Raw genomic sequence first — 115343 nt, forward strand, 5'->3', positions numbered from 1 at the left:
CATGTGTCGCTACCTGTCACCTCATCGTGCTTACCACTAAAGCTGTAGTCATTTTGCGTGTCGGTTGCTGGGGTCGCATCGCCTGCTCCCTCAAAGGTGACCGTTTGACTGGTTGGAACCGTCTTGTTCGTTATGGTAGTAAAGACATAGACTGGTGCTGCTGTTCCCCCTGAAAAGGGATTATCCACATACTGCGAAGCAGTTGTACCACCATTTGAGACTGTTCCCATATAGCGATATGCTGTTTCGGACATCGGAATATAGGCTGGATCTCCACCATTTGCACCACGTGCAGTTACGGCAACGAGCCCATCTGAAGCGAGAGATGGTTTAACTTCTGACGGATCTTTAAGTTCTGCACTCGTTTCATCCCAGGTGCCATCACTATTGCGTGAAGGTAGCACTGTATAGTAGTCACTTTCCACACCGGGTACTGCTACATAGGTACGTCCTGATAAATCATTAGTATAGGTGTAACCTATATGCCAGTTAGAGAGCTGTCCTAATAGTTCTGTCCCTGAACTTGTCACAGTCAAACCACCAGTTGCCTTTGCAGGGGCAGAGGTGAGCTGCCCTCCGCTATCAGTAGTAATGGTCGTTTTGAGTGGTGCGGTGTACTTTTGACCAGATAGACCGGTAATCGAAACTGTCCCAATCTCTGAACCACTCTGATCCACATATTGGACAGTGGACGTCACCTTAGTTGGAATAGGGTAGGTATCTCCTACGAACTGACCCTTGCCGGAGTAGTGCGACTGGGCACGTTTCCACGTGTAGAGAGTATCTCCACCTATTATCTTATTACCAGAGACTGCCCAAGCAATGCTTTGGTTTTCGTTTCTAAAGGTAAACCCACCGTTTTTTTGTGTTTCTCCCTCTTTGACAACCGTCTCTCCTAGCCACTGCTTTTGTTTCCCATAAAATTCAACGTAGATGGTACCAGGATTTGTCTTATCAGTAGCGAGAGAAAAAGTGTAGACGTAGTCTGCATCGCTTCCATCTCCAACCTTATTTGCTGGGTCTCCTATCGGTTTTCCACCTCTAAAGTTTTCAACAACAGCGATGACATAGTGGCTTGGATCTGTGTCATAAGCCCAGTACTGATAACCACTTGCTTCAGATCGCAACTCTGGGGTCGGAATATCACCCAGAGCAAAACCTTCTGTCGAGATGACCTTAGGATTACTTGAGACGATGTCGCCTATATTATTATTATTATTATTATTAGCATCTCGCATGTCGATAAGCGTTGTAGAGCTATCTGATAGGCTGCGTCTAGAGCGTCTGCGACTGCTGCTGCTGTCATCTGTAGCCACTTGATTTGCTTCAAGAACCGCTGCAGCTGTAGCTTGTGTCTCATTGGCAACAAGCTTTTCTGTGGGTTTCTCCTCTGTCGGTGTGACCTGCTCTGTCTTTGCATCCTTGTCACTGGTTGCAGACTCTTGGTTAGTCTGGGTAGATTGAGAACCAATCGTACTAGCTGGAGCTAAGTCTGCTCCTACTGTAGCGCTTGAGCTAGTGTTTGACACACTGGTCACTGATACACTATCTGCGCTAGCTGACTTATCATCAGATGATACTACTTGACTAGCACTGACACCTTGATCCTCTACCTGCTCTGTCTCAGTGCTTGCCTCTGTCTGACTTTCTGCTGGTGCTGTTTGCTCTGTCACACGAGTACTATCCTCTTGTACTGTGGAACTGTCAGTAGACTTGGCATTCTCCTCAGACACTGTAGAGCTTGATGAGCTCTTTTCTGATGAATCTTGCTCGCTCGCTACAGTCGCTTTCTCTGTGTCTGTGATTGCTTGATTTGTACTAGCTGTGCTGTCTACATTAGAGACATCAGACGAAGACGACGCACTCTTTTCCAACCGTGTCGCCTGTGTTGTATCCGTCGATACCTGTACATCCTCGGCACTGGCACTCGTGCTAGTTCCAAGGAAAACAAGAGTTCCCAAAAAGACAGACGCCGTCCCCACGCTGAGCTTACGCAAAGAAAAACGTTGTCTTTCATGCTTACCATGATACTTTCTAAACATAAACTATCCCTTTCAACTATATATTCTCTCCTATTTTATCATAACTTTGTGTGAAGCGCAAATTACATTTAATATTACTTATTACCTCTAGGAGAAAGAAAAAGACTATCTGAATGATTCAGATAGTCTGGAAACTATTGTCAACTTAAGTTGACAATTGGGTAGTCTAACTTATCCCAAGTGGCCTGCAAGGAAAGTGAACAAAGCCCCAATCGCACCAAAGACCAATTTCAAAATAGCCAAAACTGACATAGTCGCAACCTCCTCTAAATAATTACATGGTTCATTATATCACTTCTCTCGAGTCATGTAAAGGATTTCATAAAGAAAACTTAAAATTTTTATTTCCTTCATTTGGATAAGGAGTAAAATGCAATAATAACCAGCGTTAGCGCCTTTTTTCTCTAAAAGCCATCAAGCGCTGACCAATATCAGGATTGCGACGCGAATTGAGAGAATGCACAAAAGAAACAATAGGACTTAAAATGTAAAAGAGAAAGGCGATGTAGGGATTAACAAAAGACATGGCGATGATAAAAAAGCTGATGATAGTAGCTGATATTAAGCGCATATAACTCATACGCTTTAACATACTTTTGACGTAGATGGTCTGTGCGAAACGCTCTTGAGAGACGAAGTACTCGATAAGCCATTGAAAAAAATTGGTCACCACGAGGACAACACCGTAACTGATAACGGCAATACGAGTCGTATCCTCCATCATCCAGCGAGTAAAAACAGGCAACAAAGCCATGCTAGCCATAAAGAAAATTTGCGTGATAACGACTTTTGGACTTACACTGTCCACCTGATTGTAATTTTTGTGATTGTCCCACCACATATCAGCAATGACAAAAAAAGTGACGAAGAAAATAAGGATACTATAAAGAAAATTGTGGAGATTATCTTCATGGCTGGGAGTCGGTATCTCAAGGAGCATTACGGTAGCGATGACAGCGATAACCGCATCCGAAAAGACCTCCAAGTGTTCCTTTAGACGACTCGCATTTTCTTTTTCCTGCTCTTTAATGAGTTCTTTTCGCACTTCAAGTGCTTCCTCTTCTGAAAGTTCTTGAAGTTCTGGATAAAGTTGTTTGAACTCTTCTTGCGTGTGTTTCACAAAATTCTCTAATTGCTCTTGACGCTGATTTTCTGCTTCCATATTGTCCTTTCTTCTACAATGCGAGGTTTCACCTTTTCAATCTATCTCATCTCGTTATTACTCAAGTATTTTTCTTTGTTTATCATTTTGTGTGGTATGACGAAGTCTATCAAGGTTATCTGTATCTGATGTCTTATCAACACATCCTCTTTTCAATGCGTAAACCGTAAAACATCTGCTATCTTTAAGCTCAAAATCTTACTAGATTATAACACGAAAGTTTTTAGCAGTAAAGGCAGGGTTCTCCTATCAGTATTGAAAAAAGCCCCCAAAGAAGAGCTCAATGTCATATAGGATAATCTCATCACTTCATTTTCTTAAATGCTTTTTGGCTAATAACTAAAGCTATCGTCCCTAAAAATACCGTTCCAATAAAATCGGTGAGGGGGCTTCTCCCTGTGATAGCAAACCAAATAAATCGCGAAATGACAACAATAAACAATACATAAAAACGATATCGTTTTACCATTAAAACCACCTACACCTTTCAAAGATTCAAATCAAAGATGCTACAGAACCTACATTCTTGATGCCTACTTTAAGCATTAGTTCGCCATTTCAGTTGTTGCTTGACGTTGAGCTAACCCTACAATGCCAGCACTAAGCAAACTTGATACAGTTGTTACTTCCAATGTATCTTGAATGGCAACAATACGGTTTCAAGCACTCACACTATCCATTAAATCAGCATTAACATCACCTTTTACAGTAGTTAATTCTTGACTATCTCCATAACGAGTCACATTAAAATCAATATTTTCAATATGACCTTGTTCGTTATCAATAGTAGCATAATCAAAAATATATTGAATAACTTTAGTTAGTTATTGTTCTTCAACTGCACTATATTTTGAATGGATTGCATTTTATTTCAAATAGCATTCTGAGTAGCTACATAAGCAACACTATATAATACTTATTTGAACGGACTTCCTCAAATACTCATATTTAATTGTTTTCCTAATAACCGTTTTAGCGACTTTAGTCCAAATACTCTTTTTTTCAAATATCAATAATCGGATTTTTGAAATAGCACTAAAGAAACAGAGTTAGAATGAGTAGTCATATCCGCCAGCGCTTTTACAGAAGGTACGACAGAACCTGAAAGTATCATAAACAAAAGTGGTAAAACATCACATTTTATTATACAGCAATTCCGTCAAATATGTAAACGATAACAATGTTGCTATTTGTTCTGTTTTGGCATGAATCCGCTACATCATGATAAACGCTTCTCCGAGGAACTCCTGCAGAGATCTATTATGCAAATCAACGCACAAAAAAGACACCTTCCAAAAAGGGTGTCAATGGTCACAACCATAATATGACAACTTGTCCGACCGCTTTACTATCGTCTTACATCCATTTTATCACTAGAAAAACAAGCCATTAGGTCTCCCTATTTTATCACGAACGGGAAACTCTTTTTGTAAGTTGACATAAAATTCCAAAGCTTTTGGAGATAGTTGTTGTCTTAATCCTAAAGGAGCTAGTTCTATTTTTAAGTCTGAAATGATTCTACTAGAATCCTTTTTGTCACTAAAATCATCTTTTGCTTTTAAAAAAATGTGGCGCTCTTTATCCGTTATTTCCACGTCTAAAATGAGGTTATAAATTGCATTTTCTAACTGTTCAATCTTTGATGGCATCGTTATCAGCCTCCCAACAAATGAGCAAACGCTGGGTTATCATATGAGATAGTCCAAGAACTTGAATTTGTCGCAATGCCATTAACAATTGTATTGACTGTATGATTTACCGTAGAAGTTGTTTGTATCATTCGCCATTGCCCAGTTCCAGAATGTTGATAATAACTATATGGTTCTATAGTCTATTTGTAAATCCATTTCCCACCATTACCATATGTATTTGCAACCCAATTTCTATCTGAAATCATGAAAGAATTAAAGTCAAATTCTGGTATATCCGTTTCACTGATAATAGCGTCAGGAATATGCTTAGCAATAACTTCTGAAGCAGGTAACACAGGAATTTCATCTGCTTTTACACTGCTATTAGTGAAGATGAAAATATGGTAGAATGCTTCTTTAAAAGAATTGCTAATGATTTTATTAGAGTACTTTTTTATATTTCTCTTTACGCTTTTCATTTGGCTACTATATGATTTAAGACATATCATAAACCTTTTAACATTTATTTTCATTTTTTCAATTTTTTATACCATAATTGATTTTCTAATATCAAGAAAAAGTCACGGAATTTTCCCATATCAACATATTCTCCGTTAATCAGGATAGATTGACCTAGCTTACTGTCAAATAGCTTTCACAGTAAAAATCACTTAATTGTTCTCATTTTAAAAATAAAGTCACTTGTTCAACAACGTCGGATAGAAAAATGAAAGCAATACCATATCTTTTGGGCTTTTTAAGTAGTCATTTATGCCCTTCCTCTAAGCGATTGGTTTTAAAAACAGTTGATGAGTAGACTTCCAAAAAGCAATCCTGTTGCAGCCATCAACCAGTAGGCTATTTTTCTTTCTCACAGACGGTTTCTAAACACTTCATACATAAGAATGGCGGCAGCGACACTAGCATTTAAGCTCTGCACATGCCCATTCATCGGAATAGTAATCATCTCATCCACTTGTTTTTTAATATTTTTAGAGATTCCCTTGCCCTCGTTTCCGATAATGAGTGCAAGCTTCCCTTGTGTATTCCACTGATGAGAGGGAGTGCCATTCATGTCCGTCCCAAAAATCCAAAAGCCCCTGGTCTTTAGCTTATCTAGGGTCTGACTGAGATTGGTCACACGACTAATCGGCACATGCTCAAGCGCACCTGTCGCCACCTTTGCCACAATAGGGGTTATACCAACAGAGCGGTGCTTAGGAATAATGACACCACAGACGTTAGTCGCATCTGCTGTCCTCAAAATAGAGCCAAGATTATGCGGATCTGTCAGTCCATCTAGGATGAGAATGAGCGGATTTTTCTCTTGTCCTGCTTTTTGCAGAAGAACATCAAACTCCGTGTAGCTAAAGGCTGCTACCTTGAGGACAAAGCCTTGATGCACACCGTCATCACACATATCAGACAGTATCTTTTTAGGCGTCCAAGAGATAGAAACCTTTTTCTCCTTAGCAAGGAGCTTGATTTTGTCAACATTTTTACCACGAAGGTCTTCTTGAATATAGAGTTTATTACCAGTATTTGCTTGCAGGCTTTCAGCTACAGCGTGTAGCCCATAAACGATATCATTTGTTTCCATTAGTTCTCTTTTCCTTCGACAGCCTCAATGCACCAAGCAATCAACTCTTCGAGGCGTCCGATATTCTCCGTCATGTGGAGATATCCTAGCAGCGCCTCAAAGCCTGTTGACATGCGGTAGGTCACGATATCTGCATTCTTAGCCTTGGTGTGGCTGTGAGCGTTTCTTCCACGCTTATAAATCTCAATCTCTTTATCACTGAGAAAGTCATCCTCTATCATACGGTCAATCAGCATGGCTTGGGCTTTTGCAGAAACATAGTGCGTCGCTTTTTGGTGAAGCTTTTGCGGCTTTGTCATTCCTTGAAAGATGAGATGGCGACGGATATACATGGCATAAACAGCATCCCCTTCAAAGGCAAGGGCAATACCATTAATCAGATTGATATCTAGATTAGTCACGTGTCCACCTCACACCGTCCTTGGTATCAAGAAGCTTAATACCTCTTTTGGCCAATTCATCTCGAATTTTATCTGCTGTTGTAAAATCACGGTTTTGACGTGCTAGCTGGCGTTTTTCAATCAAAGCTTCGATGTCGCTATCAAGTATCTCTTCTTCAAAAACAATACCAAAAATAGAAAGCAGTTGTGCAAAGGTCGCTTTAATCTCCCCATTGTAATGCCCTGAGTTAATCCACTTGGCAAACTCAAAGATGACGGTGATACCGTTTGCGGTATTAAAGTCGTCATCCATGGCTGACTCAAAGTCTGCCACAAACTGTTCTAAACCAGTTGTATCCACATCTTCCTTGATGGGAAGAGAATAAGTATTTTTAAGATATTTGAGATTGGTTTTAGCATCATGTAGTGCTTTTTCGGTGAAGTTAATCGGCTTTCTGTAGTGCTGCGTTGAGAGGAAGAAGCGTAAAATCTGACCTTCCACACTCTCTAGCAAATCATGCACTGTCACAAAATTGCCTAGTGACTTGGACATTTTTTCATTATCGACATTGACAAAGCCATTGTGCATCCAATAATTAGCAAAAGTTTTGCCAGTTTTAGATTCAGATTGAGCGATTTCATTGGTGTGATGAGGAAACTCAAGATCAGACCCACCACCATGAATGTCAATGGTGTCACCTAAAATCTCCGTCGCCATAACGGAGCACTCTATATGCCAACCAGGACGTCCCAAACCCCAAGGACTTGTCCAAGCAACCTCACCAATCTTTGCATTTTTCCAGAGAGCAAAGTCCATAGGATTTTCTTTGTGGCTAGTTTCTTCATCCACACGACCAGAAGCTCCAACTTCGAGCTCTTCTAGGGTTTTATTAGCTAACTTCCCATAGTTTGGCGCTTTTTCTACACGAAAGTAAACACCCCCCTCTGAAACGTAGGCGTATCCCTTATCAATCAAGACCTCAATGAACTTTTGGATGTCATCTATATAGTCGATGACACGAGGGTTTTTGCTGGCAGGCTTGACGCCAAGCGCCTTGATATCCTCCATAAAGGCAGCGATGAACTTATCTGAAAAGTCCTTGGTACTCATACCTGCCTCATGCGCACCTCTAATAATCTTATCATCTACATCTGTGAAATTTGACACATAAGTCACATCATAACCCTTGTACTCAAAGTAGCGACGAATGGTATCAAAAGCCACTACACTTCTAGCATTACCTACGTGTATATAGTTGTAGACCGTTGGACCGCAGACATACATCTTGACTTTTCCTTCTTCGAGTGGGAGAAAGTCCCGCAGACTGCGTGACATGGTATCGTAAATTTTTATCATCTTTTCATTCCTTTGCTATTTCTCAAACCTTTAAAGGTTTGAGGAGTGGAGACTTTCATTGCGAAGTTGATCTAGCTTTGAGGTGTAGTATTTGGATTCACGCTCTTCTTCTATCTGGTGAATAGCGTCTTTGTCTTTTTTGCCATGCACGCGCACAACCCTAGCAGGAATGCCAACGACCGTCACATCACTTGGTACATCTGAAACAACCACCGCTGCTGCACCAACCTTGGCATTTTCACCAATCTCAACAGGTCCTATAATCTGGGAATGAGCTGAAATAAGTGCACCTTTTCTGACAGTCGGATGGCGTTTACCGACATCTTTTCCTGTACCACCTAAGGTCACGCCGTGGTAGAGCATGGCGCCTGTCTCAACAACAGCAGTCTCCCCAATAACCAAGCCAGCTCCATGGTCGATAAAGACACCCTTTTCTATCTGTGCTCCTGGATGAATCTCGATTTGTGTCCAGAAACGCCAAAACTGGCTGTGCATACGAGCTAAGAGTTTAAAACCATGCCTCCAAAGAAAGTGTGATAGACGATGCGCAGCTAGAGCTTTGATACCAGGATAAGTCAAAAGTACCTCAAGCGAATTCCTTGCCGCAGGGTCATTTTCTTTTACAACTTGTATGGTTTCTCTCCACCAACCCATAAACTACCTCATTCACTTTCAATATCGGACCAATCCACTAAAATCTGCTGTTCATCAAAAGGATTGATGGCTACACCAAATGTTTCTTCTAAATCATTTTCGCCATTACGTGGACGGTAAATATCATCGATGGTCCACGTAACAACAACACCTTGATTTTCCCTAAAAGGAACACCAAAATCTGGGTTATTGTACCATTTAGCAAAACTATCAAGTGATGTAAAGGCTGGCACATAGCGCTTACCCTTTGATGTTGCCATCGTTGGAAAGAGACGTTCAAACTGCTGTTCACCCTTTGGAAAGACAAATACAGGTACTAGGTAGACCTTATCCATAACGTCAGCATCTGTATTTTCTTCGGTCATCAAGGTGTTGACTACACTTGTCAGCTGATTGATATAAGGTACTAGCTCACTATTGGTAAAGACAACGCTGTTATCGCTTTCTTTTTCTGGTTTGAGATTAAAGGCAAGCCCATCCCAAGATTGTGCAATTTCATCCTCCATCACATCAAAAGCAATACGCTCAACCCACTTTTGTTTTTTGTTACTTTCTTGAGTATCCTTAAAGGCTTGTAAATCAGATTCAGTTGTAAAAACTGGAACCACCTTCTGCCCCTCGACCTCAATAGCATAAAGCTCTTTTGGCGCTAAAATAGACATCGTGTGAAAAGCATCCACTAAGGCAATGCCATTTAAAAAATGGTCAGGTTCTTTTAAAAAAGCACGCAAACGAAAATCAAACTCTGTAAATTTACTCATGGGTATCTTCTCCTTTAGCTGGTTTATCGGGTCTTTTTAATAACGCTTTCATGGATGCATCGATACGACCTCTATCATCAATTTTGATAACCTTGACATCGACTCGCTCACCAACCTCTAAAACATCTGAAACTTTTTCTGTTCGTGTCCAAGCAATCTCAGAAATATGCACCAAAGCATCTGTCTTATCAAACAGATTGACAAAAGCACCAAATTTCTCAATACGTACGACTTTGGCATTGCGATAAATCTCACCAACTTTAGCCTCGCGCACCAGACTCACAATAATTTCTTTGGCGCGGTTAATCGCATCTTGATTACTTGAGTAGATAGAAACATTGCCCTCTTCATCAATGTCAATCTTGACACCTGTCTCTTCGATGATCTTGTCAATAGTCTCACCACCCTTTCCGATAACAACCTTAATCTTGTCCACATCAATTTTGATGGTATCAATTTTAGGCGCTGTCGGAGCAAGCGCTTGACGGGGTGTTGCAATGGTAGATTCAATCACATCTAAAATTTCAAAACGAGCTTTTTTAGCCTGATCTAGAGCTTCTTGCAAGATTTGCGGTGTAATTCCTTTAATCTTGATATCCATTTGCAAAGCTGTAATACCAGCACGAGTACCTGCTACTTTGAAATCCATATCTCCAAAGTGATCTTCCAAGCCTTGAATATCCGTTAAAATAGTATAGTTGCTACCATCTGAGATAAGCCCCATCGCAATTCCAGCAACAGGCGCTTTGATAGGGACACCTCCAGCCATGAGAGCTAGTGTTCCTGCGCAGATAGAAGCCTGTGAGGAAGAACCATTGGACTCTAAAACCTCAGCCACCAAACGAATAGCATAAGGGAACTCTTCTAGGCTTGGCAAGACTTGCGCTAACGCACGCTCGCCTAGCGCACCATGTCCCAACTCACGACGTCCTGGCGCCCCATAGCGTCCAGTCTCACCAACAGAGTACTGAGGAAAATTGTAATGGTGAAGAAAACGCTTTTTGTACTCTGGATCAAGCCCATCAACAACCTGTGTCTCACTCATCGGAGCTAAGGTCAAGACAGATAACGCTTGCGTTTGTCCACGCGTAAATAGTCCGGAACCATGCACTTTAGGTAAGAAATCAATCTCAGCTTCTAGCGGACGAATTTCATCAACACGACGCCCGTCAGGACGAATTTTATCCTCAGTGATGAGACGGCGTACCTCAGCATGCTCCATTTGCTCAAGAATCTCTGCCACATCTCGCATGATACGGTCAAAATCTTCATGGTCTGCGTACTTTTCCTCATAGATAGCGATAACCTCTTCTTTGACAATTTCTATCGCTTCTTCACGAGATTTCTTTTCTTCGACTTGAACAGCCACTTGCAGTTGGCCATTATAATTTGCAATGATTTCGGCTTGCAAATCAGCATCGACTTGAAGGAGATCAACTTCTGCTTTTTTCTTACCAACCTTAGCGACAATTTCCTCTTGAAAAGCAATCAACTCTTTGACAGCCTCATGACCTTTTAGAAGTGCCTCCAACATCACCTCTTCTGACAATTCTTTGGCACCAGACTCTACCATATTAATAGCATCGTAGCTACCAGCTACTGTCAATTCCAAAAGAGAAATCGCCTTTTGCGCTTGATTTGGGTTGATGATAAGCTCGCCATCCACATAACCTACCTGCACCCCTGCAATCGGCCCATCAAAAGGAATATCCGAAATAGCCAAGGCAAGAGAGGAGCCAAACATGGCTGCCATCGGTGCAGACGCATCTTCGTCATAAGACAAAACGGTGTTAATAATTTGTACCTCATTTCGAAAACCCTCTGCAAACATCGGACGAATAGGACGATCAATGAGCCTTGCTGTCAACGTTGCATCCAGTGGAGGACGTCCCTCACGCTTGTTAAAGCCCCCTGGAAACTTACCTGCAGCGTACATTTTTTCCTCATAGTTGACCTGTAAGGGAAAAAAATCACCTGTTGCCATTTTTTTAGACATGACAGCGACTGATAAGACGGTAGTCTCTCCATAGCGGATAAGTGCTGCGCCGTTTGCTTGCTTTGCCACTTGTCCGATTTCTACACTCAAAGGACGTCCACAAAAGGTCATTTCAAAGACTTGTTTTGTCATAAAATTCTCCAAAAATTAACGTTTTTGTGCTTTGCTTGCACCAGATACCGTGTTTTCTACAAAGTTCAAGAAAAGAAGTTTCCTCTTCTTCAGCTTTGCATAAAACAATGTATCACCTTTATTTTATCACATTTTAGCTCAAATTTCAGCCCTTTCTTAACTTTTGATAACAAAAAGCCCCAGCACGAGAGCTAGAGCTTTCATCTTTCGTACGTATGATATTAACGACGAAGACCAAGTGATTGGATTAGTTCACGGTAGCGGTTAACGTCTTTGCGACGAAGGTAAGCCAACAAGTTACGACGGTGACCAATCTTTTTCATCAATCCACGGTAAGTTGCGTGGTCTTTTTTGTGTTGTTTGATGTGATCATTAAGGTGGTTGATTTCCCAAGTCAATACGGCTACTTGCACTTCAACTGAACCTGTGTCTCCTTCGTGACGTGCGTACTGTGCGATGATTTCATTTTTTTTCTCTTTTGAAATTGCCATTGTATATCTCCTTTGAAGTTGATGCTCTATCCGAGTCCTAGGTCTGGCATTCCTAAAACCAAGAAAGAGTGTGTCTCATAGACGCTTTTATTCTATCAAACCTTGAGAAATTTGTCAAAGGAATTCACTCAAAAACTAACGATTGTCCATCATCAGCTGACTATAATGGCACTCATTTTTCTATGTTAACAATGCTTTAAACTATCTGTTATTGTATCAAAAGTGTTTTTCCCACTTTGTTCATGAGATTTTTTGATATTTGTTACACAAAATCAACGATAGACAAAGCACTAAACTTTGAACTTACCAGTATGTCACATTTGTAAAGTATAGAGAGTCAAGCTATATCAAATAAATTGACTCATTCTCAACAAGCATGTAATCAAAAGAACTAGCTCACTTCAATTTTAAGAAAATTTTTCTAACTACCACTGACTGATTGAGGAGTGTAAGTCTGACACATCTTTAAGAAATAAGCATGAATGCTGTCATCGCCATCGACCTCTGGGTGAAAGGCAAGGCCTAATTGATTTTGGTAACGAACCGCAACAATTTTTCCGTCTTTTTCAGCCAGAATGTCAACCCCTTTGCTGACTTTACTGATATAAGGCGCGCGAATGAAAGTTGCTGGCAGTTGACCCAAGCCTGAAAAATCCAGCTCTGTGTAAAAACTGCCTAGCTGTCTGCCATAAGCATTGCGCCTAACCGTCACTGGCAATGTCGCAAGGTAATTTCCTTGTTGATTTTCAATTCTCTCTGCTAATAAAATCAAACCTGCGCAGGTTGCTAAAACTGGTAAACCTGCTTTTATTTTGTCTTGTAATGGTTTAAGCAACGCCAAATCCTGTAATAATTTCCCCTGAACAGTTGATTCGCCACCGGGTAAAATAATACCGTCTAATAGAGTTTGTAAATCTTCGCTTTGTCTAATTTCAATCGCCTGTCCTCCCAAAGAACGTACTTTTTGACAATGCTCTTCGAAATCACCTTGCAAGGCTAGTACACCAATTAAAACCATACATTTCTCCCTTAAATCCCACGTTCGGCCATAAGAAGCTGAATTTCATCTTCATTGATCCCGACCATAGCGTCGCCTAAATTTTCTGACAATTTAGCGAGCAATGCTTTATCTTGATAGTTTGTTACAGCTTGCACAATTGCACGCGCACGTTTTTCTGGGTCACCTGATTTGAAAATGCCAGAACCAACAAAGACACCTTCTGCACCCAAATGCATCATCAGCGCAGCATCTGCTGGTGTGGCCACACCACCTGCAGCAAATAAAACGACTGGTAATTTTCCAGTTTCGTGCACTTCTTTGACTAAGTCATACGACACTTGGAGCTCTTTTGCAGCGTGGTACAATTCATCATCACGAAGCGATTGAAGATGCGCGATTTCTTGATTCATTCGGCGCAAATGACGAACAGCTTGAATAACATCACCTGTGCCAGGTTCCCCTTTTGATCGAATCATGCTAGCGCCTTCAGAAATACGACGTAATGCTTCACCAAGATTTTTAGCGCCACAAACAAAAGGCACTTCAAAGCTTGTTTTATCAATATGATAACGATCATCAGCTGGTGAAAGCACCTCACTTTCATCAATGTAATCAATCTCAATAGCTTCTAAAATCTGAGCTTCCACAAAATGCCCAATGCGAACTTTTGCCATGACTGGTATGGAAACTGCTTCTTGGATTTCTTTAATCATTTTTGGGTCACTCATTCGAGAGACACCCCCTGCAGCTCGAATATCAGCTGGAATTCTTTCAAGTGCCATAACGGCACAAGCGCCAGCAGCTTCAGCGATTTTAGCTTGCTCTGGTGTTGTCACATCCATAATAACCCCACCTTTAAGCATTTGAGCCAGTTGTTTATTGAGTTGATAACGTTGATTTGTCATAGGAATACCTCATTTACTTTTTTTATTGATTTTCATTGTCATAACAAAAATTGATACGATAGCAAACATTATAAAAACTTTTCATTTCATAAGAGCGTTAGAGCTCTCTACTTACATTTCATAATCAGAGAAATACCTCACCGTCTACAAACTAGAGAGGTATTTGAAATCAAACTAGCTATGTTATCACTTTTGCACAACCATCCGCCAGTATGATACCTATACCAAACAAGTAAGAGTCTATAATTGCTTTCGATACGAAATAACCCTCATAGGGGGCGAGATAATGCCAAGTTGCACAAAACAAATCCCCCAACACTCTCTACCTGATGGCTATCCAAAAACAAAATAGGGTATACTTTTGCAATAGACTTATCTCTGAAACATCAATCATGCAAAAATGCCTGAAACTATCGTCATAAGTATCCAATAGCTCCAAACCATTAATAAACCTAGATTAGCACATTTTGATAGGTTAGCCTAATATCTTTTTTCTATCAGTATATCAGAAAAAACTATCACTCTGCTTTGCTCATAGATTATACTGATAAAGTTTTTTTACCAAATCTTTTCACATAACGTTGATAGTAATTTAATACAAATGGATGATTTGTATGTTTTTCTATTTGTTTTTGGATATTATTTTTTATCTCAGCTTTTGCTTCATCTGAATAGCTAAAATCAGTCCATTTAAAAGCTGTTTCATTTAAAATAGATAGCAGTTTTTCAAAACTAATGACACTATGATATGGTGAATACTTATTATTTTTTAATGATTTTGTTGTTACAAGCTGAATGTTTGCTTCATTTAGATTTTCAATTACTTCTCTACTGATATTATCATCAAGTGTCACTAAGAACATCTCCCTAGCTCCAGTCCGTCCCATTTCTTCTGGAACTTCTTGCCAACGCTCTCTCAAAGTTGTTTTAGCACTAATTAAAACTGTATCACGCTTATTAAGGACATACTCCACTGAACCAGGAGATACAATATCGACTAGTTTCCCAAGTCCTTTATCAATAAAGAATTTTTTTCCAATATTGCCTTGGCTATCCATTGGAATATCTGCTCCGATAAGTATTAGTTCAATAATGGCTTCAAATTCTTTTCCTGCTCTGCTTCTTCTCTTTGTGTGTTAGATAAGTTTAGATTATAGATATGCATAGGAAATTTTTCAACAAACCAAGCAATCGCTTCACTGCTGGACATTTTTTCTACATCGTTTTCTGAATAAAGATATGAAAGCATCTCAGAGGTAAATTGATGTTCTTTAGCTTGAAACTCTTTCCAAGATTTACTTCTTAAAATATCAATGACTGTACTAGCATTATTAAAAAAATAATCTGCAGGCTGATTGCTAAAACCTGCATTTTCAAATTGTTTATAGACGAAATCATAGGGCATATCTTTTGAAAAATACTCTTTTCTCTGTTGTCTAACAAACTCTTTATACAATTCAAGTTCCACAGTAGAACCTCTCTTCACAAGATAATTTTTTTTGGTATAATTGTGTCAATAAACGGACATTTTGTCCTATAATCATCACATAAAAAAGGAAATCCCTTATGAACTCTATTGTACTAAAAAAATTGGAAATTAGCGATTCTGTCGCTATTCTTATAAAAAATAAACGTATTCGCCTTAACATGACTCAAAAAGAATTAGCTGATGCAATTGGACTTCCAAAAACTGGCGACCGAACTATTAGAAGGTGGGAAAATAATGAATGTAAACCCTCTAAAATTGAATTAGAACATATTTTAAATTTTCCAGAAGATGCTCCTTTTAAGAATCCTGAATCTGCTGATTACAGTATGATTGATTTATTTGCGGGTATCGGTGGTACACGACTTGGTTTTCAACTCACTGGACGGACACAATCTGTTTTTAGTAGTGAGATTGACAAATTTGCTATCAAAACGTACAAGGCAAACTATGGCGACACACCTCATGGTGATATTACTAAAATTGATGAAAAAGATATTCCAGACCATGATATTTTAGTGGGAGGCTTTCCTTGTCAAGCCTTTAGTCAAGCTGGGAAAAAACTTGGTTTTGAAGATACCAGAGGTACATTATTTTTTGAAATTGCTCGTATTTTGAAAGAGAAAAGACCAAAAGCATTTTTACTGGAAAATGTTAAAAACTTAAAGGGGCATGATAAAGGACGTACATTTCAAGTAATTGAAAATACTCTCAAAGAACTTGATTACAAAGTTTATAACATTCTTTTTAAAGCAAAAGATTTTGGTGTTCCACAAAATCGTGAACGTATTTATATAATAGGATTTGATAAAAGACAGGTTAGTAACTATGCTGACTTTGAATTTCCTACGCCTCCGATGACCGAAACACGATTAGGAGATATTTTAGAAGATTCTGTATCTGATAAATATACTATTTCAGATACATTGTGGCAAGGTCATCAACGTCGAAAAAAGGAACATAAAAAGAACGGTAACGGTTTTGGTTATTCGCTATTTAACGCAGACAGTCTCTATACAAATACTATATCTGCAAGATACTATAAAGATGGTAGTGAGATACTAATTGAACAAATAGGAAAAAATCCCCGTAAGTTAACTCCACGAGAAGCAAGTCGTTTACAAGGTTTTCCAGAAAAGTTCATTATCCCAGTTAGTGATACACAGGCTTATAAGCAATTTGGCAATTCTGTTGCTGTGCCAGTCGTAAATGCAATCGCAAAAGAAATAATAAAAACTTTGGATAAAGAATAAACAAGACTATCTTCAGATTGGAGAAAAAACCCATTTTGGATAACTTCCCTCAATCTTTTTTGTTGTACAGAACATTATTTTTGAGATAAAGCAAAGAAGCTTGGTACCGTTCTTTTATTGATAGTCATTTTTTCAGACAGCACCGTTTGCGATAGGTAAGGAAAGCTTGACCGATAAAGACCACTATAGCCAGTAATAGACTTATCATAGCATACACTATCTGAGCAACATAAGATGGAGTGATAATATCTAAAAGTTCTAAAACATAAGAAACACTAGCCCCTCCCAATAAGCAAAAAACTAAAATCAATGTTGTAGCACTGGCAATCTTTGACTCTTCAACAACCTCTGATGCTAAACTAAAAGTCGTTGTAACGATAATACTGTACAAAAAGCCAGAAATCATAGCACCTAATGACAGGACAAAGAGATTTTGTGCGAAAGCAATCAAAGTCAAACCACAAGCCAAAAAAATAAGAGAGAGCACAATGAGATAAATTCTAAAGCGTTTCAATAAGCCACCAAAGCAGATGCCTGCGACAATCCCCATCAGCATCATGATACTGAGGATAAAACTCGCCTGACTAGCGCTACCTAGTCCCAGGCTGGTGATAAGAGTCGGAATACGCAGAGTATTTGCACTATTGACATTGATTGCAAATCCTGCCAGCAGAGCAAGCGCAATAACGATAGCTAACTCTCTTTTAGTAAAGGAGGCTTTAGATATTTTCGCCACTTTGAGAACTTTTTTAGGCGCATTTGTGGGAGCATATAGGAGATAAAAAATAAGAATAGGTAGTGCAAAAAGATAGATAGCAAAGGCAGTTGACCAGCCAAAGCTAAGGACTAGTCCTACGATAGCTGTCAACACTGCATTGCCCAAAATCTCAACAGAACCTCTAATACCTAACATCTGCATACGCTCAGCACCACGATAATTTTCACTGATGATACTAATGGCACGCGCATTAATAAAACCAATTCCAAAACCCAGAATAATCCGTGAAAGATAAACCAAATAATACTTTTGTGCAAATAAAGGCATACTCCCACCAAAAGCAATCAAGAGAAGTCCCAGAATAATCATTGTTTTTTCAGAAAAGAAACGATCCAACAAAGGTGTCAAAAGAAGGATGACAAGCACTGCAAAAGAAGATAGAGAAAACAAAAACTCGACTTGACTTGCTTTGATACCCTGTGCCTTGAAAAAAGCAATCATCTGTGGCAAAGCTGATGAGGGTGAAAATGTTGATACTAACATCAAAGACAGAGATAAAATACTGATTTTTTCTAACTGTTTCTTCATAAGAATCTTCCTACTTGTTTTTTAGTATAATTAGAGTATAATCAATCTTAGACTATAAGAATAGGACATTGGTCCTATTTAGCAAGGTGAGATGTAGATGACCTACCATAACCCCGAATTGGAAACGATTTTCCCAAAGAAATACCAAAACCATCTCAGACTGCAAAAAGTAGCCGCAGGAGAGGTTATCTGTCATCAAGGAGATACCTTGAAAACACTTAGCTATATCCTTGAGGGACAAATCAAAATCGTCCGTAGAGTCTACAACGGACGTGAACATATCCTTGACACTAAAAGCCCACCCACCCTTATCGGTGAGATTGAGCTTCTCACTCAAAAAAAATGTGTTTCATCTGTCATCGCATTAACACCCGTCACCGTAGCAAAATTACCCCTTGAACATTTAAAGGCTGACCTCCTAAACGATGCTAGTTTTCTCCTCAATCTCAGTAAAGAACTTGCACAAACTCTCTATCAACAAAATATTCTTAGCACGACAAATATCACCTATACCCTAAAAGAGCGTTTAGCTACCCATATCCTAAAAGTTGCCACTAACGACTGTTTTCGCCCAGAACGAACACGTCTTGCTGAATCTTTTGGAGTCAGTTACCGCCATGTTAGTCGCGTCCTCTACCAACTGACTAAAAGCGGTATCCTAGAAAAAGATAAGCTCTATTATCACATCAAAGATAAAAAAGCTCTCAAAAAGCTACAGATAACAGACTAGATGACTTTCTAGGTAGCTTGTGATATACTAGCCTTACAAGATAATACTGTATACAGTAAAGGAGACACTATGTCTACAATAGATAAACTCACTAAACCCAGCCATTTAATTGATATGTCTGATATCATTCGCGAGGGTAATCCAACCTTGCGAGCTGTCGCACAAGATGTGACACTTCCTCTATCTGACCAAGACATCACGCTTGGAGAAAAGATGATGCAATTTCTAAGAAACTCACAAAATCCTGTTACTGCTGAAAAGATGGGGCTGCGTGGTGGTGTAGGTCTCGCTGCTCCTCAGCTTGACATCTCAAAGCGTATCATCGCTGTACTTGTCCCAAATTCAGAAGATACTGAGGGTAATCCACCAAAAGAAGCCTATAGCCTTGCTGAAATCATGTATAATCCAAAAGTTGTCGCGCACTCTGTACAAGACGCTGCCCTCGCTGAAGGAGAAGGCTGTCTCTCTGTTGATCGTGATGTTCCAGGCTATGTCATCCGTCACTCTCGTGTGACTGTCGAATATGTGGACAAAAATGGTGATAAAAAACGTATCAAACTCCGTGGCTATAACTCTATTGTCGTCCAACACGAAATAGACCACACCAATGGCATTATGTTTTATGACCACATCAATAAGGACAATCCTTTTGCCCTCAAAGATGGATTACTTATCATTGAATAATCGAAAAAAGGTTTAGAGGAACACTCTAAATCTTTTTTCTATTCTTTTGGTAGATGCTGTGCTGTCACTTTGAGAATGAACGGAGCAACTAGCGTCGTGATGATAACCACCATCACCAAAGCTGAGTAAGTATCTGACTGAATCAACTTGCTTTGATAACCAACTTGAGCTACAATCAGTGCCATTTCTCCACGAGAAATCATCCCCGCTCCTACAAAGGAGGACTCCCCTTTTGAAAACTTAGCTAACTTAGCACCATATCCCGCACCAAGGAACTTGCTTAGCACAGCTACAATACTCATCACAACTAGCAAACCGATCTGACTTGAAATGCCATCAAAACGCATATTCAAACCAATACTAACAAAAAAGACAGGGATAAAAATCGCATAACCAATCGACTCAACGGAATGATTGACCTCATGACGTACAGAAGTTTGACCGATAGCAATTCCTGCAAAAAAAGCACCTATAACTGCACTCAATCCAGCTAAATCTGCTATATAAGCCATTCCAAAACATAAAATCATAGCTAACAATGTCGATCCAACAGGTAAGAAGAGTTGCTTCCCAAGATGGGCTAAAAGAGGGGCAACATAACGAACAACAAAAAAGATACCAATAAAATACGACAGTTGCACTACTAAGGTCAAACCTAGAGAGACTATACTTTCCTTGCTGTGTCCTATCACACTGACCAACACACTCAGTAAAATAACCGCAACCACATCATCAATAACTGCTGCTCCTAAAATAGTTGACCCACCTTTACCAGAGAGAACTCCAAGCTCTTTCATAACTGCTACAGAGATAGACACGGACGTCGCCGCAAACAGGACGCCGATAAAGATACTTTCCATTGTCGACAAGCCAAAAGCAAGTGCCACAGCTGTACTTGACAATGCGGGTACTAAAATACCCATGATAGCCACCAAAGCACTGGGAATAAAATACCGTCTTAAAAGAGTCAAATCACTCTCAAGCCCTGCTAAAAACATCAGTATAATAACACCCAACTCTGACATATCATGAATGAAATTTGTCCCACTTACTAAGCCCAAAACTGCAGGACCTATAATCACTCCCACTAGCAATTGTCCCAAAACCACAGGTAAACCAATGCGTCCACAATAATGTCCTGCCAAAGTTGTCGCCAATAAAATCAATACAAGATGAGCAAGAAATACCAAAAGCTCCTCCTTATCACACGGAAATACTCAAAAATTCGTCATTTGTCAAGATACGTAAACCCATAATAGCTAGTATCACTTACTCATCATATTATAGCAAAATCATTATATTAAAGCTAGATGATAGACTTGGCAAAAGAAAGTACTTGCTTGTAGCACAACTTTGTCTTAATTCCAAGGATTGTAAAAACGTCCCTTGTTCAAAACAATGAGTCCAATACTAATGACTAAGATCAAAAGGGACGAAGCAATGACTATATAATCCTTTGTCGTCATATCTTGCGCACTATACCAAGTGCGCTTTTTTTCTTTTCCAAAACGTCTCATCTCCATCGCTATTGAGACGGTATCAATGCGCTCAAGAGAGCTAAAAATCAAAGGAATAATAATTCTAATATTGCCTTTAATGCGCTCAATCAATTTGCCTTTTTGGGACAACTCAAAGCCACGAGCCTGCTGAGATTTCTTAATCATTTGAAATTCTTCTTGCACATCTGGGATATAGCGAAGTGTCAGACTCACCGCATAAGCAATTTTATACGAGATACCGAGGTGATTAAGACTAGAGGCAAACTGACTAGGATGTGTCGTCACAATAAAAAGTAAAGCTAAAGGGGTTGTACAAAGGTACTTCAGCGCTAAATTAAAGAGATAAAACAATTCCTGACTGGTCATCTGATACCAACCGACACCTTTGAATAGCACCGTTGACTGACCATAAATCGTCGATCCATAGTTTGGTGAGAAGAGATAAACCATCAGGACATTTAACAAGGCAAAGATAGCAATCACTGTCACAACAAAAGAAATCTGTCGCCATTTGATAGGCGAAAAATAAAGCTGAATACTTGATATGATACCTATCAAAAGGAGTAAACGTGTATCGTAACTAATCATACAAGCAACTGAAATCAAAACAAAAGCTAATAGCTTGCTAGTGCCTGATAACCGATAGAAGAAACCTTCTCCCTTTTGATAACCCAATAATGAATTAGTCACGCACGTCCTCCTTTTTAGCAATATAAGCTTTAGTTAGTGCTCTTGAATCTGCCCCTATTTTTTCTGCCAATTGATACAGACTAGTCTTTTTGAGATAGGCTTTTGCTAGGACTATATCGTTAGAAAAGAGCTCAATTGGTGTGCAGTCAGCAAGTAGTTCACCATCTGCAATGACAAGCGTGCGATCTGCATACTCTAGCATGAGTTGCATATCGTGTGTAATCATAATAATAGTATGACCTTTTTGGCTAAGTGTCTCTAAAAAGGACATCATCTCCTCATAATGACGCATGTCCTGACCAGCTGTTGGCTCATCAAGCAAGATAACTTCTGGATTCAAGACGAGGATAGAAGCAATAGTCACTCGTTTTTTCTGTCCAAAAGAAAGTGCTGAGATAGGCCACTTACGAAATGGATAGAGACCGCACACCTTGAGTGTTTCCTCAACACGTTCTAACACCTCTTTTTCCCCAATACCACGTAGGCGAAGCCCAAGTGCTACCTCATCAAAAATCATCGTCTGGCTAATCATTTGATTAGGGTTTTGGAGGATATAACCGATACGTTCTGATCGTTGCTTAACTGAGTCTGCACTCACCTCTTCTTCCCCAAAGTAAAGATTACCACTTGGTATAACAAATTGGCACAAGCATTTAGCTAACGTTGATTTTCCAGCACCATTTTTACCAACAATAGCAATCTTTTCACCCTTATACAGCTCAAAGCTAATGTTTTTTAAGATAGGATGATTGTCATCATAGGAAAATTGTAGGTTTTTAGCTGATAAAACTTTCTCTTTGGAAGTGGTAGGCTTTGTTTTGACATAAGGTTCTGAAAAGTGCACTTGTTGCAAATCCAAACGTTCTAAGTGACTAAGAGGCTTTTCTCCTTCAAAAGAATACCCAAGATGTCTAAGAGCTGTAATGTACAAAGGTTCACGGATACCGTGTTGCTCTAAAATCTCTGTCTTGAGTAAATCGTCAGGTCTCCCATCAAAAACAATTCTCCCTTCATCCATAACGACAATCTGATCCACCTGACGATACAAAACATCCTCTAGCCGATGCTCGATGATGATGGTCGTTGCCTTTTGATCACGATGCAGGCGATCAATCAAATCAATGATATCTTGACCAGACTTAGGATCGAGATTGGCCAATGGCTCATCAAAGAGCAAAACAGGACTCTCATCAACAAGAACGCCTGCTAAGCTGACGCGTTGCTTTTGCCCACCAGACAAATCCTGTGGCCGCTTGTCAAGAAGAGTAGTCAGTTGCAAGCGCTCTGCCCACTCTTTGACTTGTTTTATCATTTCTTCCCTTTCAACATTGTCGTTTTCCAATGCAAAGGCAATATCCTCAGCCACACTCAATCCAATAAACTGACCATCTGGATCTTGTAAGACTGTCGAAACTAAGAGAGATTTATCATAGATAGATGGACTATAAGCATCTTTTTGAGCAATCGTAAACTCCCCTGTCTTAATTCCTTGATAGCTATTTGGAATGAGACCATTGATGAGATTTCCTAGCGTTGACTTACCAGAACCAGATGCTCCCACAATAAGTACTTTAGCACCTTTTTTTATGGTTAAATTGATATCTATTAGCGTTTTTTCGCTTTGACTTTGATATTGAAAGCTGAAATTTTTCCACTCCAATAATATACTCACGTATTTCTTCCCTTTTATTACTCTTTGTTAAGACTCCCCGCTCTGGTACGACTCTTAGCATAAGCAGCCAACAAGAGACTGCCTCCAATAGCCACTGTTAGGCTATTAACGCCAGCTGATAATATTCCTTGAGCGTAAACTTTATTACTAGCTTCATGATAAATGATAATATCCCCCCAAGGCGCTAAGATTGCCCAACCAACAATATTACTCAAAACTTGAACAACATTGAACCAAAGGTAATCTCTGACTGTTAGATAGCCTTTTTCGATGTTGATTTTCTTGGATAAAAAACCAATAGAAAGCCCAAGCAAAGCACTCACCAGAACCCACGTCCACCATGGACTACCATATTGAAAAGCATCCTTTAGTGCATGCCCAATAAACCCTGTAAAAAAGCCAACACTGGGACCATAAATAATCGCAAAAAGTGCTAAAACAGCATACTGCAACTGAATGCTGGTATTAGGAATAGGTGTTGGTATGTTAATTAACATACCAATAATAACAAAGAGCGCAGCTCCGATACCGATTGCAACAACTTTTTTAATAGATTGATTTTGCATAATAACTCCTATTTTTCTAAACGACGAATGTCAAGACGCCAGTTTGATCCGACACCAACATTGTAAGCCTTGGCAAATGACCCTTGGTTAATTGCAAGCCCCACACGATAAAGAGAATTGATATAGATAAGAGGTTGTCCGATGCGCACATCTGCAAAAGACTTGCCGTAGGTCACTTGATTTTGATAAACGAGCATATCGTTGTTAAAGATGGTCACCTCAAAACGTTGTCCAAATTCTGGTTTGAGATGGTAAAATTCTTCTCGTGTGATAGAGGTCCAAAGTGAACCAAAACGCACATCTAAAATATCGATAGCTCCCCTTACAGCATCAGCTAAAATCTTGGTTTCAACAACAGGCAACTCAATGATATGATTGACAGACAGCTCTGGTCCTACCGACTCAAAGCTGATGTGCCCACTGGCTAGCTTTGCTCCTGTGTAGGCATAGACATCACGCCCATGAAAGGTATAGGACAACTCAGTGTTTTTCCTTCGGTTCTCTACCTCTGAAATCTCACGCACTGCCTTGATACCAACATATTTTTTGATGTAAGATAAGGTACCATTGTCAGGTGTCACGATAAACTGCCCAGTATCTGTCAAAGCAACAACACTCTTACGCTTTGATCCAACACCTGGGTCAACGACAGATACAAAAGTCGTCCCACTTGGCCAATACTCAATCGTCTGGAAAAGACGATAAGACGCTTCAAAAATATTATATGGGGTAATATCATGTGTCAAATGATGAATATCGAGATTTCGTGCTTCCTGTAGTGCTACACCTATCATAGCTGATACAGCGCCGTCCACCAATCCGAAATCCGACTGCAACACCAATAACTGATTACTCATATAAACTCCTCTTAAAGACAAAATAGACTATTGGTTTATTGTATCACAAGTTTTTGACTTTTTAAACTTGCTAATAACTAGAGCTAGCTATAGTTTATGAAAAGAAAAAAGTATAGGAAAATTCTCCTATACCTTATCACTTCTACGCTAAGCAAAAACCTTGAAACGATTGTCATCTTTGATAAAATCTTTTGGATGAGGTTCTGCTTCGATATTTCCAAAGTTCAATTGTCCTCTTAATTTCCAAGAAGTAGGGACTGCGTAACGCTTAGCTACTTGATCATCAATCACTGGATTGTAGTGTTGTAAGTTTGCTCCTAGACCAAACTCAGCAGATAATGTTGTCCATATATTGACACTGACGATACCTGTTGATTGCTCTGACCAGTCTGGAAAATTTTCTGCATATGGTGGAAACTGCTCCTGAAGATTCTTGATAACATCTTGATCCTCAAAAAGCAGAATCGTTCCTTTACTTTTTGAAAAACTGTTTAACTTAGCTTTTGTAGCTGCAAGCGCTTCTTCTGATGCACCCTTTGCTTTCATGACAGATTCAAGTGTATTTGCTACCAAATCATTCCAAAAAGTGCTAACTTGATCATTCAGCAAAATCACAGCACGTGAACTCTGACTATTAAAAGCAGATGGGGAGTAACGGACAACTTCCTTAATCACCTCTACCAATGTATCATCAGTAACATCAACCTTGCGACTAAGCGCATAATGCGAACGACGTTTTTTCAAATCTTCTACAAATGACATGCATTCTCTCCTTTATAATTTCTTCCTAGAATTATAAAGGAAAAATAATCATCTGTAAAAAATATTGCTCACTTTTTGATAAAAATCAACATTTCGTCAAAAGCCTTTGCATAAACTCATGGACAATCTCGGTCATTTCTGGGCTAAAGAAAGCATCCATGGTATGATCAGCACCGACTAGCTGGTAGAAGGCCGCCTCCTTTCCAGCGTCTTTGAGGGCGTCATAGAGAAGAACGCTCTGCTCAAAGGGTACGAGCCTATCCTTATCCCCATGCATGATGAGAAATGGCGGCAAGGTCTTGCTGGAGTCAATATAATTGAGGGGATTGGCTTTTTCCACCTGATCCAAATTTTCCAAGACAGGCACACCGCCAAAGAGCTGCCCCTCCCGACTTTCAGCCGAGATATGGTCGCCCATAGAAGGCTGACAATTCATGCGACAGATAACAGTCGGTCCGTAGAGATCAACGACACCGAGGATATTGAGGGGCTGACTAGCATTGTCCTCCTCGCTAAATTCCTGCAACTCCTCTGTTACAGCGGTCATAACTACCGTATGACCTCCAGAAGAATCTCCCCAAAGGATGACTCTTTCGTCCTCAATATGGTATTTTTCCTTATTTTTATACAAATAGCGAATAGCCGTCTTAGTGTCCAAAATCTGCTGTGGGAAGGTTCCCTCTGGCGTGTGGCGGTACTCCACCATAGCGATGACATAGCCTCGCATGGCAAATTCCGCCAAATGAGCGATGTGGTCTCCCATATTCTGCTTTTGAAAACCAGACCCTTGAATATAGACAATTAAGGGAAAGGTCGCCTGAGACGGAAATAGAAAATTAGGCGTCGGCATGATGACATGGATATGGAGATCCTTGTCATCCTTAGTTGCATAGACCTCGTCCATCTGAATAAAAGGATACCGCCAGCTCAAATCAGCCTCCACCTTGATAACCTCGTACTTGGACTGAGCAGTTGATGTAGGAAACTCCTCATAAGAATAGCGTTCTGGTCTGATATAGTCTTTCATAATATCCTCTTTTCTGCTTTTTCTTTATTGTACCATTTTGAAGTCATTTATGCGCTCTTCTTGTGAAATGACGCAAAAAAACCATACAAACTTCGTTCACTTAGACCTATTTTTATACTATTTTCTGAAAATATATAGTGATTAAAATGTGTTATCTTTGACCTCACTGATTTCTGTTTTTATACGTTTCTATTGTTATTAAATCAAGAAAAAAGCCGCTCTTACGAGCAGGCTTTTAAGGAATCTTATTTTCTCTTCTTTTTATCATGTGATACAAGTATTGCAAGTATACTATAAATAGCTAAATAAACAAAGGCAAAGATAAAACATTTCCATAAATTAAAATGAGGTAACGACAAAGCTTCATAGATAAAGCCAATCACAAAAGTAATTAGACTTTGAATATAAAAATCTTTACTTTTCATCATTCAGAACCACATTGAACAGCCCATAGAGCTAACTGAGCAGCAATAATATAAATATTTGTTTTCAGCCCATTAGCTTTAGCAAATTTAATAACCGCCATAGCCAACTCTTTCCAAGCTTTTCTTTGAGCAAAAGAAACTAAAGCGCTTACATTAATCATCGCAAAAAACGCATTCCGTATTTTTCCGGCGATACAATTTCCTACTTGATTCCAAGGAACTCTATCATAGGGATTTTGAATCGTTGTATCCAACTCTTGCTCAACATCTGAAATATCTTTTATAGAAAAGTGCGTATAAATATAGCTTGAAAAATTTTGTTCAGTTACCCCTTTTTCAAACATTTCCTTTAGAATATTGGCTGTTTTTTCAATCTCTCCTTGATTTTGATTAGTATTTTCTAAAATGTGATCTATACTGCTATCTGCAAAAACTTGAACAGTATTTACCGTAGGTAAAATAACCGAAAATAATGACAAAATGATAAACTGAATTGCTATAAATTTTTTTACTTTCATAAAACCATCTCCTTTTTATCCTATTTTACTAGCTAGTTTTTCAGTTATAGCATAAAAATATTCAAAAATCAATTCTTTTTAAAATAATTCAATAAAATACTTCATTTTCTTCCTACTATTTTTTATTCTTGTTATGTTTTTTACTCTAAACATTTTTTCAAACTAAAAAAGCTAGTTTATGCAACAGCTTTTTTAGTCTATTTCATGACATTATTTGCTTATTAACACTATAGTTGCCCAAGAAATGCTGCCAAATCACCGACGACTTCCTTGCTTTGTTTCTTGATTTCCTCAGGTAAAAAGAAACGCTCGACATTAACTGAGATAAAACGAGCCTGAGGATTTTGATAGGTCATCTGCATAAAAGGATATTTGATGATAGCTGGCGTGTCATTTCCTACTCCTAGCTCCAAAAAGACAATCTTTTTGCTTATATTTTGATTCAGGAAGGTGACATAGCGATCCTTTGCCTCATGCCAGCCGACATCTTCGACAAAACGGTCATCAGAGCGGAGATTCATGGTCATTGGCTCGCCACAGCGAGGGCAATAAGGAATCAAATCGCTCGGAATCTTCATCTCTGCCTGTTGGTCAATCATTTGCTTGACAACTTTCTCATTTTCATAAGTGTCCTGATGACAAGGCTTAGAACATTGCCACAAACCGTAATCACCTTGCATATAGAAAAGTCTGCTCTTATCCACACCCGCCCGCTGAATTTGATGGTCAACGTTGGTCGTCAGGATAAAGTAATTTTTATCCTCCAAAAATGCTAACAAGTCCAAATAAGGTTGCCCAATTTCAACATCATAGCGATTATAGTAGACATGACGACTCCACCAAGCCCAATATTCTTCTAGCGATTCAAAGGGATAAAAGCCACCTGAATAGATGTCCTCAATTCCATATTTTTCATGAAAATCAGCAAAATATTTCATAAAACGAGGACCAGAATAGGCGATACCAGAGGCCGTCGATAGACCAGCCCCAATTCCAACGACAATAGCATCCGCCTCTTCCAAGGTCTGCCGAATCTCCTTAAGGTCAACCGAGTAATTGCTCATAAATCTTCTTATCCTCCTCTTTAAACACATTGAAAATCACTTTCACATCATGCTTTGCTTGAAACTCCTTAACCGTTGCTACAGCAATCTCTGCCGCCTCCTGTTGAGGAAAATGAAATTCACCTGTGGATATGCAACAAAAGGCTAGAGTTTTCAGACCATTTTCAACTGCCAATTCTAGGCAAGATTGGTAACAAGAGGCTAGCAAGTCCTTATCTTCCTGTCGCAGAGCGCCGTGGATAATCGGACCAACCGTGTGGAGGATATAGGAACTAGGAAGATTGTAGGCTGAGGTGATTTTTGCTTGACCTGTTTCTTCCAAATGGTTCTGCTCCGCCATAAAGTCCTGACAAGCTGACCGCAACTGCACTCCAGCAAACGTGTGAATGGCATTGTCTATACAAGTGTGGTTGGGAATGAAACAGCCCAACATCCGATTATTAGCTGCATTGACAATTCCATCCACAGAAAGGGTAGTAATATCTCCCTGCCAGATATAGAGATTTGGCTCAATTTCTGTCAAATCCTCCAGCTTCGTAATCCCTTTTTCTTCAAGTTCTGCTTGCAAATAGCGGTTTTGAACAGCCAAAAACTCCTCTGAAACGAATTTTGCTGGGCGAACATTGAACAAGGCACGAAGTAATAACTTTTGACCAGTCTCGTCTGTTGGAATCTTCACGTCTTTGTAGCGGTCATCTTCAGCTAAGAGTTGTTTTAACAAATAGCGTCTGTTCTTTTCTTGAATCATAGTTTTTCCTACTCTTTCTTTGTAAAAAGAGCTGGTTTTTTCCAGCTCTTACTACTTTGTACTGTTTCCAATCCTTCATGCAGTATTGAGTTTTACTCTCTATTTACGAACAAGGCTGATACGCTCTTGGATATGGTTTCCTTTTTCAATTTCATCTGCAAAAGCAATGGCATAGTCAGCGTAGCTGATGATGCTTTCACCCTTGCTGTTCACTGTAAACTCATCACCTGCTAGGATGTACTCCCCTGTACGCTCACCTTCTGCTTGGAAATCTGCTGCTGGGCTGACGAAAGTCCACTTCACATCAGTACGTTTACGCAACTCGTCCAAAGCGTCTGTTTGTGCTTTTGCAAGTGGGTAGTATTCTTGTGGGAAGTCTGGTGTTTCAACTAATTGAAGTGTGTGCTCCTTATCCATGTAAAGACTACCTGCACCACCGACAATCACCAAACGCTTGTCTGAACCTGCAAGCAAGTCTGATAGGAAGTTGACAACCTTAACGTGCAAGTGAAGCGTTTCAGGTGCCCAAGTTCCAAAGGCACTGACAACTACATCTGCATCTTTGATGTCGTCTGCTGTGATGTCGAACAAGTCTTTTTGCACATAGCTTTGTGCTTTAGAAGCATTTTCTGCTTCACGACCAAAACCTACTACCTCATATCCACGGTTGACCAATTCTTCAACCACCAAACGAGCTACACGACCATTTGAACTAATTACTGCTACTTTTGACATATTAATTTCCTCCAATTTGAAAAAGTTGTAATATTTTTATTTACAAGATAAGTATAACAAAGTGTTTTTGTAATGTCAAGTATTACATCTTAATTTTTTAAAATTTTTTTACGATAGAACTCCGATGTATTTCTGAGTGTCGGCTAAGACGTCTGAAACCTTGATTTGACGGAGCTTCTCCTCTAAGACTCGCTGGATACTCTCTAAGCGCTCATCGAGGATATAGTGGATATTTCTCCCAACGACGCACTCCGTTGAGGGATTTTCATGAAAACTAAAGAGTTGCTCATCCTCAATCATCTCAAGGGCTTGGAAAATATCCAAAAGATTAATCTCTTCGGGAGCTTTGCTCATCTTAATGCCCGATGTTCCTTTTTTACTGGTCAAAAGACCTGCAGCCTTTAGTTTCCCCAAAATCTGACGAATCATGACAGGATTGACATTGATACTGTCCGCCAGAAATGTACTGGTAATCTTATGTTTACCCTCAAAGGTATCAATACAAGCAAACATATGAAGTGCGATAGTAAAACGACTTGAAAATTGCATTTTTCCTCCTTTCAAGCCAAAGATAGAGAATGCTTAACCCCAGCTCATTTCTCCAGTCAAGACCTTGCTACTCAAGTCCAAGATATTGCGGTTGATATAAGTTTCATATTTAGCCAAAATAGTAGCTTCAAACTCTGTGGCATTTTGGCTAGAAGCTTGGGCAGCGATAGCCAGCTCCAGATAGGCTTGACTTTTATCAATGACGCTCTTGTCAAAAGAGCCCTGATAATCGGCGTGACTTGGAATCACTAAGGCATAATCCCATCCCTTCAAATCCTCAAGACGATCAATCCAAGCCTTCAACTCTTCTTTCTTGCTAGTATCAGCCAAAAAGAGGTGCATTTCATTAAAGACATCAATCCCACCAATCAGGATCTTTTCCTCCGCATGGTAGAGGTTAATCCTCTCACTATCTCCGATAATCTGGAAAGTTTCCCCTTGGAAGTTAATAGAATCTTTACTATAAAGAGCTGGCAAGACGACATTAACTGGAGCCTCAGAACCTAAGATGTCCCCAAAAACAGTTACTTTTCCGACCACTGTCGCAGCGATATGCTCAATCGTTGACTGAGTGGCATAGACTACCGTCTCTGGAAATTCCTTCTTAATAGCCTCAATTCCAAAATAGAAATCTGGATCTCCATGCATAGCAAAGATAGCGTCCAAGGTGAGATTTTGTTCCTTGATGTAGTTGGCAATCTCACGACCGTCTGACTGGATAAATTTCCCATTAAAAAGGAAAGCATGCCCATTCTTTTCAACTAAGGTTGAAGTAACAGAGAAGCTATCCTCTGCTGAGAAAAAGACAGTCAAGTTAAAGTTTTTAAAGTTGTATTGTTTCATCATATTTTCCTCTTTCTATTTTCGGGATTAAGTTGTAATATTTTAACTTACAAGAAAATTATACCAAAATAAAAATGTAACATCAACAGTTACACCTTTATTTTTTTACATTTTTTTCATTGACGTATTTCTCCGTATCTGCCAAAACCTCTGAAAGCCTGATACTACTGAGTTTTTCTTCTAAAACCTGTTGGATACTTTCTAAGCGATCATCAAGAATATAATGGATATTTCGACCGACAACACAATCCGTCGAGGGATTTTCATGAAAACCAAAGAGTTGATTGTGGTCAATCATCTCAAGAGCTTGAAAAATATCTAGGAGGCTAATCTCCTCTGGATCTTTAGCAATACGGATACCAGAGCTACCTTGCTTACTATTTAATAAACCAGCTGCCTTGAGCTTGCCTAAAATCTGGCGAATAATGACAGGATTGACATTGATACTGCCTGCCAAAAATTTGCTCGTAACCTTATGATCAGCCCCAAAAGTATCGATACAAGCAAACATATGGATAGCAATAGCAAAACGGCTTGAAAACTGCATGAAACTCTCCTCTTTTTTCTTATCATCTTTTAATTCTCTACTTATCATTTCACTACTTTTGTCATTTTACATCACTTCTAGTGATTTTTGATACTTTCATAAAAAAGATGTGACAATATTTGTCCAAAACCAGCTGAAAGGCATAACAAATAGCATGGCTGGAATCATGTCTGCTGTCGGAAACATCTTGACTTTAATAATTCGAAAACCAGTCGCAATCATCAAGAAACCACCACAAGCCTTAAAATCAGCAATCATACTTGGTGTCGTAAGGGGAACAATAATATGAGCAAGTAAAAACAAAGCGATAAAGATGATAAACTGCGGAACAGCAATCAATGAAACGACTAAACCTAAGTTAGCAGCAAAAATCGCAGCCGAGAAAAAATCTAAAATAGACTTAGATATTAAAATAGTTGCATCTCCTGAAATCCCTGAATCTAAAGACCCATAAATTCCAGTGCCACTCGCACAAAAAAGAACAATCACTGTCACTAGATTAAGCATAAATTCTTGGTCTGATAGTGTCTGAGAAGAAGAAAAAGGCAGTTTGGAAACAATACCTTGCATATAGTACCCTGTTCGATTGATACCATCTCCTACATGAAAAAGTATTCCTATAGCTGTCCCTAAAACAACTGCTAAAATAACAGCTGGCATATTCTTCATAAGGACTATAGAACTAATCCCCATCCCCATCGAACAGACACCGAAGATGTTATTTAGCTCTATTTTCAGACGCTGAGGAATTATATGTCCCCACAGACCTCCAAAAATTCCTCCTAAAAAAATAGCAGCTGAATTAATAATAACACCAGTTGGCATTTCATCTCCTTTCGTAATATTTATGAATACAATGCTTGGTTTTATTCTATTTTATCACTTGATAGCCATTTGGCTTCTTACTACTGCATTAGAAGAAATCATCAAATAGACTGAGTTGATTATCTTCTGGTAGGTGACCCAAGATACCCATCTCCTCCATTTTATCCACAAGGGTACTAGATAATCCTCCTCGCTTTCTAAGTTCCATCTTGGAGAGGAACTCACCTTTTTCTCTAGCTGAAACTAGCTGTTTTGCAACGTTCTCACCTAGACCATCGAGAGCAACAAAAGGAGGGATAAGTGTGTCATCATCAATGAGAAACTCTGTAGCTTGACTTCTATAGAGGTCGAGTTGACCAAACTTGTACCCTCGCTCAAGCATTTCATTAACCAGCTCCAAGGTAGTAAACAAGTCATTCTCAACATTGCTGGATTCGTTATTGCGCTTCTTTTCCTTAATGTCTTCCATGCGATGCTTGACTGCTTCAAGCCCTGCACTCATCGTTTTTAGTTCAAAGGCTTTTGCTCGAATAGAAAAATAAGCACAGTAATAAAAGAGAGGATAATGTACTTTGAAATAAGCAACACGTAGTGCCATCATCACATAGGCTGCCGCATGAGCCTTTGGAAACATGTACTTAATCTTGCCACAAGACTCAATATACCAATCTGGAACATCATTTTCCCTCATGGCCGCTATGTAAGTATCACGCTCCTCTTCTGAGATTTTGAGCCACATTCCCTTACGCACGCGCTCCATAATGGTAAATGCCATCTTAGGTTCTAATCCTGCGTGCATCAGATAAACCATAATATCATCTCGACATCCAATCACTGTTGACAAGGTGGCAATGCCATCTTTAATCAAGTCCTGAGCATTGCCCAGCCAGACGTCAGTTCCATGAGAAAGACCTGATAGCTGAAGAAGCTCCGCAAAGGTTGTCGGATGTGTCTCATCTACCATGCCACGGACAAAGTTTGTTCCAAACTCTGGAATACCAAGCATTCCTGTTGAAGTCCCAATCTGTTCCTTTGTCACACCCAATACCTCAGTTCCTGAAAAAAGTTGCATCACCTTAGGATCATCAGCTGGGATAGTCTGTGGATCAATTCCTGACAAATCTTGGAGTTTGCGAATCATAGTTGGATCATCGTGTCCTAGAATATCTAGCTTGAGGACATTTTCATCAATATCGTGAAAATTAAAGTGAGTTGTCTGCCATTCTGCTGAGAGATCATCGGCTGGATACTGAACTGGGGTAAAATCATAGACATCCATATAATTAGGAATAACAACGATTCCCCCTGGGTGCTGACCGGTACTTCTCTTGACACCAGATGATCCTAAGGCAAGACGGTCAATTTCTGCATCAGGATAAAATTTACCATAATCTCGCTCATATCCCTTAACAAAACCATAAGCAGTGCGATCAGCAACCGTACCGACTGTCCCAGCACGAAAGGCGTACTCTTCCCCAAAAATGTCACGCACATCTAAGTGAGCATGAGGCTGGTCATCTCCAGAGAAATTGAGGTCAATATCAGGAACCTTATCTCCATCAAAACCAAGGAAAGTCTCAAAGGGAATGTCCTGACCATCTTTACGGTAGATTGTACCACATTTTGGACAGTTTTTATTGGGTAAGTCAAAGCCAGATCCAACAGAACCATCCGTGATAAACTCTGAGTGCCTACAAGATGGACAGACATAGTGTGGTGGCATAGGATTGACCTCAGTAATCCCAATCATCGTTGCCACAAAACTTGACCCAACTGAACCACGAGAACCTACAAGATAACCTCTTTCATTGGAGCGTTGCACTAGCATTTGAGACGCCAAATAAATCACTGCAAAGCCATTCCCCAAAATAGACGCTAGCTCTTTTTCAATCCGAAGATCGACGATATCTGGTAGAGGGTTACCATAAAGTTCAAAGGCACGCTGATAAGTCATCTCAGCTACCCGCTCCTCTGCACGTGGGATAAAAGGTGTGTAAAGATCAGTCTTGACTACCTTCACCTCCTCAAAGCGTTCAGAAAAAGCTTGAGTATTGGTCACAACAATCTCATAGGCAAGCTCCTCACCTAGAAAATGAAACGCATCTAACATTTCATTTGTCGTTCTAAAGTGCGCTTTAGGCAGTGGAGCAGGCTTAGCATGCTCGCCTCGTCCGATATTGCGGTTGATTATCGCCCCTTGGCCAAGGCTTCTAACAATAATTTCACGGTAAATCTCATCTTCAGGATCTAAATAATGAACATTCCCTGTCGCAAGGACAGGCTTTCCTGCTCGTCTTGCCACCTCAATGAGATCTCTGATAACCTGATGAATCCCTTCTTCGTCCTTGATAAGCTCACGAGCTACCAAAGGCTGATAGATAGCAGGTGGCATGACCTCAATCATATCATAATAACGAGCCACTTCAACTGCTACGTCTACCCCTTGAGATAAGACTGCATCAAATACCTCCCCTTCTGAACAAGCACTCCCTACCAAAAGTCCTTCACGGTACTCATCTAGCACAGGGCGTGGAATACGTGCCACCCCCTCAAAATACTTGACATTTGAGAGACTCACCAACTTGAAGATATTTTTTAAGCCAGTCTGATTTTGCACATAAATAGTCGCATGCTTAATACGTGCTTTTTTATAAGAATCTTTAGAGACTAATTTTGTATTGAGATCAAGGAGATTATCGATCCCTCGATTTTCTCTAGCTTCTTTGAGAAAGATAAAGAGCAGTCGCCCTGTAGCCTCAGCATCATAGTTGGCCATATGATGGTGCTCTAATGATACTTGGAAACGCTTAGTCAGAGGTCCCAATCCGTGCCGCTTGTATTCAGGATAAAGATTTCTTGCAAACTCTAGGGTATCAATAATCGGCTGAGTGATAGTAGGCAACCCCTGTCGTTCATAGTTAGCATTCATAAAGCCAACATCGAAGGTAGCATTGTGGGCAACCAAGATTGTATCCTTGCAAAACGCTTGAAACTCTTTTAAAACCTGAATCAAAGGCTTCGCACCTTTCACATGATTGTCCGTGATACCTGTCAACTCTGTCGTAAAAGCAGATAGAGGATAACCTGGATCGATAAACTCATCAAACTGATCAACAATGTTACCTTTATACATCTTTGAAGCGGCAATCTGAATAAGATCGTTATTAACCGCAGATAGTCCTGTCGTCTCTACGTCAAAGACCACATAGGTCGCCTCACGCAAATCCATAGATACTTCATTATAAGTAATAGGCACCATAGCTTCAACGATATTAGCTTCTAAGCCAAAAATCGCTTTGATACCTGCTTTTTTAGCTCTGTGATATCCATGAGGAAAAGACTGTACATTGGCATGATCCGTAATAGCAATGGCTGAGTGCCCCCAGCTTGCTGCCTTATCAATCAAGTCTTCAACCGTAGGTAATGCGTCCATGGTAGACATGTTGGTGTGCGCATGAAACTCCACACGCTTCTTACCCTCTGGCATCAAATCCTTTCTCTCGTGATGAACAACGGTCTTGACATCTTGGACATTCATGGTCAAAGCCTTGGTCCATTGATTGTGCTCGATGTTACCACGCACGCGCAACCAAGTCCCCTTAGCAATCATATCGTACTTAGCTAGTTCTTCATCATCCTTTGCCCAACGTTGCATAGCAAAAGAGGAAGTGTAATCTGTCATCTTAAAGCTGATGATGTGACGCCCTGTGCGAGTCGTTCTGCGCTCCACATCAAAAACGAGACCTTCAAAAACAATTCGATTTTCCTCTGTTGTCACCTCAATCATCGGTGTAATATTCACCTTATCAAGCTGTGTCTGACGTTTCGTAGCACTTTCTTTAACAGCATAAGCTGCCCTCTGTGTATCATCAGGTGGCGTAGAGGCTACCAATGACTGTTGTGATTCTAATGCTTTTGTCACTTGCTTTGTCGCTTTTTCCATCAACTGCTCACGACTTGTCTCATAAGATATTTGCAGCTCCTTGGTTTTTTTAGCATCCGAAATCAATTCAAAATCCAACTCCCCAAAGCCAAACAAAGTGAATTGTTTTTTAAGATTGGGGATATGCTGTTGACGAAAATGATCGTTATTGACAAAATCTGGGCAAAAAATCTGAACAATCTGTCCATCATAGTGGATAGATAGTCCTAAAAAAGAATTTCTAAAATTGGCACTATCGCAAAGAGGGTGAGCAAATGCCTCCTCATAATAAGCTGTCAACAACTCATCAGATAACTCAATATGCCTTACTGTGATGTCAAATGTTGCCGTGATGTCTGCCTTTTTAAAGGTTGACTGTAAGCGTGCATGCAATTCACGATACATATCAATGGGCAAAATACCATCAAAGACAAAGTGAAACTCCCACAGACGTGACAGCGTATGTACCTTGACATCACGAATATCAGCAGATGAAAAAACACTTGACCGTCTCATCTCAAGTGGCATTTCTATCTGTTCCATCAATCGCTTAAATAATTCCGACATGATACGCTCCTTGGTCTTTCTGTCTTTTATTTTAACATAAAAATGAACCTTTTTCGATGAAAAGACAATTTAGTTAGTAGCAAAGGGGTTTACACCAACAGAAACAGTATCGTAGACCGTCAAATGATAGGTTGTGATAATATGATTAAGCTTAGTAGCATAGTTTGTATCAGTCGCATAAGTCCCTGTCAAAGCTGCTGTCGCATCTAAGTAGGATGACGTATTGGACTTATGGACTCCTGCATAATAGTCCGACTCAAGAATCCTTGCATAGTCGTAAAGAGATGATTCAACATTAGGATAAGCACGAAAAACAGCATCAATCTGGTAAGAATTGCCATTACCATCATCCTCCCAAGTGGTCATCTTCACTTGCGAACCGCGATAACTCCCCTTAATTCCAAATAAGTTATGATAAGGGCTTTTGGCTAAAGTTGACTGACCGTGATTGGACTCCAAAACAGCTTGTGCAATGATAACAGAGGCATATAAGTCGTACTCTTGACCGATTTGCCTTGCTGTTTTGGCAATAGTATCGATAAAATAGCGTGTATCAGATGCAGTTGTATCTGCTTTTACCCTCACTTGATGACTAGCCAAATAGTAATCTCTCACCAATACTGCACCAACTCCTAAAATAGCTACAATACTGACAAGACCGATGACGAATGATTTTTGCATTGCCCTTTTCTTCTGTTTCCTCATGTTGCCATTATAGCATAGCTCACCAAAACGACTCAAGAATAAAACATGTTGTCATCCATCACTATAGCACCATTTAAAGATAAAATTGCTAAACAAATTGCTAAAATAAAAAACAAGTCTTTTATAAACATGTTTTACATTTTTAAAAAGCACCCTCTTTTGAGAGTGCTTTTTAAATCGGAAATGAAAACTTTATTTTCTCCTATGTTTAGGACGTTTTTTATGCCGAGAAGTTAAAAGAGTCCCTAGAGCAATGCCTATATCATAAAATATATTAACTTTCGTTTTCAAGAAATATGAAAATATGATATTTATTGATAGAGAAAAGAGAAAAACTAAACAAAACAGACCAAAATATTTAAGAACTTTCATTAATAAAAACTTTATTTTCTCCTATGTTTAGGACGTTTTTTACGCAGAAAAGTTAAAAGAATCCCTAGAACAATGCCTATATCAGCAAATATATTAACTTTATTGTTCAAAAAGTATGCAAGTGTGATAGCTATAAAGAGAGGAAAAAAGCGTGAATTAAAGAAACACAGACAAAAACGTTTGATAACTTTCATTATATATTAATTCTTCCGTTGTTTGGATATTTATCAATAGAATCATACCATCTTGCGATAGCTGTTCCAGGAGATGCTAAACCTAGAGCATAGTCTAAAACTCCTTCGGAGACAATTCCACCTCTACCCCCAATCACTCTAGCTACAACAGAGCGTACAATAGATTTTGCATCGTGTTTTCCTTGACCTCTGATAAAAGCAGCCAATCCGCCTATTCCTCCCGATATAGCAAGACCTATCCCTACATCAATTGCGACAGCTGCTTGCTGTACGGTAATTCCTTGCCAAGCTGATCTAAAGGTCGCCTCTTGTGTTGGTGGCAAAGTGTAGTCTCCTCGCAATTGTCGTTCTGCAACTTCTTGGATCCATTCTCGAGACACATCAGGGTGATTTTTCGATACTTCATTAACCAAATCATTTACTTGAGATTGAGATAAAGAATTTGTCACAGTTGTTTGAGAGCTTGTTTCAGCATAAACTGTTGTGATAGTCGGTAGAACAGCAGCATTCAGCGTTACTGCAGTTAAGAATAATGTCGCATATTCTGTTGTCTTTTTCATATCATACACTTCCTTACGAATTGACTATGAACTTCTTTAGGTAGCTATACCATTTTATAACGACATACAGACAATCACAGAATATTGTTTTTGCTTTTTGACTCTTCTTATTTCCTTTCTACTGCAACTATCCAAGCTAAGTGTACCACATTAAAAAGGCAAAAACAACTATTTTGTAAGCGTTTTTATAAAAAGAAGCTACTTGTAGAGAGAAACCAAAAAAATCTCCCAAGAATTTTTTTGGGAGATAAAGTCTAGTCTTTTTTAGTTAGAATTTCTAGAGTTTCAATAAGGTTTTCACTATTAACCTCAATCGTGTCACCTGTTGCTTTGATTTTGACTTCTACGATGCCTTCGGAGGCTTTTTTACCAACTATCACACGAATTGGCAAGCCAATCAAATCACTATCTGAAAATTTTGAGCCTACACGTTCATTGCGATCATCTGTCAAAACTTCATAACCCTTGGAGAGAAGCTCACTCTCTAGCTTATCTGTTAGTTTCATTGCTTTTTCATCCTTGATATTAACTGTAATTAAGTGTATATCAAACGGAGCAAGCTCTTTTGGAAAGTTAATGCCCCATGAATAGCGATAAGCACCTTTAGGCGTTTTTGTCACAAAGAGACGAGCGTGTTGCTCAATGACAGCAGATAAAATACGACTAACACCAATACCATAGCAACCCATAATAATCGGCACAGAGCGACCGTTTTCATCTAAAATCGTAGCACCCATACTTTCAGAGTAACGTGTACCAAGCTTAAAGATATGACCAATCTCAATGCCTCGTGCAAATTGGAGTGTCCCTTTGCCGTCTGGCGCAAGTTCACCTTCCTTGACCTCACGCACATCCACATATTCTGCCCTAAAGTCACGACCTGGATTGACGCCTGTCAGATGGTAACCATTTTCATTTGCCCCAACAACGACATTAGCTACATTTTGTACTTTACGGTCTGCGATGATATGCACATCCTCAGCTAACCCAACAGGACCTAATGAGCCAAAGTCAGCTCCAAAGACACGGAAGGCTTCATCTGCTGTTGCAGGTCTTAGGAAGTTAGCATCGAGATAATTTTTGAGTTTGACATCATTGATTTGGTCATTGCCGACAAGTAGTACAACGATTGGTTCATCATCTGCTATAAAGAGCAAGGTTTTAATCGTTTGCTCCTCATCTACTTGTAAGAAAGCAGTAATATCATCAATACTCTTGCAATTTGGTGTTTCCACCTTTATGACTTCATCTTGTGCTTGAACCTTCGTTGTCACCTCAAAAGCACTTGTCGCCATTTCAAGGTTGGCTGCATAGCCTGATTCTGTTGAGTAAGCAATCGTATCCTCACCAGAAACTAACCATGAAGCCAGTTCTCTCTTAATCTCATCGAGAACATCTTGTGGAAGGTCATCAATAGACGTGATAGACTTATCAAGAATGAGCCAGTGATTGAGATCTGTACGGTCAGGTGTAACTGCCATAAATTCTTGACTATCCTTACCACCCATAGCACCACCATCACCAATAATCCCACGAAAATCAAGACCTGAACGGGTAAAGATATTCTCATAGGCTTTGCGATAATCCTCATAAGTCACATCTAAATCTTCGTAATTTTGATGGAAACTATATCCATCTTTCATGATAAACTCTCGTGTACGTAAAAGTCCGTTACGTGGACGTTTTTCGTCACGGTATTTTGACTGGATTTGGTAGATATTTATTGGTAATTGTTTATAAGATGTGATAGCATCACGGATAAGACTGGTAAATGTTTCTTCGTGTGTAGGTCCAAGGATAAAAGCAGACCCATCACGGTTTTTGAGTTTGTAAAGATCATCACCATAAGTCTCATAGCGTCCTGATTCTCGCCATAAATCAGCTGTCAAAAGTGCGGGTGCTAACATTTCAACTGCACCAATCTTTTCAAACTCTTCACGCATAATCATTTTGATTTTTTCAAGCGTACGCTGTGCTAAAGGTAGATAAGCGTAAATACCAGCAGACACCTGACGGACATAACCTGCTCTTAGCATGAGAGCATGACTAATAACCTGTGCATCGCTTGGCATCTCACGAAGCGTTGGGATAAACATTTTTGATTGTTTCATTATCTAAACTAGTCGCTATAAGCGACTTCCTTTCTTTTTGTCAACATAGGAACAAGTTGTGATATCTTGCTCAGTTTTATCTCTTTTTTAGAAAAAAGCACGCATGATGTCATTCCATGTAACAGCTATCATTAAAATAAACATGATAGCAACACCTGCCAGCGTGACATATGTCTCTGTCTCCTGCCGTAGTGGCTTGCGTCGTATAGCTTCTAGGATATTGATGACAATTTTGCCACCGTCAAGAGCAGGAATGGGAATGAGATTCATAATTCCCAGATTAATTGAGAGCATAGCAAGTAACTGCAAAACTGTTTCGAATCCTGCTCGTGCTGCTTGATCAGTCAACTGGTACATCGCAACTGGACCACCTAGCTTATTGATGCTAAAATGGGTGATTAATCCTTTTAAACTATTAAGAATAAGAAAAGCACTATCCCAAGCTTGCTTGAGCCCACCAAGTATTTTATCTGCCAGACTCGTTTTTAAAGCAGGCTGAACACCGATCATGTAGGTTCCATTTTGCTTTTTCGGAATAATCGTTAATTTCTTTATTTTATTGTCAGACTTGACGATGACCGAAATGGACTGTCCTTTTTTGAGTCCATCTGTCGAGGTCTCAACAGCATCAACTAAACTCTGCCAATTGGTGACCTTGCTCTTTCCAATTTTTAAAATCTGATCATTGTCTCTGACACCTGCTTGATACATAGCACCATCTGAAGTCACACGGAAATGATTGCTTGAGTAGTCAGCAACCCCACCTGCTAAAAAGGCTAAAAAGACAAAGACCACAGCTCCTAAGATAAAGTTATTCATAGGACCAGCAAAATTAGTGATTAAACGCCCCCAGACGCTAGCATTTTGGTATTGTACATCAAGCGGAGCGATACGTAACTCTGTTCCATCCTCCTCTATAATGGTAGCATCGTGGTTAACAGGGTAGGTCTTGGCCTCATCCATGACAAGACCAGTTATCACAAGTTTATCATCAAGATCATAACTTGTGACATTCATAGGCAGGCTATTCATATTTGCTGCTTTTTGTGAGAGGTCAATACAAGTGACAAGCCCATCCTTGTTTAACGTGAGATTTGCTGGGCTTCCCGTCTTAATCTCAGTGATATCATCTCCCCAACCCGCCATACGCACGTATCCTCCTAAAGGTAAGATACGTAACGTGTAGGTTGTTCCATCCTGACTACGATGCGCAAAAATCTTTGGCCCCATACCGATAGAAAATTCACGTACCAAGATACCTGATTTTTTAGCAAAATACAAATGCCCAAACTCATGTACGATAACGATAAGCCCAAAAACGATGATAAAAGTGATAATTCCTAACATAGCATTCCTTTCTTTATAGGTGTATCACCTCAAGGCTAAAATAAGCCAAAGAAGTGCATAATCGGAAAAACAAAAATCATACTATCAAAGCGGTCTAAGATACCACCATGACCAGGAATGAGCCTACCAGAATCCTTTACACCATAGCGACGCTTTATACTGCTTTCTACCAAATCGCCAAATTGTCCAAAAATACTAAAAAGAATAACCAGAAACAACATCACAATAAAATGATGTGGAGCATAGACGGACTTATCCACTAACATAAAAACAAAAGCAATCACAACTGCAGACAGAACACCACCCAAACTACCTTCAATAGTTTTATTGGGCGACACTGCAGGCAAAAGCTTCCGTTGTCCAAAACGACGCCCAATAAAATAGGCACCACTGTCAGTCGCCCAAACGATAAAGAGAGCTAACAGTACTTTATCCAAACCTGCTATTCGAGCATTAACGAGATTTTGAAAACCAATTCCCACATAAAGGCTAGCAGCAATTGGAAAGACTGCTTCCTCAAAGGAATAGCGACTGCTATTTAGAACCGTACCAGCTAGTATCAAAAGAACCAAGATACTGTAAGCAGAAAAACTGGCATCCACAGGTAAAAAACCAAGGTAATTGTCCAGCGGTACTACAAGAGAAAAAGTAGCTAACATCGCAAGAAGTCCTTCAAGAGAGAAGATTTCTAAGCGACGCATCTTAAGCAACTCAGATACTCCAATCATAGCGAGCAACCCAATTAAAAGCTGAAAGGGCAAGCCACCTAAACAAAGGAAAGGAAGAAAAATAGCTAATGCTATCCCCCCCCACATAATGCGTTCTTTCATAACATAACTCCTTACACACCACCAAATCGGCGTTGGCGTTGATTATATTCTTTGATTGCCTCGTAGAGACCTTCTCGTTTAAAATCTGGCCACAAGGTCTTTGTAAAGTAAAATTCACTATAGGCAGACTGCCATGGCAAAAAGTTACTCAAACGTAACTCTCCACTAGTTCGGATGATGAGATCCGGATTGCGATAGAGATAAGGCAACTGACTCGTCATAAGATGATTATCTATAAGATCTTCATTGATATCATCGAGTTCAAGTTCTCCTTTTTGCACCGCAAATGCAATACGCTTTATCGTCTGCACCAGCTCCGAGCGTCCACCATAGTTTAGAGCAAAGTTGAGCACTAAACCTGAGTTATGCTTGGTAGTTGCAATCGCACGACTCATAGCATCAAGAGTCGCCTCAGGCAGACGCTCAAGTTCACCAATCACTTGAATGCGAACGTTATTTTCATGGAGTTTTGGAACGTATTTATCAAAAAACTCGACAGGCAAATTCATAATAAAGGAAATTTCATCATCTGGTCGAGACCAATTTTCCGTTGAAAAAGCATAAACCGTCAGTACTTTGACGCCAAAATCTGATGCTGCAATGGTGACCTCTTGCAGAGCATCCATTCCTGCCTTATGCCCAAAAACTCGTGGTTGCAAGCGCTTCTTTGCCCAACGACCATTGCCATCCATGATAATAGCAATATGATTTGGAACTTTATCTAACTCAGTAGGTACTTGTTTTTTCTTAAATGTAAACATCATTCTTAATCTTTTTCTCGATTTATCCTCTAAAAAATAAAATCTTATTGCTTTATTTTACCATATTTATGTTCAATATTAAATGTTTTTAGCATGTTTAGTGTCTTCTTGATAAAAAAGAGACTAGATAATCTAGTCTCTTTTTTAGTATAAGCTCTCTAAAAGCACTTAATTTTCAGTATCTACTGATTTATCTAGCTTTTCATCATCGCTTGATATAGCAGTTTCTGCTGTCTCGATGCTAGTCTCTTCTCTTACTGCTTCATTTTTTGCAACCACGCGCTTAATCGCTGAAATCTCAAAAGTTAAATAAACCCCTTCGATATCAAGAACCATCTTTTGAGCATCACGATCAACCTCGTCTACCTTACCATAAAGTCCACCAATAGTGACAACTTCATCACCTGGTTGGATAGCACTCAGTTGTTCTTGACGTTGTTGTGCTTGCTTTTTTTGACTACGTTGCATAAACCAAATCATCGCAACCATCAGCACAATCATTAATATTGCTGGCATAATGTCTCCTCTAAACTATCATTTACTAGAAAATGCGCTGGCATTTTCCAAAAGCTCCTATACTATATCAAAAATCTGCAATCCTAGCAAGTCTTACTCACTATCAAGCAATAAAATCTTTAATAGCCTCAACGCTCAGTGAAGAGTCACAAACCACATGCACCTCACCTGCTTTCGCTTCTAAAAGCGCTGGAACAGTTGGAATCGTATAAGTTTCACGAAAAGCTGCAATCTCGCTAGCATCCTTTACATTATCACTCTCCAGATAGCTAACTTTAACTCCTGTTTCATTAACAACCTGTGCTAGTTTTGGGACAAAAAGTTGGCAGTAAGGACAGGTAGGACGACCGATAAAGGCAATCATGTCCTCACCTTTTGTGATACGTTCCTCTAAATCAAAAATAGAAATTTCTGTCATAGTTTCAATAGCTTCATCAAATGTCATGATTCTTTCTCCTTTAGTCTCTAATGTCTTCATCATATCGTTTTTGAAGAAAAGAGGCAACTATCCGCTACGCAAGTAAGCTAAATGTCTAATAGCTTACTCCTTAGTATCATAGCCATTAGGAAGATTAAAATACCATGTCCAAGCCCTTTCTATGATTTTATCAATATCATCAAAAGTAGACTTCCAGCCATTGTTCTCCCTTTTTTTAGAAAAAGCAATAAGTAAATCTGGAACTCTCCAAAACAACATTCTGCCATCTCAATAGGAATAATAGGTTCTGTTACATGATGGGTTACCTCAATCATTTGGAGATTAGAAAAACTATCGAAGAACCTAAATTAAAAACCATTGATATACTCCCCCTATCTTAAATAGTCAATAGCAAAGATAGGAGAAAACAGATGTTCGTAGTTACGCACACTTGTTCATCAGAAGTCTGATTACTATCTCCAAAAATCATAGGTTTATCACACTTTCATTTTGCCACCTACAACATTCAAATACCGTAAGACCTCAAATCTGATACCATGCTTAGTCTGCCCACTTCATGGTATTTTCCATCATAAGCTTACTCTCACCATAAGAATCCATAGGATGTTATGGAAGTGCTATTGTTAATGAAAGGATAAGTTTTTTTACATCAAATTCTCGCATAACTTCAAAGAGATGCACCATACCAGCTGTGTTATTATCAAAATATTTGAGAGGATTTGCCATAGAATCTTCAAAAAGAGAAAAGAAGGCAAAGTGGATAGCTGCTTTTCTTTCTAAATTTTCAGAAAAGACCTTGCGCATAAAATGTCTATCAGCAATATCTCCCTCGTAAAAGCATGCTTTTTATGTCCCATTGCAAGGCTATTAGCAACAATCACTTCTTCATGTGCTTTTTCAATCAAACAATCAACTATGTGAGAACAGATAGCGTCTGCTCCATCTAATACTAAAATTGACATAGCCATTTCCACACAAATTTCTCTAACGCATGGCCTTTCTATTTTTCAAGTCTTATTATGAGGTCAAACTATTGATTCTTGTCCTGTTTAATCATATCTTTTACTACTTTGTCCATTTTTTCAACATCGTCAATCTAACATAACAAATTCCATGCTCTCACAATGGGAGTTATTTTTGTTTACTTTCCTTGCAAAAGATACTATAATGGTAATACATTATTTTAATAAATTTCTCATTACTTTAGGAGGTTTTATGGTTCATCGTTATGCACCTGGAATTGGTATATGTCTTTTCATCTCAACCATCGCTTGGTTTTTGGGGCATTATTTTCCAGTTATTGGTGCCCCTGTTTTTGGCTTACTAATGGGAATTGCTGTGGGTATGGGCTACACTAACAGAGAAAAAACAACAGCAGGCATTGCCTTTACATCTAAGTATCTCTTGCAAACCGCTGTTGTCTTTTTAGGTTTTGGGCTTAATATGACACAGGTTTTGCGAGTCGGAGAACAGTCTTTACCCATAATTATCGTGACCATCAGTATCGCTTTGGTTACGGCTTACCTTTTAGCTAAGTTTTTCAAACTCCCGACTGATAATGCGACTCTGATTGGGGTCGGATCCTCTATCTGCGGTGGATCTGCCATTGCAGCGACTGCTCCTATTATTGAAGCAAGTGACGATGATGTAGCTACTTCGATTTCCGTCATTTTCTTTTTCAATCTCATTGCAGCACTCACCTTTCCTAGCCTTGGAGAGTGGTTGGGGTTAAGTCATCATGGCTTTGCCATTTTCTCAGGAACGGCTGTCAATGATACATCATCAGTAACAGCAACTGCCTCCGCTTGGGATGTTATACATAATAGTCATACACTAGCCGAAGCAACAATCGTTAAGTTAACACGCACATTAGCTATTATCCCTATCACACTAGCCCTCTCCACTTATCGCTATCACAAAATCAACAAAGAGCAAACCAAAGTACAAACTTTTAAACTTTCTAAAGTCTTTCCGATTTTCATCGTCTACTTTGTCATTGCTTCTCTGATAACAACCTTATTTAGCAGCATGGGCTGGAATATGGGAATATTTCACATGTTACAACAACTCTCCAAATTCCTCATCGTCATGGCTATGTCTGCTATCGGGATCAATACCAATCTCGTCAAGCTAATCAAGACAGGTGGAACTGCCATTGGACTTGGTGCTTGTTGCTGGATTGCTGTCATTGTAGCAAGTCTTATCATGCAACATGTGATGGGAATTTGGTAAATTGATAAAAAGGAATCATCCGAAAGCCTCGGATGATTTTTTAATGGAGAAAACGAGATGATTATACATCACTGTTTATAATATACCTGCACTTTATTTCTAAACTTTCTACTCAATAGAATAGGAGAAAAATGATAATTTTAAAAATTAACTTGACTTAATTTTAAAATTAATGTATATTAAAATCATGAGGTAACAATATGATTGAAATAAAAAAGCTCAGTGTGTCCTATCATCAGGTTCTAGCCTTGGAGGACATCACTTTAAATATAACAGGTCCTACCATTACGGGAATTTTAGGACCAAATGGAGCAGGTAAATCTACCCTACTCAAAGGAATGCTCGGCATTATTGACCACAAAGGACAGACCCTTTTAGACGGAGCAGCCATTCATAAGAATAGAGGCAAGGTTGCCTATGTTGAACAAAAGGCAGCTATTGACTTCACCTTTCCTATTACCGTTAAAGAATGTGTATCTTTGGGACTCTACCCTAAAATCAAACTCTTTAGCCGCCTGAAAGAAACGGACTGGAAAAAGGTACTCCTTGCCCTTGAAACGGTCGGTATGGCAGACTTTGCCAATCGTCAAATCAGCGAATTATCTGGAGGACAGTTCCAACGAGTTCTCATTGCTCGCTGTCTAGTACAAGACGCCGACTATATCTTCCTTGATGAACCTTTTGTCGGAATTGATTCGGTCAGCGAGGAAATTATCATGACAACCCTACGAAAACTCAAAGACGAGGGCAAGACCATTCTCATCGTCCACCACGATTTGACCAAGGTCAAAAACTATTTTGACCATGTTCTACTGTTGAATCGTCAGGTATTAGGCTTTGGAGAAACACAGACTACCTTTACTAAAGAACATCTTCAAGCCACCTATGGACCTCAACTCATCATCATGGAGGAGGAGAAATGATTCACGAATTTATTGAAGGATTGCACGATTTTCACTTTCTGCAAAATGCTCTCATTACAGCTATTGTTATTGGAATTGTTGCTGGAGCAGTAGGATGTTTCATCATCCTCCGAGGACTTTCCCTCATGGGAGATGCCATTTCTCACGCTGTTTTACCCGGTGTAGCACTCTCCTTTATTCTCGGTATCAATTTCTTTATCGGTGCGATTGCCTTTGGACTGCTTGCCTCGGTCATCATCACCTATATCAAGGGAAATAGTAGTATTAAGAGCGACACCGCAATTGGAATTACCTTTTCTGCCTTTCTAGCTCTAGGGGTTATTTTAATCGGAGTCGCCAACAGTTCAACCGACCTTTTCCATATTCTCTTTGGAAATATCCTTGCTGTGCAGGACGTGGACAAATGGATTACTATCGGAGTAGGTGCTTTAGTCCTCTTTCTCATCTGGCTCTTCTTTAAGCCATTGCTCATTACTTCTTTTGACCCTTTACTTGCTAAATCGATGGGCATGCCAGTTGAAGCCTACCACTACTTGTTGATGATACTGTTGACTTTAGTATCTGTTACCGCCATGCAAAGTGTCGGCACGATTCTCATTGTTGCCATGCTAATTACACCAGCCGCCACTGCTTATCTCTATGTAAAAAGCCTTAAATCCATGATTTTCCTTTCATCAACGCTTGGAGCACTTGCTTCTGTTCTTGGACTGTTCATTGGCTATAGCTTTAATATCGCTGCAGGCTCTAGCATTGTCTTGACTTCTGCTAGTATTTTCTTACTCATCTTTCTCTTTGCACCAAAAGAAGGAATTCTGAGTCACCATTTTACATCGTAAGGAGATTGAACTATGAAAACCTATCCACCTTAGAGGGTGTTTCTATCACTACTTGATCACATCTCAACTTTTTCACTTAGCCAGTTTGACACTTGCAATAACTCCAGATACTGGCTCACTATTTTGATTTTATTTAAGGAGAACATTATGAAAAAATTACTCAGCCTAGCTCTTGCAGGTTTAGCGGTCATCGGACTTGTAGCTTGCTCCAATATTCAAAAATCATCTAAAACAAGCAAATTACAGGTTGTCGCAACCAACTCTATCATTGCTGATATCACAAAAAATATCGCAGGAGACAAGATTGACTTGCACAGTATTGTCCCTGTCGGAAAAGACCCTCACGAATACGAACCCCTACCAGAAGACGTTAAAAAGACATCAAAGGCAGATGTTATCTTCTACAACGGAATTAATCTTGAAACAGGCGGTCATGCTTGGTTTACCAAATTGATTAAAAATACACATAAAAAAGAAAACAAAGACTACTTTGCTGTCAGTGACGGAGTAGACGTTATTTACCTTGAAGGACAAAATGAAAAAGGTAAAGAAGACCCTCATGCTTGGCTCAATCTTGAAAACGGTATGATTTATGCTAAAAATATCGCAAAACACTTGTCCGAAAAAGACCCTACCAATAAGAAAACATATGAAAAAAATCTAGCAACCTATCTTAAAAAATTAAGCACTCTTGACAAAGATGCAAAAGATAAATTCAAAAATATTCCTGCTGACAAAAAGATGATTGTCACCAGCGAAGGTTGCTTTAAATACTTCTCAAAAGCCTACCAAGTACCGTCTGCCTACATTTGGGAGATCAATACTGAAGAAGAAGGTACACCTGAGCAAATCAAACAGCTTGTAGAAAAACTTCGCAAAACAAAAGTACCATCACTTTTTGTCGAAAGTAGTGTCGATGCCCGCCCTATGAAAACTGTCTCAAAAGATGCCAATATTCCAATCTATGCTAAGATTTTCACCGATTCTATCGCTAAAAAAGGTGAGAAGGGTGATAGCTACTATGCCATGATGAAGTGGAATCTGGATAAAATTTCTGAAGGACTTCAGAAAAACTAAAAGACTCACCCTATTTTTTGTCAACCTTTCTGATAAGAAATACCTGAGGCAATTACTCTACAGCTGCTGCTTGCTTTTTGTATCGAAGTTCACTAACATTAGAAAGCCTTTTTGATAAGGGCTTTTTAATGTTCAAAAGAGTTGATTGACACCGTGGTCATCTGCATGTGCAATTGTTGCACAAACAAAGCCCTTGGAAAAACGGACAACTTCTTTGGGCATCAGGATTTTTGCTGTAATCGCTTCTGCGTTTCTCTCCATCTAACTCATCCTATCAGAAGCATTCTCTTCCTTAATATTATCAGTAGTAGAAAGCACTGATAAACTTGCCTCTTTTGCTCATACTAATTCCAAAGCATAACGGTGCAATTCCCAATGAATACAGATATGGAGGATTGTATTCTTAGCAACTCCTCAATTCCTTATTTGAGCTAATTTTTCATCAATAACCACTTTTTTTGCTAATCTTTTCATGGTTATCTTGCAAATAGATTTATCCAAAAACAGAAGCGTCTTATATAATTATTTCATACTTTAATTGAAATCCCATTTGTTACAAAATATCTCCATACTCAACTTTAGCAGATAGAGGTTTATTAAATAAAGGTGCTATCGGTATCACTAAGCGCCACAATTGCATCGAATCTAGGATAACCAAATCATTCAAACAGAGAGTTTTTTCCTCTTCATGACTATAAATCTAACAAAATTGATTAAGAATCTAGCCTTAAAAACATCAGACGCTTAAAAACCACACAATGATTCTTTCAGCTTGATTGTTTTCAAGGCAGAAATCATTGTGTGGTTCTATTCTAAAGCTAGTTTTTGCCCAAACTCTTATGAGTAGCTAGTTCAAGAAACCTACTCATAATTGAAAATATCTTCTAGTGTTGGTTCAAAGGAATTGATTTTCATTTGTAAGAAAGTAGCACAGATGTTCTTTACCACAGATACACCCTTACAACCAAATGCTTATATTTCCAGATTATAGGGAATTTCTATCAATCACAAGTTTGTTATCGTCATTGCTAACTCGTAAGTTTTACACCTATCTACATCTAAACTCGCTTCCTAATGTCATTCTAAGATATCAGCAGTAAAAGACATCAAGTCCCTCCTAAAATCCAAACAGTTCATCAATTGGATGCCAGTCTGCCATATCGTCTTTCCATTCGCCCTCATTCAAATAACGGAGAGAACCTGCAATATCACGGACAAAAGCACCCTTTAGATTATATTTCTCAAGATAAGCCTTCAAGGCTTCATATTTCAAAGGCGCATAGTCATCAATATTCTTATCCTCGCCCTTGGCATTTTCTCCACCTTTGGTTTCTACGATATAGACATCACCATTCTTCATTTTGACAATATAGTCAGGATAGAAGTGATGGGAAGTGTTGGCTGTATGATAGAAGATTGAAAAATATTGGCTTCCCTTGTCACCGTTCTTATATACAAACTCGACTACATCTTCATGAGCTTCAATGTACTCTTCAAAGAGTCGTTCAACTTCACTTCCCTTGATAACGCTGTTTGTATATCCAGAATATACATTGGTTGTTGCATCGGTATGTTCCAACTTTTGATTATAAGAATAACGTTCTGTCATCGGGATATAGAAATCATTTTCCTGAGGCACTACAAGCCCCATACTAATAGTTGGTCGAATATCTGCCTGTCTAAATACTTGACGAAGGGCTCGCCAGTTATTCAAGATAAAGGCTGTCCATTCCTTGGCTTCCAGCTTCAAGAGTTTATGCTTGTTTGGTCGTTTGTCATCCATGAAGAAACGTTTCAAGAGAGCTTCTACCTGACTTACTTTCAAGTGCGTCACTCGGTCAAGTTCATGGTAAGCATGAAGCAAGTCAAGGCGATTAGCACGATAGTCTGCTTCTACTCGTCTTTCTCTATCTTGAAGACGGTCAGAATGCTCCAGCGTATCAAAGCGACCTTGTTTATAAGTGTTAACAATCGAACTTCCAAATTGAATCCCTTGATTTTCTAGCTTTTGCTTATTCGATTCAGCATCCTCTGTCAACTTCCACTCACGAATCAGACCTTGATAGAGATTTTCACGGAGGGCTTTTTCGCTTTGTCCTTCATGCAAATCAAGCACTCGCTCACTGATTAAATGGAAATTTTTAGCGACATCTTTTCGATTTAGAAGAGGTGTTGGTGCTCCTACCCCTTTTTGAGCAAAGGCACCATTTAGGAAATCCTTATCAAAGGTATAGAGATAGGCGTTATCCAATACATCAACATCATAGTGACCCTTGAACGGTTCAGGCATCCGACGAATACGACCGATTGTTTGGATGGTGAAGGTTTCTCCCATATTCTTACGAATCTTAATCAGAATTTTAGCTCGTGGGGCATCCCAACCAGTGGCAATCGCCTGTTTAATGATGAGATACTCAACCTCATTATCTAGGTCTTGTACATTGAGATAGTTTCGTTTCTGGTCTGCCAACCAAATACCAAGTTTTCCGTCTTCATAGGTTTTATGAAGTTTTTCTTGGATATAGGTTTCAATTCGATTGATTAAGTCAGGATCTGAATCCGATTTGTCAGGCAATTGGACTAATACCAAGGGATTGATTCCTCTTACGCCATTATCAGCATAAGCCTGAACAATCTCTTTTCGCTTCTGCTCAGCACTTTCAAAGAGCAATTCAAACTCTTCACTAATACTAATATCTTGACTCTCATCAAGATAGTTTTCAAGTCCTTCGTTGACGACTACTGATTTTGTAATTAAACCTGATGCAATAACTTCTTCTTCCATCACTTCATAAAACTCTACCTTGTCAGGCATATTGGGGTCTTCAATGGTAGCAGAAACTCGAACCGTCTTAGAAGCATTAAAACGTGCGATAATATCTCTTGCATTTTTGGTATCGTTACGGTGCGCTTCGTCGATGATAAGGATAAAATGACGGTCTGCTTCAAAAGCTTTTGTAACCTTATCTTCAAGATTATCACGTTCACTGTCCGTCAGCATGGCTTTTTTATTTCTACCTACTACCGATTCATAGTTGATAAAGGTAACACTACCCTTATCAAAACCTTGATTTAATGCATCATCCACCGACTGAGCCTTGATAGATGAAAAATGCTTTGCTTTGTCCTGACTCTGCTCCTCTAATTCCCCCGATCCAGGTGTAAACCAAACAAAAGCAACATTATCATATGTACTTGAAATATAGGTGTTAACCCAGTCAAGGAGAGTAATGCTTTTACCTGAACCCGTTGGCGACTTAATAACCATTTCAGCAACAGCATATTCAGGTGCTGTAAATTTTAAGAGTTTATCAACCAGTTTTTGTTGGAATTGTTTTAATTCAATCATGACCAAATATCCTTTCCGAAGTAGTAATGTGGAATCTCCTGTTTTGTGATGTTTTTCTCGCGTAGAATGCGTTCTTGCTTGACGTCAAAGAAAATCTCAGGATGGATGAAGAGGGTAGAATTTTCAATGAAATCTGTCTCTTCCATCGCATCCAACTGGTCTTCTGACAAGATAACCTGTACTTTGGGATTTGAAATATCAACACCAAACTCCAACTCAACAAGGGAAGTGACATAGTTGAGTAATTCATACTCAAGGGTGACATCAGGAAATTCTTCCTTAACTACGAAATCTGTTTTGAAGTATTTGAGATTATGTGGAATCTCCTTTTGAATATTGGATAGACGCTTGTAAGTCACTTCTTCACAAATGTTATTTTCATTATTGGTACAAAGAATAAATTTTCGGCTTCCTCCATCTTCCTTATTTAGCTGGGCAACTGCGTGACCTGTTGTACCAGAGCCAGCGAAGAAATCTAGTACAACTGCTTCCTTTTTACTAATTTGCAAACATCTTTCAATCAGTTTTGTTGGTTTAGGATTGTCGAATTTACCTTTCTCCCTTAATGCGTTATCCAGCTCTTTACTCCCTGTAGTATTTTCTGGCAAATCTGACCATAAGGTATCAATTCTTTTCCCCTCAGATGGACGTTCACTCCAATAATCTTTCACACGTAATGTTTTACCTGATGTAATTAGTCGATTATCATTTTCTAAGGCTTTAACCTTATCATATGTCATTCTCCAACCTTTAGCAGGACACTTCCAAATTTTTCCAGAATTGTCTACGTAATCGTATGAAGTCTCAGGACCTGGGTCTCTAGGTTTTTGCAAGCTAACACTTGCATATCTTCCTCTCCCATCTTTGTCATCCTTATTGTATGATTTCATTGTTGCTTCAGATAATGGTTTATAAGCAGGATTTAACGTAAAATCTCTAGTTTTTGAATAAAGAAGTACATACTCAGTATTAACTGTAAATTTATCTTTTTCAGTTTTACCGCTAGAGTTTCTCTTCCAAACAAAAGTATTTACAAAATTTTCTTCACCAAAAATAGAATCTATCAATAATTTAAGTTGAGAAAATTCATAATCATCAATTGAAACAAAAATCAAGCCATCTTTTTTTAGCAAATCATGTGCCAACCTTAACCGAGAAGACATAAATGATAACCATTTACTATGTCTAAATGAATCTAATTTATCTACAAATAAATCATTATATTTAAAATCTGTCTTCCCCCTATTATATGGTGGGTCAATATAAATGACATCAATTGCTCCAACATGAGTTTTCTTTAAAAGATGCAAACTATGCAGATTATCTCCCTCTAACAGGAAGTTATAATCCTCCGATTCAGGATTCCCCACGATTTTCTTGGTCTCGTCCTCAACGAAGACAGGAATCTTGGTCTTCATTTCTTCCTCGACCAGTTCCGCATGCTCTTCCCACACCAGACCATACTTCTTGGTATTGAGCAGACGGACAAGATTTTCTAGCTTATCAACATCCTCGTTTCGTCTATCTTCACGTGCCTGTTTCAAAAGTTCCTGCACATAGGCAATTGCCCCATCTTTCTCATTCTTTCGTGGGCGTTCAATAAAATCCTTAGACATTACAAAACACCCCCTTTTTCTGAAAAAGAGAGTGTTTTCGTGTAAGCAGAAAAGAGGTAGAGAACTACCTTACTGATGACTGATGACTGATGATATCAAGTTTCAAATCTCCTTGTCAAGTATTTTATTAGCTATTCTATTATAGCACGAATAACTACATAAGAATAATACATTAAAGAAAAATAACCTAAATATCAACAGGAACTCTCAAAACGACTGAAGACATTCTTGACTTTCAGTTAGTTTAGAAAAATGGTATAATTTGAGATGTACTTCAAAATGTCCGTCTACATGATAAGAGAGGGACTATTGATACACAGAAATCCCATTATTTCCAATTCCCACATCAGTACAACCATCCCTATTTACTCGCTACTTTTCCCATCACAACAAAGGAAGTCACAAGAACTTCTAAAAAAGCGATCACAATTGATCACCATTTCAATACTAACAAGGCTAAAGCTTTGATACGAAAGGAAACGATAAAACATTATGATGAACATGCAAAATCTTATGAAACAAGCGCAAAAAATGCAAAAGCAGATGGAAAAAAGCCAAGCTGAACTCGCAGCTACTACTTTTGTCGGTAAATCTGCTCAAGATCTTGTCGTTGCCACCTTTACTGGTGATAAAAAACTCGTCTCTATCGACTACAAAGAAGCTGTCGTTGACCCAGATGACCTAGAAACCTTATCAGACATGACAACACAAGCCATCAATGACGCACTCACACAAATCGATGAGGCTACTAAAAAAACCATGGGAGCATTTGCAGGTAAATTACCATTTTAATGACATCATTAAAAAGCTCGAACCTTAAAAGGTTCGAGCTTTTTAAGCTTCTTTTGCTGTTTCTAAACAATAAGATTTTTCATGACAATGTGGGCAAGTTAATTTTCGCGTTTTAGGAGTATGACGAGCAAATGCGAATTCCCTATACGTTGGTTGGAAAAGTTGGTGGCAATTGGGACAGATGTAAGCTATTTTACGTGAAAAATGATAAGACAATGTTAATAATATGCCAACATACACCAAACCAATACCGATACCAACACCTTGCCAAACAACAGATTGTGGACGTTCTTCAAGCCAAGCAACACAAAGAACAAAAAGAAGAATCGTTACTAGATTACTAAGCCACATCTGTTTTTGCAAACGACGCCAAGCTAATTGATTTTTCATGGTAAGAGAAATGTCTGATAAAAATTCTAGCGACTGATCCGTTTGATTTTTCACCCTGTCAAGCAAGTTGACAGCAATGTCAAGTTTGGCTTTCTTCTCAGCAAGCTCACGCTTTGTTTCCTTGATATGCAAGGCAAGCAATAACTCTAAAACTTGCCTTGCATTTTCCTCAGCAAACAGCCGTTTTATCTCTTCAATTGAAAAATCAAGTCCCCGTAAAAAACAAATCATGCGCAACTGTTCCAAATCACTATCCACATAGATTCGCCGTCCACCTTCTGTCAAATCAGATGGCGACAAAATACCACGTTTATCATAATATTGAACCGTGCGAACTGAAACACCTGCCAACTTCGCCAAATCACCAGTTGTATAAGAGTGAGACATTCCTTTCACCTCCTTTCTGCCCTTATTATAGGACATGCCCCAACGTCACAAGCAAGAGGTTACCCTAGATGATTTTTTATTTTTTGAAAAATAGCAGAGCTTTTAGCTAAAAAAGCCACCTAAAGCTGCAAAAGGATTGTCACCATGCTCTTCTTCTTGCTGATTCAAATAAGATTTATTTTCATCAAATTCCATGAACTTTTCATAAACAAGTGCCGTCATGCGAGCATCTTCAAGCGAATTATGCCCATGTCCTGAAATACCTAAAAATTCAGCAACACTTGTCAATTTGAGATTAGTAATTCCATTTAAGTCTGTGCTACGACGTTCAAAAGCCTCATCATATAAATCAACCTTGTAAAGCTCTGTCAAGTCTAATTCATTTTCAGCAAGCAAAGGCAAGTCTGATTTTAACGCATTATAACCAACCAAAGCAGTCTCTCCAACGAATGTTTTAAAGTCAGCTAGTACTTTATCAAGCTTGGGAGCATTAGCAATTTTTTCTAACGTAATACCCGTCAAGCCATTAATAAATGACTGCAGTGGAACATCTGTGTAAACATAGGTGTCAAAACTATCAACCTCGTGACCCTCTTTGAATTTTACTGCTGAAACTTGAATAATATGACTTTTCTCAGCAACTGTATTAAATTCCAAATCAAATGCGATGTACTCTGCTAATTTCTCCATGATACCTCCTAAAAATAAGTTTATATAATAAAGCTAGAACTTTTGTCCCAGCTTCTGATACATTTTAAATTGTTATTTTCCACCAAAAAGACGCGCTAGAAATCCCTTTGGAGCTACTTCTTCTTGAATTTTTTCTTCTGACTTCGTTTGAATTTCTTCGACTTCAGCCTTTGCCTCATCCAGCTCTAATTGCAGACGTTTCGTGTCTTCCATCGCAGCAAGTGTCAGTTGTTGTTGTTGATCAAGTTGTTTATCTTTTTCTGCAATTTGCACATCCTTGATATGCAACTGCTCATCCTTTGCACTAAGCTGAGTGTCCTTCGCTTTTAGCTGCTCGTAGAGACGTGTAATCTCTGTATTTTTTTCATCAACAAGAATTTCTAATAACTCACGTTTTTGCGTTTCTTCATCAATGGGATCATCTTCAAAAATTGTCTTTTTATAGATTTCTTCTAGTTTTTCCAATCCTTCACGATTGACAACGGTCACACCTTTTTCATTTTTAGAAACAAACTCATCTGGAAATGACTTGACACGATTATTAACCGCTTGACGACTAACACCTACGATTTCAGCAATTTCGCTAACTGTCTTTTCTATTGACATAGTGTTCCTCTTTTTATGATATCGTTTTTAAAAATAGTATCACATTACATCCCTTCTGTCAATGACATCTAATACAAAGTAGTAGTACTACAAAATTTCTAAGCTTTATGCTATGATGAAATTATGACTTATTTTGATACGATTATCATTGGCGGTGGACCTGCTGGTATGATGGCAGCCATTTCCTCTTCTTTTTACGGACAAAAAACACTTCTCATCGAGAAAAATAAACGTTTAGGGAAAAAATTAGCTGCTACAGGCGGTGGACGTTGCAATGTTACAAATAGTGGGACTCTAGAAGAAGTGATAACAGGCATTCCTGGTAATGGACGCTTTCTTTATAGCGTTTTTTCACAATTTGACAACCACGACATTATCCGATTTTTTGAAGAAAATGGTGTTGCCTTAAAAGTTGAGGATCATGGACGTGTTTTCCCCAAAACGGATAAATCAAAAACGATTATTGATGCTCTTGCCTATAAAATCAATGAACTCGGTGGCACCATTTTAACCAATACTGAAGTCGTTTCTATCAAGAAAATCGACAATCTTTTCCACGTCAAATCGAAAACAGACACATTTCACTGTAAAAAGCTCATCGTTACGACAGGTGGTAAATCCTATCCTTCCACAGGATCAACAGGCTTTGGCTATGAGATTGCCAGGCATTTCAATCTCAATCTTACAGAATTAGAAGCAGCTGAAAGTCCATTACTAACAGATTTTCCGCACAAAGAACTACAAGGAATCTCTCTTAATAGTGTTTGTTTGAGCTATCAAAAACACCATATCACACACGATTTGCTCTTTACGCATTTTGGCTTATCTGGACCTTCTGCTTTGAGAATGTCAAGCTTTATTAGTGGTGGTGAAACCATTTTGCTTGATATTTTGCCTAAATTATCTGAAGAGGAACTGCTTACTCTTTTAAACGACAATCGTGATAAAGCTATCAAAAATGTCCTCAAAATGCTCATACCAGAGCGCTTGGCAAACTTTATTGCGCAGCCATTTCCACAAAAAATCAAGCAATGTCATCAAAAACAGATAATACAACTGATCAAACGGATAAAAGCACTCCCTATCACAGTGACTGGAAAAATGTCACTGGCAAAATCCTTTGTCACTAAAGGTGGTATCGATCTCAAAGAAATTAATCCTAAAACGCTAGAGAGTAAGAAAGTCAAAGGACTCTACTTTGCTGGCGAAGTGCTAGATATCAATGCTCATACAGGGGGCTTTAACATCACATCTGCTCTTTGTACAGGCTGGGTAGCTGGGACTATACACTACTGAAAAAAGCTAGTTTCCTAGCTTTTTTTACTTTATAAACCATTTTTTAGTGTATCACGTTTAAACTGCACCTCAAAAGTTGGACACGAAAAAAATCCAACTTTTGGGGTGCAGTTTAGTTCTCTTTGTAAAACTAACTTATTAACCGTAAAAAAGCTACAATAAAGACACCAGCGAGGACGGATAAGAGAATATTTTTATAGCGGATAGCTACCCATAAAGTCGGTATTAGAGCTAAAAAAGCTGTCATATCTAACTGTGGCAAGTATCCGGTATGTTCTGTCATGATGCTAGAAAGAAGCAGAGCAAAAATAATAGAAATGGGCAGATAATCAAGAAAATGAACAACACTAATAGGCAGTTTTTGATACTTAGTCAAAATAAATGGAGCAACTCTCGGAATCCAAGTAACGACTGCAGCCAATATAATAACAAATAATACATCGCTAGACACGCTCATGATGACATACCCCCACAAAACAACCGACTAGGGTTGCTAAAAGCACGGTTAGAGATTCGGACAAAACAATAGCCAAGACAAAATAGGACAACGTGATTGTTCCTAAGACAAGGATAATTTTTTTGATACTCACACTGATTGCCATTGCTTCAAACTGAGCGGCAAAAATCGCAGCAAACATGGCCACAAGTGCAAAATCTAAGCCAAACTGACTAGGATTGGGAATATACTGTCCTACAACTGTACCAGTAAAAACAGATAAAATCCAAGTGATGTACCCTGTTACATTATTACCATACATCCATCTGGGGGTAATCTCTTTTTGATGGGCATAGGTATTGAGCAAAACGCCATAACTCTCATCTGTTAGTAAAGAACCAATAAAAACGCCCTCTAGCAACGATGCTTTTTCAAAAATTGTCGTCACATGTAAGCTCATGAGAAAATGACGCAAATTAACGAGAAAAACCGTCAAGACAATAGAAAGTACAGGTGCATGTGCCACCAATAAAGCACACATAATGAACTGAGAACTTCCACCATAAACCAAAGCACTCATCAAACCCATCTCAACTGGGCTTATACCAGAGCTAGCTCCCACAACACCACACGCCGTACCAATACTGACATAACCTAAGGCAGTTGGCAAGGAAGCTTTACTGCCTTGCCTAAACGTTAAAGCTTCCATTTTGTCCCTCCCTCAAAAATATTTTACTCATTATAGCATATAGCTTTACATATGTAAATAAGGGAAAATCTCTAGCACAAAGAAAAAAGGATTATTTAATCTAGATAGTCAAAGGCTAAGCTAGGCTTTGCATTAAGAGAAAGTGGAGCAAAATGTCCCTGTTCATATTCAATAGCAGCTGCTAGCGCAATCATGCCAGCATTATCACCGCACAATCTAATCGGAGGAATAACGACATCAACGTCATTCATCTCTAAAGATAGACGTTCTCTTAGACCTTGATTGGCAGCGACACCACCTGCTACTACCAGAGTTTCAACAGGGTAAATACTCAAGGCTTTTTTAGTTTTTGTTATCAAAATATCAAGTACTGCTGCCTGAAAAGAGGCTGCCAAATCCTCTTTTGCAAGTGATTCACCTTTTTGATTCGCATTGTGATGTAGATTAATAAAAGAAGATTTGAGTCCAGAAAAAGAAAAGTCTAGATTATCTTCTTTAAGCATGGCACGAGGAAAAGCATAAATATCTTTTCCTTTGTGAGCAAGCTGATCTATTTCACGTCCTGCTGGATAAGTTAAGCCCATGACACGTCCAACCTTATCATAGGCTTCTCCAACTGCATCATCACGTGTTTCACCCACAATCTTATAATCACCCTCTTTTCTGACATAAACAAGCTCAGTATGCCCTCCACTAATGAGTAGGGCAAGTAATGGGTATTTTAGCTCTTTTTCTGTCCTTGCTGCCATAAGATGTCCTGCCATGTGATTAACCGAAATGAGAGGTAAGCCATTTGCCCAAGCAAAAGCTTTTGCAGCAGCTAAGCCGACAAGCAAAGCTCCCACAAGACCAGGACCATAAGTCACAGCAATCGCATCTACGTCACTCACTGTAATCTTTGCTTCTGATAAGGCATCTTGGAAACAAGCCGTAATAACCTCAACATGATGACGACTAGCCACCTCAGGCACTACTCCACCAAAACGCTTATGACTCTCGATTTGACTAGCGATGATATTACTTAATAACTCTGTCTTGTTTTTAATAACAGCAACACTCGTTTCATCACAAGAACTTTCAACAGCTAAAATATAACAATCTTTACTCATATTTTCTCCTTATCGTTTCATAATAATAGCATCCTCTACTGGATTATGGTAATAATGATACCGCTTACCAATTGTTTTAAAACCCGCTTTCTGATACAGATGTTGAGCTCTTACATTAGAAGAGCGCACCTCTAAAAAAATAGGAGAAGCAAGGTCATCTAGTTTATCCAATAAAAGTTTCCCATATCCCTTTTTTTGATAAGAGCTTTTGACGGCAATATTAGTCAACTCACACTCGCCTACCAACTGTTGCAGGGATAAAAAACCGACTATTTCCTTAGCATCATACACAAAAAAGTAATCTGTGTTGGGATTAGTGATATCCAAAAGAACCTGTTCATAAGTCCACGGTGATGTCCCATAGACCTCTGTCAATACCTCAAAAACAGCTTTGGCCGTTTCTATTTCAAACACGCTTGACATAAGTTTTATTTTCTGGTTCATTATGATTTTTAAGCCAATTTTCCTCAGCTTCGACACGTTTGAGGTACTTAGGAACAAAAGCCTCCACATCAACTGGCAAAAGTTGCGCACCAAATCGTCCAATTAAAGTTGCTGAAGGTAGCGTTGCTGTTATCCGTGCTGTAGGAAAAACGGTCTTTATTTGTTTCAAAAAAGAATCTACCTCTCCTACAAAATGGATATGTTTCTCATCTTTTAGACTTGATAAAACATCACTAAATGCCATATAAGTATCCGCTTTTATTGCTTTTCCATCACGGTAAAAACCGACATAGACATGTTGACGTCTAGCATCTATAATTGGAACGAGCAAGTCACCAGATTTACCACAGTCTGTGAGTGAATATAAACTAGATATACCAACCAATTCAATGCCTAAAGTATAGGCCAACGTTTTAGCAGTTGCAACAGCCACGCGCAAGCCTGTATAAGACCCTGGACCTTCTGCTACAACAATACGATCTAAATCTTGTGGCAACAACCCTACAGACTCCATTAAAAAATCAATAACCGGCATTAGGCTAACGCTATGATTCTTTGTGATATTTATAGTTGTCTCTGCCAGTACTGACTCCCCATCCAAAACAGCAACAGACAAGGCTTTACTAGAAGTATCAAACGATAAAACTTTCATGATTTACTTTCCTTATACTTGATTGTCTCTATTATTTTATGATATAATTGAGATAATTGCAACGAATCAAGGTGAAATCAACTACTCCATTTCTCATTTTTATAGATACTATCAAGTCTCTTTTGGGACTTGATAGATTTATAGTAGAATGATTAACCGTTTTGCTATTAGAAAGGATTGACATGATTTACAAAGTTTTTTATCAAGAATCAAAAGACCGTAGCCCACGTCGTGAGCAAACTAAAGTCCTTTACTTGGATATTGATGCTACAAACGAACTTGAAGGACGCATCATTGCTCGCAAACGTATCGAAGAAAACACATCTTATAACGTTGAGTTTATCGAATTATTGTCTGACAAACATTTAGCATACGAAAAAGAAACCGACGTTTTTCAAATAACGGAGTTCTAATATGTCACAAATACATTTAAAACCAGAGGAGGTTGGAGTATACGCTATCGGTGGCTTGGGTGAAATCGGTAAAAATACCTATGGAATAGAATATCAAGACGAGATTATTATCGTTGATGCTGGTATCAAATTTCCAGAGGATGACCTACTTGGGATTGACTACGTCATCCCTGACTACTCATATATCGTTGAAAATCAAGACCGTGTCAAAGCACTTGTGATTACACACGGTCACGAAGACCACATTGGTGGTATTCCATTTCTTCTCAAACAAGCCAATATCCCTGTCTATGCTGGACCACTAGCATTGGCACTTATCCGTGGTAAACTAGAGGAACATGGTCTACTACGTGATGCTAAACTCTACGAAATCAACGCTAGTACTGAGCTAACCTTTAAAAACTTAAGCGTTACTTTCTTCAGGACAACACACTCCATTCCAGAACCTTTAGGAATTGTCATTGATACCCCTCAAGGAAAAATTGTCTGTACAGGTGATTTCAAATTTGATTTTACACCCGTTGGAGAACCAGCTGACCTTCATAAAATGGCGGCTCTTGGCGAGGAAGGTGTACTCTGCCTCTTATCAGACTCTACAAACGCTGAAATTCCAACCTTTACCAATTCAGAAAAAGTTGTTGGACAATCTATTATGAAAATCATTGATGGCATACACGGACGTATCATCTTTGCTTCTTTTGCGTCAAATATCTTTCGTCTACAACAAGCGGCTGATGCTGCTGTCAAAACGGGACGTAAGATAGCTGTTTTTGGGCGTTCGATGGAAAAGGCAATTGTCAACGGAATTGAACTAGGTTACATAAAAGTACCAAAGGGAACTTTTATCGAACCAAGCGAGCTTAAAAACTACCATGCAAGCGAAGTCATGATTATGTGTACGGGTAGTCAAGGTGAGCCAATGGCAGCTCTTGCTCGAATTGCAAATGGCATGCACCGCCAAGTTTCCTTACAACCAGGTGATACCGTCATCTTCTCATCTAGCCCTATCCCAGGAAACACTACAAGTGTCAATAAACTCATCAACACTATCCAAGAAGCTGGAGTTGAGGTTATCCATGGCAAGATTAACAATATTCATACCTCTGGACACGGTGGTCAACAAGAGCAAAAACTCATGCTTCGCTTGATCAAGCCAAAATATTTCATGCCAGTTCACGGTGAGTACCGTATGCAGAAGATTCATGCCAGTCTAGCACAAGATGTCGGGGTTCCAAAAGACAACATCTTTATCATGGAAAATGGGGATGTCTTAGCTCTCACCAAAAATAGCGCACGTCGTGCTGGACATTTCAACGCCCAAGATATTTACGTCGATGGTAATGGTATTGGTGATATTGGTGCCGCAGTCCTTCGCGATCGCCGTGATCTTTCAGAAGACGGTGTTGTCTTAGCAGTGGCGACTGTCGACTTTAGGTCCAAAATGATCTTGGCGGGACCTGACATTCTTAGTCGTGGTTTTATCTACATGCGTGAATCTGGTAACCTCATTCGGGAAAGTCAGCGTATCCTCTTTAATGCCATTCGGATTGCCCTAAAAAACAAAGAAGCAAGTATCCAATCGGTCAACGGTGCCATTGTCAATGCTCTTCGTCCTTTCCTTTATGAGCGTACAGAGCGCGAACCTATTATTATTCCAATGGTACTGACACCAGATAAACCACATCAAAAAACAAGAAAGAAAAAATAGCAGGTAGCAACTTGCTATTTTTTTGATTCTAAATACAGTATTCTATCGCACGCATGGGCAATCTCTAAGTCATGAGTGACAAGTATAACTGTTTTTCCTTGCTGCTGTAAATTCTTCAACAATGACATGATCAATTGTTTATTACCATCATCTAAAGAGCCAGTCGGCTCATCCGCTAAAATCAACTGACTCGGTTTAATCATAGCGCGCGCTACGGCGACCCTCTGTTGCTCACCTCCAGATAAAGTCGCTACCAGATCTTTTTCACGATTAGGTAGCCCAACTTTATCAAGTGCTTGAGCAATTTTCTCTTGTTTTTGACTTTGAGATAACCTTTCATACTTGAGAGCTAGCTCCAAATTTTTCTTGACAGTCGCATTATCTAGCAAAGCAAAATTTTGAAAAAGATAACTTATATCATGACGTATTATTTTTTGGGCACGCATCGTATTAGCTTTGATATTTGCCATCTGATTGAAAGTATAAATTCCTTCATAGTCGCTGTCTATTAGCCCTAAAATATTGAGCAAACTTGTTTTACCACAACCACTGGGACCAACAATAGCTAACATTTCTCCAGATGTAATCGTACAAGATAAATCATCAATAACTATTTTAGTGCCATAACGTTTTGTTAAATGTTCAATTGTTATCATACTTCACCTCTCTTTAGATTATCCGCTAGCAATTTTTTCTCGCTTCGACTGATTAACAACATCAGAACTGATAAATCAAAAATACTGTATAATCCAAATAACGCTACAACGATAAGGCTTGGTGTCAAAAATACTAAGATACAAAGAGGGATACAATAGCTCACCAAAAGTAGCGAGAATAACAATTTAAACCTATCATACAGTCTCCACCCTAATAAGCGTGTTGTATTGAGATACTGGTGCTTACAGCGCAAAAGTATAGTTGCTAGAAAATAAGATACAGCCAGATTTAAAACAACAAAAATACCAGCCAAACCTAAAAGATTTTTCAAACCATCTTCTAATGATGAAACATTTGTTTGGGCAATACTTGACAAAGAAGACCACTTCACATCAGTCCCATTATGACCCAAAGACGCTACACTTTCTGCCTCAGCAAGATTTTGATTTGTATTTTTAAACTTGATAGGACTATTAAGACCTGTTGTCGCTAAATAGGCAGACTCTTCATACGCCAGATGGTCAGTGACTAATAAGAAAATCGGATTCGTTACTTGTTGATTCGATACATCACTAAAGGAAAACACTGTTTTTTTCTGTGAATAATAGTTTATCTTGATAGGTACACTTACTTTTTCTTGTTGTTCATAAGGCAATAGAGAAATAGCATACTGACTGAGTTGTTCTTTTAAACCCTTTTCTTGAGATCTTAATCTTTCTGGCACTAGGAAAAGTCTCACATCTGTGTTGTCATCCTCTACAGGTAAATCAATGGATTGTAAATAATGATGATTCACAGACATAATAGGGAGCTTTGAGGGAGATAGTGTATCGTAGCGAATATAGTAAGCTCCAATCTCTTTTTCTAAGGTCGTATAAACCTTTGCAAAATACTGATAAAAAGAAGGGGTATTACTAACCATAGCATTATTCAGTTGATCATCTAACTTATAAGCTTCTATCGTGACAAGGTGAGAAGCATATTTATGCCAAAGTGTATAATTAGCTCGTGCTGACGCCAAGTCTTTTAAGTTAGGAATGGCTATCAAACTAACCACAGCCACAACACCAATCATAAACAGCTTAACCGTATAACCAATGTATTCTCCAGCCTTATAGTTATTAAAACCACGCAACATAGCTGAAATAGTAATTGTTTGGATAAGGGAAAAGACAAGTAAGCTCAGCAAGGAAAATAATAGAAATACAAGACACTGACTCCATACCAAGCTCATCAGATAATACTGTGGTTTCGCTTTTAGAAAGCTACAGCAAAAGTCCATTATAAAACTAGTTAGAATGAGTGTTAATATTTGGGGCTTAAGATAATCAATAAAAATAGCAAGATTGCTATAACCAAGTGTTTTCATAATACCGATAGACTTCATCTGCGTCAGAGGATAGATGAAAATACCGAGTAATAGCATGATAACTAAAATAATCAAAATGATAACTGTGATGATAACGTTTTTATTAACATACCCAACTTCTACAAACATTTTTTGCTCTGTCAACTCTTTAGAAGTCACTCCTAAAAAAGCTGAAATATCGTTCAAAATAGCCTCTTTAGAATATGGTAAGGTTGAAGTTATGGTGTAACTTCCATTGATAGAGTTGGCATGATTTTTGAGATAAGTGGACAATTGCTGAATGCGAACTGTCTTTGCATTTAAAAAAACAGAAACAGAACCAAGACGATCTTTTTGGGATACATTCGTGTAGATGCCGTCAGGATTGTTTTTAAAACTAAGGTGATTTAAACCAAGATTGGATACTGGAAACGTTTCTTCATCGAAAACACCTGACTTTACCACGTCGTTATCTTGAAAGTCTGTCTTCACAATAGAGACATGATATTGTTTACTTAACTGCTCAAACAAGGATAGCAGTTCCTTTGGTGATTGACTACTTTCTCTGATATAAAAAGAAGTGGTATAGAATGATGATTCGATATTATTAACACGTACCATCTCTTTTATTTTGAAAAAATGAGTGAGCAAAAAACCAAGGCAAATCATAATGGTTGCCAAAATGAGAAGTAATGCTTTCTTCATCTCTCCCCTCCTTAGGTTGTTCTAAAAAATCACCTCGTTATCAACACATCACTTCTAAATTCTTGTGTTAACGGAGGTGACCCTGCTTTTTACCTATCTATTGTTTATTTTTAAAATCCGTAGAAATATTCCAATCCTGTTGGAGGTATTTTTCGAAGTGTTGATTTTGCCCAATTACCAGCTGCTGCACGTTGACTATTGGTATAACCTGATCTACCGTTACGGACACTTGCCGTATGGGAGCGGCTAGGATGGTGATAATCTGAAAAACCAAATGTTCCATTCCAACCTACACCATAATTCCATGTTCCACCAGCTACAGAGACTGCCAAGGCTTTCGTGGATAGACCAATAACATCTAAAAACCAACAGAAAACATTGGAATCACCCCTCTTTTTTTAGTAAATTTATTATATCATGAAAGCGTTTTTTTGTAAAGGATTTTGTTAGAAAATATAACAAAAAAAGATTGGAAAATTCATTCCAATCTTTTTTTAATATAAGTCTAAATAATTGTCAATTTCCCATTGTGAGACAAAGGCAGCATAGCTAGACCACTCAATACGCTTCGCTTCCAAAAAATTAGTTGTAATATGATTACCAAGCGCAGCTTTCACTACTTCATCTTCCTCAAGAGCTTTAAGAGCATTATGTAGCGTTGAGGGTAAATCTACAACTCCAGCCGCTTTACGCTCAGCAGGAGACATCACATAGATATTAGATTCAACTGGAGCTGGTGCTTCAATATTATTCTTAATACCGTCTAAACCGGACTCAAGTAAAACAGCAAGTGCCAAGTAAGGGTTTGCTGTTGGGTCAACTGAACGTAGCTCAAGTCGTGTTCCCATTCCACGAGAAGCAGGCACGCGAATCAGTGGAGAACGGTTGCGACCTGCCCAAGCAATATAAACAGGCGCTTCATAGCCAGGAACCAAACGCTTGTAAGAATTAACCGTTGGATTCATAATAGCTGTAAAGCTATAAGCATGCGCCATCAAACCACCTAAGAAAGCATACGCAGTCTCTGACAATTGCATACCGCGAGGATCTTTAGGATCGTAAAAAGCATTATTTCCTTCTTGGTCAAACAAAGACATATTGCAGTGCATACCTGAACCATTGATACCAAATTTTGGTTTCGCCATGAAAGTTGCGTATAGACCATGCTTACGAGCAATTGTCTTAACAACAAGCTTAAAGATTTGGATATTGTCACATGCCCTCAAAACATCAGCATACTTAAAGTCAATCTCATGTTGACCTACCGCTACTTCATGGTGACTTGCTTCCACTTCAAACCCCATTTCTGTCAATACATTGACAATTTCACGACGAGTATTGTCTGCAAGGTCAGTTGGTGCTAAATCAAAATAACCGCCTCTATCATTGACCTCCAACGTTGGATCACCTTTTTCATCAAGTTTAAAAAGGAAAAACTCCGGTTCTGGACCAAGGTTAAAAGATTTGAAACCAACTTCTTCCATATGTTTAAGGGCACGTTTAAGATTACCACGTGGATCTCCTGCAAACGGTTCACCTTCTGCTGTGTAAATATCACAAATCAAACCTGCTACAGCACCATTCTCTCCTCCCCAAGGAAAAACAGTCCATGTGTCCAAGTCTGGGTAAAGATACATGTCAGATTCATTGATACGAACGAACCCTTCGATTGAAGAACCGTCAAACATTGCTTTATTTGATAATACCTTATCTAGCTGTTCTTGTGTTGCCGGAATTTCAACATTTTTTAGTGTTCCTGCAATATCTGAAAACATCAAACGTAAAAATGTTACATTTTTTTCTTTTACTTCACGACGAATGTCTGCTGCTGTGATTGTCATTTTGTCTCCTTAGATTTACTGCATTAGCGCCTAAAAGCGACCGTTACCAATGGTTTGTGAAAGAGTCGCAAAGCGACCTTGATTTTGAAGTTCATCACGTAAAATACGTCTTACGTCTTCGTCTGTTAGAGCTTGTTGTTTTTGTAAACTACGATCTTTGCGATCTGCATACTCCCGCTTGATAGCGGCAATATTAAGACCCTCATCAAGAAAGTCCTTAATTTCTAACAAGCGATCCATGTCATTTAATGAGAACATGCGACGATTTCCTGATGTTCTCTCAGGTGAAATCAACCCTTGATCCTCATAGTAACGAATCTGTCTAGCAGATAAATCCGTCAACTTCATGACAGCACCGATTGAGAATACTCCCATACTACGACGTAATTCTTTACCTTTCATGATATCTCCTTTCACTACTTCATTATAAAACCTTTACCAAATTATGTCAAGAATTTATGTTATATTTTATAACATCATCTTTTTTGTGCTTTCTTTTTAAGAACTCGCTGTCGCAACCAATCAATATCAGTATTGACCAAAGTAGCAATAAAGACACCACAGAAAGTCTCAAATACTCTTGCAAAAACATATAAAATCGTATTGCCTGTAGGAATAGAGAGTGTAATAATAAGTAAGGCCGCTACCGCTCCTATGACACCTGATTTATTATCAATAGCAACATTTACCATGATACATAGCATAGTCAGTATCGGAACAAAAAAGAGCGTAACCCAAAATGCCTCACAAAACCAAATCTTTAGCAAAAAAAAGAGAAGAGCTAACAGCCCACCAATACTGTTTCCAATAATGCGTGACACACCAAAATGGACACTCTTATCAAAATCTTCACGTAAGCTAAAGACAGCCGTCAAAGCACCAATTTGTAGCCCCTCCCAATCAAAGATATGAAAAACTAATAAAACAATAAAAACAGCAAGACCTGTTTTAATCGTCCTCATTCCCAAATGAAATTTATCAAATGAAAACTTGTATTTTTTTAACATAACACATCCTAATCTTTTTGATTAGTTCTATTCTAGCATAACTTTACCAAAACGAAAAGAGCTGTAAAAACAACTCTTTTACGCATTATTTATCAGTAAGTGCTGCAAGACCTGGAAGTTCTTTACCTTCAAGCAATTCCATAGAAGCTCCACCACCTGTAGAAATCCATGAGAATTTGTCTGCACGACCAAGGTTGATAGCTGCCGCAGCTGAGTCACCACCACCGATAATTGATTTAACGCCTGGTTGTTTAACGATAGCGTCCATTACACCGATTGTACCAGCTTGGAAGTCAGGGTTTTCAAACACACCCATAGGTCCGTTCCAAACAACTGTTTTAGCACCAGTCAATTCTTCGTCAAATTTAGCGATAGATTTTGGACCGATATCAAGACCAAGGAATCCAGTATCTACAGCTGCACCTTCAGTATCTTTAACTTCAGTGTAGTCAGCAAAAGCATTAGCTTCTTTTGAGTCAACTGGCAGGATTAATTTACCGTCAGCTTTAGTCAAAAGTTCTTTAGCAACATCAAGTTTGTCTTCTTCAACAAGTGAGTTACCGATTTCGATGCCTTGTGCTTTAAGGAATGTATAAGTCATACCACCACCGATAAGGACTTTATCAGCTTTCTTCAACAAGTTTTCAATAACACCAATTTTATCTGAAACTTTTGAACCACCAAGGATTGCGATAAATGGACGAACTGGTTTTTCAACAGCTTCTTGGATGTATGCAATTTCATTTTCAAGAAGGAAACCTGCAACGGCTTTTTCAACATTTGCAGAAATACCTACGTTAGATGCATGTGCACGGTGTGCAGTACCAAATGCATCGTTAACAAAGATACCATCACCAAGTGAAGCCCAGTATTTACCGAGTTCTGGATCGTTTTTAGATTCTTTTTTACCGTCAACATCTTCAAAGCGAGTGTTTTCAACAAGAAGAACTTCACCATCTTTAAGGTTGTTGATAGCTTCTTCAAGTTCAGCACCACGTGTAACACCTGGAAAGACAACTTCTTGACCAAGTTTTGCTGCCAAATCAGCTGCTACTGGAGCAAGAGATTTACCCTCTTTATCAGCTTCTTCTTTAACACGTCCAAGGTGAGAGAAAAGAATTGCACGACCACCTTGTTCGATGATATACTTGATAGTTGGAAGAGCCGCAGAAATACGGTTATCGTTAGTGATAACGCCATCTTTCAAAGGCACGTTAAAGTCAACACGGACAAGAACTTTTTTGCCTTTCAAATCAACGTCTTTAACAGTCAATTTAGCCATTAGTAAAGCTCCTTATAATTTTTTTACCGTTATATTATACCATATTTTTCACAAAGTTTCTAAAAATAATCTAAAATAAAAAAGAAACTAGAGAAAACTCTAGTTTCTTTTTAGCTGACAAAAATTATTTAGCAATTTTTGCGAAGTATTCAAGAGTACGAACAAGTTGTGAAGTGTATGACATTTCGTTATCGTACCATGAAACAACTTTAACCAATTGGTGTCCATCAACAGTTTGAACTTTAGTTTGAGTTGCATCAAACAATGATCCGTAAGAGATACCAACGATATCAGAAGATACGATTTGATCTTCTGTGTAACCGTAAGATTCGTTTGAAGCTACCTTCATAGCTGCATTCACTTCTTCAACAGTTACTTCTTTATCAAGAACTGCTACCAATTCAGTAACTGATCCAGATGGAACAGGAACACGTTGTGCAGCACCGTCAAGTTTACCGTTTAATTCTGGAATAACAAGACCAATAGCTTTAGCAGCACCAGTTGAATTAGGAACGATGTTTGCTGCTGCAGCACGAGCACGGCGAAGATCACCTTTGCGGTGTGGTCCATCAAGAACCATTTGGTCACCGGTATAAGCGTGGATAGTAGTCATCAAACCTTGTTTTACACCAAAGTTATCTTGCAAAGCTTTTGCCATTGGTGCAAGACAGTTAGTTGTACATGAAGCACCTGAGATAACTGTTTCAGTACCATCAAGAATTTCATGGTTGGTGTTGAAAACAATAGTTTTAACATCATTTCCGCCAGGAGCTGTAATAACAACTTTCTTAGCTCCGCCTTCGTGCAAGTGTTTTTCAGCAGCAGCTTTAGTTGCAAAGAATCCAGTAGCTTCAAGAACAATTTCTACACCGTCAGTTGCCCAGTCGATTTGTTCTGGATCACGTTCAGCAGAAACCTTAACAAATTTACCGTTAACTTCAAATCCGCCTTCTTTGACTTCTACAGTACCATCGAAACGTCCTTGAGTTGTATCATATTTCAACAAGTGTGCAAGCATTGCTGGATCTGTAAGGTCATTGATACGAGTTACTTCAACACCTTCAACGTTTTGGATACGACGGAAAGCAAGACGTCCGATACGACCGAAACCGTTAATACCAACTTTAACTACCATTAGTGATTTCCTCCTTATGAAAATCAATTAAATAATATTTTTAAGAGAGACAAGCTCTCAAACAATGTGAAAAGATTAACTTGATTAGTTATTCAAGTCCTTTCAACACTTCATATTATATACTTTTTTCATTAAAATTGCAATCTTTTTGCTATTATAAGTTTAAAAAGTAACTAGAGAGTTTCCTTTTTGACAAACATATCACATCATAAGATAAAATAAGAAGCACTTTCGTGCTTCTTATTTTATCAGTGATTATTCACCACTATTTTTCTTAATGATTTCTTCTTGAACAGATTTAGGAACGTCTTCGTAATGATCAAATACCATCATAAAAGTACCACGTCCTTGGGTAGCTGAGCGAAGAACAGTTGCATAACCAAACATTTCTGCAAGTGGCACATAAGCACGAACCACCTGAGTATTACCGCGAGCTTCCATACCATCCACACGTCCACGGCGAGCTGTCACATGTCCCATAACGTCCCCAAGATTTTCTTCTGGTGCAGTGATAGTTACAAGCATCATTGGTTCAAGAATAACCGGTTGTGCAGTTTTTGCAGCTTCTTTCAATGCTAGGGAAGCAGCAATCTTGAAGGCCGTTTCAGATGAGTCAACATCATGGTATGAACCATCATAAAGTTTCGCTTTGATGTCAACCATAGGATAACCAGCAAGAACACCGTTAGCCATAGATTCTTGAAGACCTTTTTCTACTGCAGGGATGAATTCACGAGGAACGACACCACCGACGATTGCATTTTCAAATTCGAAGCCTTTTCCTTCTTCGTTTGGTGTAAATTCAATCCAAACATCACCAAATTGTCCTTTACCACCAGATTGGCGTTTGAAAAATCCTCGAGCTTGAGTAGAAGCACGGAAAGTTTCACGGTAAGATACTTGTGGCGCACCTACATTTGCTTCAACCTTGAATTCACGACGCATACGGTCAACAAGGACATCCAAGTGAAGCTCACCCATACCTGAAATAACTGTTTCACCAGTTTCAACGTTCGTTTCAACACGGAATGTTGGATCCTCTTCGGCGAGTTTTTGAAGCGCAATACCCATCTTGTCTTGGTCAGCTTTAGATTTTGGCTCAACCATCAATTGGATAACTGGTTCTGGAACTTCAATTGACTCAAGAATAACTTTAGCTTTTTCGTCAGTCAATGAATCACCAGTTGTGGTGTCTTTCAAACCAACAGCAGCGGCAATGTCACCTGAATAAACCGTTTCAATTTCTTTACGAGTATTGGCGTGCATCTGAAGGATACGTCCGATACGTTCACGTTTTCCTTTGCTTGTATTCAAAACATAAGAACCACTGTTCAACACACCAGAGTAAACACGGAAGAAAGTCAAACGCCCTACAAATGGGTCAGTCATAATCTTGAAAGCAAGCGCTGCAAATGGTTCGTCATCAGAAGCTGGACGAGTTTCTTCTTCATCTGTATCTGGGTTGACACCCTTGATAGCTGGGATATCAAGGGGGCTTGGAAGATAGTCAATAACCGCATCAAGCATCAATTGGACACCTTTGTTTTTGAAAGCTGAACCACAAAGAACTGGGTAGAACTCAACATTAATCGTTGCTTTGCGAATAGCCACTTTCAACTCTTCATTTGTGATCTCTTCACCTTCAAGGTACTTCATCATAAGGTCTTCATCAGTTTCAGCAACTGCTTCAACTAATTTTTCACGGTATTCTTGAGCTTGTTCAAGGTATTCTGCTGGAATATCTTCTTCGAGGATATCTGTACCAAGGTCATTGGTATAAATCTCAGCCTTCATCTTGATAAGGTCAATGATACCACGAAAATCATCTTCTGAACCGATTGGCAATTGGATTGGGTGAGCGTTTGCTTGCAAACGTTCATGCAAAGTACTTACTGAGTAAAGGAAGTCAGCACCAATTTTATCCATCTTGTTGGCAAATACGATACGAGGAACTCCATACTCAGTCGCTTGACGCCAAACAGTTTCTGTTTGAGGTTCAACACCTGATTGTGCATCAAGAACCGTTACTGCACCATCAAGAACACGAAGAGAACGTTGCACTTCAATAGTGAAGTCCACGTGTCCTGGTGTGTCAATAATATTTACACGAGTGTCTTTCCATTGAGCTGTTGTCGCAGCAGAAGTGATAGTGATACCACGTTCTTGTTCTTGCTCCATCCAGTCCATTTGAGATGCACCTTCGTGAGTTTCACCAATCTTGTGAATTTTACCAGTATAGTAAAGGATACGCTCTGTTGTAGTAGTTTTACCAGCATCAACGTGAGCCATGATACCGATATTACGAGTTTTTTCAAGTGAAAATTCGCGTGCCATTATGTTCTCCTATATTTTTAATTTACTTAGCTATTATACCATTATTTGGAAAAAACGGATAGGCAGGACCTACCCGTTCTTCTCATCATTTATAAAATGTGAACTCATTCTTTGTAAGCAGTCACATCCTATGAAATAGAATTCAGACTACAAATATCTGCCAAAAAGATAATCCTTCTTAGAGATTGAAGTTTTCCCACCAAGATTTCTATTTTGGCTAACATTTGCTTAACGTCTTTACATCTTGTCTTACCAGCGGAAGTGTGCAAATGCACGGTTAGCCTCAGCCATACGATGAGTATCTTCACGTTTCTTAACTGAAGCACCTGTATTGTTAGCAGCATCCATAATTTCTTTTGCAAGACGTTCTTTCATAGTGTGTTCACCACGAGCACGTGAAGCATTCACTAACCAACGAAGTCCAAGAGTTGTTCGACGTTCCGGACGTACTTCAACTGGAACTTGATAGTTAGAACCACCGACACGACGTGCACGCACTTCAAGTACAGGCATGATGTTATCCATAGCTTCTTCAAATACTTCAAGAGCATTCGTGTCAGTTGTTTCAGCGATTTGTTCAAACGCTCCATAAACGATACTTGCAGCCACTCCACGTTTTCCGTCAAGCATAACACGGTTGATAAGACGTGTTACAAGTTTTGAATTGTACAATGGATCAGCTAATACTTCGCGCTTTGGCGCTCTATTTTTACGACTCATTTTTTCTTATCTCCCTTCTATTATCCTTTAGGACGTTTAGCACCGTACTTAGAACGGCTTTGTTTACGATCAGCAACACCTGCAGTATCAAGCGCACCACGAACGATATGGTAACGTACCCCTGGAAGGTCTTTTACACGTCCACCACGGATAAGGACAACACTGTGCTCTTGAAGATTGTGTCCGATACCTGGAATGTAAGCTGTTACTTCGATTAGGTTGCTCAAACGTACACGAGCGAATTTACGAAGGGCAGAGTTTGGTTTTTTAGGTGTCATTGTACCAACACGAGTTGCAACACCACGTTTTTGAGGTGATGAAATATTAGTTGGAACTTTTTTGTGACTATTATAACCAACGTTAAGAGCTGGTGATTTAGATTTTTCTACTTTAGATTTACGTGGTTTACGAACCAACTGGTTAATTGTGGGCATCTACATTCTCCTGTTTTTTAGTTTTGGTTGATGATACACTCGGTGACAGCTACCATCTGTGTGTACTTTGCAACTATTGTCAGCACGTCTCTGTACACTTTTGAGAGACCAAAAGTAAAAAGTACCGTTTATTATAGTAACACGTTTCACCATTTTCGTCAATGGATTCTCACATTTTTTTGCTGTAAAAACTTAATGTTGCTTTGTATCAAGGATAATAGTAACTGGTCCATCATTTTCAAGACTAATCTGCATATCAGATCCAAAAATGCCTGTCTGTATTGGAACGTTTTGCGCTAACTGGCGATTGAACTGCTCGTAGTATCGCTTAGCAAGTACTGGCTCTGCTGCATTTGTAAAAGCAGGACGATTACCTTTTTTAGTCTCAGCAAATAAAGTGAATTGTGATACCGATAACACACTGCCTTTGATATCTTTAACCGATAAATTCATCTTGCCAGATTCATCTGAAAAGATACGCATGTTGACAATTTTGCGACAAGCGTAATCTAAATCTTTCTTAGTATCATCTGGTGCTATACCAACAAAAAGCAACAGACCCTCACCAATCTCAGAGATGACCTTATCTGATACTACAACTCGTGCCATTTTAACTCGTTGAATAATCACTCTCATAGCCATCTCCTTAACCGTTTGTACGCTTAACAGAGTAAACATCAGGAATAATTTTTATTTTGTCAACAACTGTCGTAAGATGAGATAGATTTGGAATACCAAAACTAACATGGATGTTAGCAAATTTCATGTCTTTTGTTGGCTGGGCATTGACAGTGGAAATACTTTTGGTAGCATTGCTAAGAGTTTGTAAAACATCATTTAACAAACCGCTACGATTTAGACCATAAATATCAATTTCTGCCATATAATCTTTGGAGTCATTTATTGCAGCGTCCCATTCCACATCAACCAAACGTTGCTCATAGTTTTCTTGACTTTTAAGATTGTGACAGTCCGCACGGTGAATAGCTACTCCACGTCCTTTGGTGATATAACCTTCAATGGCATCACCTGGTACAGGGTTACAACATTTGGCAATACGCATAAGTAAACCTGAGGCACCTTGGATAATTACACCGTTTTCGCTTCTGACTTTAAGGACTTCTTTTTTCTCTTTTTTTATCTCGCCTCCATTCATGAGTTCTTCAGCTTCTGCTTTAGCTTTTGCACGCTCTTCCTCACGGCGTTCCTTCTCTGTCAAACGATTAAAGACAGCCACAGGACTTAAATCACCAAAACCAACTGATGCATAAAGAGCTTCCTCACTACGCACACTGAAACGAGGTAAAATCGCATCAATATGCTTTTTATCCAAATATTTATTGGCTACATAACCCTGTTCTTGGAAATAAGATAACAGCATATCACGTCCTTTGCTAACAGATAGCTCTTTGTCTTGATTCTTAAAAAATTGACGAATTTTATTGCGAGCCTTATTGGTTTTAACAATCTTGACCCAATCACGACTCGGCCCAAAGGAGTTGGGATTGGTGATAATTTCAACAACATCACCTGTTTTAAGCTTAGCCGTCAAAGGAACCATACGCCCATTAACACGAGCACCAGTTGCTTTTTCGCCAACTTGTGTGTGAATGGCGTAAGCAAAATCAATCGGTCCTGAATCTCTTGGCAATTCTTGCACAGCACCTGTCGGTGTAAAGACATAGATTCGCTCTGTAAAAATGTCTTCCTTGACAGAATCAACAAACTCCTTAGCATCTCCTCCAGAATCTGCCTGCAACTCAACCAGTTCTTTAATCCAGTTCATCCCAAGAGCCTGCTCTTCGGAATTGACCTTACCTTTAATTCCTTTCTTATAAGCCCAATGCGCCGCTACCCCATACTCTGCAACTTCGTGCATTTCTTTGGTACGAATTTGAATTTCTATAGGACCTTTAGGACCATAGACTGTTGTGTGAATAGATTGATAGCCATTTGCCTTTGGCGCTGCAATATAGTCTTTAAAACGTCCCGGCATCGGACGCCACAACTCATGAATATAGCCAACCATAGCATAAACATCACTTGGGCTTTCCATAATACAACGAATAGCAATCAAGTCATATATCTGGTCAAAGCGTTTTTTCTTATCTCGCATTTTACGATAAATAGAGTAAATATGCTTAGGACGTCCATACACGTCACCATAGAGTCCCTGCTCTTCGGTGTAAGCTTTGATTTTATCGACAATCTCATCGACCAGTGCCTCACGTTCTCGACGTTTTTCGCTCATCATGTGAGAAATCTTATAGAACTCAACCTCATTGAGGTAACGAAATGATAAATCTTCTAGTTCCCACTTAATACGACTAATCCCTAAACGATGTGCCAATGGCGCATAAATCTCCATTGTCTCGCGTGAGATACGCTCTTGCTTATCCTTACGTAAATGTTTTAGCGTTCGCATATTATGCAGGCGATCGGCTAACTTGACCAAAATGACACGAATATCTTTTGACATTGCCATGAGCATCTTGCGGTGATTCTCTGCTAGTTGCTCCTCATGACTCTTGTACTCTACCTTACCAAGCTTGGTCACACCATCAACGATATCACGCGCATCCTTACCAAAGTTTTTTTCAATATCATCAAGCGTTCGATCAGTATCCTCAACCACATCATGTAAAAAGCCACATGCTACTGTAACTGCATCTAGCTGCAAATCTGCTAAGATACCAGCTACCTGAATAGGATGAATAATATAAGGTTCTCCTGATTGTCTCACCTGTGTGACATGAGCTTCTGTCGCATAATCAAGCGCTTTTTTGACGTAAGCTACGTCAAAATCATTCATATACTTTTTAGTGATTGCTACAACTTCGTCACCTGTTACATTTACAAATTTTGCCATACATTTCCTCATCTGAATTGTCTTTCTCCTATTGTACCACTTTTAAGACAAAAAGAGAAAGTCCTCAATCTAAAGAACTCTTGCAAGAGAGGCAACATTCTGTTACACTATTGACAATCAGGAGGAATCATGACTATTACTATCGTCTATATTAGCCTTAGTGGCAATACTGAAAGCTTTGTCAAACGCTTATCAAACTACTTAAAAGAGCAACAACAAATAGACACCAAGCTTATCAATATCAAAGAACTCAATCATACCACTTTTGCTGTGTGTGAACCTTTTGTCGCTATGCTACCAACCTATCTTGAAGGAGGCAACGGTGTAGATAACGGAGATATCGAAATCTTAACGACACCTCTTGGAGATTTTATCGCTGCTCATGATAACTACAAGCATTGCTATGGTATTGTCGGTTCTGGCAACCGAAATTTTAATCATCAATTTTGCTTAACAGCTAAACAATATGCTAAACGTTTTAACTTTCCTGTTTTAGATGAGTTTGAGTTGCGTGGTACATCTAGTGATATTGAACGTATTGCAAATAAACTTATCACAGCTCAAAAAGCATTCAGAGTATAAAAAAGCACCCTACAAGGTGCTTTTTGCTTAATCTAACTCTGCTTTTGCCTGCTCAATTTGCCATTTAACTTGATCAAAGCCAGTACCACCAAGAGAATGACGACGCTTGACTGCATTATAAGCATCTAAAACAGTGTAAATATCTTGGTCGATAACATCAGACAAGGCTTTGTAACTCTCTAGACTGACATCTTGCAAGTAGATACCTTTCTTACTACAATCAAGAACTAGCTTTCCTACAATTTCATGCGCTTTTCGGAAAGGAACACCTTTACTAGCAAGATAATCTGCGAGCTCTGTAGCATTGGAGAAATCTTTTTGAGTAGAAAGACTCATGCGCTCCTTATTGACTGTCATACTATCAAGCATGCCTGCAAGGATATCAATTGCCACCGTGATTGTCTCTGCGGTATCAAACATACCTTCTTTATCCTCTTGTAAATCTTTATTGTACGCCAAAGGAAGTGACTTCATCACAGTCAATAAACCGACGAGATTACCATAAACTCGACCAGACTTTCCACGAATAAGCTCTGCCATATCAGGATTTTTCTTTTGTGGCATGATGGAAGATCCTGTCGAGAAAGTATCAGACAAGGTGACAAACCGATATTCGTGACTACACCAGTTGATAATTTCCTCACAAAAACGGCTCATATGCATCATCAATATACTAGAGTTGGAAAGAAATTCTAAGATAAAATCACGATCAGATACCGCATCCAATGAATTACGGTAAGGTACAGAAAAGCCCATCAAATCAGTTGTCAAATGTCTATCAATCGGAAAAGTCGTCCCCGCCAAAGCAGCGGCTCCAAGCGGAGAAATATCAGCATGATTGACATTAAATTCAAAACGTTCACTGTCTCGTGTAAACATACTGTAGTAAGCCATCAAATGATGTCCAAAGGAAATAGGCTGAGCATGTTGAAGATGTGTATAGCCCGGCATGATGGTTTCAATATTATCCTCAGCCAGCTTGACAATAACATGACGTAAATGTTTTAGTTTAGCAAGTACTTCATCAAGCTTCGCTTTCAAATACAGATGCATATCAGTTGCAACTTGATCATTGCGTGAACGTGCAGTATGTAGTTTTCCTGCGACACTACCAATTTCATCGGTCAACAACTGCTCAATATTCATATGAATATCTTCATTGGTGACATCAAATCTCAGCTCTCCTGCTTGATATTTAGACAGTAAGGTTTCAAGTCCTTCTTTAATCATCTTTGCTTCATCTTTTGAGATGATATTAGCATTACCCAACATCGTCACATGAGCGATAGACCCCTCAATATCATATTGCGCCATCTTCTGATCAAAAGAAATGGAAGCACCAAATTCCTCTACCCATTTTTCAAGGCTTGCTTCAAAACGTCCGCCCCATAATTTATGATTTTCTGTCATACTCTGTCCTTTTTATCATTTTATCTGTTAAAAGCTTTAGTCATCTTGCTTAGGATGATTGACTTGGCTATTGACTTGTGTTGGCAATCCCCATAGCTTGATAAAGCCTACAGCTGCCTCTTGATCAAAACTATCAGCTGATGTATAAGTAGCTAGATTTTCATCGTAGAGGGAGTTTTCTGATTGACGAGCAACAACGACGGCTTGCCCTTTGTAAAGTTTTACTTTAGCAGTACCATTGACTACTTTTTGCGTTTCTTTAATGTAGGCAATAATCGATTTAGTAGCTGGACTAAACCAAAGGGCATTGTAGATGAGATTAGAGAGTTCATTTTCTAAAATTGGCTTAAAATGAGAAACCTCACGCACTAGAGTAATATCTTCAATTTCCTTGTGAGCAGCTAGGAGCGTCACAGCACCTGGACATTCGTAAATCTCACGTGATTTGATCCCAACAAGACGATTTTCAACATGGTCAATTCGACCTACACCGTGCTTACCAGCTTGATTATTTAGGGTCTGGATGAGGTCTGCTAACTTCATCTCTTTTCCATCTAAAGCAACAGGTATCCCTTCTTTAAACGTGATGTCAACATACTCTGGTGTGTTGGGAGCATCCTCGGCTGCAGCAGTGATTCCAAAAGCATCCTCTGGTGCTTGATTCCACGGATTTTCTAAAATCCCACATTCATTGGCACGTCCCCAGAGATTTTGGTCAACAGAGTATGGATTATCAAGGTCTGCTGGAACAGGTACACCATTTTCTTTGGCATATGTGATTTCTTCTTCACGAGACCACTTCCACTCACGGACAGGGGCGATTACTTTTAAACTTGGATCAAGGGCAGCAATTGCAACCTCAAAACGCACTTGGTCATTTCCCTTACCTGTACAACCATGAGCGATAGTGGTAGCTCCTGTCTTGTGAGCAATCTCAACTAACTTTTTAGAGATAATCGGACGGCTAAGCGCTGAGACTAGAGGATATTTTTGCTCATACATAGCATGTGCTTGTAGGGCATAAAGCACATAATTTTCCGCAAATTCATCTTTAACATCAAGAACATAGGACTCAATAGCACCAACTTTTAGCGCCTTGTCATGAATAAAAGCTAAATCCTTTCCTTCACCGACATCCATACAAACAGCGACTACATCATAGTCTTTTTTGAGCCAAGTAATGGCAACAGAGGTGTCAAGTCCACCAGAATAGGCTAATATGACTTTTTCTTTTGACATTGCAAATTCTCTTTTCTTTATAAATATTACCAATTACGGTCTATGCGTATAATTATACAACTACTTAACCCTTTCGTCAAGACCTTTTTGTAAAAAAATACAATTATTTTTAAAATATTCGTATACTATCACTTTTATTCTTATTTTCAAAAATTTTATATTTGCTAAAAAGAAATAATCGTGTCAATGTTCCAGCTTTTCCAACTCACTGTAGACGTCTTGTTCTGTTTCTGCTATCAGATAAGTAATATTATGCTCTTTGAGTTGGGAAAAGAATTCTTGTTGAATCGCAACAATTTGTTTATCGCTAATGCGCTTCCCAGACCCTTGGGCTTTTGTTTCTACCAACAAGTAAAGCTCTTTTTTATCATTACTTTCAATGATATAGACAAAGTCGGGCGTAGTAGTTCCGCCCATGTATTTAGGGATTTTTATAGCACGCTTTGGTAATTTTCCAAAAACAACAACTTTAGAATTATAACCATGCTTTAAAAGAGCCTTCTCCGTTGTTTCCGAATCATAACGAAGAGGCGGTAGTTCATATAAATGTCTGCCATCATCAAAGACACTGCTATCTTCATTTATCCCAATCGTCCGAGCTAGGATTTCGTCTTTAAAATCATCTAATCGAGTATCAAACACAGAAGTTGTCGCTTGAAAATCCAAGGGAAGATAATGATAACGTTGTGCATAGTTCTCCTCAAATGCTTGCCTAAAATCTCGAATTAAGTTATTCAAGGTGATTTCATTTAAATACTTTGTATTTCCTTCATGCTTTTCTTTTAAAACAACGATAAGTTCCTTATGCAATTGGGCTGGTTTTAGTTTCGTTGCCCTAGCTAATTTTATTAAAAAATCACCATAAACCATGCCCTCATAGGCTTTTTTCTCGTCATAATCAACCGTTTGTTTCCGAATTTCTGATAAACCTGTTTCTTCATCAGAATAAACTTCATCATGCGTTAGAGTAGCATATTGGAAAACAAAATTTTGCTCATTTTGCATGGTTTCTTTGATGAGAACTTGCAAATCATTGTCATTCAAACGGTCAAACTCCAGCATGTAACGTTTGGCAAAGGTTTGCCATAACTCCTGCATTTTTTTCCAATTATTTTTATTGAGTTTAATATACTCTTTAAACCTAGGTTGATTCTCGCAAATCCGATCTTTTCGCAATGTATTGTTTTCAAATACAAGAGGAAATAAGTCTTTTAACTTTTCAAATCCGCCCTCTTTAAACGCATTGCTACGATTGATAATTTGTTCATCATCTAATGTTTCTAAAAGACTATTCTTATCATATTCTGGATACTTATCTAAGATACGTGTCATCAACTCTTCTGTCAATTGACTGTCATCAAAAGTCATCTCCACATCTGCATTGACCTCTGAGATGAGGGTTTGAGCAAACTCTTTTTCATCATAACCGATTAAAAATTGTAAGCGGCTAGGTAACTCATCTTGCATCAGTCTGCGACCTGTTTCATCAACAGGCAGACGCAGACCTCGTCCTACTTCTTGAATTTTGGAATTTTCACTACCTGATGTCCTAAGTTTGGCAATGACAAAAACATTGGGATTGTCCCAACCCTCACGCAGAGTCCATTTGGAAAAGAGAAAACGCCGTGTTTCCCATTCTCCTTTATCATTTTTAAAGGATAATAACTTCTCTTTGTTCTTTAAAATATCATCGACTTCTGCCTGAATGGCTTCGTCACCAGTTCCACGATCTTCTCCAAAATAGCCTGCATGTACTTTATCAGATAGTTCAGCTAAAGTAGCACGTAAGAAAGAGAGGTATTCTTTTTCACGTGGGAGAGTTTTTTTATCGTATTCCTTGATGAGAGCTTCTACTTTTTGTCGCAATAATTTTTCAAAAACGAGTTTGAGCCAGCCGTCTTTATCACGATACGATTTGATAGAATCAATGAAAAAGAGAGATAAGGTTTTTACCTTTGCTTGATGGTCATTATCACGCATAAAATGTCGGATTTCTGCTTCAAAATGCTTATCAATCGCATCTCGAATAATCATTTCTTGATAGGAATTACTCATGGTAGCAGGGAGTAGAGTCATTCCTTTTGCCAATTTCAGTCCATTTGATAGGGTTCTATCTCCCTTGTAAGTGATATTGCCGTCTACATCTAGTGCATCACCTACATTATATGTATAAGTTTTAGACTGACGCTTCATGTCAACTTTTTTCTTGCCAAAAGAATCAACGGTCAGTTTATCCTGTGCGTCTGCTTCTTTGACATTGGGATAATAAATATCAATTCCTTTAACAAGACCATTATTAAAGGCGGACACGGCATTCAGATTAAATTGTGGTTCCCCTCGGTAGTAATCTTTTTTTATATTTTTACCCGTACCAACATCTGGGAAAGTGGCCCCTAAACGGATAATCAGTTGTGCATTTAATTTTTCAATCGCCTTATAGTTTGCTTTATCTCTTGGAAAGCGATGAGGTTCATCAATCAAAACAACTGGTTTTGTCGCCTGTAACCCCTTTATCGGATTTGTCCAGCCTGATAGCAAGGTTTGCATATAGTTCTTCTCGGTCATATTTTTTGAATTGAGCATACCTGCATTGATAAGTAGGACTTGAATGGTTGAGGAATTTAACCTGTCTCCTTCAATAAATTCAACCAGATGGGCTGGTAACAAACCTTTTTTGCTATTGAAATCTCCTGCATTGATAACACTTAAGTTGATTCTTGCATTTTCATAATACTGGGAAAAATGTTGCTTGGCATAGTCGGCCTCTATAAAATTTTTCCAGCCTTCCTTAATCGCAGGACTAGGAACGACCACGATAAATTTAAAAAGACCATATTTTTGATGGAGGTCGTACATGGCACGAACACCGACATAGGTTTTTCCTGTGCCTGTTTCCATCTTAATATCAATATTGCAATTATCTTGTTCGCGCCCTTTTATCAAAGGATTAGCATAAATATAGTGAGCGTTAGGGTCGGTGCTAGTCTCATCCAATCCATAAAAAGCGTCATCTATTGCTTTTAGGGCTTTTCGTTGATGGTCTAACTCTTCTAAGCAAATCTTCATCTTTTCCTCCTAATATCTCACAAGAATATTGATTTTGTTATCTAATTGGTCACAAGCTATTTCAAGTTCTCGTAGACTTGCCATGTCTAGGATATGGCCATAAATCACAAGTGTCTGAACGTTTAGTTGATTGGTGCCAATCTGGTTGACCAAGGCTTTGGTGTTTTCTGCTTTCCAATCCTTACGAATCAGGTACAAGCGTTGTTGATTGACATAAGGTAGCTCAATCCCTGAAAAGTCTACCATCTCAACTGGAACATCAAACTTATAGCCATCACTTGCTAGATAGGTGTGAAAAAGAGTATCGCCTCCACTATCTCCACCAGTAAGCCCTAGACTTTGAGCAGAAAAGTCATCAAGCATGTCATCAAATAAATCCAGTTGCAGGCTGTCATCAAATTCTAACTTTTCTAGCGTTTCTAGCTTAGGCGAAACCACTCGATAATGCTTGAAGCCTAGATCCAATACTTTCGCTTTCTCTGGATTTTCTGACTTAATCTTTTCTGCGGCTTTCTCAATCCTTGCACGAGAAATCTGGTCAATGGACTGATAACCCGCTTGATAGGCAGCTGCTCCTCCTTTAGTGGGAACTTTCTTTCCATCAGAATTGACTGTATAGGTGGGTTCTGGTAAGGTACACATGATAAACTGACGCTTTCCTCCGTCCTCAGCATTTAGCTGCATAACCGCATCCGCTGTGGTGGAAGAGCCAGCGAAGAAGTCGAGAACACACAAATTGTCATCACCAACCATACTTAATAACATTTTTATATAATTTGGATTTTTAGGCATGGAGAAGAGCTTTTTTGAATCAAAACCTTTATAAACAAATGCAGCTGTTTCTGTTTTTAAATCCCATTCATCAGTTGAATTAATAAGACTTTTTTGCTGTTTATAGATATTTCTATCTTTTTCATAAATACTATCTTTTTTAAATAATAAAGAATTATTGTCAAATAACTCTTGAAACTTCTTCTTTGTATAAGTATTTTCTAAAACTGTTCCATTTTTTATTGATTTATATACTTTATATCCTTTAGAAATTAGCTCTCTGTCTATCTCATCATATTGTTCTGTTTTTAAAATCAAATCCTTTCTATTAATATACACAGAATAATCTTTCTCTCCTCCGTGAGCAACCGGATTTGTACTTTCTCCAACAAGTATCCTTTTACCATGAGAGTAATATCCAATTTCATCCTTACTTAAATCATTCTTTTTAACTACATTTTTAAAAGAATTGGAAAAATAAATATTTTTAGTATATATATGTAAATATTCGTGATTTATTGATACAAACTTACCATTTTTCCTTCCTTTAGGGTTATTTTCAATAGCTAAACTTGCCACAAAATTAGTTTCCCCAAACACTTCATCCATCAAGAGTTTTAGATTAGCTTGTTCGTTATCATCAATTGAAACAAAGATGACACCCGTGTCTTTGAGTAATTTTTTTGCCAGATACAAACGGGGATACATAAAGGTCAGCCAAGCACTATGGGTGGATTTTCCTTGAATAGACTTAAGTCGTTGCAGTTCCTCATCAGTCAAATTAAACATATTTTGCAAGGTATCATCTGAATACTCAAACTTATCTGAATACACAAAACCGTCTGAGCCTGTATTGTAAGGCGGGTCAATATAAATAACGTCTATCGACTTGGTATAATTTTGTTGCAAATGCCGCAAAACTTCTAGATTATCCCCTGTGAAAAAGAGATTTTTGCTGTCTTGATTTTCTGCTTTTTCATTATGTTCTTTATCAGGAACAATGACTGTCGTTGGACGCTCTCCAGACTGCTTGCGAGCAATATTTTTTCTGATAAAGTCCAGACGGTAACCACTTGTTAATTCCTCAACTTGATTTTCCTCCAAAGATCGCTTGAATTTCTCCAAATCAAAACTCCCAGCCTTCACCAAAAGACCGTTCTCATCGAACGTATCTTTTGTAAAGAATTCTGGGAGTTTTTCTCTCAGTTCAGCATAAAAAGCAGTGCTTGCGGTCACACTGCTGTTGAATTTCAAATTATCAGAAAGCCCGCTTCTCTTCTCTTCTCTTCTCTTCTCTTAGTGTCACCTTTTTATCCTCCTTTGTCAAGTGAGCTCGTTTCATTTTTTCAAGTATCATTCTATACCCAATAGTAGATCCTAACTTGAAAATTCTAATACTAATATGTGATAACTCCCCCTACTCAATAGCAAAAGGGAGCTTTTGTTTTTATGTTTATTTACTAATTTTTTGCAACATATTGTCGATATGTTGGATAGATTTTTCACGTCCAAGAAGATAAATGGTGTTTGGCAACTCTGGACCGTGCATTTCGCCTGAAACAGCGATACGAATCGGCATAAAGAGGTTCTTGCCCTTGATACCTGTTTCTTTTTGTACCGCTTTGATTTGTGGAAAGATGTTTTCTGGTAGGAAGTCTTCTTCTGACATGGCTTGTAATTTTTCCTTGAAGGCTGTGAGAACAGTTGGTACCGTTTCACCTGCCATGACTTCCTTTTCAGCCTCCGTCAAAGCTGGAAAATCTTCAAAGAAAAGGTCGGTCAAAGGTACGATTTCGTCCACTGATTTCATTTGTGGTTTGTAAAGTTCGACCAATTTTTCCGCCTTATCCGTCAAGCGACCTGCTGCTTCAAGATAGGGTTTTGCCATATCAAAAATGGTGGCAAGGTCTGCTTTTTTGATGTAATCATTGCTCATCCAGTCTAGTTTCTTCTGGTCAAAAGCTGCTGGCGATTTGCTGAGACGATGTTCATCAAAAAGGGTAATCAATTCTTCACGAGAGAAGATTTCATCTTCTCCACCAGGATTCCATCCAAGGAGGGCGATGAAGTTAAAGACCGCTTCAGACAAATAGCCTTTTTTACGGTAATCTTCGATAAATTGCAAGGTGTTTGTATCACGTTTTGACAACTTTTTCCCTGTTTCAGAATTGATAATCAGGGTCATGTGACCAAATTCTGGTGCTTGCCAACCAAGGGCTTCATAGACCATAAGCTGTTTAGGGGTATTGGCAATGTGGTCATCTCCTCGAATAACGTGGGAAATTTCCATTAAATGGTCATCAATCACAACGGCAAAATTATAGGTTGGATAGCCGTCTTTCTTTTGGATAACCCAGTCACCGCCGATATTGCCACCTTCAAACTCAATGTCGCCCTTGACCATATCTGTCCACTTATAGATACCTGTTTCATTAACAGCTAGACGTACAGTCGGGATAATACCTGCTGCCTCACGTTCTGCAATGTAGGCAGCTTTTTCAGCATCAGACATACCAAGATATTCGTTGATATAGCGTGGTGTTTCACCTGCTGCTTCTTGACGCTCACGCTCTGTTGCAAGCTCTTCTTCTGTGACGTAAGATTTATAAGCCAAGCCTTTTTCCAAAAGTTCATTAACATAGGTTTGGTAAATCTCCAAACGTTCAGATTGGCGGTATTGCTCATGCGTTTCAGGGCTTTCGTCCCAATCAATCCCTAACCAACGTAGATTTTCAAGTTGTGAACGTTCACCGTCCTCCACATGACGCTTGCGGTCAGTATCCTCTATACGAATGATAAATGTTCCACCGTGATGACGAGCATAAAGGTAGTTAAAGAGTGCTGTACGAGCATTTCCGATATGTAACAGTCCAGTCGGACTTGGTGCATAACGCACACGAATTGGTTTTGACATAGTTTCTCTCCTGTTTGTTTCAATCGTTTCTATTATAGCACACATCTTAGGATTTGAAGCAAAAAATCAGCCTAAAGTCACTAATATGGAAAAACCACGCTGGTTCAAGGTCGCAAGAGTATGATAGCGAATTTCTTTGGCGAATTTTTCCAATTCTGCGAAACGATTCATGCTTAACCTTCTTTCTGTTCTTTCTTGACAAGAGATAACACAAACAGCAGAGCCAAGATTGCAAAAATACCGATTGATACCGTAACAACACCGTTTTTCGCTAAAAGTCCAAGGAAAATACCGGATAAACCGAAGTCTGCATCAGAGAAAGTAGAGCCTGCAAAACCTAGATTTCCCAAAACTGGTAAAAGGAAAACAGGTAAGAAACTGATAAGGACACCCTGCATAAAGGCACCGACTACTGCACCACGAATCCCACCTGACGCATTTCCCATAACTCCAGCAGTAGCACCACAGAAGAAGTGAGGAACAACACCTAGTAAGATAACAACGCCTCCAGTCGCAATGAGAATGAACATGCTGACAAGACCACCTGCAAAACTAGAGATAAAACCAATCAAAACTGCATTTGGAGCGTATGGATAGACAATTGGACAGTCCAAGGCAGGTTTTGAATTAGGCACTAATTTTTCAGAAATTCCCTTGAAAGCTGGAACGATTTCTGCCAAGATGAGACGAACACCAGATAGAATAACAAAAACTCCTGCAGCAAATGTCCCACCAAGCGTTAGAGCATAGACCAAACTATTTGTTCCATCGCTGAGTTTTTCTTTGATATAATCGCCGCCTGCAAAAAGGGCAACAGTCATGTAAATAATAGACATCGAAATGGCGATACTCACAGTACTATCACGCAAGAATGCTAAACCTTTTGGAAAGTTGATGTCTTCTGTTGATTTTGATTTATCACCTACAAGACCACCCACAAAACCACTGAGCCAGTAGCCAAGCGAGCTAAAATGTCCGAGGGCAACCTTATCATTTCCTGTTAATTTAACCATGTATTTTTGAACAAAGGCAGGAGATAAGGTCATAATCAAGCCGAGTGCTAGACCTCCCATGACAATCAAACCGATTGAGGTAAAGCCTGCCACAGACATAATCACTGCAATCATACAAGCCATATAGAGTGTATGATGTCCTGTCAAAAAGATATACTTAAAGCGTGTAAAGCGCGCAATGAGAATATTGAAAATCATTCCAAGCAACATGATAAGAGAGGTTGCTGTTCCATAATCAGTCAAGGCAACTGCTACAATGGCCTCATTATTTGGCACAATACCTTTTAAATGAAAGGCGTATTCAAACATTTGACCAAATGGTTGTAGGGAATTTTGAACAATGCCAGCACCACCTGACACCACCAAGAAACCGACAAAGGTTTTAATACCGCCTTTTAGAATATCTGAAAGGGGTTTCTTTTGTAATGCTAAACCTAAAATAGCAATTAGGGCAACCAAAATCGCTGGTGTCTTTGCAATATCAATTAAAAAATCCAAAAACATACTATTCTCCTTATGTTAAGATAGGAGGGTGTGAAAAGCTAGCACCCCACTGGGAAACCATAGCCTTAAAGCAAGGACTAGGGCAAAATTAGAAATCGTAGCTCAGAACTATTAGGCACGAATGTAAGGAGTGAAAGCAGAACAGTCATATTTCTCGCTTTTCGTTCACGTCCAATAATAAACCAAAACCGCTATATCAACCCTTTTTCCTGACAGATAGCTGTTACTAATTCTTGAAGCTCATCCATATCAATGATACTGTTCAAAACACGAACATCACCCAAATGTGTTGCAGAATCCGCCAAGTCACGTCCGACAATCCAGACATCAGCCTCACTTGGATTTGCCCCACCTAGGTCATAATGCTCAACATGAACATCCGAAACTCCCAAATCTCGCAAAACGGATTCAATATTCATTTGCACCATGAAACTTGAACCTAAACCTGAACCACAAGCAGTACCAATTCGTAACATATTAGCTTACCTCCTTTATTAAGTCTGCTATATCATCAAAGCATTTCGCTTCAATGAGTTGTTGAATATTTTCTTCCTTTCGTAAAATGGCTGTTAAGCCTGAAAGCGCCTTTAGATGTGTCTGATTATCAATAGCTGCGATACAGATAAACAGACGAATTTCATGCTTGGGGTCATCCAAGAGATAAACTGGATTTTCCAAGACCAGAAGCGACATGCCAATTCGATTGACCCCGTCTTCTGGACGAGCATGAGGAATAGCAACTCCCTTTCCTAGGTCAATAAAAGGACCAAATTCTTCCACTTTTTGAATCATGGCAGTAGCATAACCTTCCTCCACAGCACCATTTGCTATCAAGGGCTGGGCAGCAAGGGCAATAGCCTCCTGCCAACTTAACTGGTCACTGGAGCATGAAAACGTTTCTTGTGTCAATAATTCGCCTAACATAGGACTTCTTCTCCGTTTCTCATAAGATTTCTGGTTCATAAACTGAACCAACTCATATTTCAAGGACTGTTCATGATGAATAGTAGCATACTTGCCAATCACAGCTAATAATTGCTCAATCTCAATCGGAAAATAGCTAGCATTTGGAAAACGTTCCGTAACAAGCTGAAACAAATCTTTTTTCTGACGAGCCGTCATCAACTGGGGAACTAGAAAAAATGGCAATTCCGTATCCAGCTTGACCGTTGCAAAAATCATATCATAGTCACTCTGCTCAATTTGTCTAAACTCCTTGAGCGAATGGGTATCCGCAAAAGAAATATTTGGAAAAAGCTGCCGAATATTCTCCTTGACAATCAAGGATGAACTGACCCCATTAGGACAAACAACCAAGGCACGATAGCGAAAAGCATGGTCTTTTTTCGCCTCAATATACCCCCAAAAATGAATGACAAAGTAGGAAACTTCACTATCTGGTATCGCAAATCCCAGATACCGCTCCAAGGGAGCGAGCGCTTTTTGCACCAAATGAAACAAATCCTTATGCTCCTCCTTAATCACTTCAGTATAGGAATTGACATTGACCAACTGTGAAGTCAAGCGATAGTAGGCTGGTATCAAGTGGCGCTCCAAGCCTTCAATCATCTCTAAGCGATTATCAAACGCAATCAAGGATAGACGTTCCATTTCCTCCACAATCTCAAGTGTTAATTGAGAAAACAAACTATCCTTTTGCTCCAACCGTCCCTCCAAGCACCCTTGGAGCAACTGCGCCAAATAGTCTATCTGCGCAACAGACAGAGAACCTATCACGTCTTTTTTAAGCTGCAACAAGCTCCATAACTGCTGGACAAATTCCTTGAGAAATGCAAAAGTAGCGGTTACTTCCCAATCCATACTTATCTGAACCCGCTCCTGACGAATGGCTAAAAATTGGAGAAAGTAGAGATACTCATCTAAGCGGTCCTCTAAAGCAGAAACCTGATAGAAATAACATGCCTGCTGACTAGCTTTTTTCAGCACATCAATCGCATTGTCCTCCTGCCAAGCCCGAAGAATATAATCCAAAGCCCAAACACCAATAGAAGTCTGCAAGCACTTACTAATAGCATACAAGACTAGACGGTGCTTGTCTTTCTCGTGACCATTCAGGTGATACCCCCTCTTGCGTGTATAATCAAAGGAGACACCAAAACGAACAGACAAGTCTTTAACTTTCTTAATATCTGCCAAAGTTGTATTTCGACTCACACTTAGCAAATCTTGGTAGTGAATATTGGAAATAAAATCTTTCCGAATAAAGGTATAAAGATAGATAAGAACCAAGCGCTCTTCTTGAGATAGGTAAATCTGCCGACTTCTGAACAATTCAAGTAAATACTGACTTTGCTCCAGTAATTCTGCTGGAACTTGATAAAAGGCATCTTGCAAATCAAGTCGAGGAAAGTCCTGTTCCTCCAGCAATTGATTGACCTCATCGAGCCGATGTCTCAACTGCTCCTTATCAATTCCTGTCTGAACACTCAATTCATACAAACTCATTTTCTGATTGGCAAACAATTCCATTAAAATAGCAATGGTTCGATTATCAATCATGTCGTCCTCCTTGTTTTTATTGTAACCCTTTTCATTTTCAATTTCTAGTCTCTTTGAGCCCAACTTGACACTCCTAGCTCAAGAGACAAATTGGACTGTTTTTTAATGATAATAATGTCTAGAAACATGCACTGCCTTGTGCCTGTCTGTAAAGCGAGTTCGACTTGTCCAAAGAGTAGATGGCACTACTATTAGCAATGCTAAATTTAGCAACACGACAAAAAGACAACGAAAATAGCTCTTCTAGTTCATAGAATTAATGACTGTCATATCAAACGTAACCGTTTTTCTTTGCGATTGTAACTTAATAAAAAGAGGCAGGACTTTTGTCCTACCTTCTTTTGTTTGCCTAATCAGTAAAAAATATAAAAAGTAGATGTGAGCTGGGTAAAAGGCATAAAAGAAATAGTTATTTCCTTGGGAAATCAATATAAGGGGTTAATTGTTCAGCAAAGGTTTGGAGATTAAGGCTTTGAATATAAATTTCCCCTGTACCACGGAAGGTGTTGACAATGCCTTCTCCTGTTCCAATCGATTGCCAAAAACCATTTTCCAGATGAATATCATAGTCTAGCTCTTTACTCCAAGCGACAACATGTGCATTATCAATTGTCAACTCTTCACCATATAACTCGATTTTCTTGATAGAGCCAAAGGCATTCGCCAAAAGCGTCCCATAGCCCTCAGTTGTCATGACGAAGAAGCCACCCTCACCGCCAAAGAGAGCACGCCCAACAGACTGACGCTCCATGTGGTATTGAGCAAATCCATCCATCGCTAGAAAAGCTCCATCATTGAGACGATATTGTTGATTTCCTAACTCTAAGGCTAAAACTTGACCAGGTGTATTGGGAGCAAGAGCTAACTTGCCATTGATGTCATTTGATACTGCCTGAGTAATCAACAAAGATTCTCCTGAGGTAATAGAACGGCCAAGCGCTCCCATGAGTTTTCCTAAACCACTACCTCGACTATTGAACTTAGCATTTAAGGTGATACTAGGAGTGTGATAAAGCATACTTCCACGTTGAATATAAACACTCTCACCACGATCAAGTGTCACTTCAACGAGCGGAAACTGCATATTGTTATCAATTGTAAAGGCCATTTTTTCTCCTTTTTGGATTATTTGTTGACACAACTATAGTACATCTGAAAAACTTTTGGCAAAAGCAAACACAAAAATCTCCTTATAGCTTATCTCTACTTTATAAAGTTACGCAATAACCTCTCTCATGCGCCCAGTATCAACGTTATAGACAGCCCCTGAAATCGTGACATCATCAGGAATAAGAGGGCATTGTCGTAAAAGTGCTATATCCTCACGCACACTCTCCTCTACATCAGTAAACGGTAAAAAGTCCCTGTCATGCACATCCACTCCTAAATCATGTTCAAGCTGTTGTGCGAATGTTGCGTTATCAAACGTCTGTGCTCCACAATCAGTATGGTGAATAACAATAATTTCACGAGTTCCTAATTGTTGTTGCGAGATAACCAACGAACGAATCATATCTTCTGTCACACGTCCTCCAGCATTACGTAGGATATGTGCATCCCCAAGTGCTAAACCTAAGGCTTGCGCCACGTGTAACCTAGAGTCCATGCAAGTTACAATCGCCACACGAGTCTTTGGATGAATAGGCAAGTGCGCTGTCCCATGCAAGTCAACATAAGCCTGATTTGCTTTCATAAATTGCTTAAAATAAGACATCATTTCTCCTTAATGTGCAAAAATCTTTGTTAAAACATCATTCACTGTCGACACACCAATCACGTCAATATTATCTGGTAAGGACAATCCTAAAAGGGAATTCTTAGGAACATAAATTTTTTTAAAACCAAGCTTTGCAGCTTCATTCATCCGTTGTTCAATACGATTGACACGCCTGATTTCACCAGTCAAACCAATCTCTCCAATGAAGGCGTCTTGTGGATTGGTGGGTTGTTCTTTATAACTTGAGGTAATCGCTACAGCAACTGCAAGGTCAATCGCTGGTTCATCCAATTTGACACCGCCTGCTGACTTGAGATAAGCATCTTGATTTTGGAGCAAAAGTCCACAGCGTTTTTCTAAAACCGCCATGATAAGGCTGACACGATTAAAATCAAGTCCCGTCGTTGTCCGCTTAGCATTACCAAAGATACTAGGTGTTACCAAGGCTTGCACTTCAGCTAAGATGGGACGTGTCCCCTCCATCGTTACGACAATAGCAGATCCTGTCGCTCCATCCAAGCGCTCCTCCAAAAAAACTTCACTGGGATTGCTCACCTCTACTAAACCAGCTGATTGCATCTCAAAGATACCGATTTCATTGGTTGAACCAAAGCGATTTTTAACCGCCCGTAAAATCCTAAAGGTATGGTGACGCTCTCCTTCGAAATAGAGCACCGTATCCACCATATGTTCTAGCATACGAGGTCCAGCAAGTTGCCCTTCTTTGGTCACATGCCCAACGATAAAAGTCGCAATGTTATTGGTCTTTGCCAGCTGCATAAGCTCTGCTGTCACCTCACGCACCTGAGAAACCGAACCTTGAACACTGGATATTTCTGGACTCATAATCGTCTGAATAGAGTCAATAATCAAGAAATCAGGCTTTAGATTCTCTATCTCAGATCGTATGCTCTGCATATTGGTCTCAGCATAGAGATAAAAAGCGTTATCAATATCACCAAGGCGCTCACTACGCAGTTTTACCTGCTCAGCAGACTCCTCGCCAGAAACGTAAAGAACCGTTCCCTTATCAGCTAGTTGAGTGGAGACTTGAAGCAACAATGTTGACTTTCCAATTCCAGGGTCACCACCGATAAGAACAAGACTCCCTGGAACAATACCGCCACCCAAGACACGATTAAATTCCTCCATATCAGTCTGTGTGCGATGAATATGAATAGAATCAACTTCACTCAGTTTGACAGGGCGCATCTTTTCACCTGTCAGACTAACTCTAGCATTTTTAACCTCCGTGACATCTACTTCTTCCACAAAAGACGTCCAAGCTGAACAATTTGGACAACGTCCAAGATACTTTGAGGAATGATAGCCACACTCCTGACAGACAAATGTCTTTTTCGCTTTAACGATAATGAACCTCCTTTTCCTCTCACAAATAGTCTATCTTTATCTGACCATGATGATTAGACTCAGTATACCTATCTAAAGAACACCATCAATGCCCTGTACTTCCAAAACCTCCTTTTCTCACCCCTTTGGCAACATCGCCATCTGCTAACAAATATGGTGCAAAAACACCTTGAACAATACGTTCACCTACTTCAAGAGTGATGGTATAATCTGTAATGTTTTGCATCTGAGCAAAGATATGCCCTTCATTCACAGGATTGCCATAGTAATCACCATCAATAACCCCCACCGAGTTAATCAAAACCAAGCCTTTTTTTCTCGGGTTTGATGAGCGGTCATAGAGATAGAGTACCTCTCCTGCCTGCATATAAGCCTTGACACCTGTCGGCACAAGAACAATCTGGCTAGGCTCAATTACCATACGCTCAGCAACTTTCAAGTCATAGCCCGCTGCTTGGGCAGTCTCACGTTTTGGAAGCAATTCCCTGTCGGTATAGCCTGATACCAGCTCAAATCCGCGGATTTTCATCTCTTTTTTCCTCCAGAATCTTATCACTTTATTATAATCTATTCGTTTCTGAAAAGCAAAAGTATAGGAGAACACCAGCTCAAGTCAGACAAGAAACTTATGACTATGGTATAATAGATGGGAAATTAGACTCATTTGAGGAAAGAAAAGAGGAAAAGATGGCTAAGCAAACTGTCGCAGTCCTAGGACCAGGGTCTTGGGGAACTGCTCTAGCTCAAGTCCTAAACGACAACGGACATACCGTTCGCCTTTGGGGCAATATTCCAGAACAAATTGATGAAATCAATACCAAACATACCAATACCCACTACTTTAAAGACGTTGTTCTCTCTAGTAACATCAAAGCTTATATAGATCTAAAAGCTGCTCTTTCAGGAGCGGACGCTGTTTTATTTGTTGTCCCAACAAAAGTAACACGACTTGTGGCTAAGCAAGTAGCTAATGTGCTGGACGAAAAAGTCGTTATCATGCACGCCTCTAAGGGATTAGAGCCTAACACACATGAACGACTATCCACTATCTTAGAAGAGGAAATTCCTAGAAACTTGCGTAGCGATATTGTCGTAGTTTCAGGACCAAGCCATGCCGAGGAAGCTATCGTACGTGATATTACGCTTATCACAGCAGCCTCTAAAGATACCAAAGCGGCTGAATACGCTCAAAAGCTCTTTAGCAATAATTATTTTCGTCTTTATACCAACACAGATGTTATAGGAGTCGAAACCGCAGGAGCACTCAAAAATATCATCGCTGTTGGTGCAGGAGCACTGCATGGTCTTGGTTACGGAGACAATGCCAAAGCAGCCATTATCACGCGTGGTTTAGCAGAAATCACAAGACTTGGTGTCCAGTTGGGCGCAGATCCTCTAACTTATAGCGGTTTGTCTGGGGTTGGAGACTTGATTGTTACAGGAACTTCGATTCATTCACGCAACTGGCGTGCTGGTGATGCCCTTGGACGTGGAGAAAAATTAGAAGATATCGAAAAAAATATGGGTATGGTTATTGAGGGAATCTCCACAACAAAAGTTGCCTATGAACTCGCTCAAAAACTTGGTGTCTACATGCCAATTACAACAGCTATCTATCGTAGTATTTACGAAGGAGCTAACATTCGTGAGAGTATACTTGACATGATGACAAACGAATTACGCACAGAAAATGAATGGCGATAAACCTAATTGTATCTTCTCTAACAAGATAAAATATAATCCATACACCGAAATATAGGAAGGAAATAGTATGACTAAAGTAAGAAAAGCCGTTATCCCAGCAGCTGGCTTAGGAACACGTTTCTTACCAGCTACCAAAGCTCTAGCTAAAGAAATGTTGCCTATCGTTGACAAACCAACTATTCAATTTATTGTTGAAGAAGCTCTCAAATCTGGCATCGAAGATATTCTTGTCGTTACAGGGAAATCAAAACGGTCCATTGAGGATCATTTTGACTCCAATTTTGAATTGGAATACAACCTCAAAGAAAAAGGCAAACATGATTTATTAAAATTGGTTGATGAAACAACAGGTATTCGCTTGCATTTTATTCGACAGAGTCATCCACGTGGACTTGGTGATGCTGTTTTACAAGCCAAAGCCTTTGTCGGCAACGAACCTTTTGTAATCATGCTTGGAGATGACCTCATGGATATTACCCACCCAAAGGCTATACCACTGACCAAACAACTCATCAGCGACTACGAAAAAACACATGCATCCACTATTGCTGTTATGCAAGTGCCTCACGAAGAGGTCTCTAACTATGGTGTGATTGCACCGCAAGGTGAAAGCGAACACGGACTTTACAGCGTTGAGACCTTTGTTGAAAAACCAGCTCCAGAAAAAGCACCTAGTGATCTTGCTATCATCGGACGATATCTTTTGACACCTGAAATTTTTGCTATTCTTGAGACACAAGAGCCTGGTGCTGGCAATGAGATCCAACTCACAGATGCGATTGATACGCTCAATAAAACACAGCGTGTGTTTGCCCGCCAATTCACAGGTGAGCGCTACGATGTAGGGGATAAGTTTGGCTTCGTAAAAACAACTATTTCCTACGCTCTACAACATCCACAAGTCAAAAATGAGATGAAAGACTATCTCATTGCTTTAAGTAAAGAACTCGAACAAGTTAAACCAAAAACAAAAAGCTAAAAGAAGGGAACAATGTTCCCTTCTTTTCAAATTACTCCTAGAAAAACAAATGTCACAATGGCTAGCACATATAGACTAACTGCTAAGATTCGATACTTCCTGCTAAAGAGATGAGACTCAAATAGAGTTGGTAAACAAACAGCAATCAGAGCACCACCGAACAGACCTCCTAGATGACCTGCTAAACTAATCCCAGGTGTAAAGAGATTAAAAATCAAGTTAATCACAATCAGAGCTTGATAGGAACGGCTCAACTGCTTGAGCTGAGCATTGTGACCATAATAACCAATTAGAATCACTGCTGCAAATAAACCAAAGATAGCAGTTGATGCCCCAGCAGCCACAACGTTAGGCGTAAAAAACAAAGTTACTGCATTTCCCATAACGCCTGATAGCACATAAAGCAATAAAAATCGGCGTGTCCCCCAAATAGTCTCAGCTATCTGCCCTAAAAAGTACACTGTCAGCATGTTGATGATAAAATGCTGCCAACCAAAGTGAACAAAAATTGGGGTAATCAAGCGCCAAAGCTGAATCGGACTAACCTTAACCAAATCACCATACATCGCCCCAAACTGGATACCTGCTATGCTAGTATCTGCATAGCTACCATAAGTCAGCTGCATAGCTAGAAAAATAAAGGTTGTCAAAATCAAAAGAAGCAAAGTAGCAGGATATTTTTTCATCTCACTCATCGCACAAAAACCTCCCTCACTGCAATATCATGCTTTTCCTCCTCAAAATCATAACGCTGAAAATCATAAATCGTACTCACTGTCGTTCCTGAAAAACCCGTCAAATAACGGTCATAATACCCTGCGCCATATCCTATACGAAAACCTTTTTCATTAAAGGCTACCCCTGGGACATGGATAAAGTCAATCTTATCTTTAGAAAAAGCTTTCTCACTTTCAGGCTCAAAAAGACCTCTATTTGTCTGGATCAATTCATCTTCCTTATACTCACCAAAAATCATCCGACCTTTAGGATACGTTTTAGGGATGAGAACAGTTTTGCCGTCTACTAAAGCTTGTTTAATCAAAGGAAGAGTCGCAAACTCATGACTAAAAGAAAGATAAGTCGCAATCACCTGACTATCTTGGTAAGCAGAGCTTCTCAACACATCCCAAAGCAGTTGCTCATCACGCCTAGCCTTTACCACCTTATCATGCGCTATCATTTTAGCGATTAGCATTTTTCGAATCACATTTTTTTCCATAGCTCTATGATACCAAAAAATAGATTTTTATACTTAATCTGTTTTTCTTTAGGAAATACAACTATTCTAAAAACAACTGTCCAATCCTATAAGAGAATACCCTCCTATGAGATTTATCAATCTGCTCTATCCTTTAAAAAGCGACTAATAGCATTCACACCGAAAGGAATAGCTCTTTCATCTGGCGTCATTTGAGGATGATGCAAAGCATAAGGACTATCAACGCCTAGCCAAAACATCACACCAGGCACTTGGTGCAAGAGATATCCAAAATCCTCACCTGTCATCGCTGGCAAGCAATCCACCAAAGTAACACCTTCTTCCTCATCAAAAAAAGTCATCAAGTGTCGTGCTAATGACGGATTATTTTCAACTGGAAGATAGCCACCTTGCTTGAGTTCAACCTCAACACTAAGCCCAAAAGACTTAGCGATTCCATCTGCTAAATCACGCAAACGTTGCTGTATCAAAAGACTCATCTCCTGTGTCAAAGTACGTACCGTACCATGGAGCGTAGCGGTTTCTGCAATAACATTATTCGTCGTTCCTGCATGCATAGAGCCAAAAGTAACCACACCACCTTCTATGGGATTCACATTTCGGCTAACGATGGTCTGAACTTGCGTGACAAAATAAGAGGCTGCAACCAAAGCGTCATTTGCCTCATGTGGAAAAGCAGCATGTCCTCCTTTTCCTGTAAATGTTATAAAGACTTCACAGGTCCCAGCAAACAAAGTCCCTGTATTTGTCGCAATGGTTCCCACAGGAAAGTCTGGGCGGACATGAAGACCATAAAATTCGTCAGGTAACCAATCACCAAAAGCATTATCTTGATACATGAGCATACCACCCGCCTCATTTTCCTCCGCTGGTTGAAACAAAAAGAGGAGGTTATGTTTAGGTTGTGTTTCTGCCATTTTTTCAAGTAAACCAAGTGCTACAGTCATATGAATATCGTGTCCACAAGCATGCATACGCCCATCGTGCCTACTAGAAAAAGGTAAACCAGTATGCTCTTTGACTGGCAGACCATCAATATCCGTACGCCAACCAACCGTTCTCTCTGGTGCAAATCCTTTGATAAAAACAATAATACCCGTCCGCCAAGTACGGAAACTAATAAAAGGTTTCGTCTTGATAATCATCTCTATCTTATCCAGTAAATAAGACTGAGTCTTAAACTCCTCCAAACCAATTTCAGGAATTTGGTGCAAATCTCTACGTATTTGAATCAAATCTAGTGTCATCTTATCCTCCATCTCTCCTACCTAACCAAAAGGTCTAAAACAAATGTTTTAGACCTATCACCATTATACATTATAATTGGCGTAACGCTTCTTCAAGTGCTGTTTTTTGTTGTGTCTTTTCATCAATAGCTTTGATAATACGCGCTGGAACACCCGCTACGACGACATTGTCAGGGACATCCTGAGTGACGATAGCGCCTGCTGCAATAACAGCGTTATTACCTACTTGGACTCCTTCAATAACAACAGCATTAGCTCCAACAAGAACATTATCGCCGATACGAACTGGTTCAGCGGAAGCTGGTTCAATCACACCGGCAAGAACAGCACCTGCACCGATATGGCTATGCTTTCCTACAATAGCACGTCCACCGAGAACAGCACCCATATCAATCATGGTTCCTGCACCAACCTCTGCACCGATATTGATGATAGCTCCCATCATCACAACAGCATTATCCTCAATTGTCACTTGGTCACGAATAATGGCACCTGGCTCAATACGAGCATTAATATGGCGTTTATCAAGCAATGGCACAGCGGAATTACGACCATCTTGTTCAACAATGTAATCTTTATTTTCAGTCAAATTGACCAAAAGTGGCTCAATATCTTTCCAATCACCAAAAAGCACATTGCCAAGCTTAACGACACTTTCTGGAACAGCTACTGCTAATTCACCTTCAAATGTCACTTTAACATTTGTTTTTTTCTCAGCATTTCCAATAAAAGCAATAATTTCTTTAGCAGTCATCTTTTGTGCAGTCATATATTTAAGATACCTAGAGCGTTGAAGAGGCTCATAAAGCCTTTCTCAATTAGCAGATACAGTTATTCAAAACTCTCCTTGCTAAACACTCAAATCCTTCTAATTCAAATTTTACTATTATGATTTACTATTATAGCAAATATTTAGAAAATTGGGAAAGAAATGTCTCTAAAAATCAAAAAATCTAGCCATTGACTAGATTCCTCATCTTATTTATTGATATTTACCAATGCTGTCTGCGTCCCCAAAAAACCCGTCTGAACTTGTAATTGTAGACTAGGATCTAAAACGACGCTTTGCGGAATATCAAAAGCAACAGTACCAGTTAAAGCATTGCCTGGATTAACTTCTTCTAGGAAGAAACCTGTATGGTTGCTAGCGTATAAACTTGCTTTTGAATCAGATGTATATTTTGTTTTGCCTTTATACAAAGTAAAATAATCATTCGATACTGACAAAGCATTATCTCCATTATTCTTAACTGTAATATTAAGTAATAGGTAAGTTCCTTGTGCAGTTTCATTGATAAATTCATCTCCGACAGTCTGTGATGTCGATACCGAATTGACTGTATATTCCACATCTCCAACTGTAAAAGTCTGTCCTACAAAATAGTCAGTCTCTACTTTTTCCGAACTTACTTCACTTGATGAATCTATTGTACCAGCTTTACTCGATGAATATGCTGTACCAGCTTTACGTGTAATCGTTGATGTTGAAGTTGCCTTTTTTGAATCATCACTATCAGCAAACACTCCAATAACAACTAGTATCGCTAACACGATAAACCATACACGTTTGTAAAATGGTTTCTTTTCAACATAAATTTTTCCATCTTCAGCTTTGATTTTTTTGACCATTTTTTGTATTCCATTTTCCTTAAAATCTCTATATTTATGTCTATTATATATATATAATTTTTGTCAATCGGTTCCAGAAAATTTTTTAAGAATTTTGGGGAATTTTTCACGCAAAAAAGCTCCCTTACGGAAGCTCTTATCCATGTTAATGATGAATTAAAGGCGTGCGTTTAACTCTGCTGACAAATCTTCAAATCCTGGTTTACCAAGCAGAGCAAACATATTTTTCTTGTAAGCTTCAACTCCCGGTTGGTCAAATGGATTAACACTATTGAGGTAACCTGAAACTGCAATTGCAAGTTCAAAGAAGTAGATGAGGTAACCTAAAGTAAACTCATCTTGCTCTGGAATAGTGATAAATGTATTTGGCACACCACCATCTGTGTGAGCAAGAAGTACGCCATCTGTCGCTTTTTTATTGACAAAGTCAACGTCTCTTCCTTGTAGATAACCTAATCCATCAAGATCTTCGTCAAGCTCAGGAATAACCACATTCTTACGTGGTTTTGCAACACGAACAACAGTCTCAAATAGATTACGTGTCCCTTCCTGGATGAATTGCCCTAGTGAATGAAGGTCTGTTGAGAAATTAGCTGAGGTTGGATAGATGCCTTTTTGATCCTTGCCCTCTGACTCACCTGCTAATTGTTTCCACCATTCTGCAAAATATTGAAGAGATGGCTCATAGTTAGCAAAGATTTCAGTAGTATAGCCTTTGCGGTACAGAGCGTTACGGACAGCGGCATATTGATAAGCGATGTTTTCGGAAATCTTATCTGAAGACAAGTCTTTACGAGCAGCGTTAGCTCCTGCCATCAATTGACTCAAATCAGCACCAGAAGCTGCAATTGGCAAAAGACCCACGGCAGTAAGCACTGAGAAACGTCCACCAACGTTATCTGGAACAACAAATGTTTCCCAGTTGTTAGCATCGGCTTCCACTTTAACAGCTCCTTTCACACGGTCAGTTGTTGCATAAATACGTTTATTGGCTTCTTCTTGACCATATTTCTTAACCAAAAGTTCTTTGAAAACACGAAAAGCGATAGCTGGTTCTGTCGTTGTTCCTGATTTTGAGATAACATTGACAGAAAACTCTTTATCTTGAACATACTCAACGAGATCTGCTAGGTAAGTAGAAGAGATAGAATTTCCAGCATAAAGAATTTGTGGAGCTTTACGTTTGTCAGTTGTTTGAAGGTTTGCAAAGTGATTATTTAAAAAATCAATCGCAGCCTTAGCACCAAGATAAGATCCACCAATACCAATAACCACCAACACTTCACTATCTGATTTAATCTTTTTAGCAGCTTCTAAAATACGTGAAAATTCTTCTTTATCATAATTTTCTGGAAGATCAAGCCATCCTAAAAAGTCTGCACCAGGTCCCGTACCACTACGAAGCATACTATCTGCAATACTTATTTGTGGTTGGAAATACTCAACCTCATGAGCAGCGACAAACTTATCCAGTACTTTTGAATAATCAAATGAAATATGTGACATCATATTCTCCTTACAAATAAAAAACAATTCTCTTTTTATCTTACTCTTTTTCAGCTTTTTTTTCAATGGTTTTGCTATGCTTTTTCTAGAGAAAATAAACCGTTACCATTCAGAAAATAGCATTGTAAAAATAAAAACAAGATTTCATCAAAATAACTGTAGTTTCTCCAATTTTCCTTAAAATTTTGGGATTGGTACATGCCGTGCAACAATGCCACTTCACTTTTTAACTCGAAATAAATAAGACAATACTTTTGAAGATATAAAAAAGAGCACACGCTCTACACCGCTTAGGGCTGCTGGATTCCTCCCCTGACCCACTTCACGTAAGACCGTTGCTCCACTTTTATTATAGCATAAATGTAACATAATGCAAATATTATTTTTTAGGTGTCTTTTGGAGCGCTCTTTTTTGCTTGAAAAACGTCTGTAAAAGAGTCGCACACTCCTTTTCTAAAATACCACTTTCTACTCGCACACGGTGGTTGAGACGCTCATCCGTCAAAATCTGATAAAGGCTACTAGTCCCACCAAACTTTTTATTTCTAGCACCATAGACAACTTGTGGAATGCGAGCAAGACCAATAGCTCCACTACACATGACACAAGGCTCAATCGTCACAAAAAGAGTCGTATCTAACAGTCGCCAATTGCCCTCAAGGGCATTAGCTTGATTGATTGCCATGATTTCAGCGTGTAAAATAGCTCGTTGCTTTTCCTCGCGAGCATTGTGTCCACGTCCGATAATAGCATCATTTTTGACAATCACGCAACCAATAGGAATTTCGTTTTTTTCAAGTGATTTCTGAGCCTCAAGGAGTGCCTGACTCATATAGTAATTTTTTTGCTCTTCTGAAAATATCGCCATTAGAGTGCACCTAAATCCCACGATTTATGTGGGCTAGCAAGGTCAACTGGAATGCCCTTGCTGTGGTGTTTGGCCTGCTCTCTTAGCACTTCTAGGTAGTTCTCTTCTGGGATGCCTCTAGCTGGAAATTGTGGAACATGGGTGAGTACTAGCTTTTTCACTTTCGCTTTGCTAGCAATCTCACCAGCTTCTTTTGAAGTGAGATGAGCCGGATGATTTTCATTGCCTTCAAAAAGATAAACGTCCGCTAAGAACAAGTCAGCACCCTTAGTAAAAGACGCTAGCTTATCAAAATAGCCTGTATCTCCTGTAAAGACTAAAATCTGCCCTGTCTCACGCTCTACGATACGCATAGCATAACAGACAACTGGATGCACTGTTTTGATAAAGGTAATATCAAAAGGTCCAATTTGCTCAACACCATCTGTATGATAGGCTATCCCCTTTGCTACGCTAGGTAAGGACAGCTTTGAAAACTCGTATCTATCCTCATCATGTCCATAAACAGGAAGCACCTTTGAGTTCCAGAGATGCTTTGGATAGAGCTGACGATAATGAAAAAGCACACCCAAATCTGCTACATGATCTGGATGATAGTGACTGATAATGACAGCATCCAAATCAAGTGGACTGATTTCTTTTTCTAACTCGTTGACCGCACGGCTCCCTACATCCATGAGCAACTGAAAGCCATTCTCAGCAGTGATGAGGTAGCTAGTCGTACCAGCATTCTTGTACGGATAACCTCCCCAACAACCGATTGTTGTTAATTTCATAAGAACACCTTCCTTTATTTGAGATACTTCAATTATAGCAAATTATTGTAAAACTGCCTTGGATAGAAAAATATCCAATTAGAAATTACGTTTTGAATGATTGTAACCATAACGCTCAACAAAATCTTCACGAAACTCTAATAGGTTGTCATCCATGATAGCTTGACGCACATTTTTCATAAGATTAACCAAGAAGTAAAGATTATGATAGCTAGTAAGACGTAAGCCAAAGGTTTCATCTGCCTTGATAAGGTGGCGAATATATGCTCTGCTATAATTTTGGCAGGTATAACAGTCACAATTAGGATCAAGTGGACTAAAATCTTCAGCATATTGAGCATTTTTCACCACGAGACGCCCCATGCTAGTCATACAGGTACCGTTTCGTGCAATACGGGTCGGCAACACGCAGTCAAACATATCTATCCCACGGATAACACCATCAATAAGACTATCCGGCGCTCCAACACCCATTAGATAACGTGGTTTATTTTGTGGCAACATGGGTACTGTAAAGTTAAGCACTGCATTCATCTCCGCATGTGACTCTCCGACAGCAAGACCGCCTATAGAGTATCCTGGAAAGTCCATCGAAACAAGATCTTTTGCTGACTGACGTCTAAGATCCTCAAAGCCAGCTCCTTGAACGATGCCAAAAAGCCCTTGTTCATGTGGACGACGGTGAGCTTTTAATCCACGTTCCGCCCATCGACTAGTACGCTCAATGGACTTCTTGACATAATCATAGGGCTGGTAAAACTGTGGGCATTCATCAAAACTCATCATAATGTCCGGACCGAGATTGTTTTGGATAGCGATAGCTTTTTCAGGAGATAAAAACATCTTGGCACCATTGAGATGGTTTTTAAAAGTCACCCCCTCTTCGCTAATATTACGATTTTCTGCTAAGGAATAGACCTGAAACCCTCCACTGTCTGTTAAAATTGCTTGATCCCAGTTCATAAACTTGTGCAGTCCTCCTGCACGCTCAATCAACTCATCGCCAGGACGTAGCCATAAGTGGTAAGTATTTGCTAAAATGATGCCACTGCCCATCTCCTTAAGCTCTTCGGGAGATTGTGTTTTGACGGTTGCTTGCGTACCGACTGGCATAAACATGGGGGTTTTAAATGTGCCATGCGGTGTGATAATCTCTCCCAAACGAGCTCCTGTATGTTTTTCTTGTTTAATCAAGCGGTATTTGATTGGATATTCTGTCACTACTTTTCTCCATATATTTCAACTCATGTCAAAGTTATAATAACCTTATTGATTGTACCAAAAAAAAAAGAGCTTGTCATGAGAGATTCGCTATACGGTAAAATATGGTATAATAAATCCAATCACATAGTAAGGGGAAACTTATGCGTACTTCTGAGATCAAAACTACTGCAAAACACCTCATTGCAAATACCAAGGGGAGCTATGCTCTATATGCTGTTTCTATTATGCTACTCTATGCTTCGCTCTTGCCTAATTTTGCACCAAGTAAGACGAGTATAACCTTTAATATCATGAGTCTTTTGATTAGTATTCTGACCTTGCTTTTTACTCTATCTGCTAACTTCACCATGCTTTTAGTAACTAGACAACAAAAACAAACCGTTCAATTTTGGGATAATCAATTGGCATTTTCAAAAATTTACATCTGGCGACTGATACGCATCCACATCCTAAAAGGGATTTTTTTAGCACTTTTACTAGGGATATCCTTCTTGGGAGTTAGCATCATCTATCTGGGCAAATATCTACTGACCATCGACACCATCAGCTACTATCCTATTGGCTTTATCCTACTAGGAAGTGTAATTAGCCTGTGGGGTTTTGCTACCGTAATTCGCTACTACTTTGCTTATCGCATGTCAGCCTATATTGCTTTTGATATGATTAACCGTGATTCTGACCATTATCCAAGTACACTAACAATTATCAAAAAAAGTATCACTCTTATGAAAGGATATAAGTGGAAACTCTTTCTTCTTGATTTGAGTTTTATCGTCTGGTATCTAATCGTTTTGATGACTTTTGGTTTAGCCTATATTTACCTTTTTCCCTACATAAACGTTAGCGAAATTATCTTTTATGAAAAGCTAGATAGCCACTAATCCTAGTGGTTTTTATATTTCCCTATCTTTTCCTGTGATAAACATCGTAAAAGTCACTTCTATTAAGAAAGTTTCAGTTTGATGGTGAGTAGTTGTCTCTACAATTGGTTACACATATCAAAAAATAAGCACCCTATACATGACCATAATAATTCAACGACTGATAAATAAGATAAGCAAAAAAGTTGGCACTGCCAACTTTTCATTATTTCACAACAATATTTACAAGTTTGTTAGGTACCACAATCACTTTGACAATGTCCTTCCCAGCGAGTTCTGTTTGGATTTTGTCGTTAGCAAGAGCTAATTTTTCAAGTTCTTCACGGCTTGAATTCGTTGGTACAACGAGTTTTGCACGTACTTTACCTTTGATTTGGATAACAATTTCAACATCGTTTTCAACGAGTTTTGCTTCATCCCATGTCGGCCATGCAACATATGAAATGGATTGTCCTGACTGTGTCAATGTTTGCCATAATTCTTCAGAAAGATGTGGAGCAAACGGTGCTAACAATTGGACAAAGCCTTTAGCGTAGTCAGCAAAGAGTTTATCCTCTTTGTTCGCTGCATTGACAAAAACCATCAATTGCGCAATGGCTATGTTAAATTTCATGGCTTCAAGTTGTTCGGTAACAGCTTTGACAGTTTCATTGTAAACTTTATCCAAATTGCCATTGTTTTCTGTAACAATTTCTTTTGTTGTCAACAAGCGATAGACACGATCGAGGAATTTACGCGATCCTTCAAGACCCTCTTCAGACCATGCGATTGAAGCATCAAGTGGCCCCATGAACATTTCGTATACACGAAGTGTGTCTGCACCATAACGTTCAACCACATCGTCAGGATTAACAACGTTTTTAAGTGATTTAGACATTTTCGCTGGTGCTTGTTCAAGTTCTTCGCCAGTTTCAATGTTGAAAAATGAACCATCACGTTTTTCAACTTTATCAGTTGCTACAAGCGCACCACGGTGATCACGGTAGCTTGTTCCCAAAATCATACCTTGGTTAAAGAGTTTTTGGAATGGTTCTTTGGTTGGAACGACACCTAAATCATAAAGGAATTTATGCCAGAAACGAGCGTAAAGAAGGTGAAGCACAGCGTGTTCTGCACCACCAATGTAAATATCAACTGGTAACCATTGTTTCAACAATTCTTCATCAGCTAACTTTTCATCGTTGTGTGGATCGATATAGCGTAGAAAGTACCAGCTTGAACCAGCCCATTGTGGCATTGTGTTTGTTTCTCGACGACCTTTAACACCATCTTCACGTGTCACTTCAAGCCAATCTGTCAAGTTAGCCAGTGGTGATTCACCCGTACCTGAAGGTTTGATATCTTTAGTTACTGGTAAGACAAGTGGCAATTGATCTTTGGAGACAGCTGTTGTTGTACCGTCTTCCCAATGAATGATTGGGATTGGTTCGCCCCAATAACGTTGACGTGAAAAGAGCCAATCACGAAGACGGTAAGTTATTTTCTTGTTACCAACGCCTTCTGCTTCAAGCCATTCAACCATTTTATCAATAGCTTGCGCTTTATCAAGACCATCTAGGAAACCAGAGTTAATATGAAGTCCATCTTCTGTGTAAGCTTCTTCTTCAACATTTCCACCTTCAAGAACTGGAATGATTTCTAAGTTGAATTGTTTTGCAAATTCCCAGTCACGTGTATCATGGGCAGGAACCGCCATGATAGCTCCAGTACCATAGCTGGCAAGAACATAATCAGCAATCCAGACTGGAATTTTTTTACCATTTACTGGATTAATAGCGTAACTACCAGTCCAAACACCTGTCTTTTCTTTAGCAAGGTCTGTACGAGCAAGGTCAGACTTAAGACTCGCTTGATGTTTGTAGTCAGTAACAGCTTGCACTTGTTCAGGTGTTGTAATAGCTTCAACAAGTGGGTGTTCAGGCGCTAAGACAGCATAAGTCGCACCAAAGAGGGTATCTGGACGTGTTGTAAAGATTGTAAAATCTTTATCAGTACCCGCTACCTTGAAAGTAACATTGGCACCGACTGATTTACCAATCCAGTTACGTTGCATATCTTTGATGGACTCTGGCCAATCAAGATCTTCTAAATCTTCGAGCAAACGTTCAGCATAAGCCGTGATTTTAAGCATCCATTGGCGCATTGGTTTACGAACAACTGGGTAACCACCACGTTCAGAGGTTCCGTCAGGAAGTACTTCTTCGTTGGCGATAGCTGTCCCTAATTCTTCAACCCAGTTAACGGGCACTTCAGCTTCGTATGCCAAGCCTTTTTCGTATAATTTCGTGAAAATCCACTGAGTCCATTTATAATAATTAGGATCAGTTGTGTTCACTTCACGATCCCAGTCATATGAGAAACCAAGTGAGTTGATTTGGCGTTTGAAGTTTGCAATATTTTTGGCTGTAAATTCTGCTGGATCATTACCAGTATCCATTGCGTATTGTTCTGCTGGAAGTCCGAAAGCATCCCATCCCATTGGGTGAAGAACGTTGTAACCTTGAGCACGTTTGAAACGGCTAAGAATATCAGTCGCAGTGTATCCTTCTGGGTGACCTACGTGCAAACCAGCACCAGATGGGTAAGGAAACATATCTAGCGCATAAAAGTTAGGCTTTGTGCTGTCTGTTCCTGTTTTAAAAGTATGATTATCCGCCCAAAAAGCTTGCCATTTTTTTTCAATTTCTTTATGATTATAAGCTACCATGTTATTCTCCATGTTCTTAGTGTTGGTTACTATTATACCACGAAAAGAATTAAAAAAAAGCGAAATCACAAGAAATTTCATGCCTATTCTCAGTTGAGTAAGAAGAAATTTAAGCCAAACAAAAAATCAGCCTGCAGATAATATCGCCCTGCTTCCTGTACAATCTCTAACTGAAACAATGCCACTTTTTAAAAATAAGGAAGCCTCGCTAAGACTTGCACTTTAAAAGACAATTCCTCTTTTGAAATCTGTTTCCAAATAAAGGTTTCCCTTCGAGTCCTCAATTTTCTCTAAAATCTCAAAAGTCGATAAATCATATGTCTTGCCATGATAATCTGACAAATAAAAAGTTTTTATCACTTTTGGCAAATTGCTACACAACAATCGACAATGTAAAATATCTTCATAGGTCTGACTATATTCTCGAAAACTATTCAAACGTGACAAAGAAAGCGACGGCTTGTTGTATTTGCTGATTTCGGTAAAAAGATTCGAAAATCCAAGCTGAGCAATCTGTTCTAAAATCGTCCAATAGAGATACGAAATCGCCTGACCACCACGATTTTCCAAATCAATCAGCAAAAAAACACTAAAACGACTATCTGCATCCAAGCACTCATGTGTAATAAATTTGAAGAAAGCTGACGTTCCAATTCACTTCCCATTTTGACGCAATAGAAAAAATGGGGGGTACTTCCTTTTCCCTCAGCAAGTTAAAATAAGCCACTTCTAAGTTAGGATAAGCTGCGTTAAAGCAATCAATAATAGATTTATCTTTATTATCTGAAATGATTTTCATTATCTCATCAACCGTAACATCTCTAAAGATAATTTCACTTTCAGTTATGACGTCACTCTTTATCACAAATGACGATACATCAAGGGAAGCAACCGAATACCCTTCTTTAACTCGCAATTGCAAATTAGTTGTCGAATGTTCCTTGATAAATCCATCAATATCTCCCAAATAATAAAGTTTACCAGCGATTAAAACATTTAAGACGTCACGCGCTGCCATTCTTCAAATACCAAATCAATATCTTTTTAACGCCTCAAAAGAGCCATATTTTTTCGGATATTTTGTAATCTAATCTCCATTTTCAGACACCAGCATCCTTTCTGAAGCCACTTCTTGCTTATTTTTGTCTTGTAATATTCTGAGTATAGCAGATAAATGAAAAGAGATAGTTCGATAGTGGATATGCTTTAAAATGACATCGTTTTTAAAAACAAAAAGATACCCCTAAACTCAAGTAGTTTAGAGGCGTCCTTAATAAGAATGATTACAATTCAGCGATTTGGTAAAGTTCCACTTCAGCTTGTGTTTCGGTTCCGAACATGTTAATCATCAATTTAACCTTATTTCCATCCATTTCAACAACACGTCCTTCTTGACCAGTAAAAGCACCATCAACAATTTGTACCACATCTCCTGCTTTGATATTGGTATCTAAAATGTCAACAGTTTGTCCCATTGAGATGAGAATAGAGCGAATTTCTTCTTCCAAAAGTGGCGTTGGTTTTGAACGGTTACCGTGTGAACCGACAAATCCTGTAACATTTGGTGTGTTACGCACGACAAACCAAGCTTCATCTGTCATCACCATCTCGACCAAGACATACCCTGGAAAACGATTTTCTTCAACTTCTTTAACCTCACCGTTTTTTTCCACATTGACTGTCTGGGTCGGAATTTCTACACGCAAGATGTTATCCATCATATTATACGTTTGCGCACGTTGGAGGAGATTTTCCTTGACTTTATTTTCATATCCTGAGTAGGTTTGTAACACAAACCATCCTTTATCAAAACTATCTAACATACTGTATCCTTTCCCTACTAAAAAAGCCTAGACGGCTAGCTCTCTTTTTATTATAGTAAAACTCCTCTTTCTTGTCAATGACAAAAAAACTACAGCTTACAAACTGTAGTTTTACTCATTACCTAAAAAATTCGAGTAACTTCATCAATCCTAACTGTAAAATCTTATCAAAAATGTAGATAATAACTGCAAAAAAAGCAGTGTATTCCAAGATAGCGATAAAATCTGTCCAACGTTGCTTACGACCTGGCCAAGTCGTATCACGCAAAACTCTAAAAGTTCCTGTAATAAACTTCACGATTGTCCTCCTAACTAGCGTGTCTCCTTGTGTAAGGTATAGTTTTTACAATGTTTGCAAAACTTATTAACTTCTAGTCGTGTAGGTCTGGGATTGCTACTAATTGCAATTGAATAGTTACGACTGCCACAATCAACACACGCTAGACTCGCTTTTTTCTGTACCATGATACCTCCCGTATGTGTTATTTTATCATGAAATAGCAAAGTTGGCAAGTTATCTAAATAAATCTACAACACTATCCCATATATTTTTAGCTTTTTCACCTAGATTAGCATCTTCAACAGCCTTGGTAATAGACTCTGCTGCATCGCTTGCAGAATCTTTGATACTATCAATGATAGACTGGGACTGACTGTTATTATCAGAACTCGTATCGTTACTACTATAGGTTGATGCGATACCATTTTCAGTGTAAGCATTGGTCACATCAAAGATGGTTCCTTTCGTATAAGGCAAAATATACGAAGCTTGTGTACTAAAGATGGTCGATGCGGTTCCTGAGCTAGAGTCTGATAAATAGTGATTTTCATCAGTTTTGTTAAAACCTAGCCATTGACTAATAACAACATCTGGAGTATAACCAATCACCCATTGGTCATTGGTAAGTTCAGCATTAAAGTCTGTCTCCGTTGTTCCTGTCTTACCTGCCAAAGTATAGCCATAAACATTAGCGTTCACTCCTGTTCCATTTGAGAATGTTCCAAGCATCATACTGGTCATTTTATTAGCAACGGATCGACTGATGATACGCTTAGCATTGTCTGTGAATTTCTTGACTACTTCACCACTTGCCGTCTCAATCCGAGAAATCAAGTGCGCTTTGTGCATAACACCACCATTTGCAAAAGTAGAATAAGCCTGAGCCATTTCAAGAGGATTGGTCGTGACACCACCACCAAGTGCGACACCTAACTCCTTTTTAGTGTTAGTCATATTTAAACCAAACTTAGTACCATAAGTAAAAGCTTTATTGATACCCAGTTTGTTAAGCGTGTAAACCGCTGGAATGTTATAAGAATTAGCAAGTGCTTGATACATTGGCACATCTTCACTTTCATAATTGCCATAATTATGTGGTTGATAGCCATTAAAGTTCATTAACTGATTAGGAAGATCCGTCTCAATCGACCAACCAGAAGCCACAGCTGGAGTATAAACCACCAAAGGCTTGATGGTCGATCCTGGGCTTCTCTCAGATTGTGTCGCATAGTTAAAACTTCTAAAGGTAGCATTCTCCGTACTATTCACACGTCCCACTAAACCACGGACGCCACCTGTCTTTGGATCTAGAGCTACACTAGCAGATTCTGCAGAGGTGTTGTCATAATAAGAAACAGGGAACAAACTCGTGTCTGCATAGGTCGTCTGCATACCTGTCTGATAGTTTTGATCCAACTCAGTATAAATCTTGTAACCGTTATTGACAATGTCCTTTTCAGATAAGCCATAAGTGCTGATAGCTTCATTGATAACCGCATCAAAGTAAGATGGGTATTTGTAATCATCGGATTTGCTAACATATGTATCGTTCAGACGATTGCCCATGCCAACTGCCATCGCCTCTTTTGCTTGACTTTTGCTGATTTTTCCAGCATTTTCCATAGCATAGAGAACCGTATTTCTGCGATTGGTTGCGTTTTTGATGGAGTAGTAAGGATTATACACCTCTGGTCCCTTAAGCATTCCAGCGAGTGTCGCTGCTTCATCCAGAGTCAGATTCGCTGCGCTTGTCCCAAAATACTTTTGACTAGCATCTTCAACACCCCATACACCATTTCCAAAATAAGAGTTGTTCAAGTACATGGTCAATATTTCCTTCTTGCTGTACTTTTTCGTCAACTCTAGAGCTAAAAAAAATTCTCTTGCTTTCCGTTTAATCGTCTGATCCTGCGTTAGGTAAGCATTTTTTGCTAACTGCTGCGTAATGGTAGAGCCCCCTCCAAAATGCCCAAAGGTCACAACTGCCAGAAGAAAACGTGACAGATTTATTCCATTATTCTGATAAAAAGTGCGATCTTCTGTAGCAATGACAGCATTTTCTAAATCATCTGAAATAGCATCCAACTCCACATAAGTACCCTTTTGCCCTGAGAGACTACCTGCGTACGCATTATTTTTATCATAGATTTGTGTCGTTGCTTTAAGTGCATTTTG

The 115343-nt window shown here is 39.1% G+C and carries 107 protein-coding genes, 1 other RNA gene and 4 pseudogenes (1 of these 112 running past the window's edge); 16 read left to right on the plus strand and 96 right to left on the minus strand.

The window, feature by feature from the left end; translation table 11 throughout:
* The 16 genes from NXS10_RS05515 to NXS10_RS05590 form a co-directional block, all read right to left on the minus strand.
* Window positions 1-2042 (minus strand): YSIRK-type signal peptide-containing protein (locus NXS10_RS05515; protein WP_259138581.1); only part of this gene is annotated, 2042 nt, incomplete at its 3' end.
* A gap of 388 nt (window positions 2043-2430) precedes the next feature.
* A complete protein-coding gene (locus NXS10_RS05520; RefSeq protein ID WP_259138584.1) occupies window positions 2431-3204 on the minus strand; it encodes a TMEM175 family protein in 774 nt (257 codons plus the stop codon).
* A 304-nt stretch (window positions 3205-3508) separates the two neighbouring features.
* Window positions 3509-3673, minus strand: a complete 165-nt coding sequence (locus NXS10_RS05525; RefSeq protein WP_259138586.1) for a hypothetical protein — start codon at window positions 3671-3673, stop codon at window positions 3509-3511.
* Between the two features lie 904 nt (window positions 3674-4577).
* Window positions 4578-4853, minus strand: a complete 276-nt coding sequence (locus NXS10_RS05530) for a bacteriocin immunity family protein (protein WP_259138588.1) — start codon at window positions 4851-4853, stop codon at window positions 4578-4580.
* A 182-nt stretch (window positions 4854-5035) separates the two neighbouring features.
* Window positions 5036-5368, minus strand: a complete 333-nt coding sequence (locus NXS10_RS05535) for a hypothetical protein (protein WP_259138590.1) — start codon at window positions 5366-5368, stop codon at window positions 5036-5038.
* A gap of 338 nt (window positions 5369-5706) precedes the next feature.
* Window positions 5707-6435 (minus strand): 23S rRNA (guanosine(2251)-2'-O)-methyltransferase RlmB, encoded by a 729-nt coding sequence (gene rlmB, locus NXS10_RS05540; RefSeq protein WP_259138592.1) that lies wholly within the window; start codon window positions 6433-6435, stop codon window positions 5707-5709.
* Complete coding sequence (locus tag NXS10_RS05545; RefSeq protein WP_259138596.1) at window positions 6435-6836, minus strand: Mini-ribonuclease 3; 402 nt, start codon at window positions 6834-6836, stop codon at window positions 6435-6437. The genes rlmB and NXS10_RS05545 overlap by 1 nt, the downstream gene beginning before the upstream one ends.
* The gene (gene cysS / locus NXS10_RS05550; RefSeq protein ID WP_259138598.1) at window positions 6829-8172 is read right to left on the minus strand and encodes a cysteine--tRNA ligase; all 1344 of its coding nucleotides are present in this window, start codon (window positions 8170-8172) and stop codon (window positions 6829-6831) included. The genes NXS10_RS05545 and cysS overlap by 8 nt, the downstream gene beginning before the upstream one ends.
* A 30-nt stretch (window positions 8173-8202) precedes the next feature.
* Window positions 8203-8826, minus strand: coding sequence for a serine O-acetyltransferase (gene cysE / locus NXS10_RS05555; protein WP_259138600.1), 624 nt, complete (start codon window positions 8824-8826; stop codon window positions 8203-8205).
* Between the two features lie 8 nt (window positions 8827-8834).
* Window positions 8835-9587, minus strand: a complete 753-nt coding sequence (locus NXS10_RS05560) for an SseB family protein (RefSeq protein ID WP_259138604.1) — start codon at window positions 9585-9587, stop codon at window positions 8835-8837.
* Window positions 9580-11715 carry a polyribonucleotide nucleotidyltransferase gene (pnp, locus tag NXS10_RS05565; protein ID WP_259138606.1) on the minus strand — a complete coding sequence of 712 codons (2136 nt, stop codon included), beginning with the start codon at window positions 11713-11715 and terminating at the stop codon, window positions 9580-9582. The genes NXS10_RS05560 and pnp overlap by 8 nt, the downstream gene beginning before the upstream one ends.
* 221 nt (window positions 11716-11936) lie before the next feature.
* Complete coding sequence (rpsO, locus tag NXS10_RS05570) at window positions 11937-12206, minus strand: 30S ribosomal protein S15 (protein ID WP_115268123.1); 270 nt, start codon at window positions 12204-12206, stop codon at window positions 11937-11939.
* 421 nt (window positions 12207-12627) lie between these two features.
* Complete coding sequence (gene pdxT, locus NXS10_RS05575; RefSeq protein WP_259138609.1) at window positions 12628-13224, minus strand: pyridoxal 5'-phosphate synthase glutaminase subunit PdxT; 597 nt, start codon at window positions 13222-13224, stop codon at window positions 12628-12630.
* A gap of 11 nt (window positions 13225-13235) precedes the next feature.
* Entirely contained in the window at window positions 13236-14111 is an 876-nt protein-coding gene (pdxS, locus tag NXS10_RS05580; RefSeq protein WP_259138611.1) for a pyridoxal 5'-phosphate synthase lyase subunit PdxS, read from the minus strand.
* Between the two features lie 539 nt (window positions 14112-14650).
* Window positions 14651-15205 (minus strand): type II restriction endonuclease, encoded by a 555-nt coding sequence (locus tag NXS10_RS05585; RefSeq protein ID WP_308445759.1) that lies wholly within the window; start codon window positions 15203-15205, stop codon window positions 14651-14653.
* Entirely contained in the window at window positions 15193-15579 is a 387-nt protein-coding gene (locus tag NXS10_RS05590) for a PDDEXK family nuclease (protein ID WP_259138613.1), read from the minus strand. The genes NXS10_RS05585 and NXS10_RS05590 overlap by 13 nt, the downstream gene beginning before the upstream one ends.
* Before the next feature lie 98 nt (window positions 15580-15677).
* Between NXS10_RS05590 and dcm the strand changes: the two genes are divergently transcribed.
* Complete coding sequence (gene dcm / locus NXS10_RS05595; RefSeq protein WP_259138615.1) at window positions 15678-16850, plus strand: DNA (cytosine-5-)-methyltransferase; 1173 nt, start codon at window positions 15678-15680, stop codon at window positions 16848-16850.
* Window positions 16851-16974: 124 nt separating this feature from the next.
* On the opposite strand, the gene NXS10_RS05600 is transcribed toward dcm, so the two are convergent.
* Window positions 16975-18156: an MFS transporter gene (locus tag NXS10_RS05600; RefSeq protein WP_259138617.1), complete on the minus strand. Its 1182-nt coding sequence runs from the start codon at window positions 18154-18156 to the stop codon at window positions 16975-16977.
* Window positions 18157-18253: 97 nt separating this feature from the next.
* On the opposite strand from NXS10_RS05600, the gene NXS10_RS05605 reads away from it, so the two are divergent.
* Together NXS10_RS05605 and def are read left to right on the plus strand one after the other, a co-directional pair.
* Entirely contained in the window at window positions 18254-18886 is a 633-nt protein-coding gene (locus tag NXS10_RS05605; RefSeq protein ID WP_259138619.1) for a Crp/Fnr family transcriptional regulator, read from the plus strand.
* A 69-nt stretch (window positions 18887-18955) separates the two neighbouring features.
* Entirely contained in the window at window positions 18956-19570 is a 615-nt protein-coding gene (gene def, locus NXS10_RS05610; protein WP_259138621.1) for a peptide deformylase, read from the plus strand.
* A gap of 38 nt (window positions 19571-19608) precedes the next feature.
* Here the strand turns inward: def and NXS10_RS05615 are convergent, their stop codons facing one another.
* The 26 genes and pseudogenes from NXS10_RS05615 to NXS10_RS08720 form a co-directional block, all read right to left on the minus strand.
* Complete coding sequence (locus NXS10_RS05615; RefSeq protein ID WP_259138624.1) at window positions 19609-20760, minus strand: cation:proton antiporter; 1152 nt, start codon at window positions 20758-20760, stop codon at window positions 19609-19611.
* A 168-nt stretch (window positions 20761-20928) separates the two neighbouring features.
* Entirely contained in the window at window positions 20929-21759 is an 831-nt protein-coding gene (locus tag NXS10_RS05620; RefSeq protein WP_259138626.1) for an energy-coupling factor transporter transmembrane component T family protein, read from the minus strand.
* Window positions 21752-23431 (minus strand): ABC transporter ATP-binding protein, encoded by a 1680-nt coding sequence (locus NXS10_RS05625; protein ID WP_259138628.1) that lies wholly within the window; start codon window positions 23429-23431, stop codon window positions 21752-21754. The genes NXS10_RS05620 and NXS10_RS05625 overlap by 8 nt, the downstream gene beginning before the upstream one ends.
* A 17-nt stretch (window positions 23432-23448) precedes the next feature.
* On the minus strand, window positions 23449-23997 hold the full coding sequence (locus tag NXS10_RS05630; protein ID WP_259138629.1) for an ECF-type riboflavin transporter substrate-binding protein: 549 nt from the start codon (window positions 23995-23997) through the stop codon (window positions 23449-23451).
* 8 nt (window positions 23998-24005) lie between these two features.
* The gene (locus NXS10_RS05635) at window positions 24006-24854 is read right to left on the minus strand and encodes an SAM hydrolase/SAM-dependent halogenase family protein (protein WP_259138631.1); all 849 of its coding nucleotides are present in this window, start codon (window positions 24852-24854) and stop codon (window positions 24006-24008) included.
* Between the two features lie 147 nt (window positions 24855-25001).
* Window positions 25002-25616 carry a nitroreductase family protein gene (locus NXS10_RS05640; RefSeq protein WP_259138633.1) on the minus strand — a complete coding sequence of 205 codons (615 nt, stop codon included), beginning with the start codon at window positions 25614-25616 and terminating at the stop codon, window positions 25002-25004.
* An 85-nt stretch (window positions 25617-25701) separates the two neighbouring features.
* Entirely contained in the window at window positions 25702-26643 is a 942-nt protein-coding gene (locus NXS10_RS05645; protein WP_259138635.1) for an alpha/beta hydrolase, read from the minus strand.
* A gap of 424 nt (window positions 26644-27067) precedes the next feature.
* Complete coding sequence (gene entV / locus NXS10_RS05650) at window positions 27068-27586, minus strand: EntV family bacteriocin (RefSeq protein ID WP_259138637.1); 519 nt, start codon at window positions 27584-27586, stop codon at window positions 27068-27070.
* A gap of 227 nt (window positions 27587-27813) precedes the next feature.
* Window positions 27814-28650: an SIR2 family NAD-dependent protein deacylase gene (locus tag NXS10_RS05655; RefSeq protein WP_259138639.1), complete on the minus strand. Its 837-nt coding sequence runs from the start codon at window positions 28648-28650 to the stop codon at window positions 27814-27816.
* Window positions 28631-29398 carry a protein-ADP-ribose hydrolase gene (locus NXS10_RS05660; RefSeq protein ID WP_259138640.1) on the minus strand — a complete coding sequence of 256 codons (768 nt, stop codon included), beginning with the start codon at window positions 29396-29398 and terminating at the stop codon, window positions 28631-28633. The genes NXS10_RS05655 and NXS10_RS05660 overlap by 20 nt, the downstream gene beginning before the upstream one ends.
* A gap of 99 nt (window positions 29399-29497) precedes the next feature.
* A complete protein-coding gene (locus NXS10_RS05665; RefSeq protein ID WP_259138642.1) occupies window positions 29498-30133 on the minus strand; it encodes an NAD(P)-dependent oxidoreductase in 636 nt (211 codons plus the stop codon).
* 108 nt (window positions 30134-30241) lie between these two features.
* Window positions 30242-30682 carry an Rrf2 family transcriptional regulator gene (locus NXS10_RS05670; protein ID WP_259138645.1) on the minus strand — a complete coding sequence of 147 codons (441 nt, stop codon included), beginning with the start codon at window positions 30680-30682 and terminating at the stop codon, window positions 30242-30244.
* A 33-nt stretch (window positions 30683-30715) separates the two neighbouring features.
* Window positions 30716-31528, minus strand: coding sequence for an MBL fold metallo-hydrolase (locus NXS10_RS05675; protein ID WP_259138647.1), 813 nt, complete (start codon window positions 31526-31528; stop codon window positions 30716-30718).
* A 94-nt stretch (window positions 31529-31622) separates the two neighbouring features.
* Window positions 31623-32072: an Rrf2 family transcriptional regulator gene (locus NXS10_RS05680; protein ID WP_259138842.1), complete on the minus strand. Its 450-nt coding sequence runs from the start codon at window positions 32070-32072 to the stop codon at window positions 31623-31625.
* A 96-nt stretch (window positions 32073-32168) separates the two neighbouring features.
* Window positions 32169-32897, minus strand: coding sequence for a DUF554 domain-containing protein (locus tag NXS10_RS05685; protein ID WP_259138649.1), 729 nt, complete (start codon window positions 32895-32897; stop codon window positions 32169-32171).
* Between the two features lie 88 nt (window positions 32898-32985).
* On the minus strand, window positions 32986-37386 hold the full coding sequence (locus NXS10_RS05690; protein WP_259138651.1) for a PolC-type DNA polymerase III: 4401 nt from the start codon (window positions 37384-37386) through the stop codon (window positions 32986-32988).
* A gap of 69 nt (window positions 37387-37455) precedes the next feature.
* Entirely contained in the window at window positions 37456-38067 is a 612-nt protein-coding gene (locus NXS10_RS05695; RefSeq protein ID WP_259138653.1) for a glucosaminidase domain-containing protein, read from the minus strand.
* Between the two features lie 589 nt (window positions 38068-38656).
* Entirely contained in the window at window positions 38657-39217 is a 561-nt protein-coding gene (locus tag NXS10_RS05700; protein WP_259138655.1) for a hypothetical protein, read from the minus strand.
* A 254-nt stretch (window positions 39218-39471) separates the two neighbouring features.
* The gene (locus NXS10_RS05705; protein WP_259138657.1) at window positions 39472-41328 is read right to left on the minus strand and encodes a proline--tRNA ligase; all 1857 of its coding nucleotides are present in this window, start codon (window positions 41326-41328) and stop codon (window positions 39472-39474) included.
* Window positions 41329-41415: 87 nt separating this feature from the next.
* Window positions 41416-42675 (minus strand): RIP metalloprotease RseP, encoded by a 1260-nt coding sequence (gene rseP, locus NXS10_RS05710; RefSeq protein ID WP_259138659.1) that lies wholly within the window; start codon window positions 42673-42675, stop codon window positions 41416-41418.
* A 35-nt stretch (window positions 42676-42710) separates the two neighbouring features.
* A complete protein-coding gene (locus NXS10_RS05715) occupies window positions 42711-43505 on the minus strand; it encodes a phosphatidate cytidylyltransferase (protein ID WP_259138662.1) in 795 nt (264 codons plus the stop codon).
* An 11-nt stretch (window positions 43506-43516) separates the two neighbouring features.
* A complete protein-coding gene (gene uppS, locus NXS10_RS05720) occupies window positions 43517-44266 on the minus strand; it encodes an undecaprenyl pyrophosphate synthase (RefSeq protein WP_259138844.1) in 750 nt (249 codons plus the stop codon).
* A gap of 168 nt (window positions 44267-44434) precedes the next feature.
* Entirely contained in the window at window positions 44435-44782 is a 348-nt protein-coding gene (gene yajC, locus NXS10_RS05725; RefSeq protein ID WP_259138664.1) for a preprotein translocase subunit YajC, read from the minus strand.
* Window positions 44783-44885: 103 nt separating this feature from the next.
* Window positions 44886-45227, minus strand: coding sequence for a DUF6568 family protein (locus NXS10_RS05730; protein ID WP_263008841.1), 342 nt, complete (start codon window positions 45225-45227; stop codon window positions 44886-44888).
* 96 nt (window positions 45228-45323) lie between these two features.
* Window positions 45324-45479, minus strand: coding sequence for a hypothetical protein (locus NXS10_RS08715; RefSeq protein WP_444544873.1), 156 nt, complete (start codon window positions 45477-45479; stop codon window positions 45324-45326).
* 230 nt (window positions 45480-45709) lie between these two features.
* A pseudogene (locus NXS10_RS08720) lies at window positions 45710-46183 on the minus strand (NAD-dependent epimerase/dehydratase family protein); the annotation flags it as partial.
* Window positions 46184-46436: 253 nt separating this feature from the next.
* Between NXS10_RS08720 and NXS10_RS05740 the strand changes: the two are divergent.
* The 4 genes from NXS10_RS05740 to NXS10_RS05755 all read left to right on the plus strand — a co-directional run bounded on the left by NXS10_RS05740 (window position 46437) and on the right by NXS10_RS05755 (window position 50289).
* A complete protein-coding gene (locus tag NXS10_RS05740) occupies window positions 46437-47453 on the plus strand; it encodes a YeiH family protein (protein WP_259138666.1) in 1017 nt (338 codons plus the stop codon).
* A gap of 200 nt (window positions 47454-47653) precedes the next feature.
* Window positions 47654-48376: a metal ABC transporter ATP-binding protein gene (locus NXS10_RS05745; RefSeq protein WP_259138668.1), complete on the plus strand. Its 723-nt coding sequence runs from the start codon at window positions 47654-47656 to the stop codon at window positions 48374-48376.
* Window positions 48373-49212, plus strand: coding sequence for a metal ABC transporter permease (locus tag NXS10_RS05750; protein WP_259138670.1), 840 nt, complete (start codon window positions 48373-48375; stop codon window positions 49210-49212). Before NXS10_RS05745 ends, NXS10_RS05750 begins: the two co-directional genes overlap by 4 nt.
* A gap of 147 nt (window positions 49213-49359) precedes the next feature.
* Window positions 49360-50289, plus strand: a complete 930-nt coding sequence (locus NXS10_RS05755; RefSeq protein WP_259138672.1) for a metal ABC transporter substrate-binding protein — start codon at window positions 49360-49362, stop codon at window positions 50287-50289.
* A 132-nt stretch (window positions 50290-50421) separates the two neighbouring features.
* On the opposite strand, the gene NXS10_RS05760 is transcribed toward NXS10_RS05755, so the two are convergent.
* Window positions 50422-50550: a hypothetical protein gene (locus NXS10_RS05760; RefSeq protein WP_259138673.1), complete on the minus strand. Its 129-nt coding sequence runs from the start codon at window positions 50548-50550 to the stop codon at window positions 50422-50424.
* 394 nt (window positions 50551-50944) lie between these two features.
* Here NXS10_RS05760 and NXS10_RS05765 point away from each other — a divergent pair.
* Window positions 50945-51136, plus strand: a pseudogene (locus tag NXS10_RS05765) (IS5/IS1182 family transposase); the annotation flags it as partial.
* Between the two features lie 270 nt (window positions 51137-51406).
* Here NXS10_RS05765 and NXS10_RS05770 read toward each other — a convergent pair.
* Together NXS10_RS05770 and NXS10_RS05775 are read right to left on the minus strand one after the other, a co-directional pair.
* Window positions 51407-53638 (minus strand): DEAD/DEAH box helicase, encoded by a 2232-nt coding sequence (locus NXS10_RS05770; RefSeq protein ID WP_259138675.1) that lies wholly within the window; start codon window positions 53636-53638, stop codon window positions 51407-51409.
* Window positions 53635-55254 (minus strand): site-specific DNA-methyltransferase, encoded by a 1620-nt coding sequence (locus NXS10_RS05775; RefSeq protein WP_259138677.1) that lies wholly within the window; start codon window positions 55252-55254, stop codon window positions 53635-53637. The genes NXS10_RS05770 and NXS10_RS05775 overlap by 4 nt, the downstream gene beginning before the upstream one ends.
* A gap of 492 nt (window positions 55255-55746) precedes the next feature.
* On the opposite strand from NXS10_RS05775, the gene NXS10_RS05780 reads away from it, so the two are divergent.
* A complete protein-coding gene (locus NXS10_RS05780) occupies window positions 55747-56046 on the plus strand; it encodes a YbaB/EbfC family nucleoid-associated protein (protein WP_259138679.1) in 300 nt (99 codons plus the stop codon).
* A 42-nt stretch (window positions 56047-56088) separates the two neighbouring features.
* Here the strand turns inward: NXS10_RS05780 and NXS10_RS05785 are convergent, their stop codons facing one another.
* The 3 genes from NXS10_RS05785 to NXS10_RS05795 all read right to left on the minus strand — a co-directional run bounded on the left by NXS10_RS05785 (window position 56089) and on the right by NXS10_RS05795 (window position 58119).
* Window positions 56089-56823, minus strand: coding sequence for a MerR family transcriptional regulator (locus tag NXS10_RS05785; RefSeq protein WP_259138680.1), 735 nt, complete (start codon window positions 56821-56823; stop codon window positions 56089-56091).
* Window positions 56824-56925: 102 nt separating this feature from the next.
* A complete protein-coding gene (locus NXS10_RS05790) occupies window positions 56926-57513 on the minus strand; it encodes a 3'-5' exonuclease (RefSeq protein WP_259138682.1) in 588 nt (195 codons plus the stop codon).
* Window positions 57514-57585: 72 nt separating this feature from the next.
* The gene (locus NXS10_RS05795) at window positions 57586-58119 is read right to left on the minus strand and encodes a DUF536 domain-containing protein (protein WP_259138684.1); all 534 of its coding nucleotides are present in this window, start codon (window positions 58117-58119) and stop codon (window positions 57586-57588) included.
* A 123-nt stretch (window positions 58120-58242) separates the two neighbouring features.
* Here NXS10_RS05795 and aao point away from each other — a divergent pair, with 123 nt between their 5' ends.
* Complete coding sequence (aao, locus tag NXS10_RS05800) at window positions 58243-59415, plus strand: aminoacetone oxidase (RefSeq protein WP_259138685.1); 1173 nt, start codon at window positions 58243-58245, stop codon at window positions 59413-59415.
* A gap of 130 nt (window positions 59416-59545) precedes the next feature.
* Here aao and NXS10_RS05805 read toward each other — a convergent pair whose 3' ends face one another.
* From NXS10_RS05805 to tsaB, 5 genes are all read right to left on the minus strand, one after another.
* Complete coding sequence (locus tag NXS10_RS05805) at window positions 59546-59872, minus strand: AzlD domain-containing protein (RefSeq protein WP_259138687.1); 327 nt, start codon at window positions 59870-59872, stop codon at window positions 59546-59548.
* A complete protein-coding gene (locus tag NXS10_RS05810; RefSeq protein ID WP_259138689.1) occupies window positions 59859-60560 on the minus strand; it encodes an AzlC family ABC transporter permease in 702 nt (233 codons plus the stop codon). Before NXS10_RS05810 ends, NXS10_RS05805 begins: the two co-directional genes overlap by 14 nt.
* A gap of 95 nt (window positions 60561-60655) precedes the next feature.
* On the minus strand, window positions 60656-61669 hold the full coding sequence (gene tsaD / locus NXS10_RS05815; RefSeq protein ID WP_259138692.1) for a tRNA (adenosine(37)-N6)-threonylcarbamoyltransferase complex transferase subunit TsaD: 1014 nt from the start codon (window positions 61667-61669) through the stop codon (window positions 60656-60658).
* Window positions 61670-61678: 9 nt separating this feature from the next.
* Window positions 61679-62092: a ribosomal protein S18-alanine N-acetyltransferase gene (gene rimI / locus NXS10_RS05820; protein WP_259138694.1), complete on the minus strand. Its 414-nt coding sequence runs from the start codon at window positions 62090-62092 to the stop codon at window positions 61679-61681.
* Window positions 62076-62765 carry a tRNA (adenosine(37)-N6)-threonylcarbamoyltransferase complex dimerization subunit type 1 TsaB gene (gene tsaB, locus NXS10_RS05825; RefSeq protein ID WP_259138696.1) on the minus strand — a complete coding sequence of 230 codons (690 nt, stop codon included), beginning with the start codon at window positions 62763-62765 and terminating at the stop codon, window positions 62076-62078. The genes rimI and tsaB overlap by 17 nt, the downstream gene beginning before the upstream one ends.
* 182 nt (window positions 62766-62947) lie before the next feature.
* Here tsaB and NXS10_RS05830 point away from each other — a divergent pair, with 182 nt between their 5' ends.
* Complete coding sequence (locus tag NXS10_RS05830) at window positions 62948-63178, plus strand: DNA-dependent RNA polymerase subunit epsilon (protein WP_259138698.1); 231 nt, start codon at window positions 62948-62950, stop codon at window positions 63176-63178.
* Window position 63179: 1 nt separating this feature from the next.
* Window positions 63180-64886, plus strand: a complete 1707-nt coding sequence (rnjA, locus tag NXS10_RS05835; RefSeq protein ID WP_259138700.1) for a ribonuclease J1 — start codon at window positions 63180-63182, stop codon at window positions 64884-64886.
* Window positions 64887-64900: 14 nt separating this feature from the next.
* On the opposite strand, the gene NXS10_RS05840 is transcribed toward rnjA, so the two are convergent.
* The 13 genes from NXS10_RS05840 to NXS10_RS05900 all read right to left on the minus strand — a co-directional run bounded on the left by NXS10_RS05840 (window position 64901) and on the right by NXS10_RS05900 (window position 79218).
* Window positions 64901-65542 carry a putative bacteriocin export ABC transporter gene (locus NXS10_RS05840; protein WP_259138702.1) on the minus strand — a complete coding sequence of 214 codons (642 nt, stop codon included), beginning with the start codon at window positions 65540-65542 and terminating at the stop codon, window positions 64901-64903.
* The gene (locus tag NXS10_RS05845; protein ID WP_259138704.1) at window positions 65539-67596 is read right to left on the minus strand and encodes a bacteriocin-associated integral membrane family protein; all 2058 of its coding nucleotides are present in this window, start codon (window positions 67594-67596) and stop codon (window positions 65539-65541) included. Before NXS10_RS05845 ends, NXS10_RS05840 begins: the two co-directional genes overlap by 4 nt.
* A gap of 110 nt (window positions 67597-67706) precedes the next feature.
* Window positions 67707-67949: a lactococcin 972 family bacteriocin gene (locus NXS10_RS05850; RefSeq protein ID WP_259138848.1), complete on the minus strand. Its 243-nt coding sequence runs from the start codon at window positions 67947-67949 to the stop codon at window positions 67707-67709.
* A 141-nt stretch (window positions 67950-68090) separates the two neighbouring features.
* The gene (gene glnA / locus NXS10_RS05855; protein ID WP_259138706.1) at window positions 68091-69437 is read right to left on the minus strand and encodes a type I glutamate--ammonia ligase; all 1347 of its coding nucleotides are present in this window, start codon (window positions 69435-69437) and stop codon (window positions 68091-68093) included.
* Between the two features lie 30 nt (window positions 69438-69467).
* Complete coding sequence (locus tag NXS10_RS05860; RefSeq protein ID WP_259138708.1) at window positions 69468-69839, minus strand: MerR family transcriptional regulator; 372 nt, start codon at window positions 69837-69839, stop codon at window positions 69468-69470.
* A gap of 74 nt (window positions 69840-69913) precedes the next feature.
* Window positions 69914-70444 (minus strand): FUSC family protein, encoded by a 531-nt coding sequence (locus tag NXS10_RS05865; protein WP_259138710.1) that lies wholly within the window; start codon window positions 70442-70444, stop codon window positions 69914-69916.
* A gap of 85 nt (window positions 70445-70529) precedes the next feature.
* A complete protein-coding gene (locus NXS10_RS05870; protein ID WP_259138712.1) occupies window positions 70530-71726 on the minus strand; it encodes a phosphoglycerate kinase in 1197 nt (398 codons plus the stop codon).
* A 124-nt stretch (window positions 71727-71850) separates the two neighbouring features.
* On the minus strand, window positions 71851-72861 hold the full coding sequence (gap, locus tag NXS10_RS05875) for a type I glyceraldehyde-3-phosphate dehydrogenase (protein ID WP_259138714.1): 1011 nt from the start codon (window positions 72859-72861) through the stop codon (window positions 71851-71853).
* 255 nt (window positions 72862-73116) lie between these two features.
* On the minus strand, window positions 73117-75195 hold the full coding sequence (gene fusA / locus NXS10_RS05880; RefSeq protein WP_259138716.1) for an elongation factor G: 2079 nt from the start codon (window positions 75193-75195) through the stop codon (window positions 73117-73119).
* 249 nt (window positions 75196-75444) lie between these two features.
* A complete protein-coding gene (gene rpsG / locus NXS10_RS05885) occupies window positions 75445-75915 on the minus strand; it encodes a 30S ribosomal protein S7 (protein WP_259138718.1) in 471 nt (156 codons plus the stop codon).
* A 20-nt stretch (window positions 75916-75935) separates the two neighbouring features.
* Window positions 75936-76349, minus strand: a complete 414-nt coding sequence (gene rpsL / locus NXS10_RS05890) for a 30S ribosomal protein S12 (protein WP_115271088.1) — start codon at window positions 76347-76349, stop codon at window positions 75936-75938.
* 192 nt (window positions 76350-76541) lie between these two features.
* Window positions 76542-76985, minus strand: a complete 444-nt coding sequence (gene dtd, locus NXS10_RS05895) for a D-aminoacyl-tRNA deacylase (protein ID WP_259138720.1) — start codon at window positions 76983-76985, stop codon at window positions 76542-76544.
* Between the two features lie 10 nt (window positions 76986-76995).
* Window positions 76996-79218, minus strand: a complete 2223-nt coding sequence (locus tag NXS10_RS05900) for a RelA/SpoT family protein (protein WP_259138722.1) — start codon at window positions 79216-79218, stop codon at window positions 76996-76998.
* A 126-nt stretch (window positions 79219-79344) separates the two neighbouring features.
* Here NXS10_RS05900 and nrdI point away from each other — a divergent pair, with 126 nt between their 5' ends.
* Complete coding sequence (gene nrdI, locus NXS10_RS05905) at window positions 79345-79800, plus strand: class Ib ribonucleoside-diphosphate reductase assembly flavoprotein NrdI (RefSeq protein WP_373318038.1); 456 nt, start codon at window positions 79345-79347, stop codon at window positions 79798-79800.
* A gap of 27 nt (window positions 79801-79827) precedes the next feature.
* Here nrdI and argH read toward each other — a convergent pair whose 3' ends face one another.
* The 12 genes from argH to NXS10_RS05970 all read right to left on the minus strand — a co-directional run bounded on the left by argH (window position 79828) and on the right by NXS10_RS05970 (window position 96854).
* Complete coding sequence (gene argH, locus NXS10_RS05910) at window positions 79828-81210, minus strand: argininosuccinate lyase (protein ID WP_259138724.1); 1383 nt, start codon at window positions 81208-81210, stop codon at window positions 79828-79830.
* Window positions 81211-81246: 36 nt separating this feature from the next.
* Window positions 81247-82449, minus strand: coding sequence for an argininosuccinate synthase (locus NXS10_RS05915; protein ID WP_259138726.1), 1203 nt, complete (start codon window positions 82447-82449; stop codon window positions 81247-81249).
* A gap of 183 nt (window positions 82450-82632) precedes the next feature.
* Window positions 82633-85515 carry a type III restriction-modification system endonuclease gene (locus NXS10_RS05920; protein ID WP_259138728.1) on the minus strand — a complete coding sequence of 961 codons (2883 nt, stop codon included), beginning with the start codon at window positions 85513-85515 and terminating at the stop codon, window positions 82633-82635.
* A 9-nt stretch (window positions 85516-85524) separates the two neighbouring features.
* On the minus strand, window positions 85525-87411 hold the full coding sequence (locus tag NXS10_RS05925) for a site-specific DNA-methyltransferase (protein ID WP_263008842.1): 1887 nt from the start codon (window positions 87409-87411) through the stop codon (window positions 85525-85527).
* A 328-nt stretch (window positions 87412-87739) separates the two neighbouring features.
* Window positions 87740-89200 carry a glutamate--tRNA ligase gene (gene gltX / locus NXS10_RS05930; protein WP_259138732.1) on the minus strand — a complete coding sequence of 487 codons (1461 nt, stop codon included), beginning with the start codon at window positions 89198-89200 and terminating at the stop codon, window positions 87740-87742.
* Between the two features lie 173 nt (window positions 89201-89373).
* Window positions 89374-90717: a PTS ascorbate transporter subunit IIC gene (gene ulaA / locus NXS10_RS05935; RefSeq protein WP_259138734.1), complete on the minus strand. Its 1344-nt coding sequence runs from the start codon at window positions 90715-90717 to the stop codon at window positions 89374-89376.
* Between the two features lie 191 nt (window positions 90718-90908).
* The gene (locus NXS10_RS05940) at window positions 90909-91193 is read right to left on the minus strand and encodes a PTS sugar transporter subunit IIB (protein WP_259138738.1); all 285 of its coding nucleotides are present in this window, start codon (window positions 91191-91193) and stop codon (window positions 90909-90911) included.
* A gap of 1 nt (window position 91194) precedes the next feature.
* Window positions 91195-93237 carry a BglG family transcription antiterminator gene (locus NXS10_RS05945; protein ID WP_259138740.1) on the minus strand — a complete coding sequence of 681 codons (2043 nt, stop codon included), beginning with the start codon at window positions 93235-93237 and terminating at the stop codon, window positions 91195-91197.
* 409 nt (window positions 93238-93646) lie between these two features.
* Window positions 93647-94345, minus strand: a complete 699-nt coding sequence (locus NXS10_RS05955; RefSeq protein WP_259138741.1) for a TIGR00266 family protein — start codon at window positions 94343-94345, stop codon at window positions 93647-93649.
* Window positions 94346-94453: 108 nt separating this feature from the next.
* Window positions 94454-94951 carry a beta-class carbonic anhydrase gene (locus NXS10_RS05960; protein ID WP_259138743.1) on the minus strand — a complete coding sequence of 166 codons (498 nt, stop codon included), beginning with the start codon at window positions 94949-94951 and terminating at the stop codon, window positions 94454-94456.
* Between the two features lie 9 nt (window positions 94952-94960).
* Window positions 94961-96325, minus strand: coding sequence for a DNA repair protein RadA (radA, locus tag NXS10_RS05965; protein WP_259138850.1), 1365 nt, complete (start codon window positions 96323-96325; stop codon window positions 94961-94963).
* Window positions 96326-96410: 85 nt separating this feature from the next.
* Complete coding sequence (locus NXS10_RS05970) at window positions 96411-96854, minus strand: dUTP diphosphatase (RefSeq protein WP_259138745.1); 444 nt, start codon at window positions 96852-96854, stop codon at window positions 96411-96413.
* 158 nt (window positions 96855-97012) lie between these two features.
* On the opposite strand from NXS10_RS05970, the gene NXS10_RS05975 reads away from it, so the two are divergent.
* Together NXS10_RS05975 and galU are read left to right on the plus strand one after the other, a co-directional pair.
* Window positions 97013-98029: an NAD(P)H-dependent glycerol-3-phosphate dehydrogenase gene (locus NXS10_RS05975; RefSeq protein ID WP_259138746.1), complete on the plus strand. Its 1017-nt coding sequence runs from the start codon at window positions 97013-97015 to the stop codon at window positions 98027-98029.
* Window positions 98030-98096: 67 nt separating this feature from the next.
* Window positions 98097-99008 (plus strand): UTP--glucose-1-phosphate uridylyltransferase GalU, encoded by a 912-nt coding sequence (galU, locus tag NXS10_RS05980; RefSeq protein WP_259138748.1) that lies wholly within the window; start codon window positions 98097-98099, stop codon window positions 99006-99008.
* 26 nt (window positions 99009-99034) lie between these two features.
* Here the strand turns inward: galU and NXS10_RS05985 are convergent, their stop codons facing one another.
* From NXS10_RS05985 to tgt, 10 genes are all read right to left on the minus strand, one after another.
* Window positions 99035-99703 (minus strand): rhomboid family intramembrane serine protease, encoded by a 669-nt coding sequence (locus NXS10_RS05985; RefSeq protein WP_259138750.1) that lies wholly within the window; start codon window positions 99701-99703, stop codon window positions 99035-99037.
* Complete coding sequence (locus NXS10_RS05990) at window positions 99700-100227, minus strand: 5-formyltetrahydrofolate cyclo-ligase (RefSeq protein ID WP_259138752.1); 528 nt, start codon at window positions 100225-100227, stop codon at window positions 99700-99702. The genes NXS10_RS05985 and NXS10_RS05990 overlap by 4 nt, the downstream gene beginning before the upstream one ends.
* A 116-nt stretch (window positions 100228-100343) precedes the next feature.
* Window positions 100344-101474, minus strand: coding sequence for an N-acetyldiaminopimelate deacetylase (locus tag NXS10_RS05995; RefSeq protein ID WP_259138754.1), 1131 nt, complete (start codon window positions 101472-101474; stop codon window positions 100344-100346).
* A gap of 70 nt (window positions 101475-101544) precedes the next feature.
* Window positions 101545-102243, minus strand: a complete 699-nt coding sequence (gene dapD, locus NXS10_RS06000; RefSeq protein ID WP_259138756.1) for a 2,3,4,5-tetrahydropyridine-2,6-dicarboxylate N-acetyltransferase — start codon at window positions 102241-102243, stop codon at window positions 101545-101547.
* 209 nt (window positions 102244-102452) lie between these two features.
* Window positions 102453-103103, minus strand: coding sequence for a DUF4352 domain-containing protein (locus NXS10_RS06005; RefSeq protein WP_259138758.1), 651 nt, complete (start codon window positions 103101-103103; stop codon window positions 102453-102455).
* A gap of 156 nt (window positions 103104-103259) precedes the next feature.
* On the minus strand, window positions 103260-104609 hold the full coding sequence (locus tag NXS10_RS06010) for a glucose-6-phosphate isomerase (protein WP_259138760.1): 1350 nt from the start codon (window positions 104607-104609) through the stop codon (window positions 103260-103262).
* 257 nt (window positions 104610-104866) lie between these two features.
* An RNA gene (gene ffs, locus NXS10_RS06015) (signal recognition particle sRNA small type) lies at window positions 104867-104961 on the minus strand.
* Window positions 104962-104988: 27 nt separating this feature from the next.
* Window positions 104989-105477, minus strand: a complete 489-nt coding sequence (gene tadA / locus NXS10_RS06020; RefSeq protein ID WP_259138762.1) for a tRNA adenosine(34) deaminase TadA — start codon at window positions 105475-105477, stop codon at window positions 104989-104991.
* A complete protein-coding gene (locus tag NXS10_RS06025; protein ID WP_259138764.1) occupies window positions 105477-106253 on the minus strand; it encodes an MBL fold metallo-hydrolase in 777 nt (258 codons plus the stop codon). The genes tadA and NXS10_RS06025 overlap by 1 nt, the downstream gene beginning before the upstream one ends.
* A 78-nt stretch (window positions 106254-106331) precedes the next feature.
* Window positions 106332-107474: a tRNA guanosine(34) transglycosylase Tgt gene (tgt, locus tag NXS10_RS06030; protein ID WP_259138766.1), complete on the minus strand. Its 1143-nt coding sequence runs from the start codon at window positions 107472-107474 to the stop codon at window positions 106332-106334.
* 143 nt (window positions 107475-107617) lie between these two features.
* Here tgt and NXS10_RS06035 point away from each other — a divergent pair, with 143 nt between their 5' ends.
* Entirely contained in the window at window positions 107618-108358 is a 741-nt protein-coding gene (locus tag NXS10_RS06035; protein ID WP_259138768.1) for a DUF975 family protein, read from the plus strand.
* A 205-nt stretch (window positions 108359-108563) separates the two neighbouring features.
* Here NXS10_RS06035 and leuS read toward each other — a convergent pair whose 3' ends face one another.
* From leuS to pbp2a, 7 genes and pseudogenes are all read right to left on the minus strand, one after another.
* Window positions 108564-111065, minus strand: a complete 2502-nt coding sequence (leuS, locus tag NXS10_RS06040; protein WP_259138770.1) for a leucine--tRNA ligase — start codon at window positions 111063-111065, stop codon at window positions 108564-108566.
* Window positions 111066-111184: 119 nt separating this feature from the next.
* A pseudogene (locus tag NXS10_RS06045) lies at window positions 111185-111719 on the minus strand (cylE protein); the annotation flags it as partial.
* A complete protein-coding gene (locus tag NXS10_RS06050; protein ID WP_259138774.1) occupies window positions 111682-112083 on the minus strand; it encodes a hypothetical protein in 402 nt (133 codons plus the stop codon). The gene NXS10_RS06050 and the pseudogene NXS10_RS06045, both read right to left, overlap by 38 nt.
* A gap of 265 nt (window positions 112084-112348) precedes the next feature.
* The gene (gene nusG / locus NXS10_RS06055) at window positions 112349-112888 is read right to left on the minus strand and encodes a transcription termination/antitermination protein NusG (protein WP_259138777.1); all 540 of its coding nucleotides are present in this window, start codon (window positions 112886-112888) and stop codon (window positions 112349-112351) included.
* A gap of 118 nt (window positions 112889-113006) precedes the next feature.
* Entirely contained in the window at window positions 113007-113186 is a 180-nt protein-coding gene (gene secE / locus NXS10_RS06060; protein WP_259138779.1) for a preprotein translocase subunit SecE, read from the minus strand.
* Window positions 113187-113200: 14 nt separating this feature from the next.
* On the minus strand, window positions 113201-113353 hold the full coding sequence (rpmG, locus tag NXS10_RS06065; protein WP_259138781.1) for a 50S ribosomal protein L33: 153 nt from the start codon (window positions 113351-113353) through the stop codon (window positions 113201-113203).
* A 49-nt stretch (window positions 113354-113402) separates the two neighbouring features.
* Window positions 113403-115343: pseudogene (pbp2a, locus tag NXS10_RS06070) on the minus strand (penicillin-binding protein PBP2A) (its annotated part continues 177 nt past the right edge of the window); the annotation flags it as partial.

This window comes from Streptococcus sciuri, from assembly GCF_024814375.1.
Classification (GTDB): Bacteria; Bacillota; Bacilli; order Lactobacillales; family Streptococcaceae; genus Streptococcus; species Streptococcus sciuri.

Excerpts from the sequence above, each read along its gene's own strand:
- dtd (WP_259138720.1), bottom strand. The coding sequence starts at position 76,985 with ATGAGAGTGATTATTCAACGAGTTAAAATGGCACGAGTTGTAGTATCA.
- NXS10_RS05915 (WP_259138726.1), bottom strand. The coding sequence starts at position 82,449 with ATGTCAAAAGAAAAAGTCATATTAGCCTATTCTGGTGGACTTGACACC.
- NXS10_RS05945 (WP_259138740.1), bottom strand. The coding sequence starts at position 93,237 with ATGATTGATAATCGAACCATTGCTATTTTAATGGAATTGTTTGCCAAT.
- NXS10_RS05520 (WP_259138584.1), bottom strand. The coding sequence starts at position 3,204 with ATGGAAGCAGAAAATCAGCGTCAAGAGCAATTAGAGAATTTTGTGAAA.
- nusG (WP_259138777.1), bottom strand. The coding sequence starts at position 112,888 with ATGTTAGATAGTTTTGATAAAGGATGGTTTGTGTTACAAACCTACTCA.
- NXS10_RS06050 (WP_259138774.1), bottom strand. The coding sequence starts at position 112,083 with ATGGCAGCGCGTGACGTCTTAAATGTTTTAATCGCTGGTAAACTTTAT.
- NXS10_RS05745 (WP_259138668.1), top strand. The coding sequence starts at position 47,654 with ATGATTGAAATAAAAAAGCTCAGTGTGTCCTATCATCAGGTTCTAGCC.
- rlmB (WP_259138592.1), bottom strand. The coding sequence starts at position 6,435 with ATGGAAACAAATGATATCGTTTATGGGCTACACGCTGTAGCTGAAAGC.
- NXS10_RS05810 (WP_259138689.1), bottom strand. The coding sequence starts at position 60,560 with ATGGAAGCTTTAACGTTTAGGCAAGGCAGTAAAGCTTCCTTGCCAACT.
- pdxS (WP_259138611.1), bottom strand. The coding sequence starts at position 14,111 with ATGACAAATCAACGTTATCAACTCAATAAACAACTGGCTCAAATGCTT.
- tsaB (WP_259138696.1), bottom strand. The coding sequence starts at position 62,765 with ATGAAAGTTTTATCGTTTGATACTTCTAGTAAAGCCTTGTCTGTTGCT.
- NXS10_RS05690 (WP_259138651.1), bottom strand. The coding sequence starts at position 37,386 with ATGTCGGAATTATTTAAGCGATTGATGGAACAGATAGAAATGCCACTT.
- rpsL (WP_115271088.1), bottom strand. The coding sequence starts at position 76,349 with ATGCCCACAATTAACCAGTTGGTTCGTAAACCACGTAAATCTAAAGTA.
- NXS10_RS05740 (WP_259138666.1), top strand. The coding sequence starts at position 46,437 with ATGGTTCATCGTTATGCACCTGGAATTGGTATATGTCTTTTCATCTCA.
- NXS10_RS05525 (WP_259138586.1), bottom strand. The coding sequence starts at position 3,673 with ATGGTAAAACGATATCGTTTTTATGTATTGTTTATTGTTGTCATTTCG.
- galU (WP_259138748.1), top strand. The coding sequence starts at position 98,097 with ATGACTAAAGTAAGAAAAGCCGTTATCCCAGCAGCTGGCTTAGGAACA.
- NXS10_RS06025 (WP_259138764.1), bottom strand. The coding sequence starts at position 106,253 with ATGAAATTAACAACAATCGGTTGTTGGGGAGGTTATCCGTACAAGAAT.
- uppS (WP_259138844.1), bottom strand. The coding sequence starts at position 44,266 with ATGTTTACATTTAAGAAAAAACAAGTACCTACTGAGTTAGATAAAGTT.
- ulaA (WP_259138734.1), bottom strand. The coding sequence starts at position 90,717 with ATGTTTTTGGATTTTTTAATTGATATTGCAAAGACACCAGCGATTTTG.
- NXS10_RS05665 (WP_259138642.1), bottom strand. The coding sequence starts at position 30,133 with ATGTCAAAAGTAGCAGTAATTAGTTCAAATGGTCGTGTAGCTCGTTTG.
- cysS (WP_259138598.1), bottom strand. The coding sequence starts at position 8,172 with ATGATAAAAATTTACGATACCATGTCACGCAGTCTGCGGGACTTTCTC.
- NXS10_RS05715 (WP_259138662.1), bottom strand. The coding sequence starts at position 43,505 with ATGAAAGAACGCATTATGTGGGGGGGGATAGCATTAGCTATTTTTCTT.
- NXS10_RS05970 (WP_259138745.1), bottom strand. The coding sequence starts at position 96,854 with ATGAAAATCCGCGGATTTGAGCTGGTATCAGGCTATACCGACAGGGAA.
- aao (WP_259138685.1), top strand. The coding sequence starts at position 58,243 with ATGACTTATTTTGATACGATTATCATTGGCGGTGGACCTGCTGGTATG.
- argH (WP_259138724.1), bottom strand. The coding sequence starts at position 81,210 with ATGACAGAAAATCATAAATTATGGGGCGGACGTTTTGAAGCAAGCCTT.
- pnp (WP_259138606.1), bottom strand. The coding sequence starts at position 11,715 with ATGACAAAACAAGTCTTTGAAATGACCTTTTGTGGACGTCCTTTGAGT.
- NXS10_RS05845 (WP_259138704.1), bottom strand. The coding sequence starts at position 67,596 with ATGAAGAAAGCATTACTTCTCATTTTGGCAACCATTATGATTTGCCTT.
- NXS10_RS05770 (WP_259138675.1), bottom strand. The coding sequence starts at position 53,638 with ATGATTGAATTAAAACAATTCCAACAAAAACTGGTTGATAAACTCTTA.
- rseP (WP_259138659.1), bottom strand. The coding sequence starts at position 42,675 with ATGTTAGGAATTATCACTTTTATCATCGTTTTTGGGCTTATCGTTATC.
- rpsG (WP_259138718.1), bottom strand. The coding sequence starts at position 75,915 with ATGAGTCGTAAAAATAGAGCGCCAAAGCGCGAAGTATTAGCTGATCCA.
- NXS10_RS05750 (WP_259138670.1), top strand. The coding sequence starts at position 48,373 with ATGATTCACGAATTTATTGAAGGATTGCACGATTTTCACTTTCTGCAA.
- yajC (WP_259138664.1), bottom strand. The coding sequence starts at position 44,782 with ATGCCAGCAATATTAATGATTGTGCTGATGGTTGCGATGATTTGGTTT.
- NXS10_RS05830 (WP_259138698.1), top strand. The coding sequence starts at position 62,948 with ATGATTTACAAAGTTTTTTATCAAGAATCAAAAGACCGTAGCCCACGT.
- NXS10_RS05730 (WP_263008841.1), bottom strand. The coding sequence starts at position 45,227 with ATGACATTTGATGAAGCTATTGAAACTATGACAGAAATTTCTATTTTT.
- NXS10_RS05790 (WP_259138682.1), bottom strand. The coding sequence starts at position 57,513 with ATGGAGAAATTAGCAGAGTACATCGCATTTGATTTGGAATTTAATACA.
- NXS10_RS05780 (WP_259138679.1), top strand. The coding sequence starts at position 55,747 with ATGATGAACATGCAAAATCTTATGAAACAAGCGCAAAAAATGCAAAAG.
- leuS (WP_259138770.1), bottom strand. The coding sequence starts at position 111,065 with ATGGTAGCTTATAATCATAAAGAAATTGAAAAAAAATGGCAAGCTTTT.
- NXS10_RS05670 (WP_259138645.1), bottom strand. The coding sequence starts at position 30,682 with ATGCAATTTTCAAGTCGTTTTACTATCGCACTTCATATGTTTGCTTGT.
- NXS10_RS05530 (WP_259138588.1), bottom strand. The coding sequence starts at position 4,853 with ATGCCATCAAAGATTGAACAGTTAGAAAATGCAATTTATAACCTCATT.
- NXS10_RS05960 (WP_259138743.1), bottom strand. The coding sequence starts at position 94,951 with ATGTCTTATTTTAAGCAATTTATGAAAGCAAATCAGGCTTATGTTGAC.
- NXS10_RS05755 (WP_259138672.1), top strand. The coding sequence starts at position 49,360 with ATGAAAAAATTACTCAGCCTAGCTCTTGCAGGTTTAGCGGTCATCGGA.
- NXS10_RS05535 (WP_259138590.1), bottom strand. The coding sequence starts at position 5,368 with ATGAAAATAAATGTTAAAAGGTTTATGATATGTCTTAAATCATATAGT.
- NXS10_RS05695 (WP_259138653.1), bottom strand. The coding sequence starts at position 38,067 with ATGCAAAAATCATTCGTCATCGGTCTTGTCAGTATTGTAGCTATTTTA.
- NXS10_RS05685 (WP_259138649.1), bottom strand. The coding sequence starts at position 32,897 with ATGCCAACTGGTGTTATTATTAATTCAGCTGCTATTTTTTTAGGAGGA.
- NXS10_RS05660 (WP_259138640.1), bottom strand. The coding sequence starts at position 29,398 with ATGATTCAAGAAAAGAACAGACGCTATTTGTTAAAACAACTCTTAGCT.
- entV (WP_259138637.1), bottom strand. The coding sequence starts at position 27,586 with ATGAAAGTAAAAAAATTTATAGCAATTCAGTTTATCATTTTGTCATTA.
- NXS10_RS05560 (WP_259138604.1), bottom strand. The coding sequence starts at position 9,587 with ATGAGTAAATTTACAGAGTTTGATTTTCGTTTGCGTGCTTTTTTAAAA.
- NXS10_RS06010 (WP_259138760.1), bottom strand. The coding sequence starts at position 104,609 with ATGTCACATATTTCATTTGATTATTCAAAAGTACTGGATAAGTTTGTC.
- def (WP_259138621.1), top strand. The coding sequence starts at position 18,956 with ATGTCTACAATAGATAAACTCACTAAACCCAGCCATTTAATTGATATG.
- fusA (WP_259138716.1), bottom strand. The coding sequence starts at position 75,195 with ATGGCACGCGAATTTTCACTTGAAAAAACTCGTAATATCGGTATCATG.
- NXS10_RS05785 (WP_259138680.1), bottom strand. The coding sequence starts at position 56,823 with ATGTCTCACTCTTATACAACTGGTGATTTGGCGAAGTTGGCAGGTGTT.
- rpsO (WP_115268123.1), bottom strand. The coding sequence starts at position 12,206 with ATGGCAATTTCAAAAGAGAAAAAAAATGAAATCATCGCACAGTACGCA.
- dcm (WP_259138615.1), top strand. The coding sequence starts at position 15,678 with ATGAACTCTATTGTACTAAAAAAATTGGAAATTAGCGATTCTGTCGCT.
- NXS10_RS05645 (WP_259138635.1), bottom strand. The coding sequence starts at position 26,643 with ATGAAAGACTATATCAGACCAGAACGCTATTCTTATGAGGAGTTTCCT.
- NXS10_RS08715 (WP_444544873.1), bottom strand. The coding sequence starts at position 45,479 with ATGTTGTTTTGGAGAGTTCCAGATTTACTTATTGCTTTTTCTAAAAAA.
- NXS10_RS05630 (WP_259138629.1), bottom strand. The coding sequence starts at position 23,997 with ATGCAAAATCAATCTATTAAAAAAGTTGTTGCAATCGGTATCGGAGCT.
- NXS10_RS05680 (WP_259138842.1), bottom strand. The coding sequence starts at position 32,072 with ATGCAGTTTTCAAGCCGTTTTGCTATTGCTATCCATATGTTTGCTTGT.
- NXS10_RS05865 (WP_259138710.1), bottom strand. The coding sequence starts at position 70,444 with ATGTTAAAAAAATACAAGTTTTCATTTGATAAATTTCATTTGGGAATG.
- rnjA (WP_259138700.1), top strand. The coding sequence starts at position 63,180 with ATGTCACAAATACATTTAAAACCAGAGGAGGTTGGAGTATACGCTATC.
- NXS10_RS05795 (WP_259138684.1), bottom strand. The coding sequence starts at position 58,119 with ATGTCAATAGAAAAGACAGTTAGCGAAATTGCTGAAATCGTAGGTGTT.
- NXS10_RS05990 (WP_259138752.1), bottom strand. The coding sequence starts at position 100,227 with ATGGAAAAAAATGTGATTCGAAAAATGCTAATCGCTAAAATGATAGCG.
- NXS10_RS05675 (WP_259138647.1), bottom strand. The coding sequence starts at position 31,528 with ATGATGAAACAATACAACTTTAAAAACTTTAACTTGACTGTCTTTTTC.
- NXS10_RS06035 (WP_259138768.1), top strand. The coding sequence starts at position 107,618 with ATGCGTACTTCTGAGATCAAAACTACTGCAAAACACCTCATTGCAAAT.
- tsaD (WP_259138692.1), bottom strand. The coding sequence starts at position 61,669 with ATGAGTAAAGATTGTTATATTTTAGCTGTTGAAAGTTCTTGTGATGAA.
- NXS10_RS05760 (WP_259138673.1), bottom strand. The coding sequence starts at position 50,550 with ATGGAGAGAAACGCAGAAGCGATTACAGCAAAAATCCTGATGCCCAAA.
- NXS10_RS05860 (WP_259138708.1), bottom strand. The coding sequence starts at position 69,839 with ATGAAAGGTAAAGAATTACGTCGTAGTATGGGAGTATTCTCAATCGGT.
- NXS10_RS05900 (WP_259138722.1), bottom strand. The coding sequence starts at position 79,218 with ATGGCAAAATTTGTAAATGTAACAGGTGACGAAGTTGTAGCAATCACT.
- NXS10_RS05805 (WP_259138687.1), bottom strand. The coding sequence starts at position 59,872 with ATGAGCGTGTCTAGCGATGTATTATTTGTTATTATATTGGCTGCAGTC.
- gltX (WP_259138732.1), bottom strand. The coding sequence starts at position 89,200 with ATGTCAAAACCAATTCGTGTGCGTTATGCACCAAGTCCGACTGGACTG.
- NXS10_RS05995 (WP_259138754.1), bottom strand. The coding sequence starts at position 101,474 with ATGACACTAGATTTGATTCAAATACGTAGAGATTTGCACCAAATTCCT.
- dapD (WP_259138756.1), bottom strand. The coding sequence starts at position 102,243 with ATGACTGCACAAAAGATGACTGCTAAAGAAATTATTGCTTTTATTGGA.
- rpmG (WP_259138781.1), bottom strand. The coding sequence starts at position 113,353 with ATGGTACAGAAAAAAGCGAGTCTAGCGTGTGTTGATTGTGGCAGTCGT.
- cysE (WP_259138600.1), bottom strand. The coding sequence starts at position 8,826 with ATGGGTTGGTGGAGAGAAACCATACAAGTTGTAAAAGAAAATGACCCT.
- NXS10_RS05840 (WP_259138702.1), bottom strand. The coding sequence starts at position 65,542 with ATGATAACAATTGAACATTTAACAAAACGTTATGGCACTAAAATAGTT.
- NXS10_RS05640 (WP_259138633.1), bottom strand. The coding sequence starts at position 25,616 with ATGTCATTTGTAGAAGATTTGAAAAAACGTCGTTCGCATTATGCGCTT.
- NXS10_RS05985 (WP_259138750.1), bottom strand. The coding sequence starts at position 99,703 with ATGAGTGAGATGAAAAAATATCCTGCTACTTTGCTTCTTTTGATTTTG.
- NXS10_RS05940 (WP_259138738.1), bottom strand. The coding sequence starts at position 91,193 with ATGTTACGAATTGGTACTGCTTGTGGTTCAGGTTTAGGTTCAAGTTTC.
- NXS10_RS05705 (WP_259138657.1), bottom strand. The coding sequence starts at position 41,328 with ATGAAACAATCAAAAATGTTTATCCCAACGCTTCGTGAGATGCCAAGC.
- NXS10_RS05975 (WP_259138746.1), top strand. The coding sequence starts at position 97,013 with ATGGCTAAGCAAACTGTCGCAGTCCTAGGACCAGGGTCTTGGGGAACT.
- NXS10_RS05870 (WP_259138712.1), bottom strand. The coding sequence starts at position 71,726 with ATGGCTAAATTGACTGTTAAAGACGTTGATTTGAAAGGCAAAAAAGTT.
- NXS10_RS05635 (WP_259138631.1), bottom strand. The coding sequence starts at position 24,854 with ATGAGTAATCAGTTATTGGTGTTGCAGTCGGATTTCGGATTGGTGGAC.
- NXS10_RS05605 (WP_259138619.1), top strand. The coding sequence starts at position 18,254 with ATGACCTACCATAACCCCGAATTGGAAACGATTTTCCCAAAGAAATAC.
- NXS10_RS05600 (WP_259138617.1), bottom strand. The coding sequence starts at position 18,156 with ATGAAGAAACAGTTAGAAAAAATCAGTATTTTATCTCTGTCTTTGATG.
- NXS10_RS06005 (WP_259138758.1), bottom strand. The coding sequence starts at position 103,103 with ATGGTCAAAAAAATCAAAGCTGAAGATGGAAAAATTTATGTTGAAAAG.
- NXS10_RS05700 (WP_259138655.1), bottom strand. The coding sequence starts at position 39,217 with ATGAAAAAGACAACAGAATATGCGACATTATTCTTAACTGCAGTAACG.
- NXS10_RS05655 (WP_259138639.1), bottom strand. The coding sequence starts at position 28,650 with ATGAGCAATTACTCGGTTGACCTTAAGGAGATTCGGCAGACCTTGGAA.
- NXS10_RS05775 (WP_259138677.1), bottom strand. The coding sequence starts at position 55,254 with ATGTCTAAGGATTTTATTGAACGCCCACGAAAGAATGAGAAAGATGGG.
- NXS10_RS05955 (WP_259138741.1), bottom strand. The coding sequence starts at position 94,345 with ATGGCCTTTACAATTGATAACAATATGCAGTTTCCGCTCGTTGAAGTG.
- glnA (WP_259138706.1), bottom strand. The coding sequence starts at position 69,437 with ATGACAATCACAGCAGCAGACATTCGTCGTGAAGTAAAAGAAAAAAAT.
- rimI (WP_259138694.1), bottom strand. The coding sequence starts at position 62,092 with ATGTCAAGCGTGTTTGAAATAGAAACGGCCAAAGCTGTTTTTGAGGTA.
- NXS10_RS05920 (WP_259138728.1), bottom strand. The coding sequence starts at position 85,515 with ATGAAGATTTGCTTAGAAGAGTTAGACCATCAACGAAAAGCCCTAAAA.
- pdxT (WP_259138609.1), bottom strand. The coding sequence starts at position 13,224 with ATGGTTTTAATTGGTGTACTAGCCTTGCAAGGTGATTTCGAAGAGCAT.
- tadA (WP_259138762.1), bottom strand. The coding sequence starts at position 105,477 with ATGGCGATATTTTCAGAAGAGCAAAAAAATTACTATATGAGTCAGGCA.
- gap (WP_259138714.1), bottom strand. The coding sequence starts at position 72,861 with ATGGTAGTTAAAGTTGGTATTAACGGTTTCGGTCGTATCGGACGTCTT.